This window comes from Janthinobacterium sp. LM6, from assembly GCF_002002885.1.
Classification (GTDB): domain Bacteria; phylum Pseudomonadota; class Gammaproteobacteria; order Burkholderiales; family Burkholderiaceae_D; genus Janthinobacterium; species Janthinobacterium kumbetense.
This window is the reverse complement of the sequence record NZ_CP019510.1, coordinates 3,208,294-3,323,636: the sequence shown is the minus strand read 5'-3', so window position 1 is coordinate 3,323,636 and position 115,343 is coordinate 3,208,294. Positions and strand designations below refer to the sequence as shown.

Genomic DNA, 115,343 nt, shown 5'->3' with positions numbered 1-115,343 from the left:
CGTGATGCGCGCATCGTTGTCCAGCGCCCAGACGGGCTTGCCATCGCGCTCCGCATCGCAGCGCATGCTGCGAAATTTCAGCACATTGAAGGGCAAGCCGTCGCGCCCCACCCGCTCTTGCTGGTAAAACACGGGGCCGCCGTCTTCCAGGCGGATGCACAAGGCCGTCGCCAGCATCACGGGCAGCGCCGCCAGGCAGATGACGCCGCTGGCGGCCAGGTCGAACAGCCGTTTCGAGGCGGCGCGGAAAAAACTCTGGTCGAAGCCGCCGCCATAGATCAGATAGCTCGGTTGCAAGGAATCGATGCGGATCTGGCACGCTTCGCGCTCGAAAAACGTGGCCGCGTCGATCACCTTGACGCCGCCCAGCGCGCATTCCAGTAGTTGCTTGGCAGGAAACGCACCATTGCGCCGGTCGCTGACGGAGACGACGATCTCATGCGCCGCATGGCGCTGGGCCATGGCCAGCAGCGACGGTTCCGCCGGCAACAAGGCCGAGGCCGGCACGCAGCATTGCTCGCCAGCCACGTCGATGCAGCCGACGACGGTAAACTGGTGGAAACCGATCTTGCTCGCCGCCAACTCCATGCATTCGCGCGCCAGCGCCCCGCCGCCCACCAGGATCAGCCGGCCTTCCATCAGCGCCGATTGCGAGGATTTGAACACCACCAGGCGCGCCAGCAGCACGCCGATGGCGCCCAGGCCGAAGATCAGCACGCTGCCGCGCCCGAAATGCAAGGAAGGAATAAAGCGGATCAAGACGCTGAGCACGGCAAAACCCAGCGCGAACGACGGCAGGATGCGCAACAGGGTGTTGCGGATGTCTTCGCGCGAGCGGTGCTGGTACATGCCCAGCGCGCTCATGCTGAAAACGATGACCAGGGCAAAAATCGAGGACGACAAATACACCTCGCTCGCCCGCACGAGGCGGCTGCCATCCGCCAGCCACAGCAGGGACGTCAGGGTGGCCGACAGCAGCAGGATCAGGATTTCCAGCAACAGCAAGATAAACGCTGTTTTCGAGACGTAATGGCTGAAGATGCGGATCATGGGGCCTCCTGCGGCAAAGGCGACACGCCGCGCACAAGGCGGCCTGCTGCTGTCCTGCCATCATGGCGAACTGTTCCACGAGGACATTGATACGCCACAAGCTACGGCCCCAGCTATCTTTCACTGGCAGAATTTATCTCAACACATTACCGATTGATGTGAAATGGACTATAGTATGCTTCCCCTAAAAAAAGATAAATGTCATGAAATTTGATGTAGCGATTGTCGGCAGTGGCCTGGCGGGTTTATCGGTTGCACTGCATTTAGCTGAGACGCGCACCGTCGCGATCATTTCCAAACGCGCGCTGCTCGATGGCGCCAGCAACTGGGCGCAGGGGGGCATCGCGGCCGTGCTGGACTCGGGCGACAGCCACCAGCAGCACATCGAAGACACCCTGATCGCGGGCGGCGGCCTGTGCGACGAGAGCGCCACGCGCTACATCGTCGAGCACGGCCGCGAAGCCATCGAATGGCTGATCGAGCAAGGCGTGCCGTTTACGCGCGACGCCACGGCCGAACTGGGTTTCCACCTGACCCGCGAAGGCGGCCACAGCCAGCGCCGCATCATCCACGCGGCCGACGCCACCGGGCACGCAGTGCAAGTGACCCTGGAAGAAAAGGTGCGCGCCCACCCGAACATCAGCCTGTTCGAACACCATTGCGCCATCGACCTGATCACCTCCGACAAGCTGGGCATGAAGCCAACCCAGCGCAATGCGCAACCGCATTGCCACGGCCTGTACGTGCAGGATGAGCAAACGGGGAAAGTCCTGACCTTTGCCGCCGAGCATACCGTGCTGGCGACGGGCGGCGCCGGCAAGGTGTATTTATATACCACCAACCCGGACACGGCCAGCGGCGACGGCATCGCCATGGCCTGGCGCGCCGGCTGCCGCGTGTCGAACATGGAGTTCATCCAGTTCCACCCGACATGCCTGTACCACCCGTACGCGAAATCCTTCCTGATCACCGAAGCCATCCGTGGCGAAGGCGGCTTGCTGAAACTGCCGCCCGAAGCGGGCGCGGCGGCTGGCACCCGCTTCATGCTGGCGCACGACGAGCGGGCCGAACTGGCGCCGCGCGACGTGGTGGCGCGCGCCATCGACTTCGAAATCAAGAAACGGGGCCTCGACTACGTGCACCTGGACATCAGCCACAAGCCGGCCGAATTCCTCATCGAACACTTCCCGACGATTTACGCGCGCTGCCTGGAACTGGGCATCGACATCACCAAGCAGCCTATCCCCATCGTGCCCGCCGCCCACTATACGTGCGGCGGCGTCGTGACGGATCTGTCCGGCCGCGCCGACTTGCCGGGCCTGTACGCCGTGGGCGAGACGGCGTGCACGGGCTTGCATGGCGCGAACCGCCTGGCGAGCAACTCCTTGCTGGAATGCATCGTCATCGGCCGCGCCTGCGCGCAGGATATCGAAAGCAAGGAAAAGCTGGGCACGCCATACCTGCCCGACTGGGATGAAAGCCGGGTCACGGATGCGGATGAGGAAGTGGTGATTTCCCACAACTGGGACGAGCTGCGCCGCTTCATGTGGAACTATGTCGGCATCGTGCGCACGACCAAGCGCCTGGAGCGGGCCCAGCACCGCATCGCGCTGCTGAAGGAAGAAATCGACGAGTACTACCGCAACTTCCGCATCACCCACGATTTGCTGGAACTGCGCAACCTCGTCGACGTGGCCTCGATGATCGTCAACAGCGCCCTGTCCCGCCGCGAAAGCCGCGGCCTGCACTTCAGCCGAGACTATCCGGAAACCTTGCCGAAGGCCATCGCCAGCGTGCTGACGCCGCCGCACCGGTAGACGACAAACACAAGCGCCTGCTGATACTGAAAGCAGGCGCATCGTGCGATGAATCGTGGCGGTGTGCCGCCATTTGCCACAGGCGGCCCCGCCGCAGGCATCGCGCAATCACCGAAACGTAATGCAAATGTTGAATAAGAGACTTTTTGATGCCATTGCATCTGCGGTGGACCTGGATGACCCTGCAGAGCAATCTTCAGCTCAGCGATTCATGATTGAGGCTATTGGCAGAGTGACTTCACAATTGCCTGATGTTGCCAAGTCAGCAGCCGCTGTGGCGAATCGATACATCACCGGTGCGGCGACGGCTGAGGAAGTCATTGCTGAGCGTGTACGCCTCTGGCGAGCAATCGAAGGGCGAGACCAATCGGACGAGCCAGACGTTTTGAAAATAAGAACGGCCATATGCGTCTTGCATCCCATGGATATTGGCGCTGCTGCCGAAACATTGGAGTATTTTTTTGAATTTTGGCGGCAAGCAGGCTTGGCGCAGGCTGAGCTTAAGGCCGCCGTTCAGAACAAGTATGGAATTTAAGGTGGCTTCAAGCGGCCAGAAGCAGCCGTTGAACAGGCATGCGCTGCTTCTGGCCTGCCTTTACGGGCAAGAACACAATCGTCTTCAACGATGCTGAACCCAAGTCGATTTGCGTCGAATTTTCCCGGGCTACTTCAGCGAGGCTAACTGCTGCAAGATAGAGGTTGTTTAATTCAGGGCATGCAGTCGCCCATTGCTAAACATGGAATCAATGACAGTGATGGCAATAAAGTGGAAGAACCAGGAGGTGCGAAGCCACAATGGCCTCCTGTGCAGCAATGGTGATATCTACGACGTGCACGAAACCAGAATGGTCAGCGTACGTGAAAAACAGGAACTTGGCGGTTGGCTCAATGTCGCGATTCTGGCGCAAGAAGAGCTGTATGGCGGACAGTACATAGTTAAGTGCGGAGAGGCTGCGGAACACGGCTCAATCGGCGTAGTCGTTTTGGAATCGCTGCAAAATCATGAACCTGTTTGGACGTTTGTTTCGGATCAATCCAATCCCTTTGATCAAATAACAATCAAGGGCGGCTTGGTTTTGGTGCTGTCAACGTCAGGCGCCGTGTTACGGTTTGGTGCGCCCATGAGGGAGGCAAGGCTTCTGCTTCCGAGTACGTCGATCCATGGTTCGAACGACGGGCGCTTGTAAATAGGCCGAAAGCAGCCGACCACAAAAGGCCCTGCTCGGCGCAAGCAGCCATGCGCCACGGTTCAGTCCGGGCTGGCAACGGTGTTTGACGCCACCGGCACGGTGCCGCGACCGGACGAATCGCGGATGTCATCCGCCATACGGTATCCCTGCATTACCCGTACACGCCTGGCAAAAAGGCTGGCCACGCATCAGTGATCGAACGGCGATGACGTTCCCGGCTCACGATTCCGGTTTCAGCGGCTCGATGCCATCCTCCGTGTACGACATCTTGGCCGACGCGCCCGTGCACTCCCCCTGCGGCTCGTCCGCCACATAGCGGCACTCGCTTTCCACGCTGCCATCTTCCCGCCAGTGCCGGGTCCAGCCCTGGCGTTCGCCATCCACGTATTCGATCAGCTGCCTCGGCTTGCCATCGGCATACCATGAGCGCAATGCGCCCTCCTCGCGTCCGCCCGCATTCCACAGTTTGTGCACGATCAATACGCCGGTTCGGCTGAAGCGTTGTTCGCTGCGCAACACAAAGTGATCGATGTGCGTGCGCTTGCTGGCGACCTTGCCGTCCGGGTAATATTCGACGCTCTCGCCGACAGGCTTGCCGTCAACGTAGTTGGCGGTGCGCTGCACCGTGCCATCCGGAAAATATCCGATGCTGGGGCCCGTCATGATGCCGTTGTCATGCTGGCTGCGGCTTTCCACGGTGCCGTCGGGATAGAACAGCAGCAGCTCGCCGTCCGTCTCGCCCTTGACCCGCGTCATGCGCGTGCGCAGCTTGCCGTTTTCATCGAACGTTTCCACCACACCGTCGGCGCGGGCGCCGTTGCGGTAGGTGCGTGACTCGATCAGCTTGCCACTCTGGTGATAAGTCTGCTCCTCGCCCTCCTGCACGCCATTGCGCCACGTGCCGCGCATGGAAATCTGGCCGTCCGGATAATAGCGGGTCTGCATGCCCTCTTGCACGCCGCGCCCGTCCTGCTCCACCTGCATTTCCAGCTGTCCATGCGGGTAATACATGCTGTAATTGCCCACCAGCTTGCCGCGCAGGTAATCGGGGGCGTCGACCTGGCCCGTCAGCCGCTTCGGCTCGCCTTCGCGCACATGATAGATCTCGACTTGCCAGGTGCCCGGCGTCTTGCCGGGCGGCAGCGGAACGACCAGCGCATAGCGCGCATGTTCCTTGACTTCGCCGCGCGACAGGTTGTGGTTCAGGTAGAGCCGCGCCTTGCCATCGGCACACGCTTGCGGCTCGCAGCCGCCCAGCTTGCTGACTTCGGGCATGGCGAGCGCTGCGCCGGGTGCCGGACACGATCTGATGCGCATCAGCAAGGGCGTCGCCTCGCGTATCAACGGCGCCAGCTGCTGCTTCATGGCCGCGTATTGCGCCGCATCCAGCCCGACCGAGCGGGCATCCATGCGCACCTGGCGCCCGCCGCAGCCGCTGTCGCCGGCCAGGGTCAGCACGACGCCGCCGCCCTTGCCGGGCTCGGCCTGGATCGCGCTGACCACTTGCCGCTGCACGATCTCGGCCTGGGCCAGCACCGGCAACAGCAGCATGGCGCCAAGCACGTGCTTCACAAGGCGCGCCATGCCTGCTCCTTGCGCTGCAGTTCCGGCGCCGGCGCCGGCGGCGCTTCCCCGCATGCGCCCTGGGCCTTGCCGGCCAGATACTGGCACTCGCCCTTCAAGCTGCCATCCTCGTGCCAGCTGCGGCTCCAGCCGTCGCGCCGGTCGTTCACGTACTCGATGGCTTGCTCGGGCTTGCCATTTTCATACCACGAGCGCGACGTGCCCTGCTCGCGCCATTGCGCATCCCAGCGTCTTTCCAGCACCAGCACGCCTTGGGGGCTGTAGCGCTGGATACTCAGCAGTCCGCCTTTGTCGCCATACTGCTGGCGGCTTTGCACCTTGCCGTCCGGATAGAATTCCAGCGCCTCGCCCGTGGGTAAATCGTTGACCTGCGTCATCCTGGCGTGCACGGCGCCATCGGGGTAGTAATTCGTCGTCACGCCATTGGACTTGCCATTTTGCATTTCCGAGCGGCTGGAGACTTTTCCATCCGGGAAATACGTGAGCATCTCGCCTTCCATCTTGCCGCCGCGCAAAGTGTAGCTGGTGCTCGGCTTGCCATTTTCATCGAAGGTTTGCACGGGCCCGTCCAGGCGCTGGCCGTCGCGGTAGCTGCTCGTCTCGCTCAGCTTGCCCGTCGCGTGATAGCGCTGGTGTTCGCCCTCGGGCATGCCATGGCGCCAGTTGCCGCGCAGCTCCAGGGTGCCGTCCGGATAATACTTGCTGCCGATGCCGTGCTGGCGGCCTTGCCCATCCTGCGCCACCTGCTTCTCGATCTTGCCATTGGGGTAATATGTGACATAGCCGCCCACCAGCTCGCCGGAGGCATAATCGGCCTTGTTAACCTGGCCGGACAGGCGCAGCTTGCCGCCCGCCACGCTAACAATCTCGACCTTCCACGTGCCCGGCAGCTTGCCTTTCGGCAAGGGCAACAGCAGCACGTTGGGCGCGTTTTCCTGCTCGATGGGGTAGAAACCTTCGTGCAGGTACAGCCGCGCCCGGCCATCGGCGCAGGCGGCTGGCGTGCAGGCGGCGATCTGGCGCACGATGGGCACGCTCGCATCCTCGGGGCATTTTTTCAGGGTGACGAGCATGGGCGTCCTGGCGCGCATGCGTTCAGCAAGCTGGACTTTCAGCGCCTCGTACGGCGCCTCGTCCAGGTTCACTGAACGCGCATCCATGCGGATCTGCTTGCCGCCGCAGGCCGTCGTGCCCGCGATAGTGAACACGTCGCCGCCTTCGCTGTCCGGTTCGCTGGCCATCGCTGTCACCACCAGGCGCTGCACGATTTCCGCCTGCGCCATGGCTGAATACAGCAAGGAAGCGCCCAGCACGGCGCATATCATCTTGATTTTCATGGTATTCCTCTAATTTTCCGCCGTGACGGCGACACCGCCCGGCACGAAGCTGACCCGGCCATCGCGGTAACGCACCAGCACCACCACCTTGGCATCCATCAACTGACCGTGCTGTACGGCCGGCAGATAGGTCCAGCGCTTCACGCTATCGAGCAGCGCCTTGTTGAGCATGGGTTCCATCGGCAATTCCGCTGCCGCAAGCGTCAGGCTGCCGTCGGCCGCAATCGACAGGATCAAGCGGTTTTCGCCCGTCGCGTGCTTTGCATCGAGCACGCCATAGTCGACCGTCGTCATCGTCTCGCGCTGCACGCCGCCGACCTGGTCCCGCAGCGGCGGCATGGCCTGGAGTTTTTGCGCCAGCAGCGCGCCATCGGCCAGCGTCTTGTCCCAGCGCTTCTGGTAGGCGCCCGGTTGCGCCAGGCGCAACACCTTGGCGGTCAGGTCCATGCGCTGCATCGTGCGCGCGACGCCATTGTCGGCCGGCTCGCCCGGGTCCGCCGGCAAGGCGTTCTGCACGGCATAACGGTAAGCCGTCAGTCGCGCCAGCGCCACCAGATTGACGGCATCGCGCTCGTCGCCGCCGCGCAGCTGTGCAGCAGCCGCGATGCCCAGCCAGGCCGTGCCATCGGTCGGACGCGCCCACACGGCTTGCTCGAAGTACTGGCGCGCCGCCTGCGGTTCGTTCAGGCTCAGGTGCATGCGGCCCATGGCCGCCGCCACCAGATGGTCGCGCGGGTTGGCTTGCAGCAGATCAAGATAACTGGCGACCAGCGCCGGCTCATAACCGGGCACCCAGCCCAGGCCTTCCAGCAACGAGGCGCGCAGCTGCGCCTGCGTGCGGTCGCCGCCGTAGCCGGACTGCTTTTCTTCGCCGGCCCGGTACAGCAACTGCAAGCCGCGCGTGACGGCGTCATCGTCGCCCTTGCTGACGGCTTGCGACAGGCTGCGCACGGCCTTGCGCGCATCGGACGGCTGGAAACCTGCCGCCTTGCGCGGGCGCCAGCGAAATACTTCCAGGCCAGCCGCCTGGTCGGCCTGCGCCTGCAAGTTGGCCTTGTCCTTGACTTCATCGGACGACGAGGTCCAGGCCGTAAAGCCGATCAGGAACAGCACGATCAAGAGCACCACCACGGCCCAGCCCTTGCCCGTGATGCCGCCGCCCGCGTTGCCCGCCACATTGCCGGCCGCATTGCCAGCCCAATTCGCAGCGGGAATGGCGACCGGCGCCTGCCCCGGCGCCGTGCGGCGCGCGCTGCGCTGCGGCGGCTGTTGCAATTGCATCTGCTGCGCCTGCACGGAGGCTTGCGCGGCCGCACCGATGACCTTGTCGCGCGCGCAGGCCGCGCAACCGTGACCCGCAAAATGCTGATGTTCGGCATTCACGGCGCAAACAGTCAACTTGCCGCCGCTGCGCTGAGCATAGCCGCGCAGCAACTGCGCCCAGTCGGCCGCCGCGGGCCGCTGGGGTTTTGGCGACTGGGAAAACGCGCGGTCGAACATGGCGCGCAATTCGGGCGGCATCAGCGCATGGCCGCTGGTGGCGTTCGGCGCCAGCTGCTTGTGGCGCTTCACGCCATACGCGTAGCAGCCGTCGCGGATGCGCCCGGGGATATCGGTGGCCACCTGCGCATTGCCGGGCCGCCCGCTGTACGGGTGGATGCCGAAGTTGAGCAACTGAAAGATGATGACGGCCAGGGCGAAGCGGTCTTGCGCCATTTCCGTGCCCGCCGGCATGCCCTTGCGCTGGAATTCCGGCGCCAGGTAGTCGGCCGTGAATTGCTCGGCAGGAAATCTCTCCGCATGGCCCTGGATGCTGAAACCGTCGCAATCGAGCATGGCGATGTACAGCGAATCGCGGTAAAAGCGCAGATTCACGGGCTTCAAATCGACCACGTAATGCTGCTGCTGGTGCAGCGCATCGAGGACGGCGGCCAGGTTGGCGGCCAGGGTCAGCTTGGGACCGAGTCCCGTGGGCAGGCCGGCCGCGCGCGCTTGCCGCTCCTGCATGATCTGTTCCAGCTCGGCCGTCTGCGCCATGTCCAGCAGGGGCATGACGAACCCGGCAAAGCCGCCCTGGCCGTCGAACACGGCCGCTTGCGGCCAGGCGATCTGCACGTAGCGCTTGCCGTTTTCCACTTGATCGGGCAACTCGGGCGACAGTTCCAGCATCGCTTCGAGCTTGCGCCGGTTGGCGGCCCGGTCCAGGTGCGGGTGGTACAGCTTGGCAACCTGCGCGGGCGCGCCGGGCAACAGGTACACGCTGCCCGCGCCGCCGCTCTTGACGAGTTTGCCCAAGATCAAACTGCGGACTTTATCCAGCCAGATTTTTCCACCCGGACTCAGGCCGGGTGTCACGCCTTGCTTCCGGCTCATGCGCGCAAGGCCAGCAGCAGGGTCTTGTCGTCGCCCGTGATCTGGTGCGTGCGCGGGTCGGCCAGGGTGGACGCCAGCGCCGCATTGCCCAGCTCGATACTTTCGACCGTGCGCAGATAGCCTTGCACGGCATCCATGAACGGCGCGTACAGGCCCCCATTGTTCTTGCTCATGGCAAAGGGCATGCAGCCGTCCGACATCAGCACCACGCCGCGCGTGGCATGGGGAATCGGCAACAGGCGCAACTGCTCGCGCCAGCGCTCGCCGCTGATGAAATATGTTTCGTTGGCGTATTCGCCGTTGGCTGGCAACGAGATCAGTTCGCCGCCATCGCCCAGTTGCGCCACGCCCAGGCCGTCGCCCAGGTGGAAGAAGAAGCCTGTATCTTGCCCCATGACCACGCCGACGACGGTGGCAGCATAGTCATCCAGGGTGGCGTTGGCGGCGCGGGCGATGTCGTCCAGTGCGGCGCGTATCTGCGCCAGGGTGCCCGCCAGTGCGCCGTCATGCAGATCCCGCACGGTGGCGCCCTGCTCCAGCCGTCCGGCCAGCGCCTGCACGGTTTGCGCTGCGACAAACTGCGCGCCTTGTTCGCTGAGCCGGGCCGAACCGGCGCCATCGCAAACGATGGCGACCAGCACGTCATTCGCGACGGCGTGCGCGTGCGCATCCTGGCAAGCGATGTCTTTATCCAGGTGCGCCTTGCCCGTGACGGAGGCGCCGAACACGCGCCAGATATTCTGTACTGCAGTCATGGATCAGCGGGCTTTCACGTATTCACGACCGACCAGCCGTCCGTCGAGGCCAGCTGGGCCTGCGCACCGGGACGCGATTGCGACACCACCTGCATGCTGGCGCTCAGCCACAGGAACAGTTCGCGGAACTGCAAGCCCTTCAGCTGCTTCACGCCCCGTTCGCCACGGCTGGAGAATTCGCCCAGGGAATCGATATTCGCATGGTCGCCCACGGCGATGGGGAAGATCGCCACTTTATTCGCCTGCTCGGCCGCCCGCGCCTGTTCGGCGCCATGCTGCCAGCGGTCCGTCGGCTCGCCGTCCGACATCAAAAACAGCCACGGCCGCGTGTACGCCACGCCCGCCTGGCGGAAACGCTGCTTTTCCTGCTCGATTTCCGCCAGCGCCAGTTCCACGGCCGCGCCGGTCGGCGTGGTGCCGTTCGCTTCAAGCCGGGGCGCCGTGAAATCCATGGCGTCGCACCAGTTGCTGGCGACGACCGCTTCATCGTGGGCGCCATACTGAATCACCAGGATGCGCACGCGCTTGGCGGCGATTACGTCGGATTTCAATTCCTGTTCCAGCAAGGCCAGGCCTTCGTTGAGCAGCGAGACGGGTTCGCCATCCATGCTGCCGGAGCAGTCCAACACGAGCACCAGCGGCGTGCGTTGTTCGGTATTGTCGACCAGGGCGACATCGGGGATCATTATGGAAGTCATGTAATTTTGATAGAGTTGCGAAATAGCCTAGCCCCGAAGCTTACCCTATGGATATGTTTTCCATGCGTCCGATTGCTTGGGATTGCGCCATGCGCTATCAAAGTGCTGATTTTTAGGGATTTTTTCATCCCTCCCCCATCGCGTGCCCGGTGAACTTGCTCTGAAAGCAACAACCTCGTACACTGCGCCATTCAGGTCGCCCGGCAACGGCCAAATAAGCAAACTTGATGATGATACCGATCGCCAGCCTGGAAGAGCTGGAAGAATTCCTGGGAGAAAAACTGCAGCAGTTCGATGCTGGGCCGCCAATCGCGCATCCAGGGCTGCGTCTGTCGCACGTGTGCAAGCAAGTGGCGCTGGAAATCCGCAACGGCAACGCCACTGCCGTGCGCGTCGCCTTCCTGATACTGACCAAAGATCCTGGCCTGCCCTTCGGGAAACGCATCAAGAGCGGCTTCGCCAGGGCGTTAAGGCAACGTGCCGACCTGCTGTCCGAGATGCAACGGCGTGGCTTGACAGCAAAAACCGTCGCGTTGCTGGAACTTGAATTCTGTCCGCGAGAAACAGAAGATTATTGCAAATTAATCAAAAAATTTGATCCAGCCGAGCTGCCCGCCCGGATCGATGATGTGCGCGCCACGGATGCGAAGTCGCGCATGCTCCTGCAAAGCCTGATTGCCGAAGGCGCGCGACGTGCATCCCGAAGATAGCAGCGCTATTCCCAGATGATTTCCAAGGGCACGCCCGGCTCCAGCTCCGCCTCCTTGCCGGCAAGCGGATATTTCCGATGCCCCAGCGAGTATTTGGTCACGAAGACCTTGTAGCTGCCATTGCGCAGAAAATGCACGATGAACAGTCCCGCATCGCCAGCCGCATATTGCGGCACTGGCACGGTTTGTTCCACGCGGATATCCTTGCCTTTCTTGATGGTATGCATGACGATATTCGCCGTCATTCCCGCCTGCCACACGCGGGGAATGGAAAGGCAACAGGTATGGCCGCCGCCGCCCTGGCCGGCGTCCAGATAGCCCGCCCCCGCAGTGGCGCCATTCTGCAAGGTCACCTCATAACTGCCTATCCCGTGATCGGTATGGTTGTAGCCGCTTAAATTGACCGTCAAGTCCTGGCTTTCCTGGCCCGTTGCCGCCTGTGAAACCGCCATGCAAAGACACAGGAAGCCGATCAAAAGCGGTTTCATCGAAAAAATACTGCTGGCCATATGACTTCCTCAATCAGCATGGCATGCGACTCCCGCCCCATGCCCTGAGTTTATATTTTTGACAATTTTTTATTGTATCGGGGAATCTTTTATCCAGGAGCACGATTACACCGGCGGCGCCGCATTGCGGTGGCGCCGCGCATGTACTATCTTGATAGTTGCCCAGGACAGAAGACAGCGACCCGCCCCTCCTCACAAAGGTGGGGCGCATCGTTGCGCAAGACCGCCCTTACCCAGTTCCGCACCTGCACGCCTGCGGCACACTGATGTCATCAGGATTGGGGGCAAGCATGCACACAGGGACAGTCACCGCGGACGTGGGCAAACTGATCGGCGCCATGTACGACTCGGCCTGCGGCACGGGCGACTGGCCGCAGCTCGACAACGCCGGCCTGAACGGCCAGCAATGGCAGGAACTCCTGCCGCATCTGCAGCGCGCGCTGTGCCTGCAGCAGCGCCTGCGCGAGGCGCAACTGGCCAGCCACTGCGCGCTGGCGGCGCTCGACGCCATGGGCGCGGCCGTGCTGGTGCTCGATGGCAACCTCGCCTTGCGTTTCGCCACCCCCGCCGGACACGCCCTGCATGCGGCGCAACTGGAACACGCGGCCCCGCCCGCCCTGGTGCGCGCCGTGCGCCTGGTGATCGCCAGCGCCGGTGGCGCAGCGCAATGCCAGTCGCTGCGCCTGCCGCGCAAGCAGCAAGCGCCGCTGGCCCTGACTGTCACCCCGCTTGCCGATTGCCAGCCCACCTGCGCCCTGCTGATCGCGCGCGACCCCACGAAAACGTGCACGTCCGTCCCTGCCTTGCGCCAGTTGTTTGACTTGACGCAAGCCGAGGCGCAAGTGGGCAAGGCGCTGGCGCAAGGGGCCACCATCGAAGAAATCGCCGCGCAGGGCGGCATCAGCGTCAACACCGTCAAGACGCACCTGCACCACACCTATTTAAAGACGGATACGCGGCGCCAGGGCGAGCTGATCGCCCTGATCCACGGCGCCACGGCGCACCTGGCCGTGCTCGATGCATGAGGCCGTGTCATCCGATCGGATGATGCGCGGTGGATATTGCCTGCCTACACTGGCAAGACCGGCAGCCCGCGCCTTGCCAGAGTGACAGCAGCGCTTGCGGACCAGCCGGTGCGGTTTCCCTGTCACCCACATCAACATCGCCGCGCCGGCAGCGGACGGCACCACAGTTCAAGGATGGGTAAAAAAATGAAAACATGGATATTGGCCGGCACCCTGGGCGTCTGCGCCCTGCTGGCAAATGCGCAAACGCTCCCCGACAGCCAGACCGTCGTCGTTCCCGGCGGACGCCTGCACACGATCGAATTGCCGGCACACAAACATTTCATGAGTGCGGAAAGTTTTGCCCCGTTCCGCGGCGGCTATGAGCTGTCGAACGGACAAGTGCTCTACCTGCGCAATGCGGGCAGCATCGGCGCCATGATGTATGCGCGCATCGATGACCAGGAAGAACACCGCATCATCGCCACCGGCAGCGACAGCTTCGTGGCGCTCGACCAGCAACTGGCCATGCGCATCGACCTGCGCGACGATGGCAGCGTGGGCGGCGAAGTACGGATGGTCGTGCCGGCCGAAAAAATGGCCAGCGGCGAGATCGTGCCTGCCCATGTGCAAAGCATGAGCCTGGCATCGCGCTAGGGCGGCAAGCCGCATGCCGCATGGGTGGCAGCCATGAGCAAGCAGTATTCCGTGCAACAGCAAAACGCCCTGACCCAGGCCGCCATCAAGCAGACGGCGGCCTGGTGGCGCGCCCGCCCCCTGCCCGACGCCTTGCGCCAGTGCGCGGCCAGCCATGGCGTGGCGCTGGGCACGGCCCTCATGCTCGACCTGCAACTGGCCTGGCCCGGCATGCCCGCCGTCTACGGCAAGCTGCTGAGCGCCGACGGCCGCTTCATTCATTTCGAGATGGATCTGGACGACAAGCTGCGCCCCTTGCCCGGCAGCGTGGCGTGGGACGACATCAGCGCCGGCTACGACCTGGCCGCGCACAAGCGCGGCACGGGCGTCGGCTATGGGGTGTTGTGCAAGAAAGTATTGCAGGAATTGAATCACGGCGCGTCCTAGCGGAACCGCCGCCTTCGCATGCTATGATCGGCGCCCGTTCATGAGACAAATGGCAACGCCACATGCAGCATCCATCCGGCAGTCAATCCCGATCCCTGCTGCGCCGCGGCCTGCGCCTGCTGGCCTGGCCCTTGCTGGCGCTGGTCAGCGCCGCCTGCACCAGCACCACGCGCCATCCTGCCAGCGAGCCCACGCCAGTCATCCTGCGCTTTACCTATGACGATGGCAAGCCGATGCGGCATGACGATTACCTGGCCCAGGCGCGCCAGCAAACGTATATCAAGTACTGCAGCAAGATAGGCAGCACCACTGTCTGCGACATCGGCTCGGATGCACTGTTCACGGGCGGCGACGCCCCGCTGGACGCCAACGGCGAAGTGCGCGTCACCCTGCACTCGACCGGCCCCATCGGCAACAATCCGACCAGTCTTTGCATCAAGGGCAAAGGCTACGTCTTTGATTCCGGCGACTGGAAACGCGGTCCCTTCAGCCCCGGCCAGGTGATCGAGATCCGCTACAGGATCAGCGAAGTGGAGATGGCGTGCCCCTGGTCGTCGGGCACGCCGCCGTGGTGGGACAAGAGTTAAGCCAGCCGGAGCCGGCTGGCCCGGCTTTACTGCAACTCGAACTCCGCCGGGGTCAAGCCCAGCTCGCGCGCGATCTTGCTGGCCACGCGCTGCTCGTTGGCGTCGAAATTGCCGTCCGACGAAGCGACGGCGATGATCATGCGCACCAGCAGGCGCGACGCCTCCACATTCGACTTCATCTTGCCCAGCGCCTGATAGGCCTTGGCTTCGCCGATATCCTTGTCGAACTCCAGCTGGCCGACATACTCCTGGAAAGCCTTGATGACATCGCTGGTGGTAAACACCGACAGCGCGTCATTGCTTTCAATAAACTTCACCATCTTCTGCTTCTCTTCCGCACTGACGCTGCCGTCGGCCATCGCGATCAGGGCCGAGCCCGCCATCGCGGCATTCAGGAAATCCTTGTTCTTGTACTTCAAGGCCTCGGTTTTCAGTTCGCTGGCTTTGGTCTTCAGTTTGGACAGAAAGGAATCGAAACTCATGGCGGTTCTCCTGGTTAGTTCGAATGAGGTAGCGCTACAGGCTACCACTATCACCTAGCTGGGGGCGCGGGGGTGGAATCCAAGCGCTGGAAGCATGCCTTGCCTCCGCTGACCGCATGGTCCAACCCACAGGCAAAGAGCCGGGGTCAGACCCTAAGGGTCTGACCCCAGTTTCTGCCTTGGGGTGAAATTCAGCCAACGCCACACTAGCGCACATAAAACACCACAAAAGCAAGATCGTGTGAGCATTATCTTATTTGCAGTTGAAAAATAAGTAACTTCATGGCAGCATGGAATTACATTTTCTTTACTGCAAGGTTGTGATGGACAAGCAATTGCTGCTGATTTGCGCGCTGACGTTCATCATCCACATCATCGGCACCCTGGCCTACTCCGTGCGCATCGCCGGCATCCGTACGCGGCGCATCGCCGTCTCGCTGGCCCTGTTCAGCATCCTCATGCTGCTGTCGCGCACGTCGAACTCTTTCCTGGGGCCATTTCTGGCCAAGCGCATGGAAACGGGCATCGACCAGCACGTCGCCGCCGGCACGCTATTGCTGGACTTCCGCTGGCTGCTGTTCTCCGCCAGCCTGGCGACGATATTGGGCGCCATCCTGATCCCCACCTTCCAGCGCGCCTTCTGCCGCGCCGTCGAACACTTCCAGGTGCACAGGTCGGTGCCGAAACTGCTGCTGCACGCCGTCTTCAAGGGCGGCTTGTCCTACCTCAAGACCTCCGCCAGCCTGCCCAAGCCCGCCAACGTCACTGGTTTGCGCGAAAAATCCGGCGTTTCAATCTCCATGACGGCCATGAACGTCATCGCCACGGCCCTGTGGACGGTAGGCGTCTTCGCGGCGTTGTACGCAGGCGTGCTCGACCCCAGCGTACGCGTCACCTCCAGCACCCTGTCATCGATCATCAACGGCGGCGCCACCATCATGATGGCCGTCTTCATCGACCCGCACATGTCGGGCATGACCGATGACGTTATCGAAGGAAAGATCGAAGAATCGCAGTTCCGGAGAGCAGTGGTGTGGCTGGTGGGAAGCAGATTGGCGGGCACGCTGATTGCGCAGTTTTTGCTGGTGCCGTCGGCGGTGGTGATTGTGGGGGTGGCGAAGGGTTTGTGAAGATAGATAATTATAATTTCAATTAATTAATGTCATTTGAAAAATATGATTAAATTAAAATAGGAGACTTCAATAAATATGAATACACCCGGCGTTGATTTCAGATTTCGTAGGAATGACACAGTAGGCACCGCTGATGCCGAATCCGATGATAAATATCTATCTGAGTGCTTCATTGAAACTGGCGACTTAAATGCGCTTCAAGATATACATAACCCAAAGCGCATAATTGTTGGCCGAACTGGAGCAGGCAAAAGTGCGCTAATTAGAAAATTGCGAGAAGTTGAGGAAAATGTCATAGAACTTCCACCTCAAAATCTTTCACTTGCATACATTGCCAATTCTGACATATTGAATTTCTTTGAGGCTGCAGGTGTAAATCTTGATTTATTCTATCAACTACTATGGAAGCATGTTCTAGCCGTAGAATTACTGAAAAATAAATTTAACATCAATAACGAAGATCAAAAAAAGGGGTTTCTTGCAAACTTCTTCAATAGCATAAAGCGTGATCATTCAAAAGAGCAAGCAATAAACTATCTCAAAGAATGGGGAGAGAAATTTTGGGATGAAACAGAATATCGCGTTAAAGAGCTAACCACGAAAGTGGAAACAGATTTAAGATCATCCTTAGGGACCGATCTACAAGGCGTAAAATTTGATTTGGCGGGAGGAAAAAAACTCACAGAGGAACAAAAACAGGAGGTAATTCAACGCGGGAGAAAAGTTGTTAATCAAATTCAGATAAAAGCATTGTCCGATGTAATACGAATATTATCAGATGACGTCTTCAATGATCCACAAAGACATTACTTCATCACAATAGATGGCCTTGATGAACACTGGGTTGAGGATTCATTACGCTACAAACTAATTAGAGCACTAATAGAAACGGTTAGATCTTTTCAGAAAATAAGATATGTTAAAATAATAATATCAATAAGAGTGGATTTACTTAACAGGGTAATTTCCGCAACTCGAGATTCAGGTTTTCAAGAAGAAAAATACGAATCACTGTATCTAAAGCTAAGATGGTCGAAATCACAAATAGAAGATTTATTGGATAAGCGAATTGGCAAGCTCGTCCGCGAACGATATACATCAAAAGCCATAAAATTAAAAGATCTTTTCCCGCAAAAAATAGGGAAAATTGAATTTATAGACTATTTAACAGAAAGAACATTCTATCGACCTCGCGATGCCATCTTATTTCTAAACGCATGCCTAGACCACGCGGAAGATAGGAAAAATGTTTCGGCTCAATGCGTTTTAGATGCCGAGGGAGAGTATTCAAGTAAGCGCTTAACGTCACTTCAAGAAGAATGGGGGGCAACATATCCTAACCTCACCAGATACACGAGAGTACTTTTACGAAAACCTACATCTTTCAAAATGAGCTTTATATCAAAAGAGTCCATTGAAGATTTGGTATATAACGAGTTCTCAAATGAACTGGAAAGCGGCGACATAGTAATTGGCGCCGCAGTTGATTTTTTGATGAATGGCAAAGGAACAATTCACTTTGTCACACAAACATTATTTAATATATTTTACATTGTTGGACTAATTGGAATAAAACCAGACTCCACCAGCGGCACTTTTTGGTCTTTCCGAGCAAGTGAAGGTCCCAGTTCTGGCGCGATTAAACCTAACTCAATTGCTCATATTCACCCGACTTTTTGGCGAACATTGGGTGTAAAAATTGCAGACACATAAATTACAATCTTGCTTGCAAAAAAGCCGCTGTCTCCCGACAGCGGCTTTTTAATTCCTACCCAGCAGCAGCGCCTCGAATCAAGACGCCGCGCCGTAAATAGCTAAGTAAATTACCCCACAAACTTCCGTGCATTCCTGAACATGCGCATCCACGGCGAATCCTCGCCCCATGCTTCAGGGTGATACGACTGCTGGACTGACCGGAACACGCGCTCCGCGTGCGGCATCAGCACCGTGAAGCGGCCGTCTGCCGTGGTGACGGAGGTGATGCCTTCGGGCGAGCCGTTCGGGTTGTACGGGTACGCTTCGGTAGCAAAGCCCTTGTTGTCGACGAAGCGCATGGCTTTGGTGACCTGGGTGATGTCGCCCGTTTGCGAGAAGTCGGCGTAACCTTCGCCATGGGCGATGGCGATGCCGGCTTGCGTGCCGGCCATGCCGTTGAAGAAGATCGATGGGGAATCCATCACTTCGACCATGGCAAAGCGGCCTTCGAATTTCTCCGACTTGTTGCGCGTGAATTTAGGCCAGGCTTGGGCGCCGGGGATGATCGATTTCAGGTTGCTCATCATCTGGCAGCCGTTGCAGATACCCAAACCAAAACTGTCCGTGCGGTTGAAGAAGCGCGCGAACTGTTCCGCCAGGCTGGCGTTGAACAGAATCGTTTTCGCCCAGCCTTCGCCCGCGCCCAGCACGTCGCCGTACGAGAAACCGCCCACGGCGATGACGCCCTGGAAGTCGTCCAGTTTCACGCGGCCCGCAATCAGGTCGCTCATGTGCACGTCGACGGCCGTGAAACCTGCCTGGTGCATCACGTAAGCCGTCTCGATATGCGAGTTGACGCCCTGCTCGCGCAGGATGGCGACACGCGGGCGCACGCCGGTGGCGATGAATGGCGCGGCGATGTTGTCGTTCTGGTCAAACGTGACGATCGGCGACATGCCCGGGTCTTGCACGTCCAGCAGGCGGTCGTATTCGGCGTCCGCGCAGGCCGGATTGTCGCGCAGGCGGGCGATGCGCCAGCTCGTTTCGCTCCACAGGCGGTGCAGGTCCGCGCGCGGCTGGGTGTAAATGAGCTTGGCGTCGCGCGTGAATTCGATCACGTCGCGGTCGTTCAATTTGCCGATGATATGGCTGCAGGCGCCCAGGTTGAAGGTGCGCAGCACGTCCATGACGAGCGACTTTTCTTCCGCGCGCACCTGGATCACGGCGCCCAGCTCTTCGCTGAACAAGGCCCGCAGGGTCAGTTCGTTGCGGCGTTCCGCTACCTGGCCCGTCCAGTTCTTGGCGTCGCCCCAGTCGCTCGAATGCTCGCCTTCCATGGTCAGCATGTCCAGGTTGACGGACATGCCCGTGTGGCCGGCGAAGGCCATTTCCGTCAGGGTGGCGTACAGGCCGCCGTCCGAACGGTCATGGTAGGCCAGCAGCTTGTCGTCGCTGTTGAGCTTTTGGATGGCGGCGAAGAAGCCTTTCAGGTCTTCCGCGCTGTCCACGTCCGGCGTCTCGTTGCCCAACTGGCCCATGACTTGCGCCAGCGCCGAGGCGCCCAGGCGGTTCTTGCCGCGGCCCAGGTCGATCAAGATCAAGGACGTGTCGCCCTGGTCCGTCTTCAGCTGCGGCGTGAGCGACTTGCGCACGTCCGTCACTGGCGCGAACGAGGAGACGATCAGCGACACCGGCGAGGTGACGGATTTCGCCGCGCCCGTGCCCTCGTCTTTCCACGTCGTGCGCATCGACAGCGAATCCTTGCCGACGGGGATGCTGATGCCCAGCGCCGGGCACAGGTCCATGCCGACAGCTTTCACCGTGTCGTACAGGGCCGCGTCCTGGCCAGGCTGGCCGCAGGCGGCCATCCAGTTGGCGGACAGCTTGATGTCGGAAATGTCGGCAATCGCCGCGGCGGCGATGTTGGTGACGGCTTCGCCCACGGCCATGCGGCCCGAGGCGGCGGCGTCGATGACGGCCAGCGGCGTGCGTTCGCCCATGGCCATCGCTTCGCCCAGATAGCCTTCAAAGCTCATGGTGGTGACGGCGCAATCGGCCACCGGCACTTGCCACGGTCCCACCATCTGGTCGCGCACGGTCATGCCGCCCACGCTGCGGTCGCCGATGGTGATCAGGAAGGATTTGTCGGCCACGGTCGGCAGCAGCAGCACTTTTTGCGCTACATCAACCAGGTCCATGCCCGTCAGGTCGATGGCCGGGAAATCGTTGGCCACGTGGACCACGTCGCGCTGCATCTTCGGCGGCTTGCCCAGCAAGACGTCCATCGGCATGTCGACCGGCTCGTTGCCCAGTTCCGGGTCGATCAATTTGAGTTGACGCTCTTCGGTGGCCACGCCCACGGCGGCGAACAGGCAGCGTTCGCGTTCGCACATGGCTTTAAATAATGGCAGGCTTTCCGGCGCGATGGCGAGAACGTAGCGTTCCTGCGATTCATTGCTCCAGATTTCCTTCGGCGCCATGCCCGACTCTTCCAGCGGAATCTTGCGCAGGTCGAAAATCGCGCCGCGCTTGGCGTCGTTGGTAATTTCCGGGAAAGCGTTCGACAAGCCGCCCGCACCCACGTCGTGAATGGAGATGATCGGGTTGTCCGCGCCCATTTGCCAGCAGGCGTTGATGACTTCCTGGGCGCGGCGTTCCATTTCCGGATTGCCGCGCTGGACGGAATCGAAGTCCAGGTCGGCCGTGTTGCTGCCGGTGGTCATCGACGAGGCGGCGCTGCCGCCCATGCCGATGCGCATGCCCGGGCCACCGAGCTGCACCAGCAGGCTGCCGACGGGGATGTCGTTCTTGTGCGTGTGCTGCGCCGAGATATTGCCGATGCCGCCGGCGATCATGATCGGCTTGTGGTAGCCGAATACAGAATCTTTGTCTGCGCCCACGTTCTGTTCATACGTGCGGAAGTAACCGCCCAGAACCGGACGGCCGAATTCGTTCGAGAACGCGGCGCCGCCCAACGGGCCTTCGATCATGATTTGCAGGGGCGACGCGATGCGCTCCGGCTTGCCGTATTGATCCGCGTCAGTACGCGCGGCCAATGGCGCCGTCACGGAAGCGGCCGTTTCCCAGCTGCGCACGGCGTCCGGCAGCGACAGATTCGACACGGTGAAACCCGTCAGGCCAGCCTTCGGCTTGGCGCCGCGGCCCGTCGCGCCTTCGTCGCGGATTTCGCCGCCCGCGCCCGTGGAGGCGCCGGGGAATGGGGAAATCGCCGTCGGGTGGTTATGCGTTTCCACCTTCATCAGGGTGTGCGTCAATTCCGTGGAAGCCGCGTATTCGTGGTTTGCACCGCGCGGGTAGAAGCGCGAGACGGTGGCGCCTTCCATGATGGACGAGTTGTCGCTGTAGGCGACGACGGTGCCCTTCGGCTGCAATTCATGCGTGTTCTTGATCATGCCGAACAGCGATTTTGGCTGCGCCACGCCGTCGATGGTCCAGTCGGCGTTGAAGATCTTGTGGCGGCAATGCTCGCTGTTCGCCTGCGCGAACATCATCAGTTCCACGTCCGTCGGGTTGCGGCCGGCCTTGGTGAAGGCGGCGTCCAGGTAGTCGATTTCGTCTTCCGACATCGCCAGGCCCAGTTCCGTGTTCGCCGTTTCCAGCGCAACCTTGCCCTGCCCCAGCAAGTCGATCGATTCCAGCGGACGCGCTTCCAGCGTGCGGAACAGGTCCTTGGCGTCGTCGGCGCTGCGCAGCACGGATTCCGTCATGCGGTCGTGCAGCAGGTCGGCCACGGCTTGCACTTGCTCGTCCGTCAATTTGCCGGCGCCGATGGCGCTGCCCAGGATGCCCGATTTCAGGTTGATGCGGAAAGCGATGCCGCGTTCGACGCGCTTGATGTGCGCCATGCCGCAGTTGTGCGCGATGTCGGTGGCTTTCGAAGCCCACGGCGAAATCGTGCCGAAACGGGGGATGACGAAGAATTCTTCGGCAGCGCCTTCCGTATTGTCAGCGTGGGCCGGCTCGCCGTACGTCAGCAAGGCGCCAAGGCGCGTGCTGTCGTCGTTGCTGAGAGGCGCGCCGGCATCGATGAAATGGACATAGCGTGCTTGCACGGCAACAATCGCAGGCGAAACGGCTTGCAGTTGGCTTAACAGACGGTGGCTACGGAAATGGGACAGGGCATTGGAACCCGGCAGTATCAACATGATTGGAAGGTGGTTGATGCAGCGTGGCTGCGGGTTAAAGGTAGGTATGACAATATCTTTCGTACGGCAAATTTCCTTTGCGCGCATTATACCCGTTTTACCCCTGCCTTATGACCGGAACTTGGGCCTTTGCCACCCTTTTGCCCCGCACAGCGGCCATTTATGACGCGACAACAACACCGTCAGCCGACGATCAGGCGATCACGTAGCGGTTCTTGCCCTGCCGCTTGGCCAGGTACAGCGCCTCGTCGGCCAGCCGGTAGCTGTGGCCCAGCTCCTTGCCCCGGTCCAGCTCGGCCACGCCCACGCTGATCGAGACGAATTGTGCCGCATGGAAAGCCTGGCTGACGGCCTCGACCAAGGCGCCGGCAAAGGCGCGCGCAGCGTCGCGGTCGCCCGCGTAGACGATGCCGAATTCTTCGCCGCCCAGGCGCCCGCACAGATGGCCTTGCGCCTTGTCGGCGATGATGGCGGCCGTGCGCACCAGCACCTCGTCGCCCGCATCGTGGCCCTGCTGGTCGTTGATGATCTTGAAATCGTCGATATCGATCATCAGGAAGTACAACATGCCGCCGTGCGGCGCGCCATGCATCTGCTGGGCGCGCTGCGTGAACATGCGGCGATTATTGAGGCCCGTCAAGCCGTCCTGGAAGGCCAGCCGCGTCAATTCCACCTTGGAGTGATAGTTGCGCAAGCGCAATAAACTGAAACTGACATTCAGCGCCAGCCCGAACAGCACGCTGACGGCGATCATCAGCGGCGCCCACGACTGGTCGGGCAAGCCCGCATTCACCGGGTACAGGCCGTGGCCCACGTTCCACCACACGCCGGCCACGACGGCCAGGTAGCTGAGGCCGCCATTGAAGATGGAGGCGATGGCCAGGGTCATGAAGACCCCCACGGGCAAGACCCAGAAGCTGGCGTGCTGGACGGCGTCGGCCATGGTGCGCAGGCCGAAGGTCAGGGTCAGCACGGCGCAGGCGCCGGTAATGGTCAGCACGGGCAAGGTGGTGCAGCGGTAGCGCACGATCAGGCTCGTCAGCATGCCCAGCAGCGCCAGCACGGCGTGCGGGAAGTTCGGATGATAGGGCTCGGGCATCAGCAGCCAGGTCAGGCTGTAGGCGATGATGCCCAGCAACTGTGTCACCATGCCGACCCGGTGCAATTCCGCGAAATACGTGTGCTGCTGTTCGCTGTTGCCGCCAAAAGCGAGGGGAACGGCAATGCGCCGCAGGGAAGAAAGGTCAGGAACACGCATACGGGTATCGACACCAGAAAGAAGAAAGCGCCCGGTACAGCCTTGCGCATGCCTGGCCGCAAGATTACGCGGCATCCAACATTAGTTGTAATTAGGATACTATCATGCTAGTCAACTATTTGCTGAATTATGCGGCGCCGGCACCCGCGCGCAGGCTGGCGGCACCATGAAATACAACGCCGAGCGCCAGCGGAGGCACATGGCGCCCTGCCCCGCGCCCGATTGCATGCATTTTGCTGGCAGTGTCGGCCGGCTTTGCAGTATGCTGATAAAAAACAATACTGCCAGGCAGAGACATATAAGAAGAGTTCCCGCAAATGACCGAACAGATGAACGAGAGCTGAACAATGCCAGAAACTAGCGACTTATCTGTCCTGATCGTCGACCCGAACCCCAGCATGCGGGGCAATCTGCACAATATGCTGAACCAGGCGGCCATCACCAAGGTGGAATACGCCGTCAATTCCGGCACGGCCATCCGCCTGCTGACGAAGAAACCGTTCGACATCATCCTGTGCGAATACGATCTTGGCAGCGGCACGGACGGCCAGGATGGCCAGCAATTGCTGGAAGACTTGCGCCACCACAAACTGATCGGCCTGTGGACGATCTTCATCATGCTGACCTCGGAAGCCATCCACAGCAAGGTGATCAGCGCGGCCGAACTGACCCCGTCCGACTACATATTAAAACCGTTCACCGTCGATGTGCTGAGCGGACGCATCGCGCGCGCCATCGAGCGGCGCGCCATGTTCCTGCCCACCTACCAGCTGATCGACAAGGGCGACTTGCGCGAAGCCGTGAAAAGCTGCCGCGCGGCCGAGCTGCAGCATCCGCGCCTGGCGGCCGACTTCACCCGCCTGCGCGCCGAGCTGCACCTCACCCTGGGCGAATGGAAGGAAGCGGAGCAGCTGTATGCCGACATGCTGGCCACGCGCCCCATGGCCTGGGCCCACCTGGGACTGGCGCGCACCCTGTTCGAGCAGCAGCGCCACGAAGAGGCGCAGGATGCGCTGCTGGAACTGGTGGAAATCTATCCCCGCTTCATGGCCGCCTACGACTTGCTGGCGCAAAACCATGAAGCCATGGGCCAGCAGCTGCAGGCCAAGAAAATCCTCGAGGACGCGGTGGCCATCTCGCCGCACATGGTGCGCCGCCTGCGCCACCTGGGCGGCATCGCCTACGACACGGGCGACATCGGCGCGGCCGAACGCGCATATAAACAGGTCGTGACGAAAGCGAAGTACTCCGAATTCCGCGATCCGGAAGACCACGTCAACCTGGTCAGAACGCTGGTCAAGAAAGGCGATGCGCCGCAGGCGAGCGGCGTGCTGCGCGACATGGAGCGCTCGCTGCGCGGCGGCGCCAACGTGGAAGCATGCCGCGCCATCTCGGCCGCCATGCTGCATGAATTGTCGGGCAACGACATCGCCGCCGCCAGCGAACTGCAACTGGCCGCCGCCGCGCTGGACACGGCGCGCGGCCTGTCGACGCAGCTGAAGGTGGGCCTGGTGCAAAGCTGCCTGAAGAACAACCTGGAGCAGGCTGCGTCCGACGTCATGATGAAGCTCGTCAACGAAGCGGACAGCGAGGTGACGATGGAAGCGGCCGTCGACGTGTTTGAAAAAGCGGGCCGCCATGATCTGGCGCAAGGCATGGGCCAGCAGATCACGAACCAGGTGCAGGAACTGATGCAGGATGCGGCCAGCAAGTCGGAAAGCGGCGAGCTCAAAGGGGCAGTCTTCGTGCTGCGCCAGGCCCTGCGCAAGACGCCGGGCAACCTGCCCGTGCTGTTCGCCTCCGTCGAGGCCATTTTGCGCCAGCTCAACATGCTGGGCTGGGAAGCCCCGCTGGCCGAACAGGCGCAGCACCAGATGCAGGTGATCCGCAAGATCGACCCCAGGCATCCGCAGCTGGAGTCGCTCAAGCAGCAGTATTCGGCCACGCAGCACAAGTATGGTATTGCGACCTGAGGTATTGCGACCTGAGCTGAGGGATGCACTGCAAACCTGCTGCTACGGTTTTCAGAGGCGTCGTGACGTGCGTTGGCGTCAAAAACGCAGATCAGTCACGCGGGTCAGATTGGCGAGCGGCGCGCGCTTCTTCGCGGGCACGTTCGGCGGCTTGTATCAAGGCTCGCCCCTGAGCGTGTAGACCGGCTTCTCGGATTCGCCTTTTTCCGCCATCGCCAGCACGCGCTGCAGTTCCTTGCGCTCGCTGCCCTCCTTGGACGATGACACCAGGTTGCGCAGGATGGCGACATGCGCCGTCTGCAACGCCTGCGCCGCAGGCACGGCGATGTCCGGTTTCACGCCGACGTGCTCCCAGTTGGTTTTGGTGACGACATTGGTCGTGCGCGCGGTCGGGATCGAGACTATGATGTCCTGCCCCAGGTTGTACCAGCTCACGGGATTGGAGCCGCCGCCGGTGGTTTCTCCGACCACCGTGCCGCGCTTCTGCGCCTGGATGCCATAGGAGAAGTCCTCTCCGGCGGAAAACGTGCGCGCCGAGGTCAGCACGTACACGGGCTTGTCGTAACGCTGTGCGACCGTCTTCACGGTCCAGAACTGCCGCGTCAGGCCGGTCGGACGATCGTACATGTCGATCAGGTGACGCTCGTCGCCGAGCGGGAAGAAATGACTCATCAGGTAGGCCACGCTGGCCGGGCTGCCGCCGCCGTTGCGGCGCAGGTCGAGGATCAGCGCATCCGTCCCCGCCATGAGCGACATCGCCGCCGTGTACGCCGCGCCGACGTATTCCGGGCCGCCGAAGCCGCGCAGCTCGATGTAGCCGACGTTGCCGGGAAGGCGTTCGATCTTCTCGATGTCATAGCCGCGCCGCGCGGTCTGGTCGCGCCATTCGTCCGTCTTGGCGCGGCTAGGCAGCTCGGGGGCGGCGCTGCGCTCGCGAAGGCCTTCGTACACCGCGGTGCCGAAATGCAAGTCGCCGCTCAACTCCCGCAAGTCCTTCGCCAGCGCCGCACTGAACGCCTGGGTATTGGCGGCGGCCGCATAGCCTCCTTCGGCATTTTTCCTGCTGATCGCAGTGCCGACACGTTCGGCCACGGCAGGTTCGATGTAATTCGCGTTCATTTTCGTGACCAGTGTCTGCACGACCGCAGCCCGGCCGGACGCGTTCAAGACGGTGTCCGCCGCCGCCAAGGCCTGAAACGACACCAGCGTACCCAATACGACAGCTGCGACAAATTTCTTGCTACCTGACATACATTCCTCCAAGTTGGACTGCGAAGCGATTGATCGTTGTGTGAAAAAAATACGCGCGATGCCCCCTGGGCACGTCATCGAAGCGGCGCCTGGGCAGGCATGCCTGCCTCATTCGGATTGATCGTCAAGGTGTGGCCGTGCCTGCGCCAGAGCGGTATCGAGCTGTGGCCCGCCGTCGCGCAGGCGCTGCAAATTGGCGTCGCGGATGCGCGCGCCGAAAGAGCGCGTCTCGAGTACGGCGATCGCCTGTTCGAGACAGGCGGACAAGGGAAACGCCAGTTCCGCATCGAGGCTGTCGGCTGCGGATTTGGTCGCCTGCCAGCACACGCGCAGGCGCGGCAGCAGCGTTTCGCCATCGGCGCTGAGGCGCACCACGCGCTGCCGGCCGTCTGCGCCGCCGGCGGCCACCGTCAACAGGCCCTTTTTCACCATCAAGGCCACCGTCTGCGTCGCGGCCGGCTGCGTGAGGCCGGCCATGGCCGCCAGCTCGCCGATGGTCGCGCTAGCCTGCTCGGCCAGCACGCGCATGACCGGCGTGTAGCGCGGCCGGTAATCGAGCCCCGCTTCCACATAGGCTTGCTCGACCGCGCCGTCCAGCAGTTCGATGAGATGTCGTAATTGTGTGCCGAGTCCAGGTTTCATGGAACCATGGTAGCACCATTTACATAAGAGCTTATGTAAATATTTTCCACATTTGACAACGCTGGCGGCCGCCGCCGGAGGCTGCCGCGTGGAACCCAGGAAGATGAGAGACGAGATGAGAAACGGATGGATGGCGTTCAGAGGCAAAGGGACTTCCCCGCCACGGCGGATGGCGAGGGATGCCCTGCCCGACCAAGCTGGCCACAGCAGCGCGGCTGCTACGGCGCGCTACAAGTCATCGCCTGCATTTACGCCAGGTTGTAAGCTGTTTCCTGGACCGCGATTGTCAGCGCGGCAATTTGTACCGTACCAGCAGCGTGGGTCCCTTGCCGCCGGATGGCGTCAGCAGTATCTCGTCACCGGGCTGCATCTCTTCATACATCACCGTGCAACAGGTCGGCATCGAGTGGCCGCGCGCCGGATACACGCCGACGTCGGTGTGCAGGGTCGCAGCGCGCACGTCCACGCTGGTCTTGCCGGCCTTTCCCTCTTCTTGCAGCAGTTTGCGCAATGCGGTGACGAAATCCCCTTTACTGAGCCTGGCAGGTGTCTGGCTGGCTTGCGGGCGCGCGGTTGCGTCGTTTTTCATGGCAGTTTCTTTCAGTGTATACATTCCCGCCACTATATCATCCGCCCCTTGGCGGCATCACGCCAAAAATAGCGGCCGGAAGCTGCCCGACGCAATTGCGCAATGGACCCACTCCATATATCTGGCCAGTGTGCATTCTGCCCCTCTTTTCGGGCGGTCCGTCGCATGCCTGTCAAGCGGTGAAAAATCACAGCGTATTGTTAAGCCTTTATCATGAGCGGCGGGTAGCACGCTGCCAAACAAGGGGAAACAATGCAAAAGAAGATAGGTCTGATAGCTGCGGTCGTATTCGCCTTGAGCGCCGCTGTCAATGTCCAGGCAAGCACGCTTGACGAACTCGTGCGCGCTTACGCTGAACAGCGCGACTTTAGCGGCGTCGTGCTGGTCGCGCGCGATGGCCAGCCCATCTACCAAGCCGCGTTTGGCATCGCGCAGCCGGCCTGGAAGGTAGCCGTCACCGACGATAGCGTCTTTCGTATCGGTTCGCTCAGCAAGCCGCTCACTGCGACCCTGGTCATGCGGCTCGCGGAGCTTGGCCGTATCAACCTCGATGAAACCGTCGGCACCTACCTCCCGGCGGCGTATGCAGGTACTGCCGCGGGGAAAATAACGGTGCGACAACTGCTGGCGCATACGTCCGGCCTGGCCGATCTGCCATCCCGCTACACCGATACATTCTGGAGCAAGGACGCGCGCCGTCATTACACGCCCAAAGAATTCGCAAGCGAATGGATTCCTGGCGCACTGGCAAGCGAACCCGGGACCTGGCGCTACAACAACAACGGCTATTACTTGCTCGGAATGATAGTGGAAGCGGCCACAGGGAAAAGCTATGCCGAGAATATGAAACAATATGTCTTTGCGCCGGCGGGCATGCAGGACAGCGGCGTATTCGATGGCCGCGCAATTATCGCGAAACTTGCACAGGGAACCGTGCAGGCCGACGATGGCACGCACGTGATGCCCCCCTATATCGATCCATCCGTATCTTATTCCGCGGCCGGCCTGTATGCGACGGCGCTCGACCTGGCGCGCTTTGACGCTGCGCTGGCCGGCGGCCGCCTGCTCAAGCAGACGTCCCAGCGCGAAATGTTCACCAACAGGGGCAAGGGCTATGGTTACGGCTGGGAGGTCGAGGACTGGGCCGTACGAAAAGATACGCCACTTCCCGTTGTCCTGCATACGGGAAGCGTCCCTGGCTACCAGAGCATATTTGTGCGCTCCTTATCCGATCATGTGGCGATCGTCATTCTTGACAATGCCTGGCAGGGGGCGACGGTGGTCGCGATGGCAAGAGACATTGCCGACCTTGTGCACGGCAAACCGGTGGCCTTGCCGCGACGCAGCCTGCAGGCTGCCCTCAGTCCCATCTTGTTTCGTGAAGGCCTGGACGCAATGCGTGCCGCCTACCTCCGCCTGGGAGTACGCGAGTCCGCAACGTACGATGTGAGCGAATCCGCACTCAACGCTTTTGGCTATAGCCTGTTACGCAAGGGCCAGCCGGAAGCTGCCATCCAGGTCTTTCGCTGGAATGCGGAAGCCCATCCCCTTAGCCATAACGTCCACGACAGCCTGGCTGAAGCCCTGCTTGCATCGGGAGACCGCGAAGGCGCCCGCGCCGGCTATGCCAGGGTATTGGCCCTGGATCCAGGCAATCGCCACGCGACTGAAGAACTGGAAAAGCTCCGGCGCACAAATCCCTGAGACCACCGGCCAACAGACTATTCTCGGATTACGGCCCTATCGGGCCGACTCCGCCCTGCGTTCCACCCGCGCCACCACCAGCTCGATCAGCTCCGCGATCAAGGGCCGGAACGTGGCCGCATTGCCGCCCTGCCCCAGCATGACGGTGCGCGTGGTCAGGTGCGAAAAGACGGCGTCGAACAGAATTTGCGGCAGGTTCGAAAACGCGGTGTCGGGCGCGATGCGGCCCTGGGCGCGCTGCTGCTCCAGCAGGCGCAGGATCAGTGCGTGCCACACTTGCGGGCCGTGTTCGTACCAGGTCAGGCCCACGGCCGGCACGGCGGCCGCGCCCGTGACGACGAGGCGATAAAAGTCTACGTGGCGGGGGCTGGTGACGACGGCCACCAGTTCATCGAGGATCAGCTGCAAGCCCTGTTCCAGGCCCGCTTGCGAGGTATCGAGCCGGCGCAGGTCGATGATGAAATCGGCGCACAGGTATTCGACGACCGCCACCAGCAGCTCCTGCTTGCTGCCGAAGTAGCGGTAGGCCGTGGCCTTCGAGCCGCCCGCCGCGGCCACGATGGCGTCCATGCTGACGCCGTCGTAGCCGGAGGCGAGGAAGAGGTCCGCCGCCGCCGCCAGCAGCTTGCGCCGCCGCTCCTCGCTTCGGGTACTCGGGGAAGCTGGAACGGTGCGCAACTGGGGCATGAAGCAAACTCTTACTGTGTCCTGGGAAGCGCGTATGCTATCACGTAATCTCCCCGGTCCGGACTCTGGCGGGCGCCGCCCGCCACCACCGCGACGTACTGGCGGCCAGAGGCTGGCGACACATACGTCATCGGCGTGCCTTGCGAGCCGACGGGCAGGCGCGCCTTCCACACTTCACGGCCCGTGGCGATGTCCATGGCGCGCAGATAATAATCCTGCGTGCCCGCATAAAACACCAGGCCCGACGCCGTGCTCACGCCGCCGCCCAGGGTGGGCATGCCCAGCGGGATGGGCAGCCGCGCGCGCACGCCGTGGATGACGGCATCGCGCACCGTGCCGGCCGGACGCTCCCACACCTTGGTGCGCGTCTTCAAATCGATGGCGGCGAACACGCCCCACGGCGGGCTTTGGCAAGGTATGCCCAGCGGTGAATTGAATGCCTTGTGGTCGATGACGAAGGGCGTGCCATCCATCGGATAAGTGCTGCCCACGCCGTGGCCCGACGTCAGCTTGGCCACGTCCACCGTTTCGCGCGGCACCAGCCTGACCACCTGCGGCATGCGGATATCGTTGACGAACATATAGCCATTGCTTTCATCGACGGCCGCGCCGCCCCAGTTGAAGCCGCCGTAGTAGCCCGGGTAAATCAAGGTTTCGCGGGTGCTGGGCGCCGTGAACTCCCCTTTGTAATTGAGCTTGCGGAAGCTGATGCGGCACGCCAGCTGGTCGAAGAAGGTGGCGCCCCACATGTCGCGCTCCGTCAGGGTTTCCGCGCCGAGGGCCGGCATGCCGGTGGAGTATGGCTGCGTTTTCCACACCCAGTCGCCGGCCGCATGCTCCTGCGGCACGGCTTTTTCGATGACTTCGGCAAGCGGCTTGCCCGTGCGGCGGTCCAGCATGAATATCTGGCCACGCTTGGTCAGCTGCACCAGCGCTGGCGTCTTGCCGCCCTTGCCGTCCGGGACATCGTACAGGGCCGGCTGCGCGGCCACGTCGTAATCCCAGATATCGTGGTGGACGGTTTGATACGTCCAGCGTTCGCGGCCCGTGGCCATGTCGAGGGCGACGATGGCCGACGCGTATTTTTCCGTCAGCGGCGGGCGCTTGCCGCCCCAGAAGTCCGGCTGCTCGTTCCCCGTCGGCAGGTACACCAGGCCCAATTCGTCGTCGAAGGCCGGGGTCGACCACATGTTCGGCGTGCTGCGCGTGTAGGTCTGCCCCTCCGGCGGCAGCTTGGTGATGGCCGGATTGCCCAGGTCCCAGGCCCACACCAGTTCCCCCGTGTCGGCGCTGTAGGCGCGCACGACGCCCGACGGTTCATCGGTGGAGCGGCCGTCGAAGACCCAGCCGCCGAGGATGATGAGGTTGCGCGCCACAGTCGGCGCGGACGTGTAGGCATAGTACGGCACGTTCATTTTCACCTTGCCCAGGCCGACGGTCAGGTCGACGGAGCCCTTGTCGCCAAAGCCCTCGCACTGCTTGCCCGTCTGCGCGTCGATCTGAATCAGGCGCGCATCCATGGTCACTTGCACGATGCGCCTGGCGCATGCGCCCGCCACCGGCGCGCCGGCCGCCTGCATGCCCTCGAAGCGGAACGGCTTTGTCACTTTGGCCGGCTCGTAGTAGCCCACGCCGCGGCAGCGGTTCCACGTTTTGGTGTTGGCCGGCTTCGGGTCGAAAGTCCAGCGCTCCTTGCCCGTGTCCGCGTCGAGCGCAATGACCTTGCTGGTCGGCGTGCACGTGTAGATGGTGTCGCCGATCTGCAGCGGCGTGTTTTGCGATTCCGACGCGCCCTCGGCCAGCTCGCCCGTGCGGTAGGTCCACGCCACCTGCAGCTGGTCGACGTTAGCCTTGTCGATCTGCGTGTACGGCGCGAAGCGCGTGCCCTTCGGCCCATGGCCATAATGCGCCCAATTGGCGCTGCCGTCATTGACGACCGTCACAGCATCCTGCTGCGGCTGCGTCGTCGCTTCCGTCACGCCGTGCGGCTGGAACATCGAGGCGAAACCGGCCGCCAGCACGACGGCGAACAGGGCCGCGAAGCCGCGCGACTGGCCGCTGTGGCCACGGCCTGCCAGCCACGGATGCAGCAAGGCGGCCGCCAGGCCGATGACGAGGAACGGCGCCAGGCGCGGCACCATGGGCCAGAAGGCGAAGCCGGTTTCCCACACGGCCCAGACCAGGGTAGCGATGAGCAGCGCCGCGACAACGCCGCTGGCCAGCAGCTTGCGGCGCCAATACAGCACGCCCGCCAATAGCAAGCCGAGACCGGCCGGCAGGTAATACCAGGAACCGCCGAGAGTAATCAGTTCGATGCCGCCCGCCGCCAGGGCCAGGCCGGAACATCCGAGAAATATGCCGAAAACCGCCAGGGCAATGCGCTTGCCCCTGGAGACCGCCGGGATCGCCGCCGCTCCATTCTTTGTTGAAGTGTCCATTTTTTATCCATGACGCCTCCCCTGCCCAGGCCAACACGCCGGGGATGGCTGATTTTTTAAATCTACGTAGTGAAACTGTACTGTACGGTTTCATTTTATGCCGATTTTTGACGCAAGGAAAGAAAAATTGACGCGGGAGCTTGATTTTTGGCGGGGATGGGGAACTGGCGGGGACCAAGGGGTCAGACCCGATGGGTCTGACCCCAGCCTTGTGCGTCGCTCGGAGCGTCCAATAATGCTCAGGGCGCAGCATCGGAAAAGCTGGGGTCGGACCCGACGGGTCCGACCCCTTATCAAATTACTCAGCCAGCGACGCCATGTCGATGACGAAGCGGTAGCGCACATCGCTCTTGACGACGCGCTCGAACGCCTCATTGATATCCTGGATGCGGATGATCTCGATGTCGGAGACGATATTGTGCTTGCCGCAGAAATCCAGCATTTCCTGGGTTTCCTTGATCGAGCCGATCATGGAGCCGGACAGGCTGCGGCGCGCGCCCACCAGGCCGAAGGCGTTCACGGGCGGCACGGCGCCGTCCGGGATGCCGACGATGACCATGTTGCCGTCCACTTTCAGCAGGTTGATGTACTGGTTCCAGTCGATCGAAGCGCCCACGGTGCAGATGATCAGATCGAAGGTGCCGGCCAGTTTGCTGAACGTTTCCGCGTCGTTGGTGGCGTAATAATGGTCGGCGCCCAGGCGCAGGCCGTCTTCGCGCTTCGACAGGGTCTGGCTCAGCACCGTCACTTCGGCGCCCATGGCGTGGGCGATTTTCACGCCCATGTGGCCCAGGCCACCCATGCCCAGGATGGCGACCTGCTTGCCGGGGCCGGCTTTCCAGTGGTTCAGCGGCGAATACAGGGTGATGCCGGCGCACAGCAGCGGCGCGGCGGCGTCCAGCGGCAGATTGTCGGGAATCGACAGCACATAGCCTTCCTTGACGACGATGCTGTCCGAGTAGCCGCCCTGCGTGGCCGTCTTGCCGTCCGCTTCGACGCCGTTGTAGGTCTGGATCAGGCCCGGCATGTACTGTTCCAGGTCCACGTTGCGGGTCTTGCAAGTGGTGCAGGAGTCGACGAAGCAGCCCACGCCCACGTGGTCGCCCACCTTGAACTTGCTCACATTGGCGCCGACGGCCGTGACGACGCCGGCGATTTCATGGCCGGGCACCATCGGGAAGGCGGCGCCGCCCCATTCGTCGCGCGCCTGGTGGATGTCGGAATGGCACACGCCGCAGTATTTGATCGAGATGGCCACGTCGTCTTCGCGCGGGGCGCGACGCTCGAACGTGAACGGTTGCAGTGCGGAGGTCGGGCCCAGTGCGGCGTAGCCTTTGGCGATGGTGGTCATGAAAACTCCTGTATCTATATGTGTGTAACGAGGGGGAACGCGTGCCATGCATGCGATTGCACAAGTGTGCCCGAGAAGCCGGCCTGCCGTTACCGCGATCCTGCAAGACCTTTGCACGATCCTCCAAATCTGCGTAAGATCAGCCCCTGCCCTCCCTCGCCTGACGCATACTGCCACCCATGCCTACCTTAATCCTGCCCCAAGACGAAATCGCCGCCCTGATCAGCCGCCACGCGCCGCGCACCGGCGACTACGCGACGGCCATCGGCAACCTGACCTTCCACCGCCAGTCCTCCGTCACGGAATCGCTGTTCCATGCGGCGCGGCCCAGCGTGGCCATCATCGCGCAAGGAGCGAAGGACGTCACCCTGGGCACGGAAACCTTCCATTACAGCCGCATGCAGTATCTGCTGACGTCCGTCGACCTGCCGGTGCAGGTGCGCGTGGTGGAAGCGAGCGTGGACAAGCCGCACCTGTGCGTGGTGCTGGGCATCGACATCGCCGACGTGGCGGCCCTGCTCGACAGCGAAAGCGGCGCAACCGGCACCGCGCAGCAGAAAATCCTGCCCGCCACGCGCGGCATTTCCGTCAGCGACGTGTCGCCCGAGCTGCTCGACGCCATGCTGCGCCTCGTGCGCCTGCTCGACAAGCCGGGGGAAATCGCCGCGCTGGCGCCCCTGATCCGCCGCGAGCTGACGTATCGCCTGCTGAATGGCCCCGTGGGCGCGCGTTTGCGCCACATGGCGCTGGCCAGCAGCCAGTCGCACCAGGTGGGGCAAGCCATCGACTGGATCAAGCACCATTACGCGCAGCCGCTGCGCATCGAGCACCTGGCCGGCATGGCGAACATGAGCATGTCGTCGCTGCACCACCACTTCAAGGCGATTACCGCCATGACGCCGATGCAGTACCAGAAGCTGCTGCGGCTGCAGGAAGCGCGGCGCTTGATGCTGGTCGAGCAGATCGACGCGGGCACGGCCGGCTACCGGGTCGGCTACGCCAGCGAATCGCAGTTCAGCCGAGAATACAGCCGCCAGTTCGGCCGCGCGCCCATGCGCGACGTGGGCCAGGTGCGCGCACAGCTCAGCGGCGCCGGTGCCAGTGCTGACCTGGCCTATTCCGTCTTGCCGTAGCCGCCGCCGCCCGGCGTCTCGATCACGATCACGTCGCCCGCCCGCATGTCCGTTTTGCCGATATGCGCCAGGTGCTCCACCGTGCCGTCCACGCGCTCGACGTAGTTGCGCCCCAGCGCGCCCGCCTCGCCGCCGGCCATGCCGAACGGGGGAATAATGCGGTTGTTCGACAGGATCGCCGCCGTCATGGGTTCCAAAAAACGCACCCGGCGCACGCCGCCATTGCCGCCATGCCAGCGCCCCGCCCCGCCCGATCCGGCGCGGATGCTGTAGCTGTCCAGGCGCACGGGGAAGCGCCACTCGAGGATTTCCGGATCCGTCAGGCGCGAATTGGTCATGTTCGTCTGCACCACGTCCGTGCCGTCGAAGCCGGGGCCGGCGCCCGAGCCGCCCGATATTGTCTCGTAATACTGGTATTTCTCGCTGCCGAACGTGAAATTGTTCATCGTCCCCTGCGAAGCGGCCATGGCCCCCAGCGCGCCATACAGGGCGTTGGTGATGCAGGTCGAGGTTTCCACGTTGCCCGAGACGACGGAAGCCGGATAGCGCGGGTTGAGCATGGAGCCGGGCGGGATGATCACGGTCAAGGGTTTCAGACAGCCCGCATTGAGCGGAATCTCGTCGTCGACGAGGGTGCGGAACACGTACAGCACGGCCGCCATGCAGACGGCGGACGGCGCATTGAAGTTGTTCGGCAGCTGGCTTGAGGTACCCGTGAAATCGATGACGGCGCTGCGCCGCGCCACGTCGACCCGGATCGCTACCTTGATCTGCGCGCCGTTGTCCAGGTCCAGCGCGTAGCTGCCATCCTTCAGGGTCGTGATGACCCGGCGCACGGCTTCCTCCGCATTGTCCTGCACGTGGCCCATGTAGGCTTGCACGACAGGCAAGCCGAAATGCGCGACCATATTATGCAGTTCCTCGGCCCCCTTCTGGTTGGCCGCCACCTGGGCGCGCAGGTCGGCCAGGTTTTGCCGCGGATTGCGGGCCGGCCAGCTGGCGCCCGCCAGCAAGGCCAGGGTTGCGTCCTCGCGCATCACGCCCGTGGCGCCGTCGACCAGCTTGAAATTGTCAATCAACACGCCCTCTTCCTCGATGCGCGTGGAGTCCGGCGGCATCGAGCCGGGCGTGGTGCCGCCGATATCGGCATGGTGGCCGCGCGAGCCGACGTAGAACAGGATGGATTCCCCCTTTTCATCGAAGACGGGCGAAATCACCGTCACGTCGGGCAAATGCGTGCCGCCATGATACGGGTCGTTCAGCATGAAGACGTCGCCCGGCCGCATGGCGCCCGCATTGCGCGTCATGACGGTGCGGATGCTCTCGCCCATGGAACCCAGGTGCACGGGCATGTGCGGCGCATTGGCGATCAAGTGGCCTTGCGCATCGAAGATGGCGCAGCTGAAATCCAGGCGCTCCTTGATGTTGACGGAATGGGCCGTATTCTGCAGGCGCAGGCCCATCTGCTCGGCGATCGACATGAACAGGTTGTTGAAAATTTCCAGCATCACGGGGTCGGCATTCGTTCCGATGGCGCGCCGCTCCGGCAAGGCCACGACTCTGCGCAAGATCAAATGGCCATGCGCCGTCACTTCCGCGCGCCAGCCCGGCTCGATCACGGTGGTGGCGTTGGCGTCGCTGACGATGGCCGGGCCGTCGATGGCATCACCCGGGCGCAGGCTGTCCGCCGCATACAGGCCGCTGTCGCGCCATGCTCCGGCGCAGTACATGGCCACCGTCTGCACGGGCGCCAGCGCGCCCGCGCGGGCCGCATACGCCGGCGTGGCCGCTTGCGGCGCATCGGAAGCGCCGAGGGCTTCCACGGAAATGGCTTCGACGATCAATGCGCGCGCCGGCATCAGGAAGGAAAAGCGTTTTTTGTACGCCGCTTCGAACTGCGCCTGCATGCCGGCCACCGTATCGAACAGCACGACGAGGGCCGAATCCGTGCCTTCATAGCGCAAATGCACGCGATGCACGAGCGCGATGCGCTCGCCTGCCACGCCCTGGCACAGCAAGTCGCCCCGCGCCTGCTCTCCCAGTGCGGCGAAATCGCGCGCCAGGTCGGCCCCCAGTGTCGCTTCGATGGCCCGCTCGCGCATGGCGCTCTGGTCGGCCAGGCCCATGCCGTAGGCCGACATCACGCCCGCCAGGCTGTGGATGAACACCGTGCGCATGCCCAGCGCGTCGGCCACCAGGCAGGCATGCTGGCCGCCCGCGCCGCCAAAGCTGGTGAGCGCATATTCGGTGACGTCGTGCCCCCGCTGCACGGAAATCTGCTTGATGGCGTTGGCCATATTGCCCACGGCGATGGCGACATAGCCTTCGGCTACCTCCTCCGCGGTCGAGTTTACCGTGCGCGCCAGCGCCTCGAACTGGGCGCGCACGGTGGCCGCGTCCAGCGCTTCATCGGCGTCGGGGCCGAAGACGCGGGGGAAGAACGCGGGCTGCAGCTTGCCCAGCATGACGTTGCAGTCGGTGACGGCCAGCGGGCCGCCGCGCCGGTAGCTGGCGGGGCCCGGGTTGGCGCCCGCGCTGTCCGGCCCCACCTTGTAGCGGGCGCCGTCGAAGTGCAGCAGGGAGCCGCCGCCGGCCGCCACCGTGTGGATGCTCATCATGGGCGCGCGCATGCGCACGCCGGCGATCTGCGTCTCGAACACGCGTTCGAACTCGCCCGCGTAATGCGACACGTCCGTCGAAGTGCCGCCCATGTCGAAGCCGATGACCTTGTCGAAACCGGCCAGCGCGCTGGCGCGCACCATGCCGACGATGCCGCCCGCTGGGCCGGACAGGATGCTGTCCTTGCCCTGGAAAGCGCGCGCGTCCGTCAAGCCGCCGTTCGACTGCATGAATTGCAGGTGCACGCCGGGCAGCTCCATCGCCAGCTGGTCGACATAGCGGCGCAAGATCGGCGACAGATAGGCATCGACCACCGTGGTGTCGCCGCGCGCCACCAGTTTCATCATGGGGCTGACCTCGTGCGACACGGACACCTGCGTAAAACCGGCCTCGCGCGCCAGCTGCGCCACACGCGCCTCGTGCGCGTGATGGCGGTAGCCGTGCATCAGCACGATGGCGATGGCGCGCACGCCGCGCGCATGGGCTTGCGCCAGCGCGGCCTGCGCGGCCGCCTCGTCGAGCGGCGTCACGACGTCGCCGTGGGCGCCCACCCTTTCATCGATCTCGATCACGTCACCATACAGCAGTTCGGGCAGGATGATCTTGCGCGCGAACAATTGCGGGCGGTTCTGGTAGGCGATGCGCAAGGCGTCGCGGAAACCGCGCGTGATGGCCAGCACGGTGGGCTCGCCCTTGCGTTCGAGCAGCGCATTGGTGGCGACCGTCGTGCCCATCTTGATGGCGCCCACCTGCTCCACGGGCAGCGGCGCACCGGGCGCAAGGCCCATCAGCCGGCGCATGCCGGCCAGCGCCGCGTCGCGGTACTGGCCCGGATTTTCCGACAGCAGCTTGCAAGTGGCCAGGCTGCCGTCGGGACGGCGCGCCACGATGTCCGTAAAGGTGCCGCCACGGTCGATCCAGAATTGCCAGTCCATCGCCTTGCCCCCGCGCTTATGTGAGATGGCTATTGTAGCCGCCAAACAGGGGCGCATTTCAGGCGTGCGCGCCTTGCCTTTCGTCCGCATCGGCCTTATGTTGAAGACATGCTGACTAACGGAACACGCTCCATGCCCCTGATCGACTCTGCAACACCGCTGTACTCCATCGCCGAATTGCGCGCCATCGAACAAGCGGCCATGCAAGACCTGCCGCAAGGGCTGCTGATGCAGCGCGCGGGCCAGGCCGCCGCCAGTGCCGCCCTGAAGCTGCTGCACGCCCAGGAAGATGGCGACGATGCGGGCCACCGGCGCGTACTGGTGCTGGCCGGCCCCGGCGACAACGGCGGCGACGCGCTGGAAGCGGCCGCGCACCTGGCCGGCAGCGGCACCGAGGTGCTCGTCTGGCTGGCGCCCGCGGCGCCAGCCACGTCGCCCGAGCGCGAACAGGCGCTGAGCCGCGCGCGCAACAGCGCCGCGCGCTGCATGGACGCGGCAAGCAGCACGGCGTCGGCCGCCGTGGGCGCCGCGCCGTGGCACCTCGTCATCGATGGCCTGTTCGGCATCGGCGCGTCGCGTCCCCTGGACGGCGAATGCCGCGACGTGGTCCAGCTGGTGAACCAGCTCGATTGCCCCGTGCTGGCGCTCGACGTGCCCAGCGGCCTGCACGCGGACACGGGCGCCATCGACGGCGTCGCCATCCGCGCCACGCATACGCTCACCTTCATCGGCGACAAGCCGGGGCTGCACACGGCAAATGGCCGCGACCATGCGGGCGAAGTGGAAGTAGCCGCGCTGGCCATCGCCCCTGCCCTGCTGCCGGCCGCCAAGGCCCAGCTGGGCGGCCTGCACCTGTTCGCCCGCCAGCTGCAGCCGCGCCGGCAGAATACGCACAAGGGCAGCTACGGCAGCGTGGCCGTCATCGGCGGCGCGCAAGGCATGGCGGGCGCGCCCATCCTGGCGGCCCGCACGGCCCTGCATGCGGGCGCGGGACGGGTGTATATCGCCTTTCCCGACGCGCCGCCGGCGTTCGACAGCGGCCAGCCGGAACTGATGTGCCGGCACGCCCGGGACGTGGATTTCTCGGGCCTGCACTTCGCGGCGCTGGTGGCGGGGCCCGGCCTGGGCGACAAGGCCGGCACGGTGGAGCTGCTGCTGCGAGCGTTCGACAGCGACAGCCCCCTGCTGCTCGACGCCGATGCGCTGAACCTGATGGCGGCCGAGCCGGAACTGCAATCGGCGCTGGCCGTGCGCACGGGCGCGGGGGCGACGATCTTGACGCCGCATCCGCTGGAAGCGGCCCGGCTGCTCGACATGACGGCGGCCGAGGTGCAAGCCGACCGCCTGGGCGCGGCGCGCCAGCTGGCCACGCAGCTGGGCGTCATCGTCGTCTTGAAAGGGTCGGGCACGGTGATCGCCGCGCCCGATGGCCAGGTCGTCGTCAACAACACGGGCGGCCCCGCGCTGGCGACGGCCGGCACGGGCGACGTCTTGGCGGGCCTGTGCGGCAGCCTGCTGGCGCAGGGCTGGCCCGAATGGGAGGCGGCGCTCGGCGCCGTGTGGCTGCACGGCGCGGCGGCCGATGCGCTGGTGGCGGCAGGCAACGGCCCGATCGGTTTAACGGCGGGGGAATTGATCCCGGCCATCCGAAAATTGATCAATGCCTTGTCGGCATGATCACTGCGCTAGATCAAACGGCCTGCTGAAATCGTAATCGTCCGGCCGCAACGGGCCGCGATCGAACTGTCGTGCGTGACGAGCACCAGGGTCGAACCCCGTTCGCGGTTCAGCTCGAACATCAGCTGGATCACGGCTTCGCCCGTGGCGGCGTCCAGGCTGCCCGTCGGCTCGTCGGCGAACAGCAGCGGCGGCTGCGTGACGAAGGCGCGGGCCAGCGCCACGCGCTGCTGCTCGCCGCCGGACAGGTATTTCGGATAGTGTTTCAGGCGGCTGCCCAGGTTGACTCTGCCCAGCATGGCTTGCGCCTTTTCCTTCGCATCCGGGTCGCCGCGCAATTCCAGCGGCAGCATGACGTTTTCCAGCGCCGTCAGGTGGGCCAGCAGCTGGAAGGACTGGAACACGAAACCGAGCTTTTCCTTACGGAAACCGGCGCGGCCGTCTTCATCGAGGGCGAAGATATCGGTGCCGTCGAGCATGACCTTGCCCTCGCTGGGCGTGTCCAGGCCGGCCAGCAAGCCCAATAAAGTGGACTTGCCGGAACCGGAGGCGCCGACGATGGCCAGCGTCTCGGCCGTTTGCACGGTAAAATCGACGCGATGCAGGATGGTCAGCTCACCATCGGCATCGGGTACGCGCTTGGCCAGCTGGACCACTTCGATGGCCGGCCGGGCATTTTGGCTGTTTTGGCTGTTGCTTGCGGCGGGCCGCTGGTCCGCTCGCCGTGCGGCTGTCTCTGACGGGAGAAAACTGGTGGAAGTCGCTTTAGGGAATTCGGGCATGCTGATCTATCTTAAAAAATTTCGTGAACAAATAAGTGTCGAGGGCGGCAACCGCCTGCGGCGGCGCACCCTGTCCTTGCTTCCTGCGGCAGCCCTGCTCCTGGTGTCAGGCATGACGAACGCCTATTCTGCACCAAAAACGCTGCTGGTGCTCGGCGACAGCCTGTCGGCCGAGTACGGACTGGCACGCGGTACTGGCTGGGTGGCGCTGCTGGAACAGCGGCTGCAAGCGCAAAAGAACGACACGCGCATCGTCAACGCCAGCATCAGCGGCGAGACCACCAGCGGCGGCCGCGCGCGCCTGCCCTCTCTGCTGGCGAAGCACCAGCCCGACGTCGTGCTGATCGAACTGGGCGCCAACGACGGCTTGCGCGGCTTGCCCGTGGCGGCCGCCGAAGCGAACCTGCGCGCCATGGGCGAGGCCGTGAAAAAGACGGGGGCGCAGGTCGTACTGGTGGGCATGCGCATGCCGCCCAACTATGGCCGCGCCTACGGCGAGCAATTTTACGGCGTGTACGGCAAGCTGGCGAAGGAATGGAAGGCGCCGCTGGTCCCCTTCATGTTCGAAGGCATCGCCGACCAGCCGCAGCTGTTCCAGGCCGACCGCATGCATCCGAATGCGCTAGCCCATCCAACCATCCTGAAAAACATCTGGCCACAGTTGGCGCCGTTGCTGAAAGCCAAGTAAACCAGTGTACCGAACACCTGATAAAACTGTAGCGAGCGGAAGTGAATTGTGGATGAGAAGCGGAACTGTGCTTTGCACGGGGCCGCCAAGGCAGTGAGCATCGCAAGACGCAAGTCACGACGCGCAGTAAGTTTTAGCTGGTGTTCAAAAAAATAGCCGCTCTGGGAGCGGCTATTTTTATGCGTGGAAACTAACTCTTATGGTGCTTCCGGCGCTGCGGCGGCTGGGGCGGTGAGCGGTTTGACGATCTTCACCTTGGCCTTGGCTTTCAGGTATTCGACGTAATCGAACATTTCCTGTTGTGCCAGGATGCCGCTGATCTGGTCTTTCTCTTGCTGGCGGCGCGCCGCGTCCACTTGCGCCGGCTGCTGCACCTTGGCGATGCGGTAGATGCCATAGCCCAGGGCTGGCAGGTCCACGCCCACATAGGCTGGCAGCTTGCTCGTGTCGGCCTTCATGACTTGCGCGATGGCGGCACGGTTGATGCCGTCCAGCTTGCTGCGCGATACCCATTGCGCCGCGCCGAAGCCAGTCGCATCGCCCGACGCCTTCAAGGCGGCCAGCTTGGTCTCGCCCGCCTTCTTGGCCAGCTTTTCCGCTTCTTCCAGGGTCACGCGCTGACGGATCATCGCTTCGACTTCGGCCAGCGGACGCTTCGTTGCCGGCTTGAATTCCACCACGCGGCCGGCGATCAGCACGTTCGGTGCGACGGTCACGGCTTCCGTGTTGCGCTTGTCTTTCAGCGAATCGTTCGAGAAGATGGCCGACAGGAACTTGGCATTGTTGAACGGCGCCTTGCCCAGTGCCGGCGACGGCGTGCGCGACAGGTTGGCAACGGATTCCACTTTCAGTTTCAGCTTGTCGGCCACCGGTTTCAGGCTGTCCGATTGCTCGTAGACCGTGTTGGTGAACGTTTCCGCCATTTCCGAGTATTTCTTGGCAGCAAATTGCTTGCGCAAGTCGGCCGTGATTTCGCCGCGTACTTCATCGAGCGCACGCACGTGCTGCGGCTTGAGCGAGGTGACGGTCAGGATGTGGAAGCCGAAATCGGAAGCGACGACATCGCTGATTTCGCCCTGCTTGAGTTTCGAAACAGCGCTCAGCAGCGGTGCCGGCAAGCCATCCTTGCCGATCACGCCCAGGTCGCCGCCCTGCTCGGCGGATGCCGGGTCTTCCGACTTGGCCTTGGCTACGGCGGCAAAGCTGGCAGGCGTTTTACGCACGTCAGCCAGGATGGCTTCCGCCTTGGCCTTCGCGGCTGCCTTGTCGGCGGCCGAGGCGTCTTTCTTGACGGCTACGAGGATGTGGCTGGCCTGGCGCGCTTCTGGCGTCGTGTAGGCTTTCTGGTTCTTCGCGTAATAGGCGGTCACGTCGGCGTCGCTGACGTCGACTTGCTCGCCGGCAGCGCTGTCGTCCAGCACGACGTATTCGATCTTGGCTTGTTCCGGGATTTCGAAGAACTTGCTGTTCTTGTCATAGAACGCTTTGATCATGGCGTCCGTCACTTTGACTTCCGGCACGTACTGGGCGATCGGCAACAGCAGTTCCTGCACTTCACGCTCTTCCGAGGTGATGTCGGACAGGCGCTTGGAGACGGTGTTCGGCGCGAAGGCGGTGCCTTGCACGGCGCCGGCCAGTTGCTGCAGGGCCAGGTCGCTGCGGCGGCGCGCATCGTACATCTGCGGCGTCATGCCCTGGGCGGCCAGCATGGCCTTGTAGCGTTCCAGGTCGAATTTACCGTCCGGCAAGGTCAAGCCTGGAATTTCCAGCACTTCTTTTTGCAGCACGGCATCGCTGATGACGAGGTGGCTACGGCCCACTTCGGCGGCCACGGCGCGCTCGGCGATCAGGTTGTCGAGGATGCTCTGGCGCGCTTCCGGCGTGTCAAACATTTTTTGGTCGAACTGCTCGCCCATCATCTGGCGGTAGCGGTCGATCTGCTGGCGTTGCGCTTCTTCATATTGCTGCTGCGTAACGACCTGGTCGCCGACCTTGGCGATGGTGTTCGCGCCATCGCCGAAGCTTTGGTAGCCGCTGATACCGACCAGTGCAAAAGACGGGACGATGACCAGCATCAGGAGAAACTGCATCAAGCGTCGATGGGTACGAATAAATTCAAACATGGTCAGCCAATTCGGGATGAGTGGATCACTATAAAAAAAGGCGAACATGCGTTCGCCTTGATTTCTTCGGCGGAATGGACGGGACAGATGTCCACTTCCCCTTTAGATTCAACAACTTGGCGCTGGAACTAAAGCAGGATTCTGACGCCCAAGCCATTATCTCCTGATTCTACAATGCCCATAGCGCTATAGCAAGAGTAAATCAGGGCGCGCGCCCTGCCCTGGCGCCGCCTGGCTGGCAAGGCGCCGGACTCGGGCATTTAACCCGATGCAGCTTAAAGGGGATTTAAACGCCGGCGTTTTTATTCAACGCGGCAGGAGGGAATTTTAAAAAGCAGGCGCGCCGGGATAATCCGGCGCCGAAAAAGAAAAACCCGCGCTACTTATTCAGCAGCGCGGGCTTCTATATTCTGGCGGAGCGGACGGGACTCGAACCCGCGACCCCCGACGTGACAGGCCGGTATTCTAACCAACTGAACTACCACTCCTTGAGAGCGTATTTTTTTGGCGGAGCGGACGGGACTCGAACCCGCGACCTCCGACGTGACAGGCCGGCATTCTAACCAACTGAACTACCACTCCGAAAAATACACAGTACTACTTGCATTTGTATCCGGGATCGCCATTCAAGAACGTCGATCCCGAAATCGCGGCACCCGGAGGCGCCGCCAAATGTTTCCGGTGATTGTCACCTCACCGAAGTCCGTTAGTTTACAGCATCCTTCAAAGCTTTACCAGCTTTAAATTTTGGAACTTTTGCTGCTTCGATCGTGATCGCTTCTTTGGTACGCGGATTGCGGCCGGTACGCTCAGCGCGTTCGCTGACCGAGAAAGTGCCAAAACCAACCAGCGTCACGCTGTCGTTGTTTTTCAAAGTTTCCGTCACGCCGCCGATAACAGCGTCGAGTGCGCGCGCAGCGGCGGCTTTGGAAATGTCAGCTTTTTCAGCAATGTGGTCGATCAATTCAGTCTTGTTCACTAGCATCCCCAATTACAAAGGTATAAAACGTTTACCGTATCGTTGCGGCACTTTTGGCACCACAGCTGTCCGGCGAAAAAAATGTGCAGGCGTATTAAACAAGCCACACTGTATATGTGTCAAGCGCTTTGGGGGCGCAATTCACGTTTCAATATAAAACAAGCGCTCTAAAAGCGCTTGTTTGGGGAAAACAGGGGTAAAACGTTAGTGTTTTACTACCTCGCCGGCCGCGTCAGGCTTGGCCGCGGCGGCCGTGACAGCCTCCACCGCAGCGACGTCCGCCAACGCTTCAGGCATGCGTTCGAGGGCGATTTCCAGCACTTTGTCGATCCAGCGCACCGGTACGATTTCCAGTTTGTTCTTGACGTTGTCCGGAATGTCGGCCAGGTCTTTCACATTCTGCTCTGGAATCAGGACCGTCTTGATGCCGCCGCGATGCGCCGCCAGCAGCTTTTCCTTCAAGCCGCCGATCGGCAATACTTCGCCGCGCAAGGTGATCTCGCCCGTCATCGCCACGTCGGCGCGCACGGGAATGCCCGTGAAGACCGACACCATCGCCACCGTCATGGCCGCGCCAGCCGAAGGACCGTCCTTCGGTGTCGCGCCTTCCGGCACGTGGATGTGGATATCGCTCTTCTCGAACACGTCCGCCTTGATGCCCAGGCGCTGTGCCCGGCTGCGCACCACCGTGCGGGCTGCCTCGATCGACTCTTTCATGACGTCGCCCAGGGTACCCGTGCGGATGATGCCGCCCTTGCCCGGCATCGACACGGCTTCGATGGTCAGCAGATCGCCGCCCACTTCCGTCCATGCCAGACCGACCACCTGGCCTACCTGGTTTTCTTTCTCTGCGACACCGAAATCGTAGCGGCGCACGCCGAGGAATTTATCCAGGTTCTTCGAGTTGACGATGACTTTCTTGTCGGATTTCTTCAGCAGCAGCATCTTGACCACCTTGCGGCAGATCTTCGACACTTCACGCTCAAGCGAACGCACGCCGGCTTCCCGCGTGTAGTAGCGGATGATGTCGCGCAAGGCCGACTCGGCCACCGAGATTTCCTCTTCCTTCAAGCCATTGTTCTTGATCTGCTTCGGCAGCAGATAACGCTGCGCGATGCTGGTCTTTTCATCTTCCGTGTAACCGGACAGACGGATCACTTCCATGCGGTCAAGCAAGGCTGGCGGAATGTTGTACGAGTTCGACGTCGCCACGAACATCACGTCCGACAAGTCGAAATCGACTTCGATGTAATGGTCGGAGAACGTGTGGTTCTGTTCCGGGTCTAACACTTCCAGCAGGGCCGACGACGGATCGCCACGGAAATCGGCGCCCATCTTGTCGACTTCATCGAGCAGGAACAGGGGATTGCGCACGCCGACTTTCGACAGCGATTGCAAAATCTTGCCTGGCATCGAGCCGATGTAGGTGCGGCGATGGCCGCGGATCTCGGCTTCGTCGCGCACGCCGCCCAGGGCCATGCGCACGAACTTGCGGTTCGTCGCGCGGGCGATGGACTGGCCCAGCGAGGTCTTGCCCACGCCCGGAGGACCGACGAAGCACAGGATAGGCGCTTTCAGCTTGTCGACGCGCTGTTGCACCGCGAGGTATTCCAGGATGCGTTCCTTGACCTTGTCGAGGCCGTAGTGGTCGCCTTCGAGCACTTTTTCCGCGTTCGCCAGGTCGTTATTGACCTTGGATTTCTTTTTCCAAGGCAAGTTGACCAGGGTGTCGATGTAGTTGCGCACGACGGTGGCTTCGGCCGACATCGGCGACATCAGTTTGAGTTTTTTCAACTCGTTGGTGGCCTTGTCGAGCGCTTCCTTCGGCATTTTGGCCGAAGCGACTTTTTTCTCCAGCTCGTCGAGGTCGGCGCCATCTTCGCCCTCGCCCAGTTCTTTCTGGATCGCCTTGACTTGCTCGTTCAGGTAGTACTCGCGCTGCGACTTTTCCATCTGGCGCTTCACGCGGCCGCGGATGCGCTTTTCCACCTGCAGGATGTCGAGCTCGCCTTCGAGCTGGCCCAGCAGGTGCTCGAGGCGCTTGGCCACGCTGAAAATTTCCAGGATGACTTGTTTTTGCTCAAGTTTCAGCGGCAAGTGCGCGGCCACCGTGTCGGCCAAACGGCCGGCATCGTCGATGCCCGACAGGGAAGCGAGGATTTCCGGCGGGATTTTTTTGTTGAGTTTGACGTACTGGTCGAACTGCTGCACGATCGCGCGGCGCATGGCTTCGACTTCCGACTCGTCGCCCGGCTCGGACTCGAGCGGCGTCAGGTCGGCGATGAAGTGCGTCGGGGCATCGCTGATGTGGTTGATACGGGCACGCTGTGCGCCTTCGACCAGCACCTTGACGGTGCCATCGGGCAGCTTCAGCATTTGCAGAATATTGGCAACGCAGCCAATTTCATAGATATCCGAAGGAGACGGCTCGTCCTTCGCGGCTGCTTTTTGAGCGGCAAGCATGATGCTCTTGCCCTGCTCCATCGCAGCTTCCAGCGCCTTGATCGACTTTGGACGGCCAACGAACAGCGGTATCACCATATGCGGGAAAACGACGACATCCCGCAACGGCAATAACGGCAGTTGAGTTTGCTCAGTTAATTTGGAAGTTGTCATGGCGTACCTTATAGAAAGCGTGTTTACGATGTTGGCGCTCGCTGCCAAAACACAAGACCGGCGAGAATAAATAATTCTGTGAAACAAACATTTTTCTGTTTATTCCGCAAAACACACCCGCATGACGGTAATAAATGCAGTTTTCACAGTAAAAAAGCCACGCGCAGCTAAGCGCCGCGAGTGGCTTTCCGATTGAAGCCTGCACTCATTGATTTAAATTGTACTGCCATGCATTAAGGAATCAAAACCCTTTTTATGCATTTGTCTCGGCAGTTTTCAATTTTCTCCGGAGGCTTTGGCAGTCTCTTGATAAATCAACAAAGGTTTGGCGCCGCTGGTGATGGTATTTTCGTCGATGACGACCTTCACCACATTTTGTTCGCTCGGCAGTTCGTACATGACGTCCAGCAAAGCATGTTCCAGGATGGAACGCAGGCCACGGGCACCGGTCTTGCGCGCCAGCGCTTTCTTGGCGATCGCATGCAGGGCGGCCGGACGAATCTCCAGTTCCGCGCCTTCCATCTCGAGCAGCTTCGAATATTGCTTGATCAGCGCATTCTTCGGCTCGACGAGGATCTGGATCAGCGCCTCTTCCGTCAATTCCGCCAGGGTGGCGATGACGGGCAGACGGCCCACCAGTTCCGGGATCAGGCCGAACTTGACCAGGTCTTCCGGTTCCGCCTGCAGCATCAGTTCGCTGGCCGAGCTTTGCGACTTGCTGCGCACCGTGGCCGAGAAGCCGATGCCGCTCTTTTCGGAACGGTTGGCGATCACTTTCGACAGGCCGTCGAAGGCGCCGCCGCAGATGAACATGATGTTGGTCGTGTCGATCTGCACGAAATCCTGGTTCGGGTGCTTGCGGCCGCCTTGTGGCGGCACGGAAGCCATCGTGCCTTCGATGAGTTTGAGCAAGGCTTGCTGCACGCCCTCGCCCGACACGTCGCGCGTGATGGACGGATTGTCGGACTTGCGCGAAATCTTGTCGATTTCATCGATGTAGACGATGCCGCGCTGGGCTTTCTCGACGTCATAGTTGCAGCTTTGCAGCAGCTTCTGGATGATGTTTTCCACGTCTTCACCCACGTAACCGGCTTCGGTCAGGGTGGTGGCGTCGGCGATCACGAACGGCACGTTGAGCATGCGCGCCAGGGTCTGTGCCAGCAGGGTCTTGCCCGAGCCGGTAGGACCGACCAGCAAGATGTTGCTCTTGGCCAGTTCGATGTCGTCTTTCTTGCCCAGGTGCTTGAGGCGCTTGTAATGGTTGTACACCGCCACCGACAGGATGCGCTTGGCAGTCTGCTGGCCGATCACGTACTGATCGAGCAAGGCGGCAATTTCTTGCGGCGTCGGCAGGTCGGATTTGGTACCGGTCACCGTCTCGATGCTCGACGTTTCATCACGGATGATGTCGTTGCACAGGTCGATGCACTCGTCGCAAATGAACACGGACGGGCCGGCGATGAGTTTCTTCACCTCGTGCTGGCTTTTGCCGCAGAACGAGCAATACAGTAATTTTTCGCCGCTAGAGGATTTTTTGTCTGACATAAGGCATTTTGGTTGGAACTGCATTAACAATATTGCAAAATCGCAAGCCGGATGATGGTTGCCGCCCGTTAAGGCAACTCCCCATGGCGCAAGTCAACAACGTGCACAAGCTCCATGCTACCCGAAATAAAAGCGAAACGCCCGAACGTTTGATCGCCCGGGCGTTTACTTACATGCTTAGCAATACCGGTAGGGGCTCATCAAGCGCGGCTGGTCAACACTTTGTCGATCAAACCATACTCAACGGCCTCGTCGGCGGACATGAAACGGTCGCGGTCGGTGTCCTTGGCGATCTGTTCGATCGTCTGGCCCGTGCGCTCGGCCATGATGCCGTTCAAGCGGGTGCGCAGGTAAAGGATTTCCTTCGCCTGGATCTCGATGTCGGACGCCATGCCTTGCGAACCACCGGACGGCTGGTGAATCATGATGCGTGAGTTCGGCAGCGAGAACCGCTTGCCCTTGGCGCCAGCGGCCAGCAGGAAAGCGCCCATCGAAGCAGCCATGCCCGTGCACAGGGTCGAGACGTCCGGCTTGATGAACTGCATGGTGTCGTAGATGGCCATGCCGGCCGAGACCGAACCACCTGGCGAGTTGATGTAGAGCGAGATTTCCTTTTCCGGATTTTCGCTTTCCAGGAACAGCAGCTGGGCGACAACCAGGTTGGCCATCTGGTCATTGACCGGGCCGACCATGAAAATCAAGCGTTCCTTCAGCAGGCGCGAGTAAATATCATACGAGCGCTCGCCGCGACCGCTTTGTTCCACCACCATCGGCACCAGGCCGAGCATCTCTGTGTCCAGCGCCGGATTACGGTTCATACCTGTCATTTCATTTCCTTGTGAAGCAGTTAGGGGGTGCCGCCACTACCTTGCGGCAAGAGCCGGCACCCGGATACCAACTGGTTTACGCTTGTGCGTTGCTTCCCATCAGTTCGTCGAAAGCAACTGCTTTCGTCGTGACTTTCGACAGGCCCAACACGTAAGTGACGACGTTTTCTTCCAATACAAGGGCTTCGATCTCACCCAGACGACGACGGTCGCTGTAGTAGTACTTCAGCACTTCGCGTGGATCTTCGTAGCTTTGGGCGAAATCTTCGATCTGCGCCTTGACTTGCTCAGGCGTAGCCTGCAGCTTGTTGTCGCCCACCAGTTGCGACAGGATCAGGCCCAGGCGTACGCGACGCTCGGCTTTGTCTGCGAACAGTTCTGCTGGGAAAGGCACGTCCTTGACGTTCATGCCGCGCTGCGCCATGTCCTGGCGGGTCATTTCGGCCAGGCGCTCGGAATCCTGAGCGATCAGCGTTTTTGGCACTTCCAGCTCAGCAACTTTGATCAGCGCGTCCATGACGGCTTCCTTGTTGCGTGCTTTCACGCGGCCAGCGACTTCGCGCTGCAGGTTGACTTTGATGTCTTCGCGCATTTTGGCCAGGTCGCCATCGGCAACGCCCAGGGACTTGGCGAATTCGGCATCGACTTCCGGCAGGTGCGCCCATTCCAGCTTTTGCAGGGTGATGGTGAACGAAGCGGTTTTGCCGGCTACGTCTTTACCGTGGTAGTCCTCTGGGAACGACAATGGGAAAGTCTTGGACTCGCCCACTTTCAGGCCCAGGGTTGCTGCTTCGAATTCCGGCAGCATGCGGCCTTCGCCCAGCACGAAAGCGTAGCCTTCAGCTTTGCCGCCTGGGAATTCAACGCCGTCGATCGAGCCGACGAAGTCGACGGTCACGCGGTCGCCGTTGGCAGCGATCGGCTCACCGCCGTCGCCGTGTTCGCCAGCTTCGCCCTTGGTGTGGAAGTGCACGCGCTGCTTGCGCAGGATGTCGATGGTCTTGTCGATTTCGGCTTCCGACACGTCGGCTTGCACGGTTTCGATTTCAACGGCCGTCAGGTCGCCGATGGCGACTTCCGGATACACTTCGAACGTTGCGTCGAAAGCCAGCTGGCCTTCGGCTGCTTCTTCTTTCGGCACGATGTTCGGGAAACCGGCCACGCGCAGATTGTTTTCGTTGGCGGCGTCGTTGAACGCGCGGCCGACTTTGTCATTCAGCACTTCGGATTCAATTTGGTAGCCGTATTGTGCTGCGACCATTTTCAACGGCACTTTGCCCGGACGGAAGCCCGGTGCCTTAGCCGTACGGGCTTGCACTTTCAGGCGCTTCTCAACTTCCGTGCGGACGTCCGTCAGCGGGAAGGAGATCGTGATACGACGTTCGAGTTTGCCCAAGGTTTCGACTGCAGTTGCCATGTAAAAAATCGTCCAAAAAATAAACACTGTTGGTGCGAGAAAAGAAGACCCGACCCCTTGCGCCATCGCTGGCGGCAAGACATGGGTCCAGCTTCACTCGCTCGCATATTCATCTGTAAAAGCACTGCAAGCAGGACAATGGACCTGGTCTACCCGGCTGAGGGAAAACCCGCACCAGGCACCAAACAATCCGCCGCTTCCAGTACTGCGACAGGGCTCCGAGCGTCCAGCCTTGCTTCTAAGTAAATGCAGGGCCGGCCATCATTCGGTAAAGCGTGGCATTATAACAAAGGACTTCGGGAAAGTGGCTGGCTTTGCAGCGCGGCCACAGAGGATACCAGCGGCGGCGAACGAGTCGCCACAGCCTGGGGGTGCCCTGTCTTTACTCTTGCCCCGGCATTCTTTGTTTCGCCAGAGACAGGCTTTCCAGCCTGCTTCGTTCATTAGTATATGCGAACTGGCGCCCCGTCCGAAACAAAGAAATGCGCTCATAGCGAAGATTTCGGGCAAAAAACCTTTGATTTATCTCAATTTGGCCATTTTTCAGGCAAATCGCCGCCCATACCCCACCCTATCCTGCCGTACCGGGCGAAAAATAGCGTGATGGAAGACGCGTCCCATGACGAAAACACGGGAAGAGCGAGAAGAAAAACAGGAAGATGCCTGAACGAGGCTGAAGAACAACTTGATGGTGCTGCACCTCCGGGCTGGAACAACCCGGATTGGTGCGGATGGGGAGACTCGAACTCCCAAGCCGAAGCACTGGCTTCTAAGACCAGCGTGTCTACCAATTCCACCACATCCGCATTTTGTACTACGGTACTACTTGCCGCAGGCTGTTCCTGATTTTAACAACTCGGGAGCGATCTGGCTACCGCAGACTCAACGAGCAAGCCCTTGGTAAAGCAAAGGCGGCATTCTACTGGATTTCCCAGAGGAATGCCGCCTTTTTTTGCCTATGCCCTGGCGCTGGCTGCTAGCCTTCTTTTGCGGTCGCCGGCGCCGGCTTCCTGACCCGGAACCAGGCCGCATACAGGGCCGGCAGGAACAGCAACGTCAAGGCCGTCGCCAGGATCAGGCCGCCCATGATGGCGACCGCCATCGGGCCCCAGAACACGGAGCGCGACAAGGGGATCATGGCCAGCGCGGCGGCGGCGGCCGTCAGCACGATGGGACGGCAACGGCGCACGGCCGAGTCAATGATGGCGTCCCATGGGGCCGAACCATCCCGGATGTCTTGCTCGATCTGATCGACAAGGATCACCGAGTTGCGGATGATCATGCCGAACAGCGCGATGACGCCCAGGTTAGCCACGAAGCCCAGCGGACGGTGCAGCAGCAGCAAGGCAAACGCGGCACCGGCCACGCCCAGCGGCCCCGTCAGGAACACCAGCAGCGAGCGCGAGAAACTGTGCAGCTGCAACATCAGCAGGGTGAAGATGATGAAGATGGCCAGCGGCAAGTTCGCCGAGATCGACGCTTCCGCTTCGCCGCTGTCGGCCGCCACGCCCTTCACATTGATGCGGTAGCCGGCCGGCAACTTGGCCCGCAAGGCATCGAGCTGCGGCGCCAGCTGCGTCGACACGGTGGCGCCCTGGATGCCGTCGATCACGTCCGACTGCACCGTAATGGCCCATTCGCGCTTGTCGCGCCAGACGACACCCGGCTCCCACACGAAATGCGCGCGGGCCAGCTGCGAGATGGGCACGGACTTGCCCGTCGCCGTCGGAATATTCGTGTCATTCAGCACGGAAATCGTCGCCCGCTCTTCCAAAGGCTGGCGCACCTGGATATCGATCAGCTTATTGTCTTCGCGGAACTGGCCGATGACCGTGCCCGACAAGATCGTATTGGCCGCCTGCATCACCGTTTTCGACGTGACGCCCAGCGCGCGCATCTTGTCCTGGTCCAGGTCCAGGCGCAGCACTTTCACCGATTCATTCCAGTTGTCGTTCACGCCCAGGGTGTTCGGATTGGCGCGCATGATGTCCTTGACCTGGTCGGCGATGGTCCGCACGCCCGCCACTTCCGGCCCCGTGACGCGAAATTGCACGGGATACGGCACCGGCGGCCCGTTCGGCAGCAGTTTGACGCGGCCCCGCACTTCCGGGAAGTCCTTCTTGAAGACATCGACGATTTGCTGGCGCAAGCGTTCGCGGTCGGCCAGGCTCTTCGGCAAGACCACCACTTGCGACACATTGGTCTGCGGGAATATCTGGTCGAGCGGCAGGTAGAAACGGGGACTACCGGTTCCCACATAGCTGGTGACGCTTTCCACGCCGTCGAGCTTGCCGACGAACGCCTCGAATTTCTTCACCTGTTTCTCGTTGGCAGCAAACGTCGTTCCTTCGGACGACCACAGCTCCACCATCAGTTCGGGACGGCTGGAATCGGGGAAGAATTGCTTTTCGATAAAGTTAAAGCCGTAGATACCGAGCGCAAAGATGGCCAGGGTGGCGGCTATCGTCGTCTTGCGCCATTCCACGCACCAGGTGACGGCGCGGCGGAAGCGGCGGAAATTCGGTGTGTCGAACAATTCATGGTCGTTGTGCGCGTGCGGCTTGACCTTCAGCAAGACGTAGCCGATGTAGGGCGTAAAGACGACGGCCACCACCCACGAAATGATCAGGGCCAGCGCATTGACGGAGAACAAGGAGAACGTGTATTCGCCGGCGGCCGACTTGGCCAGGCCGATGGGCAGGAAGCCCGCCACCGTGATCAGGGTGCCCGTCAGCATGGGCATGGCCGTCGACGTGTAGGCGAAGGTGGCCGCGTCGAAGCGCGACATGCCCTCTTCCATCTTGCGCACCATCATCTCGACGGCAATGATGGCGTCATCGACCAGCAAGCCCAGCGCGATGATCAGGGCGCCCAGCGAAATCTTGTGCAAGTCGATGTCGAGCAGGCGCATGAACAGGAAGGTGACGGCCAGCACCAGCGGGATGGTCAGCGCCACCACCAGGCCCGGACGCACGTCGATGCGCAGCGGCTTCGTGTGCAAGCCCAGCGCGACAAAGCTGACGGCCAGCACGATCAGGATGGCTTCGACCAGGGTATGCACGAACTCGCCCACGGAGGCGGACACGGCTTCCGGCTGGTTCGACACGCGCTGCAGCTCTATGCCGACCGGCAACTCGCTCTTCATGCGCGTGACCGTTGCCTGCAAGGCCTTGCCCATGTCGATGATATTGCCGCCCTTTTCCATCGACACGCCCAGGCCGATCACTTCCTTGCCGTTGAAACGCATCTTGTCCTTCGGCGGATCGATGAGTTCACGTTTCACGGTAGCAAAATCACCGAGGCGGAAGGTGGTGCCGTTGGCGCGCAGTTCCAGGTTTTCCAGGTCCTTGACGGTCAGCATGGCGCCCGTCACGCGCACTTGCAGATTGTCCGTCGGCGTCACCAGCACGCCCGTGGCGTTGATGCTGTTTTGCGCGGACAGTTGCTGCACGATGGCGTCGAAAGGAATGCCCAGCTGGGCAAATTTCTTGTGAGAAAAGACGATATTGATCTTTTCATCCTGCACGCCGAACAGTTCCACCTTCGATACCTGTCCCACGGCCAGCAGTTCCTGGCGCACCTTGTCCGCGTAATCCTTCATTTCCGCGTAGGTAAATCCGTCGCCGGACAGGGCGAAGATGGAGCCATACGTGTCGCCGAACTCGTCATTGAAGAACGGCCCCACGACGCCGGACGGCAAGGTGCCCTGGATGTCGCCGATCTTCTTGCGCACCTGGTACCAGGCGGCCGCCGTTTCCTTGGGCGGCGCCGATTCGCGCAGCTCCAGCAGGATCAGGGTTTCGCCCGGCTTCGAATAGCTGGTGATTTCGTCGATGTACGGCGTTTCCTGCAGTTTCTTTTCCAGCTTGTCCGTCACCTGCTCGGCCATCTGCAAGGCCGTGGCGCCGGGCCAGTACGCTTGCAGCACCATGGCGCGGAACGTAAACGGGGGATCTTCATCCTGGCCCAGGCTGGCATAGCTGAGCATGCCGCCGATCAGCAGCACGGCCATCAAGTAACGCGTCAGCGGGATGTGTTCGAGCGCCCAGCGCGACAGATTGAAGCCGCCCTTCATTTGACCGCACCCACGCTGACGGCGGCGGCACCGGCGGCAGGCTTGCTGGCCAGTTCGGCGCCGAGGATGGTCACTTTCTGGCCCGGCTTGAGCAGGTTGACGCCGGCCGTGACCACGGTCTGGCCCTCTTTCACGCCCGAGGTCAGCAGCAGTTCATTGCCCGCCACGCCGCCCACCGTCACCGGCACCAGCTTCACGGTGCCGTTTTCCACCACCCACACGGAACTTTGCGATTTCTCATTGAACAGGGCCGTCAGCGGCACCTTGATCTGCGGCGTGGCCGTTTGCGAGGCGAACTGCACCACGGCCGTCATGCCCAGGCGCGCCTGCGGCGCGTCCGGAATGCTGACCTTGGCAATATAGGTGCGCGTGGCGGCATCGGCCACGGGCGACACTTCGCGTATCTTGCCCGGCAAGCCCTGCTTCGGGTCGGCCCACAGGCGCACGGTAACATCCTTGACCTTGCGCAAGGTCTCGACCTTGTCTTCGGGAATGCCGATCACGATTTCCTTCTCGCCGCTCTTCGCCACCTGCACCACGGGCGCGCCGGGCGCCACCACCTGCCCCACTTCGGCCTCGATGCGCGTGACGACGCCATCGACGTCGGCCAGCAAGCTGGCATAGCCGGACTGGTTCGCCTGGCCACGGTACAGGGCTTGCGCCGCTTCCACATTCGCCTGCGCCGCCTTGTAGGTGGCGTCCTTGCCATCGAGCACGGCCTGGCTGACGAAATTTTTCTCGCGCAAATCCTGGTAGCGCTTCAGTTCCGCGCGCGCCAGGTCGCGGCTCGTTTCCGCGCTGACCAGCGACGCCTTGGCCTGCGCCTGCGACAGCTGCAAGTCGGCAGGATCGAGCTGCATCAGCACTTGCCCCTTCTTCACGCTGGCGCCCACGTCCACCTTGCGCGCGACGATCTTGCCGCCCACGCGGAAGCCCAGCTGCGATACGACGCGGGGCACGACCTCGCCCGACAGCTCGGCACTCACGTCAACATTACTGCTAGACAATACGATCGCGCGCACGGGGCGCACGTCTTCCACTTTGACGGCAGGCTTGGAACACGCCGCCAGGGTCAGCGCCAGGGCGGCGGCGGCAATCAGCCGCAGGGCGGGAAGTGCGGGAGCGCCGGTCTCGCGGCGCAGGGTTTTCAGGGCAAACAAGGTATTTTCCTTTACTATGCGGGCTGCAATATTTTTATGCGGAGAAACTTTTTGCTTGTCCTTTGGGCCAAGCCAAACTTTTTCGCACGCGATATCCTTAAATTTGTGACAATATCAGCTTGGTCATGGCGGGGAGTGATTTTCCCCTAATGACTTTCTGGTTATTAATTATAATCGTGCGTAAAAGTTTTTAGTGACTTTTGCGTCATTAATCTTGAGACGTACAACGTCCGGCCCCATTCCAGCGTGTGAGGGTGCCGGACAAACGCAAGACTAGAGAAGTGTGTTCATGCCTGTAGACCATTACGAAAATTTTCCTGTTGCATCATTTTTACTGCCGCGCCGCCTGGTGCCCGCCGTCGAAGCCATCTATGCCTTCGCCCGCAGCGCCGACGACCTGGCCGATGAGGGCGACGCCACGCCGGCCGAGCGCCTGGCGGCCCTGCACGCCTATGAAGAAGCGCTGGGCCGCATGGACCGCCACGAAGGCCATGCCGGCGAGAACGCCGCCATGTTCGAGCGCCTGGCTGCCGTCATCGCCAGACACCAGTTGCCGCTGAAGCCGTTTTACGATCTGTTGTCAGCATTTAAACAGGATGTGGAAACGACGCGCTACGCCAGCTATGACGATGTGCTCGATTACTGCGCCCGCTCCGCCAACCCCGTGGGGCTGCTGATGCTGCACCTGTATGGCGCGGCCGATGAACAGAATGTACGCGATTCCGATGCGATATGTTCAGCTTTGCAACTAATTAATTTCTTGCAAGACGTTGCCATCGACCAGCAAAAAGAGCGCATCTACCTGCCGATGGAAGATTTGAGCCGCTTTGCCGTCTCCGCCGCCGCCTTCGAGCGGCCCGAGGCGCACGGCAAGTGGAGCGCCCTGATGCGCTTCGAAGTGGCCCGCACGCGCGCCCTGATGCTGTCCGGCGCGCCGCTGGCCCTGCGTTTGCGCGGGCGCATCGGCTGGGAATTGCGCCTGGTGGTGCAAGGCGGCTTGCGCATCCTCGAATGCATCGAAGCCGTCAATTACGACGTGTTCCGGCGCCGCCCCAAGCTGGAGAAACGCGACTGGCTGATCATTTTCTGGCGCGCCCTGCGCATGTCGCGCAAAAGCTTGCATCAAGAGACACAAGTAAAAACGGCTTTTCCCCCGTCGCCCACTCTGTAAGACGATAGAATAGCGGCTTCGATCTGCAACCCTTGCTCTTTTGACTATGTCTCCCGACGAATACTGCCAACAAAAGGCCGCCCAGAGCGGCTCCAGCTTCTACTACAGCTTCCTGTTCCTGCCGGCCGAACGCCGCAAGGCCATCACGGCCCTGTACGCCTTCTGCCGCGAAGTCGATGACACGGTCGACGAATGCACGGACGAAGCCGTGGCACGCACCAAGCTGGTGTGGTGGCGCAAGGAAGTCAAGGCCATGTACGAGGGCATCCCCACGCATCCCGTGATGCGCGCGCTGGAACCGCATCTGGCCGTGTATCAACTGGAAGAAAAGCATTTGCAGGCCATCATCGACGGCATGGAAATGGACTTGAACCAGACCCGCTACCTCGATTACCAGGCCATGAGCCGCTATTGCTGGCATGTGGCCAGCGTGGTGGGCATCTTGTCGGCCAGCATCTTTGGCGCGACCCGCCCGGAAACCCTGCTGTACGCGGAAAAACTGGGCCATGCCTTCCAGCTGACCAACATCATCCGCGACGTGGGTGAAGATGCGCGCAAGGGGCGCATCTACCTGCCGATCAGCGAATTGCAGCAATTCAATGTGACGGCGGCCGACTTGCTGAACGCGCGCCACAGCGAAAACTTTGAAAACCTCATGCGTTTCCAGGTGGCGCGCGCGCAAAAGGCGTATGACGAAGCTTTCGCGCTGTTGCCGGCCGAGGATCGCCGCGCCCAGCGTCCGGGCCTGATCATGGCCGCCATCTACCGCACCCTGCTCAACGAAGTCGAGCGCGACGGCTACCACGTGCTGAAACAGCGCATCTCGCTCACGCCGATCCGCAAACTGTGGCTGGCCTGGAAGACCTGGGTCCGTGGCTGATATTCGCGTGAAGCAACGCTACGCCATCATCGGCGCCGGCTGGGCCGGCTGCGCGGCGGCCATGGAACTGGCGCGCGCCGGCCATGCCGTCACCGTCTACGAGGCGGCGCGCACCCTGGGCGGCCGCGCGCGCCGGGTCGAACGGGAAAATACTGTGCTCGACAACGGCCAGCATATCTTGCTGGGCGCCTACACGGAAACCTTGCGCCTGATCAAGCTGGCGGGGCAAGACCCGGACGAACTGATCCTCACGCTGCCGCTGCAGATGCGCTATCCGGCCGGCTCGGGAGGCATGGATTTCATCGCCCCCCGCCTGCCCGCGCCGCTGCACCTGGTCTGGGCCCTGCTGCGCGCCACGGGATTATTGCGCGCCGACAAACTGGCCCTGATGCGCTTTTCCACCGCCATGCGGACGATGGGTTGGCAGCTGTACAACGATTGCACGGTCAGCGAATTGCTGCAGCGCTTCGACCAGACGGACACTTTGTGCCGGCTGATGTGGCACCCGCTGTGCCTGGCCGCATTGAATACCCCGCCCGAGCGCGCCTCGGCCCGCGTCTTCCTCAACGTGCTGCGCGACAGCCTGGGCGCCAGCCGCCGCCGCGCCTCGGACATGCTGGTCCCGAAGGCGGACCTGAGCAGCGTATTGCCCGACGCGGCCGCCCGCTATGTGGAACAACATGGCGGAGAGATCCGCACGGGCGCCAAGGTGGCCGCCCTGCAGGCGCTGCCCGACGGCCGCTGGCAGGTCGACCATGGAGATATCTTTGACGGCGTCATCGTGGCCACTTCGTCCGGACAGGCGGCCGGCCTGCTGCAAGGCTTGCAGGACGCGCGCCTCGATGACGTAATTAACCGCATGCAAGCCTTCACGCCGGAAGCCATCAGCACCTGCTACCTGCAATACGACGCCTCGGTGCGCCTGGACTTGCCGTTCTACGCCCTCGTCGATACGCCGGCGAGCCGGCACTGGGGCCAGTTCGTCTTCGACCGGGGCCAGCTCGACAGCAAGCAGGCGGGCTTGCTGGCCGTCGTCATCAGCGCCTCCGGCCCTGCCGCCGAGCAAGGCCACGGGCCGCTGGCGCAAGCGATTGCCGCGCAGCTGGCGCAGGTGTTGCAGCGCCCTGAACTGGCGCAACCCGTCTGGACCCAGCTGATCACGGAAAAGCGCGCCACGTTTGCCTGCACGCCGGATTTATTACGCCCCGGCAACGCCAGCGGCGTGCCTGGCCTGCTGCTGGCCGGCGACTACACGGCCAATGACGACCGGACGCAAGACTATCCGGCCACCATCGAGGCAGCCGTGCGCAGCGGCGTGGCGGCGGCCAAGGTCGTCACCACGGGCAAGGCGGCAAAACAGACTTGACGGTGCATCCTCCCCTGGTGTCGCTCGCCCCCGAGAAATTGCATTCTGTCGCACTGCGCTGGTGCGCTCGCGTGCGCTTGGGTACAGTCTGATCATCGACAACGGCCATGCCACGGGGAATACCATGCACACCACCTTGCACTTGAAAAACAGCTTGAAAGCCCTGGCGCTGCTGGCGGGTGTGGTGCTGGCCACCTTGATCGTCATGCAGGTACAGCAGGCGCCACAGGCACCGTTGCTGCTGAGCCAGGCAAGCATGTTGCTGCCGGCGATGGGCTGAAGCGGCGGACAGGAAGAATATGATGAACAAGCAAGATTATCTCGAGGCGCTGCGGCGCGCACTGGCAGGCTTGCCACCGGACCTGGTGGCCAAGACCCTCGATTATTACGAACAGACCTTCATCGAAGGCGCTGCGGCCGGCCGCAGCGAGCACGAAATCGCCGACGACCTGGGCGACCCGAAAAAAATCGCCCTCACCTTGCGCAGCAGCACCCATCGCCAGGCTTTCGAGCAAAAGAAAACGCCCGTCAACCTGCTGCGCCTGCTCGTCTCGCTGGTGGGCCTGGCCATCTTCAACCTGTTCATGGTCGTGCCTGCCGCCGTCTACGCGGCCCTGCTGGCCACCCTGTACGCCGTCGGCCTGAGCTTTTACCTGGCCGGCATCGCCATCACGGCCAGCGGCTTGTCCGGCGCCAACGAACTGGTGCTCGACGGCCCCCTGCGCCACGTCTTCATCCATGACGATGACGGCGGCGAAGGCGGCGAACGGCGCGAAACGCGCATCACCATCGGCGACACGGGCATCGAAGTCGACCACGTGCCCGGCCCCTTGCAGCGTGACCCGGCCGAGTCCGCGCCCGAGGCACCGGGCGCCTCATCGCGCATGATGGAGCGGGCCGAAGCGCTGGCCGGCGGCGGCATCCGCATCTCCACCGACATGGACCGCGATGCGCGCACCACGCAAACCGTGTTTGGCGTGGGCATGCTGCTCGGCGGCATCGCCATCTTCCTGCTCAGTCTGGTCGTAACGCGCTATACCTTGATCGGCATCAAGCGCTACATTGCCATGAATGCTTCCCTGCTCAAAGGTCACTAGAAAGGCTGCCATGAAACGCTTGTTCAAAGTTGGCCTGTCCATGCTCTTGCTGGCACTGGTCCTGATCGCCATGTCGTATGCGGCGCTGCGCGCCAAGGGAATCAGCAATCCCAGCAGCGCTGCCGGCCGCGCCGTGCGCAGCGAAACGCGCCCGATTTCCGCCGATATCACCAGCATCGACCTGGCCGGTCCCATCGACCTGGTGCTGCGCCGCGGCGCCACGCCATCGCTGAAGGTCAGCGGCGAACAGCGTCTGCTGTCGAACGTCGACACCACGCAGGATGGCGCGACCCTGCATATCGGCCCGAAAGGCATGCTGTTCCACCATCGCCAGCCGCTGCAGGTGGAACTGGTGCTGCCAGCCCTCGTGCGCGTCGAAGTGCACGGCAATGGCGACAGCAAGATCACGGGCTTTTCCGGCGACAGTTTCATCCTGGAATTAACGGGATCGGGCGACGTCAGCTTCACGGGACGCTACAAGCAGGTTGCCGCCACCGTCAACGGCAGTGGCGACCTCGACATCAATGCCGGCAACAGCGACAGCGTGGTGCTGGAAATGGTGGGCTCCGGGCGCATCGCCGCCAGCGGCAATACCAAGTTCCTGCGCGCCGACCTCAGCGGTTCAGGCGACATCGATGCCGAGCACCTGGCCGCCGACAAGGCCAGCGTCAGCCTGCAAGGCTCCGGCACGAGCACCGTCTTCGTGCGCGACGCCGCCAACCTGACCCTGCGCGGCAGCGGCGACATCCACGTCCACGGCAACCCGCGCCAGCGCGAGACGCAGAAAAGCGGTTCAGGCGACATCATCTGGCATTGATGATGACGGTTCTCTAACGACTCTTTTCCAGCCAGGACACCGCCTGCTCGCCGGCCGCCTTGCCTTGCGCCAGGCAGGCCGTCAGCAGGTAGCCGCCCGTGGGCGCTTCCCAGTCCAGCATTTCCCCCGCCAGGAACACGCCCGGCATGGCTCGCAGCATGCTGCCGTCGACGCCGTCGAAGTCCACGCCGCCCGCGCTGCTGATGGCTTCATCGATGGGACGCGGACGCCGCAAGGTCACGGGCAGCAGCTTGATGGCGGCCGCCAGCCTGGCCTCGTCGGCAAAGTCGGCGGCGCTCAGGCATTCGCGCAGCAGGCCCGATTTCACGCCCTTGATGCCCAGGCGGCTGTTCAGGTGGCTGGACATGGAGCGGGCGCCGCGCGGGCGCGTCACTTCCGCGAACACGCGTTCATGGCTGTGGTCGGGCGCCAGGTCGAGCCAGATGGTGGTGCTGCCCTCGGCGGCGATCTGCTCGCGCAGCGCGGCCGACAAGGCATAAATCAGGCTGCCCTCGACGCCGCCCGCCGTGATGACGAACTGGCCCTGGCGCTTGATCATGCAGTCATCGATATCGCGCGCCGAAATGGCCACCGTCGCCAGCGGTTCGCCCGCATGACGGCTGCGGAAATACTCGCTCCAGTCCACGTCGAAGCCGCAATTGGCCGGCGCCAGGGGCGTCACGGCCACGCCCTGCTCCTGCAGCAACGGCACCCAGGCGCCGTCCGATCCCAGCCGCGCCCAGCTGCCGCCGCCCAGCGCCAGGATCACGGCGTCGAAAGTGAAGCGACGTTCGCCGTCCGGCGTGGCAAACGCCAGCTGGCCGTCTTGCCAGCCCGTCCAGCGGTGGCGCATGTGAAATTGCACGCCCGCCTCGCGCAGGCGGTGCAGCCAGGCGCGCAGCAAGGGCGCCGCCTTCATGTCGGTAGGGAAGACGCGGTTCGAGGAGCCGACGAAGGTGTCGACGCCCAGGCCGTGCACCCAGTCGCGCACCTTTTGCGGGCCGAACTGGTCCAGCGCCGGTTTCACCCGGTGCGCTTGCCTGGCGTAGCGCGAGACGAAAGCCTGGTAGCCTTCCGCATGCGTGATATTCATGCCGCCGCGCCCCGCCAGCAGGAATTTGCGGCCGACGGACGGCATGGCGTCGAACAGCTCCACCCTAGCTCCCTGGTCGCTGGCCGCCTGGGCGGCCATCAGGCCGGCGGGGCCGCCGCCGATGACGGCGATGTGAAACAGAGGGGAACTGGTTTGGGTCATGGCGAGCTGGAAAGACGGTGAAAACCCCGGCATTTTAGTCGAGATTGGGCCGGATATGGCCCGCCGATGGCGATCTCGCCCAAAAATGAGGCATACTGCGCGGACGTGCCGCAGCGATCGGCGGCTTGACTTCACGAGACAACGCGACGACAAGAGGAGAAACACATGGGCGCAGGATTCTGGATTTCCCGCTATTTGCTGGCCAGTTCGATTTTATTCATCATTCTGACGGTGGTCGAATACAGCAAGGGCACCACCAGCCAGGCCGACATCCTCAGCGCGCTGGCCTGGTCGCTGGTGGCATCGGCCATCTTCATCGGCTCGAAATACTGGCGCTACAAGAAAGCCATCGCCTGCGCCACGTGCAGCGGAGACAAACCGAAAACCAGATCTTCATGAAAAAACGGCCACTTCGATGAAGTGGCCGTCTCATTTGGCGAGCAGGATCAGCCACCCGTCACGGGCGGGAAGAACGCCACTTCGTCGCCGTCGCCTGTCACGGTGTCGGCGTCGCACATCACCTGATTATGCGCCATGCGCAGCGCGCGGCCCTGCGCCAGCGCATATTCCCAGTTGCCGCCGCGCGCGATCAGCAGGGCTCGCACCTCGCCCACCGTCAGCGGCCCGGCCACTTCCAGTGCTTCCTGGCCCGTGCCCACCAGCTCGCGCACGCTGGCAAAAAAACGCAGATTGATCTTCATCAAGACTTCCTTAGTACAGCAATTCGTTAAACGGGATAAACCGCAGCATGTCGCCGCGCGCGATCGACAGCCCCGGCGGGCAATCGATCAAGCCGTCGCCCCACACGGTGGATGTCAGCACGCCCGAACTCTGGTTGGCGAACAGTTCCAGCTCGCCCGCGTCATTGACCTTGGCGCGCAGAAATTCGTTGCGCTTGTCCGCCTTCAGGCGCTCGAACGCGGCCGGCAGCTTGTAGCTGCGCGGCGCCAGGCTCCCCGCCACGCCCTGCAGGCGCAGGATGAACGGGCGCACGAACAGCAAAAAGGTGACGAAACTGGAGACGGGATTGCCGGGCAAGCCGACAAAGAACGCGTCCCGCACTTCGCCGAAGGCCAGCGGCTTGCCCGGCTTGACGGCGATCTGCCACATGTTCAGCCGCCCTTCCGCTTCCACGGCCGGCTTGATATGGTCTTCCTCGCCCACGGACACGCCGCCCGAGGTGATGATCAAATCATTGCCCTGGGCCGCCTGGCGCAGCACGGCGCGCGTCGCGTCCAGGCTGTCGGGCACGATGCCCAGGTCCGTGATCTCGCAGCCCAGATTTTCCAGCAGGCCGCGCAAGGTAAAACGGTTCGAGTTGTAGACGGCGCCCGGCACCAAAGGTTCGCCGGGCATGGCCAGTTCGTCGCCCGTGAAGAACACGGCCACGCGCAGCTTGCGCAGCACCGGCACTTGCGCCAGCCCCACCGAGGCGGCCAGGCCCATTTCCTGGCTGCGCAGGCGCCGGCCGGCACCGAGGATCTCACCGCCGGCGCGGATATCCTCGCCCTGGCGGCGCACCCATTCGCCGGCCTGCGGCACGTGATTGACCGTCACCACGCCGTCGAGCACAGTGCACTGCTCCTGCATCACGACACAATCGGCGCCGTCCGGGAGCAAGGCGCCCGTGAAGATGCGCGCCGCCGTCCCCGCTTGCAAAGGCTGGCCCACGTGGCCGGCCGCGATGCGCTGCGACACGGGCAGGCTGGCCGCGCCGCTGGCGCAATCGCTGGCGCGCACGGCATAGCCATCCATCTGCGTGTTATCGCGCTCGGGCACGTTCAGGGTCGACGTCTGCGCCGTGGCCAGCACGCGGCCGTTGGCACGCATGGTATCGACCAGCTCCACCTCGGCCACCGGGCGCGCCGCGCCCAGCATGAAGGCTTGCGCCTCGGCCACCGACAGCATGGGTTTGCGTTCCGCGGTCGGATCGTTCATCACAGGCGCGCCCATCACAGCCCCGTATTGGCGGCGATATACGCCTTCATTTTTTCCACGTCCGTGCCCATCACAACAAACTTTTGCGGCAAGTCTTCGATGTTTTCGAAGCCGGCCGGGCGTTCCGCGTCCACGCCCAGCGCTTCGAGGATGGTTTCGTTGAACTTGGCCGCCAGCGCCGTTTCCAGCACGATCATCGGCACGTTCGGCTCCAGGTGCTCGCGCGCCACCTTGATGCCGTCGGCCGTGTGCGTGTCGATGGTGATGCCGTAGTCGTCGGCCACGTCGCGGATGGTGTCGAGGCGGTCCTGGTGCGTGGACTTGCCCGACTTGAAGCCGTATTTGGCCACCAGCTTGAATTCGTCGCCGTCGCTGCCCGGCTTGCCGGACAGGTCAAAACCGCCATGGGTTTCCACTTTCGTGAACAGGGCGCGCACGCGGCCGCTGTCGCGGCCCACCAGGTCGTAGACGAAGCGCTCGAAATTCGACGCTTTCGAGATATCCATCGACGGGCTGCTCGTGTGGTACGTTTCGGCGGACTTGCGCACGCGGTAGACGCCCGTGCGGAAGAATTCGTCGAGCACGTCGTTTTCATTCGTCGCCGCCACCAGTTTCGAGATCGGCAAACCCATCATGCGGGCGATGTGACCGGCGCAGATATTGCCAAAGTTGCCAGACGGCACCGTGAACGACACTTTTTGCTCGTTGCTGGTGGTGGCCGCCAGGTAGCCGCGGAAGTAATACACGACTTGCGCCACGACTCTCGCCCAGTTGATGGAATTGACGGTGCCGATCTTCTGCTTGGCCTTGAACGGCAGGTCGTTCGACACGGCTTTCACCATATCCTGGCAGTCGTCGAACACGCCTTCGACGGCGATATTGTAGATGTTCGGGTCTTGCAGGCTGAACATCTGCGCCGTCTGGAAGGCGCTCATTTTCTTGTGCGGCGACAACATGAAGACGCGGATGCCCTTCTTGCCGCGCATCGCGTACTCGGCCGCGCTGCCCGTGTCGCCCGAGGTGGCGCCGAAGATATTGAGTTCGGCGTCGTGCTTGGCCAAGGTGTATTCGAACAGGTTGCCCAGCAGTTGCATGGCCATGTCCTTGAAGGCCAGGGTCGGGCCGTTCGACAGCGCCTGCAGCATCAGGGTGGTCGATCCGCCCTTGACGACGTTTTCTTCGAGCACGCGCAGCGGCGTGATGTCGGCCGCGTTTTCGCCGGCGCGGGCGTTCTTGTAGACTGCCTTGGTATAGGTTTTCGCCGTCAGCGCCTTCAGGTCCGCGGCCGGGATATCGGTGGCGAACTTCTTCAGGATTTCGTAGGCCAGGTCGGCATACGACAATGTGCGCCAGGCGTTCAGCTCGGCACCAGTGACTTGCGGGTAGTGTTCAGGGAGATACAGTCCGCCATCGGGGGCCAGGCCCCCCAGGAGGATGTCGGAGAATTGCTGCGGATTCATTGGCGCTTTATCAGCGCGGGTAGACACGTAGTGCATAGATTTGAAGAGTCCAGTTGAGCTGAGTGCGGTTGATCATGAATGGCAGCGGATATTATAGTGCGAGGCGGCGCCCAAGGCGAATCCGTCGCGTCTGCCGCGCGGCTGCGCGAGCGGCGGGAAGCGCTGCTGTTGTCAAATGGCACAGCCCGTCAAGGGGAAACCATTTCCAAATGGAAATAACCGGCACCGAAATCAAGCCCGGCGGCAAAGACAGGCGCGCCTACTGGCGCCACTGCCCGATTTGCGCCACACTGGTGCCTGTCGGCCCGCCTGCGGGTCATTCATGGAAGCGGTCATGTCGCTGAGTAAAAAACCGTATTTGCAAAGCGCCGCGCTGCGCCCTGACGCCGTCGTCGACCTGGACCACTATCCGTTCACCATTCCCGCCATCCGCGACTTCGTGCACATGGACTTCCACCGCGACGTGACGTTTTTCGTGGGCGAGAACGGCAGCGGCAAGTCGACCATGCTCGAAGCGCTGGCCGTGGCTCTCGGTTTCGGCAAGGATGGCGGCACGCGCAACGTGCGCATCGCCCTGCCCTCGGACGAGGAATCGGGCTTGCACGCGCACTTGCGTCTGAGCAAGAGTTACAAGAAGCCGGACGACAGTTATTTTTTGCGCGCCGAGAGCTTTTTCAACGTCGCCACCTACATGGACGACATGCCCGAATACCTGGCCAGCTACGGCGGCAAGTCGCTGCACGCGCAATCGCACGGCGAAGCGTTCATGGCCACCCTGATCAACAAGCTGCGCGGAAAAGGTCTGTACCTGCTGGACGAACCCGAGGCGGCCCTGTCGCCCAGCCGCCAGCTGGCGGCATTATCGGTGATCCACCAGCTGGTGCAGGACGACTCGCAGCTGATCATCGCCACCCATTCGCCGATTCTGCTCGCCTACCCGAACGCGAAAATCCTCATGTTTACGGGCGGCGGCATCCATGAAGTGGCGTATGAAGACACGGAACACTACGCCGTGACGCGCGATTTTCTGAATAACTACCCGCGGAGGCTGGAGCAGTTGTTTGAGGAAGATTAAGGAAAACTAAGGCGATTCCGCCTTTATCAGCGCCCGGGACGTAACGGCGGCGCGAGAAACCGTAGCGAGCAAGCCCGATATCGCGTTGAGTAGCGCAGCTGTACCAGGGTACAGCGAGCAACGCCGACGCGAGAGTGGGCTGCGCAGTAGGTTTATCGCGTCGCCATCAGCAAGCCGCGTGGTTGACGGTGATGACATGCACGGCGAGCCCCCCCAACGACGTTTCCTTGTACTTGTCCTGCATGTCCGCGCCCGTCTGGCGCATGGTTTCGATGACTTCGTCGAGGCTGACGAAGTGCGTGCCGTCGCCCTTCAGCGCCAGCGAGGCGGCCGTAATCGCTTTCACGGCGCCCATGCCGTTGCGCTCGATGCACGGGATCTGCACCAGGCCGCCGATCGGGTCGCAGGTCATGCCCAGGTGGTGTTCGATGCCGATTTCGGCCGCGTTTTCAATTTGCTCGTTGGTGCCGCCCAAGGCCGCCACCAGGCCGGCCGCCGCCATGGCGCACGCCACGCCCACTTCGCCCTGGCAACCCACTTCGGCGCCCGAGATCGAGGCATTGCGTTTGCACAACATGCCGATGGCAGCCGCCGTCAGCATGAAGCGGCGCACGCCGCCGACCGGGTCGCTGGGGCGGCAATCCTGCGCGTAGTAGCGCAGCACGGCCGGGATGATGCCGGCGGCGCCGTTGGTCGGCGCCGTGACGACGCGCCCGCCGGCCGCATTTTCCTCGTTGACGGCCATCGCGTACAGGCTGACGAGGTGCACGGCGTCGTGCGGCAAGTCGTTGGCGCGGTTGTCGGATGCTTTCGCTTCCTGCGCCAGGCGCCACAATTTCGCGGCGCGGCGCTTCACGTTCAAGCCGCCCGGCAGGTTGCCCGTCGTTTCCAGGCCGTGCGCGATACAGTCGCGCATGACGTGCCAGATGCGGTCCAGGCCTTCGTTCAATTCATCGTCGCTGCGCTTGACGCATTCGTTCGCGCGCAGCATTTCCGGGATCGACAGACCGCTTTCCACGCCGTGCGCCAGCAGTTGCTCCATGGTATCGAATGGGAAGACGACGCGAGCAGCAGCGGCCGATTCCACGGCCGCTTCGGCCTGGGTCTCAGCTTGCACTTCGCCCGCTTCGCGGATAAAACCGCCGCCGATCGAGTAATACACCTTGTCGATGCGGCTGCCGTCCGCCAGTTTCAGGGTAAAGCGCATGCCGTTCGGATGTTCGGGCAGGGACTCGCTCTTGTGCCAGATCAAGCCCGTGGCGGCCGTGAACGGCACCACGTGCGTGCCCAGCAAGGCGATTTCACCGGCCGCCTCGATGGCGGCCAGCTTGCTGTCGACGGCATCGGGCGCCACGTCTTGCGGCGTCTCGCCCATCAGGCCCAGAATGACTGCCTTGTCCGTGGCATGGCCCACGCCCGTCAGCGCCAGCGAGCCATACAGGGCCGCCTCGACGCCCACCACCTGGTCCAGCGGACCGTATTCGACCAGAAAACGCCGCGCCGCCGCCATCGGCCCCACAGTATGGGAACTCGACGGCCCGATGCCGATTTTAAACAGGTCAAATACGCTCATGTCCATATGGTGTCTCTTTATATTAGTATGTTTTTATGAATGCCGGTACAGGACTCAGGCCGCCTTGGCAGCCTGCCCCGCATCGACATTGGCCAGCATGTCCGTGACCATCTGCTCGACGCCGATCTGCGCCTTCCAGCCCCAGTCGGCGCTGGCCTTGCTGTCGTCCAGGCTTTGCGGCCAGCTGTCGGCGATGGCCTGGCGGCTGTCCGGCTTGTAGCTGATCTTGAAGTCCGGGACCATGCGCACGATGGCTTTCGCCAGTTGCTCGGGGTTGAACGACACGCCGGCCACGTTGTACGAGGAACGGATCTTGATCGATGCCGCTGGCGCATCCATCAGTTCGATGGTGGCGCGGATGGCGTCGGGCATGTAAATCATCGGCAAGGTGGTGTTCGCGTCGAGGAAGCAGTCATAGCGCTCGCCGCGCAAGGCCGCATGGAAGATGGCGATGGCGTAATCGGTGGTGCCGCCGCCCGGAGGCGATTTGTAGCTGATGATGCCAGGATAGCGGATGCTGCGCACGTCGACGCCGTACTTGTTGAAGTAGTACTCGCACAGGCGCTCGCCGGCCAGCTTGCTGATGCCGTACATCGAGGTCGGGTCCATCACCGTCATTTGCGGCGTGTTCACTTGCGGCGTGTTCGGGCCGAAGGCGGCGATCGACGACGGCCAGAAGATGCGCAGCGGCTTGCCCGCTTCACCGCGCTCGCGCGCCAGTTCCAGGATATTGAGCAAGCCATCCATGTTCAGACTCCACGCCCTCAAAGGGGCCGCTTCGCCCGTGGCCGACAGCATGGCCGCCAGCTGGTACACCTGGGTGATGCCTTCGTCGGCGATGATCTTCGCCAGGCCGTCCTTGTCCAGCACATTCAATTGCGCATAGCGCTTGGCCTGGTACAGGTTGTTCGTGCCGATGTCGCTGGCGATGACGTTGTCCGCGCCGTGCTGCTGCGCCAGCGCGCCCACCAGTTCACTACCGATTTGGCCGTTTGCGCCAATGACTAAGATGCGTTCCATGCTATTTTCCTGAATTCTTGTTAGTTGGTCGTGGTCGTGGCGGTCAGCAAACCGAGTTCCTTGCCTGCCTGCTCGAAGGCGGCCAGCACTTGCACCAGCTGTTCGCGGGTGTGGGCGGCGGACAGCTGCACGCGGACACGGGCCTGGCCCATCGGCACGACCGGGTAGAAGAAGCCCGTCACCAGCACGCCCAGTTCATACAGGCGGGCGGCGAATTTCTGCGCCACGGGGGCGTCGAACAGCATCACGGGAACGACCGGATGGGTGCCCGGCTTGATGGTGAAACCGATGCGCTCGATCTCGCTGCGGAAGAAAGCCGTGTTGTCATGCAGGCGGTCGCGCAGTTCCGTCGACTTGGCCAAACGCTCCAGCACCGACAGCGAAGCGCCGGCGATCGATGGCGCCAGCGTGTTCGAGAACAGATACGGGCGCGATTTCTGGCGCAGGGTGTCGATGACTTCCTTGCGCGCCGACGTGAAACCGCCCATGGCGCCGCCCAGGGCCTTGCCCAGGGTGCCCGTGATGATGTCGATGCGGCCCATCACATTGTGGTGCTCGTGCGTGCCGCGGCCCGTCGCGCCCATGAAGCCGGAAGCGTGGCATTCGTCGATCATCACCAGCGCGCCGTACTGGTCGGCCAGGTCGCAGATCTTGTCGAGTTGCGCGATCGTGCCATCCATCGAGAACACGCCGTCCGTGACGATGACTTTATGGCGCTTGCCGGCGGCAACGGCCGCCTGCAGCTGCACTTCCAGGTCGGCCATGTCGTTGTGCGCATAGCGGTAGCGGCCAGCCTTGCACAGGCGGATGCCGTCGATGATGGAAGCGTGGTTCAGCGCGTCGGAGATGATGGCGTCGTTTTCATCGAACAGCGGCTCGAACACGCCGCCGTTGGCGTCGAAGGCGGCCGCGTACAGAATCGTGTCTTCGGTGCCCAGGAAGGCGGAAATCGCCTGTTCCAGCTCTTTATGCACGGTTTGCGTGCCGCAAATAAAACGCACGGACGACAGGCCGTAGCCGTACTTTTGCGTGGCGGCAATAGACGCTTCCTGCGTCTGCAGGTCGCCGGACAGGCCCAGGTAGTTGTTTGCACACATATTGATCAGGGTACGGCCATCGTCGCACACCACTTCGGCGCCCTGGCGCGAGGCGATCACGCGCTCGGGCTTGTACAAGCCCTGCTGGCGCAGTTGATCGAGATTCTGTTGCAGACCGCTGAAAAAGGTGTTCTTCGCTTGCTCGCTCATGATATTCCTTGTGTCCCTGATGTATGCGTGTGGTGTCCGTGTGGTCTCAGCCGCCATAGGGGAAAAGCCGCCGCTTGACCGGTGCGCGCACAATGCTGTACCGTGAAGCGCTGTTTGAAGTCTACACGTTTCCGTGTTTTTCCTCAAAATCCACTATTTCGAACTGAAATTCAATATAGTGGATATTACCCAAGCCTTTTGAACTTTGCAAGCCACCTGCCGATGAAAACCAGCGTTTCGACCAATTCTCCGCCCGAAGTGGGTGCCACCCTGCAACGGCTGCGCCTTGCGCGCGGCCTGACACTGGAGGATTTGTCGCGCATCGCGGGCGTCTCGAAGTCCATGCTGTCGCAGATCGAGCGCGAAAAGGCCAATCCCACCATCGCCATCACGTGGCGCCTGGCCAACGCCCTGGGCGTGCAGATCGGCGAATTGCTGTCCAGCGCGGAAAAAGCCGTGGAAACCATCCGCATCACGGACGCCCACGAAACCCCCACCCTGCCCGGCGACCACGCGGGCTACGTGCTGCGCATCCTGGGGCCGATGGAGCTGGCGGGCAAATACGAATGGTATGAAGTGACCCTGGCGCCCGGTGGCGAACTGGCGTCGCAACCGCACGATCCGGGCACCACCGAGCATTTGACGGTGATCCACGGCAACCTGGAGCTGGAAGTGGGGACGGCGAAGAAAAAGGTCAAGAATGGCGGCACGGCCAGGTATCCGGCGGACTTGCCGCATACCATCAGGAATCTGGGAAAAACGGAGGGCAAGGCGCTGCTGGTGGTGATCCACCGCTAGCGCGCCGGCCCATCCTCCATCCTGTCTGGCAGAAAGTATTACGTTACGGCATCACACGGGCGCTGCCGGCGCCGGCGCCCCGCAAAGCCCAGCAAGGCCATGCCAGCCAGCAACATGGCATAGGTTTTCGGCTCGGGCACGGCGCTGACGGGATCGAGGCGGACAATCTCGCAAATGAACGACTGGCAACGGCGCGCGGAAATCTGTCCCGCCTCGTTGATGCCGCCGACGGCCATGTAGCTCCAGCCCGCCTCACCCTGCACCAGACTTTCCAGGCTGTAAGTCACCCCATTGCTGTAGAACATGGCGTTTGCCCCCAGCACTTGGCCCAAGCCATCCACGCCGATCGGTGTGGAGATGGATTTCAGGAACGTGTTGTTGCCGTCGGTCTTGAGAAAACCGCGCGTCCGGTCCTGGTTCCAGTCGGGGGTGACATGGCCCACCATCTGGCCCGCATTGTTGATGCCCGAAATCGTGCTCTGGTAACCGCCCCAGCCCGTCGCGCTGGTCATCACGCCATCCTTGTACATGAAGCCTTGCGCGCCGCCGGGCGTCGGCGCCATCGCGGAAGCGCCGACGACGACGCCATCGTCATTGATGCCCGTGACATAGCTGTCCTTGCCGCCCAGGGTGCCCAGCGCCCGTATGCCCGTTTGCGGGTCGTACAGATAGGCTTTCGTCGTGTAGTCGAAGGTGGCATAGCTGCCAAACCCCGCATTGAAGGCAACTTGCCCTGCAGCATTCATCGTGCCGGACCAGGTCGTTTGCCCGGCGATATTGAGCGAAGTCGCCACGCCGCCCGACAGGATGTGCACCAGCGCATTGCCATTGCTGCCGGCCGAGCGTATCAGGCTATCCCCTGCCGCATTGCTGGCAAACACCAGGTTACTCACCGCGGCCTTCGGCGCCACCGTCAACTGGCTGCCCGCCGTGGCATACACCATGTCGACGCCGTCGAGTCGGCCCACGCCGTAAATCTGCCCCATGGCGCTGATGCTGCCCACGCTCAGATTGGCCAGCGATGCATTCTCGAACACCGTGACCGAAAACCGGGGCGGCGATGCCGGCGCCCCCTGTGCCAGCGCCGGCGTGCTGACGCAAGCGCAAAACAAGGGCAGCGCGATTCTCCGGATTATTTTCATTATTCCCTCCAAGAAAAATACACGATACGGTTAAATATCAAAAATGTAAACTTATTTGACAACATTGTTGTTTGTAAGGCATTTCCGGTCGCTGCGTTGCCGCGCAGCCGTGCGCAATAAGTCCTTTTGTCCATGCTAAGATTTCGCAATAGACAAGATTTCCAGGCCTGGATGTCTTTGCAGAGCGCCGCAGCACATCCCGGCTCGCCCCATCTTTGCTACGCCCCTGCGCGGCATCCAGGCCCCAACTGTTTTTAACGGAGCCCACGCGATGACCATTTCCGACAGCACCACCACCTTCCACAACAAGAAAGTCGTCCAGTACGACCCTGACCTGCCCTTCGACGCCTCGCCCGGCATCGTCTACCGCCTGTCGCTGGAATACGACGACAAGCGCAAGATGGACGAGCTGATCGCCGGCTTTCTCGCCAAGGCGGACCAGAACGCGCTCGCAGCGCTGATCATCGGCATGTGGGGCGATCCGTACGAATCGGGCGCCGACGAAGTGATGGCCGCGCTGATCGCCCACGCGCCGCAGCTGCCGAACTTGCGCGCCCTGTTCATCGGCGACATGACGTACGAGGAATGCGAAATCTCGTGGATCGTGCAAGGCAGCTACAAGCCCCTGCTGGACGCTTTCCCGCTGCTGGAAGAATTGCGCATCCGCGGCGGCAATGAGCTCGTCATCGAACCGTTCGCGCACCAGCACCTGCGCCGCTTCACCATCGAAGCGGGCGGCCTCGATCAAAAGATCGCCGAGGCGCTGGCGCAATCGAGCATGCCGCAGCTGGAACACCTGGAGCTGTGGCTGGGTACCGAGGAATACGGCTTCTCGGGCGACGTGGACCTGTACCGCAAGGTGCTGGCGCAGCTGACCGTGCCGACCCTGAAATATCTGGGCTTGCGCGACGCGGAAATCGCCGACGACCTGGCCGTCTGGCTGGCCGAGGAACCGCTGGTGGCGCAGCTCGACACGCTCGACCTGTCGCTGGGCACCATCGGCGACCTGGGCGCCGTGGCCGTGCTCAATCACACGCAGCTGGGCGGCTTGAAGCGCCTGGACCTGTCGCACCATTACATCTCCGAGGAAAACCAGGCCAAGCTGAAGGCGCTGCCTTTCGAGGTGGTGCTGGACGATCCGCAGGAAGCGGACGAGGACGACGGCGAAAGCTACCGCTACGTGGCGGTGGGAGAGTAAGCGGAGCTGCTTCCTTTGGCCACACCCCTCACCCTGCTGGCGACACAGGGCAGCAAGCGCGTGCGCCTGATGCAGGCGGCGCGCGCGCAACTGCGCCTGCCGCCCGCGCAGGTGCTGGAATGGCGCGACTGGCTGGCGCAGCCGGCGCTGCTGGCAGACGCCTTGCGCCAGCCCGGCCTGTTGAAGATCGAGCCGCCCGGCGACGATCCTGTCGCCCACCGGCTCTTGCTGCAGGCGGGCTGCCTCCGGCTGGACCGCCCACCCGCGCGCGCGCCCGAACATGGCGAACTGCTGGCCATGGATGCCTGGTTCGCCGGTTTTACGGCCGCCATGACTGCCCTGGCGGCGCAACTGCTTGACCTGCCGCAAACGCGCGTATTCAATGCGCCGGGCGAAATCACCGTCATGACGGACAAGCTGGCCTGCCAGCGCCACCTGGCCGCGCACGGCGTGCCGATACCCGACTTGCTGGGGCCCGTGCAAGGCTACGACCATCTGCAGTCGCTGCTGCATGAACGCCAGCTTGACCGCGTGTATTTAAAGCCGCGCTACGGCTCGTCCGCGTCCGGCGTCGTCGCCTACCGCCGCAACAAGGCAGGACGCCAGCAAGCCACCACCTCGGCCGCCCTGCAGCATGGGGACGGCGCGGCGCGCCTGTTCAATGTCAAGCGCATGGCGCGCTATGAAACGCGGCACGACATCGCCGCCCTCGTCGACGCGCTGGCCGCGCAGGAGCTGTATGCGGAAGCGTGGCTGAACAAGCCGCGCTGCGGCGACAGCCACTACGACCTGCGCGTCGTGACCCTGGCGGGCCAGCCCGCACACCGGGTGGCGCGCATCGGACAGCACATGATGACGAATCTGCACCTCGACAACCGGCGCGGCGAGGCGTCCGGCCTCTTGAACGCAGCCGACCTGGCCGCGCTGGAAGACACCGCCGCCCTGGCCGCGCGCGCCTTCCCCCATAGCCACGTGACGGGCTACGACCTCGTGGTGCGCCAGGGCCAGGCCCACGTGCTGGAAGCGAACGCCTTCGGCGACCTGCTGCCCGGCCTTCTCTGGCAAGGCATCGATACTTACACGGCGCAACTGGCCCATGCTTAAAGAAACACCGACCATCCCCGACATGCACGCCATCCCCGACATGCACGCCATCGTCGGCAGCCACGATATCGTCTTCCTCACGCTCGACACGCTGCGCTTTGACGTGGCGCAAGCGCTGTACCAGGCGGGCGAATTGCCCGTGCTGGGGCGTTTCTTACCGCCGGGCGGCTGGGAACGCCGGCACTCGCCCGCCACGTTCACCTATGCGGCGCACCAGGCCTTCTTCGCGGGTTTTTTGCCCACGCCAGCCGCGCCGGGCCGCCATCCGCGCCTGTTCGCCAGCGCTTTTGCGGGCAGCGAAACGACGTCAAAGCACACGTTCGCCTTCGAGGAAGCGGACCTTCCCGCCGCGCTGACCGCGCGCGGCTACCGCACCATCTGCATCGGCGGCGTGGGCTTCTTCAACAAGCAAACCGCCTTGGGCTGCGTGCTGCCGTCGCTGTTCCAGGAAAGCCACTGGAGCGCGGGCATGGGCGTAGCCAGCCGCCATTCGACCGAAAAACAGGTGGCGCTGGCGACCCGGCTGCTGGCGCAAAACGAGCAGCGCACTTTTTTGTTCATCAACGTGGCCGCCCTACACACGCCGAACCGCGCCTACCTGCCCGGCTGCCGCGCCGACTGCCTGGAAAGCCATGCGGCAGCCCTGCGCTATGTCGACGGCGCGCTGGCGCCCTTGCTTGCCGCCTGCGCCGCGCGCGCGCCCACGTTCGCCATCGTCTGCTCGGATCACGGCAGCGCCTATGGCGAAGACGGCTACCGCGGCCACCGCATCGCCCACGACAGCGTGTGGAACGTGCCGTATGCGCACTTCTTCATCGCCCCCGATACACGTCCCAAGGAGTCCCCACCGTGAACCCAGCCGAACAACCTGGCACCCTGGCGCAGCGCATGCGCCACACGCCCTACCAGGCGTATTCGTATTCGTATCCGCACAAGGCGGCCTACCGCGCCTTGCCGCAGGCGGCGCCCCTGGCACCCCTGTGGGCGCGGCAAGACCGCTCCGCCCTGTTCGCGTATATCCATATTCCGTTTTGCGAGATGCGCTGCGGCTTTTGCAACCTGTTCGCCATGGCCCGCCCCAGCGCCGGCATGGTCGAACGCTACGTGCGGCAAGTGCTGGTGCAGATGCGCGCACTGGCCGGCGCGCTGGGCGAACGGCGCTTCGCCCGCTTCGCGCTGGGCGGCGGCACGCCCACCTATCTGTCGCCGGCGCAGCTGGACACCCTGCTGTGCGGCGCGCGCGACATCCTCGGCATCGACCTGCAAGCCACGCCGGCCGGCATCGAAGCCTCGCCCGAAACCATCACGGCCGAACGGCTGGCGGTCTGCCGCACGCACGGCATCGACCGCGTCAGCCTGGGCATCCAGAGCTTTGCCGCCGGCGAGATGCGCGCGCTGGCGCGGCCCCAGCAAAACGCCACCGTTCATCACGCCATCGGCCTGATACGCGACGCCGGTTTTCCCACCCTGAACCTGGACCTGATCTACGGCATCGCGGGGCAAACCGTCGCCAGCCTGCTGGCGTCCATCGACAGCGCGCTGGCCTTCCGGCCCGAGGAAATCTATCTGTATCCGCTATATGTGCGCGAGCAGACGGGCCTTGGCAAGATCGCGCGGCGCAAAGGCGCCGGTACGCTGAACCCCATCATGCTGGCGCAGGACGGCGACAGCCGGCTGGCCCTGTACGCGGCCGCGCGCGACCATTTGCGCGCGCAAGGCTACGAACAGGTATCGATGCGCATGTTCCGCGCTCCCCATGCGCCGGAACAAAACGGTCCCTCGTACTGCTGCCAGAATGACGGCATGGTGGGCCTGGGCGCGGGCGCGCGCTCGTACACGGCCAGCCTGCATTACTCCAGCGAATACGCGGTGGCGCGGCTTGATACCATCAATATCATCGACAACTACCTGGCGCTCGACGAGGCGCGCTTCGCGCAGGCCGAACACGGCTACGTGCTCGACGAGGAAGAACAGCGCCGGCGCTATGTGATCCAGTCGCTGCTGACGGAACCGGGCCTGGACCGCGACGCCTACGCGGCCCGCTTCGGCACGCGCTGCGAGATTGATCTGCCGCAGCTGGCCGAATTGCACGCGCTGGAGCTGGTGCAGGAGGATGGTCCGCTGCTGCGGCTGAACGAGCGGGGCTACAGCTATGCCGACACCATCGGCCCCTGGCTGGCCTCCGAGACGGTGCGCGCGCTGATGGCGCAAGAGGGCCAGGCGTGCTGACAACGCAGCCTGGCACTTTGTCCCTGCTGTACCGGGGCACGCTGGCGAGCTGCAACTACGCCTGCGGCTACTGCCCGTTTGCCAAGAAGCGCGACAGCCGCGCCGCGCTGGCCCGCGATGCGCGCGAAGTGGCGCGTTTTACGGATTGGATTGCGCGGCAAACGCGCCCCATCGGCGTGCTGTTCACCCCCTGGGGCGAAGCGCTGGTGCGGCGCCACTACCGCGCAGCCATGCAAGCCCTGGCCGCACTGCCCCACGTGCGCCAGGTGGCGCTGCAAACGAATCTGTCCGGCCCCCTGAACTGGCTGCAGGGGATGGACGGACTGGGAAAGATCGGCCTGTGGTGCACCTACCACCCGGACCAGACGACACTGGCCCGCTTTCTCGAACGCTGCGCGCGCCTGGACGCCATGGGCGTGCGCTATTCCGTCGGCGTCGTGGCGATGAATGAACACCTGGATGCCATCCGCGCCCTGCGCGCGGCCCTGCCCGCGCACGTCTACCTGTGGCTGAACGCGTATGACCGGCGTGGTCCCGGCTACTACGCGGTGGAAGACCTGGCCTGGCTCGACGCCGTCGACCCGTGGTTCGCGCAAAACCGGCGCCCTTCGCCCTCGCGCAATAAACCGTGCCTGGCGGGCGAGACGTCGCTGTCCGTCGATGGCGACGGCGAACTGGCGCGCTGCCATTTCGTGCCCGAGCGCCTGGGCAACCTGTACACGGACGACCTGGCGGACCTGCTGCAGGAAAAATCCTGCCCGCGCTTCAAGTGCGATTGCTATATCGGCTATGCGCAGCGCAAGGATTTGCCGTTTCAGGCCGTGTTTGGGGAGGGGGTATTGGCTAGAATAGCCCCAGAGACAAGGGCCGGGGTCGGACCCTCAGGGTCCGACCCCAGTGTCTGTCTTGGGGTTTAAATAAGACTTACTGCGCCGCCACCTTGGCCGGCTCCGCCACTACCGGCGTCATCTTCAGCGAACGGCTGAGGAAGCCCCAGCGATCGGCCACTTCTTCGATCTGCTTGGTCGTCGGCTTGCCGGCGCCATGGCCGGCCTTGCTGTCGATACGGATCAGCACGGGCGCCGCGCCGCCTTGCGCTGCCTGGGCGGCGGCGGCGAACTTGAAGCTGTGGGCAGGCACGACGCGGTCGTCGTGGTCGGCCGTCGTGATCATGGTGGCTGGATAGCAGCCGCCCGCCTTCAGGTTGTGCAGCGGCGAGTATTTCACCAGCGCCTTGAACTGCTCGGCATCGTCCGACGAACCGTAGTCAGGCACCCAGCCCCAGCCCACGGTGAACTTGTGGAAACGCAACATGTCGAGCACGCCCACTTGCGGGATCGCCGCGGCGAACAGGTCCGGACGCTGCGTCATGGCCGCACCCACCAGCAGGCCGCCATTGCTGCCGCCGCCGATCGCCAGTTTCGATGGCGATGTGACCTTGTTGTCCACCAGCCATTGCGCTGCGCCAATAAAATCGTCGAACACGTTTTGCTTGTTCAGCTTGGTGCCAGCCTGGTGCCAGGCTTCGCCGTATTCGCCGCCGCCGCGCAGGTTGGCCATCACGTAGACGCCGCCCATTTCCACCCAGGCAAGATTCGCCACGGAGAAGCTAGGCGTCAGCGAAATATTGAAGCCGCCATAGCCGTACAGGTAGGTCGGGTTGGAACCGTCGAGCTTCATGCCTTTTTTCGAGACGATGAACATCGGCACCTTGGTGCCGTCGCGGCTGGTGAAGAATTGCTGGCGCGTTTCAAAGGCGTTCGGGTCGAAATCGACCTTCGGCTGGCGGTACACGCTGCTCTTGCCCGATTTCATGTCGTAGCGGTAGATGGTCGCCGGCGTCGTGAAACTGGTGAACGAGTAGAACGTTTCCGTGTCGCCACGCTTGCCCGCAAAGCCGCCAGCCGAACCGATGCCCGGCAAGGCCACTTCGCGCACCAGCTTGCCGTTCAGGCCGACGATCTTGATTTGCGTTTGCGCATCTTTCAGGTAATCGAGCACCAGCTGGTTGTTGATCAGGTTGACGGCAACGAGGGTTTCCGCGCTTTGCGGCACGATTTCTTTCCAGTCGGAGGGCAGCGGCTTGCGCGTGTCGATGGCGATCACGCGCGATTTCGGCGCCTTGTTGTCCGTCTTGAAGAAGAATACGGGGCCGTCATTGTCGATGAACGAGTACGACGCGTCGAACGCTTCCAGCAAGCCGACCACCTTGGCGTTCTTCTGGCGCAAGTCCTTGTAGAAAATGCGGTTCTTGCGTTCCGTGCCCTGCGTGGCCGTGATGATCAGGTAATTGCCGTCGTCGCTGACGGTGCTGCCGCCAAACGCCCATTCCTTCTGGTCGGGACGGTCGAAGACGAGCACGTCGTCGCTTTGCGGTGTGCCGATCTTATGGAAATACAATTTCTGGAAGTAATTGATATCGGCCAGCTTGGTCGCTTCATTCGGCGCGTCATAGCGGCTGTAGAAGAAACCGGTGTTGTCCTTGGTCCACGAAGCGCCGGAGAACTTGGCCCACTTGATGTGGTCCGTCAAATCCTTGCCCGATTCGATGTCGCGCACTTTCCACTCATTCCAGTCGGAACCGGAAGCGGACGTGGCATACGCCAGGTACTTGCCGTTCGGGCTGATCGAAGTGCCGGCCAGCGCCACCGTGCCATCCGTGGACAGGGTGTTCGGGTCCAGCAGCAGGCGCGGCTCGTCCGCCAGTTTTTTCACCGTGTACAGCACGGCCTGGTTCTGCAAGCCGTCATTGCGGCTGTAGAAGTAACGGCCGCCCTGCTTCGTTGGCGTAGAGAAACGCTCATAGTTCCACAGCTTGGTCAGGCGCTGCTTGATCGCGGCGCGCTCCGGGATGGTGCCCAGATACGATTGCGTCAGCTTGTTTTGCGCCGCAACCCACTCGCCCGTTTCGGCGCTGTTGGCATCTTCCAGCCAGCGGTACGGGTCGGCGATGGTGGTGCCGAAATAGCTGTCTTGCTGGTCGACTTTTTTGCTGACCGGATACGTCACGGGGGCGCCGTCGCCGGCCGGGCACGATGGCATCGCGGCGCTTTGCGCCAGGGCATTGCCACCGAAGGCGGCCATCAAGCTGAATATGAGGGTTGCACTACGTAATTGCATGGGTTGTTGTCTCATTGTTGGATGTCGAGGAAAGCAGGCCGCCTGCATACGCCGCGGCTGCCCATGTTGACTTTCGCCAAGAGAAATCATAGCGCGGATTGCCACTTTTAAAGCACAGTTATCCGGTGGATTTACCGTCTTTTGTTTGGGAAATTTACATGAATGACCATGATAAATCTCGCTTTCGCCGGAATCGGCAAACTGACGTTCATGCAAGAAACATTATCAAAAACAAAGTCGTTTCATCAAGCCGTCATAAATCTTCTTTACTATCGGCAACATGTTCATGGCCCGTCCAGAGGCCGTGCCGCCACATCCGCCTATGCACACTCTCGCCCTCCCCACCGCCACCGCCGCGCCGCCCGGCGCGGTGCCATCGAACGTGGCTTACCTGAAGCCGTCATCGGTATCCATGAGCATCGAAGGGACGGATGCCTTGCACGATATCCTGGCGGGCCGCAAGCTCAGCGCGCTGTTCCAGCCCATCATCCACATGCACAGCGGCGACATCATCGGCTACGAAGGCTTGATACGGGGGCCGTCCGACAGCCCCCTGCACGCGCCGATGAATCTGTTCAAGGTGGCGCGCGCGCATGACCTGACCCTGGAAGTGGAACACCTGTGCCGGCAAGTGGTGCTCGAACGCTTTGCGGAACTGCAGTTACCAGGAAAACTGTTTCTCAACGTCAGCCCGGAATGCCTGTTGCTGCGCAATGCCCGCCACGGCGAAACCCTGGAATACATCGAGCACATCGGCATCAATCCGGACAGGGTCATCATCGAGCTGACGGAAAACCAGCCCACGTATGACTACGAGCTGATGCGCGAAGCGGTACTACACTACCGCAACATGGGTTTCCAGATCGCCATCGACGACCTGGGCGAAGGCTTTTCCAGCCTGCGCCTGTGGTCGGAATTGCGCCCCGAATACGTGAAAATCGACATGCATTTCATCCAGGGCATCAATAATGACCCCGTGAAACTGCAGTTCGTGCGCTCGATCCAGGAAATCGCGGAGAAATCGGGCACCCTGGTGATCGCCGAAGGCATCGAGGCGCAGACGGAATTGCTGGTCTTGCGCGACCTGGGCGTGGCGTTCGGCCAGGGCTATCACCTGGGCCGGCCCAACGCGGTGCCGGCGCGCGCCTTGCCGGCCGAAGTGGTGCAGGCGCTGGGGCGCAACGGCGTGGCCGTGTATCCGCAGCGCAGCAGCCTGGAAAAGAACGGCGCCAGCATCCGCAAGCTGCTGCACCGCGTGGCCGCCGTTTCGCCCGAGAAAAACAATAACGAGGTGTACGATATTTTTCTGAAAGACCCGAAGCTGATGATCATTCCCGTCGTCGACGACGGCGTGCCGCTGGGCCTGATCAGCCGCTTCGAGATGATCGACCACTTCGCCCGTCCGTACCAACGCGAACTGTATGGCAAGAAATCGTGCAGCCTGTTCATGGATGCCACCCCCCTGATCGCCGACCACGAAACGAGCTTGCAGGAACTCAGCTACACCATGGTGCAATCGAGCGCCCACCACCTGTTCAACGGTTTCATCATTACCGAACACGGCCGCTACCTGGGCATGGGCACGGGACACGACCTGATGCGCGAAATCACGCAAATGCAGATCAATGCGGCCCGCTACGCCAACCCGTTGACGCAATTGCCCGGCAACGTGCCCATCAACGAGCATATCGACCGCTTATTGCACAGCGGCAGCCGCTTCTGGGTCTGCTACTGCGACCTCGACCACTTCAAGCCCTTCAACGATGTGTACGGCTACCGCAAGGGCGACGACGTGATCCAGCTGACGGGAGAAATCCTCAGCGGCCATTGCGACCCGAACCGCGACTTCATCGGCCACATCGGCGGCGACGATTTCATGATCCTGTTCCAGAGCGAAGACTGGGAAACGCGCTGCCAGGCCATGCTGGACGACTTCGCTGCCGCCATCCTCGCCTACTACAGCAGCAGCGACTGCGAACGGGGCGGCTACATCAGCGAAGACCGGCAAGGCAAGAAAGTGTTTTACTCATTGATCAGCCTGTCGCTGGGCGTCATCAAGGTCGAGGCGCACCAGTATTACACGCACCACCAGATTGCCACGCAGGCGGCGGAAGCGAAGAAGCAGGCGAAGAAAATCCACGGCAACAGCCTGTTCCTGGACCGGCGGCAAGGCGCGGGCGTGGCGCGCATGGATGCGTAGCCAGGGGCAAGAGTCAAAAGCTGGATGGGGCCAAGCCAGGCGCGCTCAAATACGCACGAGGTCGCCAAACGCATTGCTGCTGCGGGCATCGGGCACGAATGCCAGGCTGATGCGTGCCTCATCGCGGCGCGCCTGCAGGCGGTAACTGCCCGCGGGCACGTCCACGAACAGGCCACCATATGCCGTGTCCGGTTCCAGGCCGCCGCCGGTGACGTCTTCCCCGGCGCCGATGAAGACGCGGCCGGAGACCACGGCCAGATGCACGACCACATGCGGCTCGGCAAGTTCGGCGTGCAAGGCGATGTCATACGCGCCGTCGCCGCCCACGTTGAAAAACGCCACTTGCCCCGCATTCACGGCCGCCAGCTCCGCACCGGGAATGCTCCACCAGTCGCAGTCATCGTCGAGCTTGTGGCGCAGGAGGGCCGGGTCGAACACGCACAGGGTAGCCGTGCCGGTCACGATTCTCGTCATGCGGCCAGCGGCGCCGGTCCCAGCAGGGGCTGGCTTTCCACGTACTGCGCACTGGCTTGCGCCTGCCATGGAAAATAGCCATCACGCGACGGCCAGACGATCTGGTACACGGTAAAATCATCGCCCTGGTAATACCAGCGCGCATAGCCGACGTAGTTGCGGTATTGCTCGACAGGCACGCGCACGAAGGCGCACTGATGGCCTTCCAGCAAGACGTCCGTAGTGGCCGTGAAATCCGTGATGGCGCCGCTGCGCGCGGCATCGAGCGCCACGTCGAGTATCTGGTGGGCCATGGCGCGCGGCAAGCCCATGATGAGAAATTCAGGCTGGCCAAAGCTGTGGCAAGCGCCTATCGTGAAGGCATAGCCGGGGCCCTCTTCATCGGCACTGATATGCACGCCATGCCAGCCATGCGTGGCGATGTCGTCGATGACTTTTTGCTCGGATGCATCCTCGCCTGCCTGCCTTACCATGTTCCGCCTTTCGCTGTGCCAAAAACCACGCCGCCTTCGCGACATTCCTGCCGGCAATTATCGCATGCAGCCCGCGTCCGCGCCCACGCTTCAGTCGCGCGGTGGCCGTGGCGGGGAACGCACCTGGTGCCATTGCCGCATGCGCTGCTGCGCCTCTTGCAGCTGTGCCGGCTCCAGCCTGGCGGCAGCCGCTTCCCGCGCCCTGGCCGCTCCGCTATCGCCGCCCTCGGCCGCCAGCGCCAGCCACATATAGCCGCAAACGGGATCCTTCTCCACGCCGCGCCCGCTGTTGTACATGCCGCCCAGGTTGTACTGCGCCAGCGCATGGCCCTGGCCGGCCGCGCGCGCATACCATTGCACGGCCAGGCCATCGTCTTGCGGCACGCCGTGTCCGCTCGCATACATGACGCCCAGGTTGTTTTGCGCGCTGGCATCGCCCTGCTCGGCCGCCGTGCGGTACCAGCGCACGGCGCACACCTCGTCGCGCTCCACGCCCTGGCCATTGGCATACATCACGCCCAGATTGAACTGCGCATTCGACGCGCCCTGGGCCGCCGCCCTGGCATACCAGTCCAGCGCCTGGCGCAGGTCGCGGGCGACGCCGCGCCCGCCCGCAAACATGCCGCCCAGATTGTATTGCGCCATGCAATGACCTTGCAGGGCGGCACGCCGGTACCAGACGACGGCGCGCGCCTCGTCCTTGTCCACGCCCTGCCCCCGCGCCAGCATCAGGCCCAGGTTGAACTGGGCGTCGGCGTCATCCTGCTCGGCCGCCCGCTGCAGCCAGGCGTAGGCGCGCAGCTGGTCGGGCGCCACGCCCAGGCCTTCCGCATACGCCACGCCAAGTTGCCGCTGCGCCACGGCCAGGCCCTGGGCAGCGGCCTGGCGGAACCAGGCCAGCGCCTGCGTATCGCTTTGCGCCACGCCCTGGCCCCGCTTGTAGACGAGCCCCAGGTTCAGCTGCGCCTGCGCATCGCCCTGCAAGGCGGCCTTGCGGAACCAGGCCAGGGCCAGCGCATCGTTCTTTTTCGCGCCCAGCCCTTGCGCATAGGCTTCGCCCAGCAGCGATTGCGCGCTGGCCACGCCCTGTTCGGAGGCGCGGTAAAACCACGCCAGGGCCAGTTCGTCGCTCTGCAGCACGCCGCGTCCCTTGCGGTACATCTGTCCCAGGTTTTGCTGGGCCGAGGCATCGCCCTGCGCGGCCGCGCGGCGAAACCACAGCACGGCGTCCTCGTCGCTCTGCGCCACGCCGCGGCCGTGGTAATACAGGGCGCCCAGATGGTTTTGCGCGAACGCCAGCCCTTGCAGCGCGGCCAGCCGTAGCCAGACAAAGGCGCGCGCATCGTCCTGCGCCACGCCTTCGCCCTTCTTGTACATCAAGCCCAGATTGAACTGGGCGTAGGCATTGCCCTGCTCGGCAGCCGTGCGGAACCAGATATACGCCTCGTGGCTATCTCTGGCAGTATGGTGCTTGTCCATGTGCGCCCCCATCCACATTGCGCTTGCTGGCAGCACGCGCAAAACGGCGGCCCAGGGCGGCGAAATCATGTGTTGCTTAAATTTTAAATTCGATGCGGGGGAAGGACTTGAGCAGGCTCAAACGAAATAACAAAATTATATCGTTTTGATGAGCCCGCTTAGGCAGGCATGGCGATCAGCGGCGTGATGGGTGTTTTTGCAGGAATTGCGGCACCTTGGCGGCGGCCAGCTTGTTCAGCGAGACCAGCAAGTCCGCGTCGACGTCGGCGATGCCATAGCTGCTGCGCAAATGGCGGCCGATATGGATCAGCACTTGCGCCGCCACTTCCGCATCGGATTCGGCCCTGTGGGCGGCACTCTTGAAGGCGATGCCCAGCTGGCTGGACAGCAGCCCCAGCTTGTAGCTGGCCATGCCGGGAAACACGCGGCGCGACAGTTTCAGGGAACACACGAGCGACTGGTGCGCAGGTGTCAGGTTCAGCCTGGCGCTTTCCGCGCGCAGGAATTTTTCATCGAAGCTGGCATTGTGCGCCGACAAGGCATCGCTGCCGATAAAATCCAGCAGCTGCGGCACTACCTCGGCCACGGGCGGCGCCTTGTCCACCATCGCCTGCGTGATGCCCGTCAAGCCCGTGATGAACGAGGGGATGCGCGCATTGCAGTTGATCAAGGTCACATAGCGGTCCGTGATCTGCCCGCCCTCGATGCGCAGCGCCGCCACTTCCGTGATGCGGTCGCCCATGTCGGGAGATAAACCGGTCGTCTCGAAGTCGATCATGACGATCGGTTTGTCAAACACATTCATGGGGCGCTCTTTCGTGGGTGCAACAGTGGATGTATCGATAAAATGCGCAGGGCAAGGCGCCGCGTCGCAGACAGTACACTAGTACGGCAAGACGCGGCAACGCCGCCATGCACATTTTATCAGCCGAACTTGCGCACGGCGTCCAGCGCGAGTCCCGCACCGATACTGCCGAACAGATCGCCCTCGACCTTGCGCGCGGCCGGCACCAGGGCTGCGATCTTTTCGCGCAGCAAGCGCACGCCGCTCGAACCGCCCGTGAAGAACACGGTGTCGACGGCTTCCGGCGCCACGCCCGCGTCGCGCAGCAAGCGCAGCACGGTTTCTTCCACGGAACCGCACAGGTGGCCGATGGCCTCGTCGAACTGCGTGCGTTTGAGCAACAGACTTTGCGCGGGCGACAAACGGTCCAGTTCCAGCTGCACTTCGGCCGCGTCGGACAGGGCAATCTTGCCCTCTTCGACTTTCATGGCCAGCCAGTGGCCGGCGCGCTCGTCGATCAGCTTTTGCAGGCGCCCCATCTTGTCTTGCTCACGCGCATCGCGGCACACGTCGGCCAGCTGCACCCAGATCTTTTTCGTGTACGCCAGGTTGATCGTGTGCCAGGTCGCCAGGTTGAAATAATAGCTGGACGGTACTTCGCTATTGTTATGCAGGCGGCTGCCGTAGCCCAGCAAGGGCATGACGGAAGACAGGCTCAGGTATTTATCGAAATCCGTGCCGCCGATGTGCACGCCGCCGGTGGCGAGGATGTCGTCGCGCCGCTCGGTTTTCTTTGCCCGTTCCGGCGACAGGCGCACCAGCGAAAAGTCGGACGTACCGCCGCCGATGTCGGCGATCAGCACCAGTTCTTCCTTGTCGATTTGCGACTCGTAGTCGAACGCCGCGGCAATCGGCTCGAACTGGAAGGCGACGTCCTTGAAACCGACGGAGCGCGCCACTTCGGCCAGCGTGTCTTGCGCCAGCTGGTCGGCTTGCGCATTGTCGTCGATAAAGAAGACGGGACGGCCGAACACGGCGGACGAGAATTCGCGGCCGGCGGACTGCTCGGCACGGCGTTTCACTTCGCCAATGAATTGCGCCAGCAACATGCGGAACGGCAAGGCGCGGCCGCCCACTTCCGTCTGGCCATCGATGAGGCTCGTGCCCAGCAAGCTTTTCAGCGAGCGCATCAAGCGCCCCTCGTAACCGGCCAGATAGCCGGCCAGCGCCGCGCGGCCAAAACTGACTTCCTCGTCTTCCGCATTGAAGAAGACGACGGACGGTAAGGTCGTCTTGCCATCTTCCAGGCCGAGCATGGTGCTCTGCCCGGGACGTGCCCAGCCTACCGTGGAATTTGACGTGCCGAAATCGACGCCGCAAGCATTGGCCATGTCGACCCTTCCCTGAATAAAGGGGCGTTATGTTATCAGAAGGCAGGCTATTGCACCAGCAAAACCCGTTCGACGAGGTCAACAGCATAAGCTTGCTTTGCATCAAGTAGCCGCCGCGCGCAAAAGCTACTCTTGGGAAATTGATGCCGAGCAACTCAACAAGCTTCCGGAGACCCATCGTGCCCCTCACCCCGCTGCGCCGCCCGCGCCACCTGCCCGCTGCTTTGCTGCCTGCTACCGTGCTGGCGACCTTCCTCGTTTCCCTGGCCGGCTGCGGCGGCGGTTCGGCCGATACCCAGGCCGGCGCCGGCTGCTCGCTGCACAGCACGGCAGGCTGCGGCGGCAGCCCGCCGCCCACCGTGCCGCCCGTGAAGCCGCCAGTCACCCCGCCCGTGACGCCACCCGTGATTCCGCCCGTCACGCCGCCCGAGCCGGCCAGCCTGGCCAGCGCCGTCAACCTGGTCTTTTCCAGCACGGAACTGGCCTCGGCGGGATTGGCCGGCAGCGAGGTGGCCGTCACGGCCCTCGTCAAGGATGGCGCCAACCTCGCCTTGCCAAACGCAAAGATTTCCTTTGCCGCCGATTCCGGCATCCTCGGCAGCGTCGATGCCGTGACGGACAAGAACGGCCAGGCGCGCGCCCTGCTGGGGACCGGCGGCGCCAACAGCAACCGCAGCATCACCGTAACGGCGACTGTCGGCGCGCGCAGCGGCAAGGGCACGGTAGCGGTGACCGGCAGCAGCGTGGAAGTGCTGGGGCCGGCCGCCCTGATGCTGGGCCAGGGCGCCGACCTCACCGTCACCGTGCGCGACTCGGCGCGCAAACCCGTGGCCGGCGCCGCCATCGCCTACAGCACGGGCACCGGCAACGGCGTGCGTGTCAAGGATGGGGGCGCGGCGCTCAGCAATGCGCAAGGCCAGCTGGTGCTGCGCCTGACGGCTGGCAGCCTGGGCAAGGATGCCGTGTCCGTCAGCGCGCTGGGCACCGCCGCCACGCAAGCGTATGCCGTGGCCGGCAGCGACCTGCGCCTGAGTCCGGCCGTGGGCCAGGACGCCAGCGGCGCGGACGTGCTGGCGGAAGTGGCGACCCTGGCGTGCCAGCCCATCGACGCGCGCTATGACAAGGCGGGCGTGCCGCAAGCGGGCAGCGCCAGCCTGTCGACCTCGCGCGGCAGCCTGTTCAGCGACAGCGCCTGCAGCCAGGCCTTGCCTGCCAGTTTGATTTTCAGCAATGGCAACTTGCCGCGCAGCTATGTGCAATCGGCCAACGCGGGCGTGGCCACCCTCACGGCCGCCGTGGCGGGCGGACCCACGGCACAGACGCGGCTGGAATTCGTCGCGCCATTGAGCGGCGCCAGCAAGCTGGCCGTGCAGGCGGAGCCGGCCGTGCTGCGCGCCAATACGACCACTTCGGCGGCCTCGGCCGACAACGTCAGCACAAGTATCAGCACAATCAGCGCCGTGGTGCGCGATGGCGCGGCGAACAACCTGGTCAAGAACGCGCCCGTGCTGTTTTCCATCTTGAGCGACCCCAGCGGCGGCTACCTGCGGCAGGCGGGCCGGGTGCTGACGGGCAGCGATGGCCTGGCGCGCGCCGTGTATGTGGCGGGGCCGGCCGACAGCGGGCGCGACGGCGTGCTGATCCAGGCACGCATCGAAGGCGCGCCGCAAGCGGCGGCCACGGCGCTCGTGCGCCTGACGGTGGCGCGGCAAGCGCTGTCGATCAAGCTGGGCACGGGCAGCCTGCTGCGCGAATATTCGGCCGGCGTGCTGCAGAAGGACTTTGCCGTGTTCGTGTCCGACAGCGCCGGCAATGCCGTGCCGGGCGTCGCCATCACGGCCGCCGCCTGGCCCAGCCGCTATGCCAAGGGGTCTTACGTGTGGCAGGCGGACAAGCCCGAATTCCCCGACACGGGCGTCTGGCGCCTGGCCCTGCCCCTCTACAGCTGCGCCAATGAAGACGTCTTGCGCAACGGCATCTTTGACGCCGCCTACGACCGCAACGGCAATGGCGTGCTCGACCCGGGCATCCCCCTGACCGTCAGCGCCAGCGGCCTGAGCGACGCGCTGGGCATGGCCACCGTCACCGTCAGCTATCCGCGCAATTATGGTTCCTGGGTGCACGTGGCCCTGACCGTGCGCGGCACCGTCAGCGGCACGGAGGCGAGCGCCACGGCAGATTTTCCATTACCCACGCTGGCCAGCGATTTCAGCGCGCGCCGCGTGGACCCGCCGGGACGCCTCAGCCCGTATGGCAGCGGCCCCTGCGACAGCGCCGATTGAGGAGCAAGCATACCACTTGCCATTCAGTCATATTTTTTGCAACATGAACAAGAAAACAGTCTTGCCATGCGGCAATCTTTTGCGCTATGCTCATTCTGCCCGCCCAGGCAGCCACAAGCGGCCGGGCCTGCAGGAATACTTTGAGACAGGTTGCTTGCCAGACCAATATGCGAAAAAAGAATACTGTAGCCCGGACACCCGGCACCGCCAGCCGCGCCGTACCCGGCGCCGGACGGCGCGTGACCTCGTATGACGTGGCCTTGCTGGCCGGCGTGTCGCAATCGGCCGTGTCGCGCTGCTTCAAGCCGGGCGCCAGCATCTCGCCAGCCACCCACGCCAAGGTCATGCAGGCGGCCATCAGCCTCGACTACATCCCCAACGCGGCCGCGCGCAGCCTGATCACGCGCCGCTCGAATCTGGTGGCCGTGATCATTTCCAACCTGGCCAATCTGTACTATCCGCAAGTATTGTCCGACCTGAGCCAGCACATCGCCCGCCAGGGCAAGCGCCTTCTATTGTTTACCCTGGAGCGCGAAGCGGACATCGGCAAGGTCTTGAGCGATGTGTGGCAATACCAGGTCGACGGCGCCGTCGTGGCCGCCTCCCTGTCGGATGAGCAGATGGCCGAATTCGGCCGGCGCGACGTGCCCCTGGTGCTGTTCAACCGCAGCCCGCGCGAACACGCCGTGCATGCCGTGCTGTGCGACCAGGGCGAAGCGGCGCGCCTGCTCGTCTCGCGCCTGGCCGAAGCGGGCCACCGCCAGTTCGCCATCATCGACGGCCCCGGCGATTCGGCCGTGGCGCAGGAACGCAAGGCCGGCATGCTGGACCGTTTGCTGACCCTGGGCTTGCCCGCGCCCATCGTCGTCAGCGGCAACTACGACTACGCCAGCGGCGGACGGGGTTTGCGCAAGGTCATCGACCGCCTGGGCCGCGTGCCGGACGCCGTCATTTGCGGCAACGACATCATGGCCATCGGCTGCCTGGACACGGCGCGCCACCAGATGGGCATCCAGGTGCCGCTGCAAATGTCGGTGGCCGGCTTCGACGCGCTGGAAGCGTCCGGCTGGCTCAGCTACGACATCACCACCCTGCGCCAGCCCGTGCAAAAGATGGCCGCCGACGCCGTCGCCATGCTGGGCGAGCTGATGGAACGACGCGGCGGCAGCGCCGAGCGGAGACGGTACTGCTCGTATCTGGTGGAAGGCAGTACGGCCAGGCTGACCAGCGAACCGGCGTATATGGCGCAACGTCTCGGCATGATGGCCGCCGCCTGAAAACAAAAAACCTCGCATCGCTGCGAGGTTTTTCACTTGCAAGACCAGGGAATCAACCGAAGATCTTGCCCTTAAGCATATTCAAGCCCTGGCTGACGAGGTCATTGCCTTCCGGCACCTGGCCGTCCGGGGTCAGCTTGTCGATCAGCTGGGGCAGCAAGGCTGCCAGGCCGCCCGAAGCCGCGTCCGGGGCGACGCCCGCTTTTTCAGCGATCTGGGTGATCGTGTCGCTGCCCAGCGCATCCTTGATCTGTTCGCCGGAGACGGGCGCATTGGCGCCGGTGCCGATCCAGCTGGCCACTTGGTCGCCCAGGCCGCTTTCCTGGAATTTCTGCAGCAGGCCGGGCAAGCCGCCATGCTGGTTGACCAGGTCCATCACGCTGGCCATCAATCCCGATGGGGCTTCCCCGTCAGCACTTTTATTGCCCAAAGCGCTCATCGCCTGTCCTGCAAGTTGATCTAGCAAACTCATCGTATTCTCCTGAACGCTATCGATTGGTGCCGCGTGACCGCGGTGTCCGGCATGGCGCAGACCATTCTCCGCCATGGAAATCATTATACTATGAATAATAACAGTGACATAATTACAATCTCAAGGCGAACGCACAGACGGCCTCACGGTCGAGGCGCCCACCTCCATCATATTTAGTTCGGCACAACTTGCAAGCGTAAATTGACGGTTCTCAAAAACGTGTAGAATTAATTTTCCTACTTACTGAGGAGTATCAACACATGAACATCAATAAAGCGGTAGACAAGGCTTACGAAAAAAAGACGTTCAAGGAAATCGCTGATGCACCCGTCGATGCGCTGCAAGGCGTGAGCGAGAAGGATGCGGAGCTGCTCAAGCAGGCATTCAATATCAAGACCGTGCGCGACCTGGCAAACCTGAAATACTCGAAGTGGGCGCGCGCCATCGTCACCCTGGCCGATACGGAAGAATAGACCGGGCCATGCCTCAGGCATCCCCGTCAGCCCAGCCCGCCCCAACCGGCGGGTTTTTTGCTTCCGGCCAGCGAGCGGCTGGCAAGCCGATAGCCGCGCGGAGGCGCCATTGCCCACCCCGCTGACCCTGCCCGGCATCTGCTGGCCCCTGCACGCGAGCACGGGCCATCTTGCCGTCGCCACGTCCCACATCACGGGCCACTTTCGCGCCGGCGCGGGACTGGACGCCATCATCGTGTGCGACCTGCTGCCCGCTGGAAAATTTCGCAATGGCGCGGCACGCCACTGGTGCCGCACGCACCAGTGCTACTGGGGCACGCAAGCCGACCTGGCCGCCTGCCCATCCGCGCAACCCATGCAGTGCCGCCAGCACGCCAGCCCCATGGGCTATGTGCTGTATCCGGAATTGTTCGACCCCACGCAATTCCACGCCGCCACCTTGCGCCTGGGTCCGGAGGGCCTGCTGCAACTGCGCGCCCGGGCCAATGACGGCGGCGCCCTGCTGGCGCGCGACGCGGCCGCGCTGGCCATCGACTGCCGCGCCCTGCCCGGCCTGTTTCCTCCCGACATAGTGCAACTGAATATCACGCCGCCCGCCGCGCAGGCGTTCGCCGCCGCCTTGCAGGCTGGCGCACCGCTGGGCTGCAGCGACTGCGCCCGCTGCGGCCACCCGCACCTGGACCTGGGCGACTTCGCCCTGGCGCCGCACCGGCGCCACAGTTGCGGCCATTGCGGCCACGACGCCTCGCACAGTCCCGCGGCCATCGTCTCGACGCCCTTGTGGCGGCTGCGCCAACGCTACCCGCACTGGTTCTGACGCAATGCGTCTGAAGGTGCGCCCGCCCACAGTCGGCCTGGCCGCCTGTGCGTAGACTGGCCCCATCGCCACCAACAGGAAGAGCGCCATGCCGCACAGCCCGCCACATGACGACAATAATCAGCCAGGCGAGGAAGGCGACTTGTCCGACCTGCTCAGCGAATTGCGCATTCTCTTGCCGGGCGCGCAGATGCTGACGGCCTTCCTCATCATCCTGCCCTTCAACGGCGGCTTCGCGAAGATCGTGCAGGCGGAAAAAATCGTCTTCCTGCTGACGTTTTTCCTGTCCATGACCAGCCTCGTGCTCCTCAGCGCGCCGGCGATCCAGCACCGCGTGATGCGCCCCCTGCAAGACCGCGAGCGTTTCAAGCGCGTGGCCGACCGCATCATGATGTGCGGCGCCTTTTCGCTGGCGCTGGCGTTCATCCTCGGCACCAATCTGGTGATGTCGGAAGTGTTCGGCCACGTCGCCGGCATCGTCGCCTGCGTGCTGATGGGATCGCTCATCGTCTGCATGTGGTGGCTGCTGCCCCTGCACCTGAAGCGCAGCAGGAAAATATAAGCGGGGTTGGTGCTGCCGCCACCGCCGGCTGACTAGCGAAAGCATAGCCGTTTTGATTTACTGTATGACAATATTGCCGGTCAACCCGGCAATGCCCGTCCATTTCTTCTTCCAGTGGCGCCAGCGTGCCGGCCGCCGCGTGCCGCTGCGCCGGTTTCTTGCCGTCAAATGTTGCCTCTGCACCCAGTCGCCCATGTTATTCTAGAAGCAATATTTTTCTTTTCCCAATAGCGCCTGGCCGCAATGGAAGGATGACAACTTGACTGCCGATCTCGACCAAATCAAGAGACAGCTTGCGCTGATGAACGTGCATGCGCAATCGACCAAGGAAAAAAAACAGATCCAGATCATTGCGACGGCCACCCGCGAGATACAGACGACGTATGAGGATGCGCTGCGCACCTTGCACGACGAGAAATCAGGCGACAAGGCCAGGAAAGATGCCAAGGACATTCTCGATGCCATCGACACAAACCTGCCCGATATGGTCGACGCCATGCTGTCCGCGTCTGCCGCCTTCAAGGCCGGCGACCATATCAACGGCAGTGCCGCGCTGATGAATATCTGCGCTTCCGGCATGCAGATACTCGCCGGCTTCTCTGTCGCTGCCGGCCCGTATGGCGTGGCGTTTGCGGCGCTGTTTGGCCTCGTCGGTCAGCTCCTCACGTATTTCGGCGAAGAGCAGCCTTCTCTCAAGGACCAGATCATCGAAGCGATCAAGGGGCTGAACGCGGACGAAAAACTGCGCAATGCGCAAGAGCATGCCGATGTCGTCGACGAATATACGCGCACCGTGTATCGCATGCGAGCAGACTTGCCGCTCCTGTTGCAACTTCCCATGAAGACGGAAGAGGACCTCAGGACGTTCCACAAAGGTCTCGATACCTGCCTCGTTTCCATCAACAAGGCACACGACAAGATTTCCCTGTTATACAAAAAATGGGCGACCGCGGAATGGCTGAAGGACCCGAAAACCCAGGAACTGCCCCAATGGCCGGAAATCCTGGGCGTTTTCTGCCGCACCTACGCCGACTCCCTGCTCGCCAACATGGCCCTGGCATCCATGGCAAACCTTGCCGTATTGAATCGACGGCTGGACGACGCCTCGAATAAAAACCCGGACTACAGGAAGTTCCAGCACCAATTCGACGCGATCTATGATCGTTTGATGATGCTCAGTGCAACCGTCGAGGCGATACCGAAGCTGTGGGACGACGGTAACGATCTGATCCTGCGGTTCATGCAGGCCGTCGAGCCGGTGGCACGCACGCGGGGACTGTTCGTCTACCTCGGCGCCAGTGAAAACAGTGACCTGAACAACAACTATAACAATAGAAACAGGAACAAGTCCGACCTCTACGCTGCCACGGGAGGCAAGGTCATGGAGCCTGGCGACTGGACCCTGTTGCAAATGGGGCCTTACGACCGCGGCCGCCGCTTCGCCATGAGCATTCCCGGAACATTCGCGGGCTCGCTGCAGGCCCGCTACCGCATCTTTTTTTGCCAGCACTGGGTCTTGTCCGACAACGGAGACATGGAGCACGGCTGGGTAGACCCGGCCGCCGTCGACATTTCTGGCCGCGCAATGATTTCCCCGGATAAATTCCATGACGTCTGGGCCATCCCCTCCCCCAAGGACCGCGATACCTCGTTCGTGTATGCGGCACGCAACGATGGCAACAGCGGCGCCGTCAAACTGTTTGCGATCGATGCCAACGACACCTTGAAGGAAATCGGCTGGAAAGCGACCACCAGATCCGGCATCGTCAATGTGCGCGCGCTGCACCACCCGCCCGCCACCTTGCCTGGCGATCCGCACGGGGACGCCATGCCACAAGAGTTACTGCAAGGCAAGGGCGAAGAGCATGCCATCCTGTATGGCGCGCTCGCCTCTTCCGGCGACATTTATGTCGACTATTTAAACACACTGCGCTACGTGCCGTCTCCGTGGGGCAGCTATGGCGGCATCGACGTCGATTCACACTTTCTCTGGGTTTTCGGGCCATGGGGCATGGCGTGCGCCACGCACGCCTCGGTCATCAGCTGCCTGCGCGGGCTGATCGACAAGCCAAGGTGGATGACGCACTCGCCCGATGCGCTGATCGGCGACAGGGATGCCCGTGAGGAAAACAAGTGGTGGGACAGGCAACGCAAGACCAGGACCTACCCGCCGCTGATCGGCATTCGATCGCTGTCCCCATGCAAGGATGGCACGCTATTTGCCAGCATCCATCACCGTAGCGTGACGAAGAGGAAGAACGAAGACCATTGGCTGTTCGAAGTGCAGGATACGCCAGCGCTGTACACGGCCCGTTACAGCATCGATATCAAGAACGGACACCTGCATGTCGACTCCTGGAGCAAGCTGCCAGCCGAGCGGCAAGCGCAGCAAGTCCAGAAGCTGGCCATCCCCTGCTGGCCGCAGTTTGCGCGCCTGAAAGCGAGGCTGACGGATGTCCCCGTCATCGCCAAGGCTAGGCCACGCGCTCCGCGGCCCGGCAGCGCCTGATGCCAGAGCGGCCTGGCGGGCACCCCGTCAGGCCAGCGCGCCCGCCTGTTCCAGCAAGGTTGCGCGGAAAATCCCCACCAGCGGACGCAAATTGACCTTATGCCAGGCCAGCCACAGGGGCGTGCGGTAGCTGAACCACGGCAGTTCGCGCACGACAACGCCGGCCGGCGCGTGCTGGCGCAGGCTGTGCTGGATCATGGCCATGCCCAGCCCGGCCGCCACCAGGCCCAGCGCCGTCAGCGGCTCCGTCGCTTCCATGCGGATGTCGGGCGTAAAACCGGCGCGCGCGCAGGCGGCGATGAAGTTATCGTGTTTCAGCACGCTTTCCTTGTGCAGCACGGCAATCCACTCCTGGCCCGCCAGGTCGTCCGGGGTCAGCTGGGCCTTGTCCGCCAGCGGATGCGTCGCGGGCAAGGCCAGCAGCATGGGGTCGCTCAGCACTTGCGCGCAATCGAGGTCCGGGTCGTTCGGCAGCGGCGGTTCGCACAGCAGCGCGATGTCGAGGCTGCGCTGGCGCAAGCCCTCGATCTGCTCGGCCGAATGCAGGTTGTACAGCGCCACGTGCACTTGCGGCCGGGTGGCGCGCAAGGCGCGCAAACCGTCGGGCAAGACGCCCGCATGCATGGCGTTTTCGATGTAGCCGATGCACAGGCCCCCTTCGTCGCCGCGCCCCAGGCGTTTCGCCAGCGCTTCCAGCCGGTTCCCGTGGGTAATAAAAGCGCGCGCTTCGGCCAGGAAGGTATGGCCGTCGCGCGTCAGGCGGATGCGCTGGGCGCTGCGCTCGAACAGGGTCAGGCCCAGCCTGTCTTCGAGCTGGGCGATTTGCCGGCTCAGCGGCGACTGGGAAATATGCAGGCGCTCGGCGGCCCGCCCCACGTGTTCTTCCTCGGCGACGGCGATGAAGTATTGCAATTGGCGTATGTCCAGCATATCAGACCTTTCAGGACTCAAGTTACGCCAATTATGTCTTGGACAGGCTTAACTTGTCCAGCTATTCTGTCTTCACTGATCCACACATTGAAGGAAAACACCATGACAATCAAACACTTACTGACAGGCAAACTGGGTTTCGGCACGGCGCCGCTGGGCAATATGTTCCGCAACATTCCGGAACAGGAAGCGCTGGCGACCGTCGACGCGGCGTGGGACAGCGGCATCCGCTACTTCGACACGGCCCCGTTCTACGGCGCTGGCCTGGCCGAACTGCGCCTGGGCGCCGCCCTGAAACAGCGCCGCCGCGACGATTACGTGCTGAGCACCAAGGTCGGCCGCCTGATCCTCGACGAACTGGAAGACCCGGCCGCCCGCGAACTGGGCGAAAAAGGGGGATTGTTCGAATTCGGCCGCAAGAACAAGATCGTCGATGACTACTCGGCCGACGCCACCCTGCGCTCGATCGAAGACAGTTTGAAACGCCTGGATACGGACCACCTCGATATCGTCTGGGTGCACGACATCGCCCAGGATTTCCATGGCGACAACTGGCTGGCGCAATTCGAGATTGCCCGCACGGGCGCCTTCCGCGTGCTGACCCGCTTGCGCGAAGAAGGCGTCATCAAGGCCTGGGGCGTGGGCGTGAACAAGGTGGAACCACTGGAACTGACCCTGGATTTAAGCGAAGCGCAGCCGGACGCCTTCCTGCTGGCCGGCCGCTACACCCTGCTCGACCATGAACGGGCGCTGCAGCGATTGATGCCGGCCGCGGCAAGCCAGAACGTCGACATCGTCGTGGGCGGTCCCTACAGTTCGGGCATCCTGGTCGGCGGCGCGCACTTCGAATACCAGAAGGCTACGCCCGAAATCATTGCCAAAGTAGAACGCATCAAGGCGATTGCCGCGCGCCACGGCATCAGCGTGAAGGCTGCCGCCCTGCAATTTTCCTTGGCCAATCCCGCTGTCGCCGCCGTGATCCCCGGCGCCAGCCGTCCGGAACGCCTGGCCGAAGACCAGCAAGCGTTACACGCTGTCATCCCCGCCGCCTTCTGGCACGACATGCGCGCCGAGCAACTTGTCTCGGCCAACGCTCCGCTGCCAGCTGGCGCCAACTAATATAGACAAGGAACACACCATGGCCCATACCACTACTTCCATCGACATCGCCGCCACGCCGGCGCAAGTGTGGCAACTGATCGGCGGTTTCAATTCCCTGCCCGACTGGCTGCCCTATATTCCCAGCAGCACCTTGAGCGCAGGGGGGCGCATCCGCCACCTGGCCAACCCGGCCGGCGACGTCATCGTCGAACAGCTCGAAGCGTACGACAACACGGCGCGCAGCTACAGCTATTCGATTCTGCAAGCGCCGTTTCCCGCCACCGATTACCTGTCCACCCTGAAAGTGGAACCACTTGCCGGCAGCGAGGGCGCGCGGGTCACCTGGTCGGGCCGCTTCACGCCCGTGGGCGTGAGCGAGCAGGAAGTGACGGACCTGTTCCACGGCATTTATGTGGCGGGCCTGGAAGCACTGCAGCAATCGTTAGCGAAGTAATACGCAAGGAAGACCATTTCCGCCACAGCCAGGCTTTCTTCGCTCCTCCTGTGGCGGAATCGCGCAGATTCCGTGTTATCGTTAACAACAAGAGCAATCGCTGCTGTGTGCAGTGCAGCAGATTTTAGCCGGCGCCCTGCAGAGCTTGCCCGAATCTCTTACAATGTTGTCTTTGGGCAGCTCTTCTAGCCCGAAAATACCGGCCATCCGTCGACTCTGGTGGCGCATTGCCACCTCCGGCTGGGCCACTGCGCGCCCCTCCGCCCTGTCATTCTTTACCCAACTAACAAGAACATGCACGCCTCCGTAGATCCCCTGATTCCGCGCGTCACCGCGCCTTTTGGCGCCGGATACGCCGACCTGGCCCTGGCCATCGGCGGTCTCGCCATCGGCACGGGCGAGTTCGCCTCCATGAGCATCCTGCCCGTGGTCGCCGACGACCTGGGCACGACCTTGCCGCAGATGAGCCACATGATCAGCGCCTACGCGCTGGGCGTGGTCATCGGCGCGCCCCTGATCACCATCTTCCTGGCGCGCATGCCGCGCCGTTTGATGCTGATCTGTCTGATGCTGATGTTCGCTGGCGGCAACTTGCTCAGCGCCATCGCCCCCAACTACGGCTTGCTGGTCGTCGCCCGCTTCGTGGCCGGCATCCCGCATGGCGCCTACTTTGGCGTGGCGGCGCTGGTGGCGGCCGCGCTGGCCGAACCGGACCGGCGCGGCCAGGCCGTGGCCCGCGTCCTGATGGGCTTGACCGTGGCGAATATCTTCGGCGTGCCGCTGGCCACGTATATCGGCCAGACCCTGGGCTGGCGTTCGGCCTTCTTGCTGGTCGCCGCGCTGGGCCTGCTGACCATGCTGATGGTGCGCATCTTCGTGCCCATGGTCGCCGCCGGCGATTCCAGCCCGCGCCGCGAACTGGGCGTGTTCCGCCGCCTGCAAGTGTGGCTGACCCTGCTGATGGTGGCGATCGGCTTCGGCGGTATGTTCGCCGTCTACACGTTTATTACGCCAACCCTGCTGGAAGTGACGAAAGTGTCGCCGCTGGTCATTTCCATCTTGCTGGCCATTATCGGCATCGGCATGACGGTGGGTAATCTGATCGGCGGCTGGCTGGCCGACCGCTCGCGCCTGTGGACCATCTTCGGCGTGCTGCTGTGGAACGTGGCCGCGCTGGCCGCCTTTACTTATACCAGCAGCAATGTCTGGTTGACGGCGATCAACCTGTTCGCCATCGGTGCCGGCATCGCCGTCGCCCCGGCCGTACAGACGCGCTTGATGGACGTGGCCGGCGACGCGCAAACCGTGGCGGCCGCCCTCAACCACTCCGCCTTCAACATCGCCAACGCGCTGGGCGCCTGGGCCGGCGGCATCGCCATCGCCATGGGCATGGGTTTACGCTCGACGGGCTGGGTGGGCGCCATGCTGGCCTGCGGCGGCATCGTCGTGCTCGGCATTTCCGTACTGGTGGAAAACCGCAGCCGGAATGTGGGCGGCGCGCAGCCGGCTTGATGATGACGAGAGCGGCAGCCTGCCCAGGCAGCCGCTCTGTTGCCAGCGCTTAATCTTCGATGGCAAACGCCACCGCCGCCTCGCAATGAATGGCCGTGGTATTAAATAGCGGCAAGTCCACATCGCCCTGCTGGATCAGCAGCGGTATCTCCGTGCAGCCCAATATCACGCCCTGCACGCCTTGCAGCAGCAGTTTCCCGATAATCTCCAGGAAAATGTTCCGGCTGGCGTCGGTAAAGATATTCTGCACCAGCTCCGTGTAGATGATGTCGTGCAGGATATCCTGGTCGGCCGCCACGGGCGTCACCGTGGCAATGCCGCGCTGCGCCAGCGCCTGGTGGTAAAAACTCCCTGCCATCGTCTGCTTGACGCCAAGCAAACCCACCTTGCGTATGCCCGACTGCTGCACCCGCTTTGCCGTTTCCTCGACAATACTGATAAAAGGCAAGCCGATGCGCGGCACGACGGCCGGCGCGAAACGGTGCGCGCCATTCGCGCACAGCAGGAAGAAGTCCGCCCCCATGCCTTGCAGGCGCTGCCCTTCCCCGATCAGGAATTGCTCGATGGCATGGGAATCGGGCTGCGCTGCGTGTGCGACGAAATCGGCCTGGTCCATGCTGACCAGCATGATGCGCGCGCTGTGCGCGGGCCCGATGCGCGCCACCAGCATTTCATTGATGAGCCGGTAATATTCCAGGGTCGAAGCCCATCCGATGCCGCCAAGTAAACCTATTGTCTTGTTTTGCACATTATTTCCAGCGAAAAGAATTGCGCAAATTATACGATAGCGGCCGCCCGCCACGCGCATGCCGACCTTAGGCGTCGATCCACGCAAACAGCGCCTTGTCCGGCGTGGCGGATTGATGCCAGGTCGATTGCAACTCCATCAGAAATCCGGCCGGATCGAAGGGATTGATATCCGAACCGGCCCACGGCGTGGTTTTTGACCACGCCACCGCGATATCCGACAAGTCGTCGTCGGCCATGCTCCCGATCGCCTGCGCCATGGCGTCCGTAAACACGTAAAGCTCGCGCCCCTGCATCGGCGCCGGCCGGAGGGCAGGCGCTGCCGACTGCGTCAATAATTGCCCGAGTGACACAAAATCCAGTTCGCCGGGCAAGGTGATGCCGGTGACGGGAAACGCAGTGAAAGCCGCCTGCCAGCTGGCACATGCGCGCATCTCGGCCTCGGAACAGACAAAGATATCGATTTTCTTCATAGTGCGTTCTGCATCAGGTAGCGCTCACATCGTGCCGGTTCGACATCTCGCGGGAATATTGCTGCTCAAACTCGGCAACATTACCGGCCTCGGCCCACAAGCCCGCAACGTAATCGAGCTCCCGCTCGAACGGCTGCTCAAAGTCGGGCACGTCCGTCGCATACTCGCAATTGCGGCTCAGCATGACCAGCCAGTCGGGATAGCCAAGTGCCGGATACAAGCGCGTCAGCTTGGCGTCCAGCGATTGCACGCTTTCCCTGCCGGCCAGGTAGGCGGCGCGCAGTTCGACGAGGTATTTGCCGGCGAGGAATTGTTCCTCCAGGCGCGCGTCGCCACGATAGCGTCCGATGATGGCCTCGGCCAGCGGCAGCACCTCGTCCATGCCCCGGGCGCTGGCCAGCAGCACGATATTCAGGTCGTCGCCCTCCTGATCCAGGCGCAAGCGCTCCACGGCCCAGTCCACGCAGCGGTCCGCCCGGCCATCGCCATGGCGCAGCCGGAAGCATTCCACCTCAAGTTCTGTCAATTGTTCCATTGTTATTCTTCGCAAGCGCGTCGCTGCTATAAACGGTGCCCGGCACCTGAAAGGATGGTTGTTGCGGACATATTATACGATGGACAGTGCAAAGCCCACACAGGGGATAAGGATTGAAACGAAGGGGAGCATGCTTTGATATGAAAGAGAGGGGAAACAATTCACTATAGTGCCGCACAGCGGGGCAATTATTGAGGAGAATGGAAACAATAAATCAATTTGAAATATCAAATCTAAAGTTTATCGGGAAAGTATTCTTTTTAAGAAACATAAAAACAAACAGGCCATGCGCGCGGCATGCCGAACATGGCCCTTGCCCGATTATTGCGGATTCGACGCCACGATGAATGGATCGAAGGTCAGCAGAGTATTGCCCGCCAACAACAAGGTTATCGTATATTGCACATTGCTGCCTTTGGCATTGACGCGGCCACCCCATACGGTGCTGTCATATTGCGGGTAAGGCGCCGGATTGATCATGCCGCTGGTGATGGCCGTGCCATCGAAGTTGTGGATGGAAACTTGCTCGGCCGGGTCCAGCGAGCTCACGTTCCAGACGATGGTGTCGCCGTTCTTGCACGTTGTCACCAGTTCATTGCCGCCTTCGTTGCCATTGCCCGAGTAGCCGGTCGTATCGACCATGAAGACGTACTTGCTCAGATTTTTTTGTGCCACTGCCTGACCAACATTGACCGCTACCAGTACATTAATTGTTGCCATGGTTTTACCCCTATTTGGAATGGAATTAAACATTACAACTATCCTTTGTGCGATGAAATAATGAAGACCCATTCAGGTTTCCGGCAGCGCTCGCGGCGTAATCGGACTCCATCATTGGTGCATAAAAATACGCCAAATGTATCAATTAAAAATACACAAAATATATCAATAAATCACCAAATCTATCGATAAGATAATACGCATGATGACCAATGATGTTTTTTGACCCTCATTACCGCAACCACGAAGTGAGGATATTTCGTTTGTTTTCGCAAGTCAAATTATTTTTAAATAATATTTAGAATCTATCCATTAATAACATTTAATTTTTAAATGAAATTTCTTTTATTCATAACATTGAAATTCCGTGTTTGATTTACCGCAAACAATAGAGGTATATCAACGGAAACAGATAATGAAAAGAAAGAAAACAGGGGATGTGATGGTCGCCGCTGGCGGGCAGGATGGCGCTACGGAAACTCAGGTAGTTTGCAGCATCTTCTGCAACACCGCATCGAGCTCATAAAAATCCACGGGCTTGGTGAGATGCAAATCAAAGCCCGCGTCGGACGCCATCTGGCGGTCCTTGTCCTGGCCCCAGCCCGTGACGGCCACGAGGATGGCGTCCTTGCCGCAGGGCTGGCTGCGCAACAGGCGCGCCACATCGTAGCCATTCATGTGCGGCAAGCCGATGTCGAGCAGGATAACTTGCGGCATGAAAACTTGCGCCGCCGCCATGCCCGCCGCGCCGTCGTAGGCCGTGCGCACGTCATAGCCGAGGATGTCGAGCGCCAGCGCCAGGCTTTCGGCCGCGTCGGCGCTGTCATCGATCACCAGCACCTTACCTTCGCGCGTGCCGGCCAGCAAGCGGCGGTTGGGTTCGGGCGGCGCCTGCAAGGGCACGGCGGGCAGCGGCAGGCGCAAGGCGAAGGTGCTGCCTTGCCCCACGCCATCGCTGTGCGCGCTGATGCTGCCGCCATGCAACTCGGCCAGGCCGCGCACGAGCGACAGGCCGATGCCCAGGCCTCCCTGCGCCCGCGACAGGGCCGGTTCCAGCTGCGAAAACAGCTCGAACACCGTGTCCAGGTGCTCGGGCGCGATGCCGATGCCCGAATCGCGCACGCTGATGTGCACGTCGTTGTCCGTGCATGCCACTTCCAGCCCGATGACGCCGTTGGCGGGCGTGTACTTGATGGCGTTCGTCAGCAGGTTGGCGACCATCTGCCCCAGGCGCGTGGCGTCGGCGTCGAGCCAGATGGCTTGCGGCCATTGCTCCACGAGCACCTTGTGGCCGGACTGCACCGCCAGTTCCGCCACGCTGTGCAGGGCCGCCTCCACCACGGGCGCCAGTTCCACGCTGGCGCGGCGCAGTTCCAGACGCCCCTGCGTGATGCGCGACACTTCCATCAGATCGTCGACCAGGTGCGTCATGTGTCCCACTTGCCGGCCCAGCACGTCGCGGGCCCAGCGCAACTGCGGGTCGTCCAGTTGCGCCAGGTGCAACACTTCCAGCACATTGCGCATGGGCGCCAGCGGATTGCGCAGCTCGTGCGCCAGGGTCGCCAGGAACTCGTCCTTGCGCCGGTCGGCGGCCGCCAGTTGCTCGTTGAGCTCGCCAGCTTCCTTGCGCGCCAGTTGCAGCTGCTGTTCGTACTTGCGCCGGTCGCTGGCGACAAAGACGGCGATCTCGTCATAACGCACGCCATCATGTTCGCGGCGCACGGCGTTGAACAGCATGGGAATGGACTGCCCCTGGCGCTGGCGCATGTCGAGCAGGATTTCCGACACGCTGCCCTGCACCTGCATCAGCGGCAGCCAGTGCGTCTGGTGGAATACGCGCCCGCCGATGGTCAGCAAGTCCTGCAGTTTCTTTTTCCCGAGCAACTCCCCGGCACCATAGCCGAGCCAGCCGCAAAAGGTGGCGTTCGCCTGCACGATGGTGCCGTCGGCCGTACACAGCAGCAAGCCGCAGGCCGCGTGCTGGAACAAGGTGCTGGCGTCAGGCAAGGAAGGCATCGAGTCGCGCATTACAGGTGTTGGCCGTCGAGAAAGTGGCGGATGGCGCGGTAGCTGGCGTCGGGGACGCTCATGTGCGGACAATGGCCCACATTCTCGAGCACGTGCAGGGTGCTGTGCGGCAACATTTCACGCAGGTACTCGCCCACGCAAGGTGGCGCGATGAAGTCGTCGCTGCATTGCACGATCAGGGCCGGCGTACTGTTATGCGGCAAGACGGCGCGGTGGTCGGACAAGAACGTGGCTTGCGCGAAATGCCGGGCGATGACGGGGTCGGTGCGGCAAAAACTGTTCACCAGGTCTTGCCCCAGCGCCGGCTGCCCTGGCGCACCCATGATGGCAGGCGCCATGCCGGCGGACCAGCCCAGGTAGTTGCTGTCCATGGCATCAAGCAAGTCGTCGATATCGGCACGGCTGAAGCCGCCCCGATAGCCGGCCGCCGCATCGTCGACATAGCACGGCGACGGCGCCAGCATGACTTGCGCGGCGAACAGCTCCGGCTCGGCGATGCTGGCCAGCAAGGCGCTCATGGCGCTGACGGAATGGCCGATGCAAATCACGGGAGCGCCGCCGACGGCATGGATGACCTGGCACAAATCGGCGCCATGCGCGTCGAGCCGCGCGTAGCTATCGAAATCATAGGCACTGAGGTCGGAAGCGCCGCTGCCGACCAGGTCGAACAGCACGGTGCGGTAGCGCGCACGAAACAGCGGCTCCAGGTAACGCCACATGGTCTGGTCGCAGCCAAAGCCATGCATGAAGACCATGGTGGCAGCCGTGCCCGCCTGCGGCGCACCGCTGCATTCGCGGATGCGGACATTGTTCCGGTCTTCTATGCGCATGCCGCCTCAGCCTTGAATATTTCCATGTGGAATGTAAATTAACTTCTTGCTAGCATCTTAGCATGCGCCATTTGACTCTGGGCAACACCATTGGCACTGGACAAACGCCACGCCCGGGCGGATAATGAGAACGATTCCCATTATCAAAAATGTCAGGCCTATACCGGGCCCGTCCTTGGCTCTTCCTGTGCGCCGCCACGGCGCCTGCTGGCGGCAACAAGCCGGTTTTATGTTGAAGGTTTGTACCGCATGCGCGCTTTCTGGACTGTCATACACCGCTGGGCCGGCCTGACCATCGCCCTCTTCCTCATCGTCGCGGGCCTCACGGGCGCCGTCACGTCGTGGGACCACGAACTGGACGAATGGCTCAACGCCGACATCATGGACACGCCGGGCCGCGGTCCCTTGCAGCAACCGTTTGTGCTGGCGCAAAAAGTCGCCGCCGCCGACCCGCGCGTGGAAGTCAATTACATGACCCTGGGCCTGGAAGAAGGCCATGCGGCCGCCTTCATGGTGCGCCCGTTGACGGACCCGGCCACGAACACGCCGTTCGTGCTCGACTACAACACCGTCTACATCGACCCCGTCACGGCGCAGATCACTGGCACGCGCGATTCGACGGCCATCTCCCTGTCGCGCCGCAGCCTGATGCCGTTCCTGCGCCACCTGCACTACAGCCTGCACGTGCCCGCCTTCTGGGGCACGGACCGCTGGGGTTACTGGCTGATGGGGACGGTGGCCCTGGTGTGGCTGCTCGACAGCATGGTGGCGTTTTATCTGACCACGCCGCGCCGCCTGCGCCCGCGCGCGCAGGACGAGGCGCCGCGCCACCGCGACGCCGCCAGTTGGTGGCAGCGCTGGAAACCGTCGTGGGTGCTGCGCTGGGCGGCCGGCGGCTACAAGCTCAATTTCGATCTGCACCGCGCGGGCGGACTGTGGGTGTGGGTCATCATTATCGTCGTCGCGTTTACCTCGTTCTCGCTGAACCTGTACCGCGAAGTGTTTTATCCCGTCATGTCGCTCGTTTCCACCACCACGCCGGGACCGTACGAAACGCAGATGCCGGCGCCCTACGGCAGCTACATCACGCCCGCGATCGGCTTCGGGCAGGCGGTGGAAATTGCTAAAAAGCAAGCCGCACAGCGCGGCATCACGGCACCCATCGGCGGCATTTATTATGGCGGCAATTATTCCTTCTACAACGTCTCGTTCTTCGACCCGGCCGACGAATTCGGCGCGGCCGGCATGGGCCTGTCGAACCTGTACGTCGACGGCATGGACGGCAGCATCATCGGCCAGCACAAGCCGTGGGAAGGTACGGCCGCCGATGTTTTCGTGCAACTGCAATTCCCGCTGCACTCGGGCCGCATCCTCGGCTTGCCGGGACGCATACTGATGTCCTGCATGGGCCTGATGGTTGCCATGCTGTCCGTGACGGGCATCGTCATCTGGGAGAGAAAACGGCGCGCGCGCCGGTTGCAGGCGAAAAAGCCGGCGAACTTTACCTGAAGCAGCGACTCCATCACGGCGCAGGCGGACCAATGCAGGCTGCGCCGCACACCTTGCCAGCGGCCTGATCACGCGCAACGCCCAAGAGCATCACACCTCCCCACTTTACAACCCAGTAGCCGGCACATGCCGGCCGCCTGCGCTGCGCTGGTTCCGCGCGCCGGCCCGCGAATATCGTTAAATGCAGTTTACTTGCAATAGCATCAAGCGCAAGCTATTATTGCAACCAACTTGCATTTACACCTTCGCGCTGGGCCTGCGTCCAGCACCACCTTCCGCCTTTTTAGAAAGTCCTATGCGCCATCACGTATTCGCAGCTGCCATGCTGTCCACTGCCCCGCTCGCTTACGCGGCGGACGACGTCACCCTGCAAACCATCAAGGTCCGGGCTGACCGGCCTTCCACCATCGACAGCGTCGTCCTCGTCGAGAATACGCAAGCCCAGAACCGGACCCTGGGCGGCATGCTCGAACATGTCTCGGGCGTGCAAAGCAGCGCCTTCGGGCCGAATGCCGGCGCGCCGGTGATCCGCAGCCTGAGCGGCAGCCGCGTGCAGATCCTCGAAGACGGCCAGTCCATCCTCGGCATGAATGCCCTCAGCGGCGACATCAACATCCCTTTCGATCCGCTTTTCGCGCGCAGCGTGACGGTGAACAAATCCTCCGACAGCGTACGTTTCGGCGGCAATGCCATCGGCGGCAGCGTCGATGTCGATTCCGGCCTCATTTCCAGGAAGATGGAAACCAAAGAAAAGGACGTGGAACTGGTCCTGCGCAAAGGCTTCAACGATGCCGACGCGCAAGGCTTGCGCGTCAACTTCAACGATGGCAAGCGCTTCTCGACCAATCTGCAACTGTCCTTCCAGAAGATCGGGCATTACGATATTCCCGGCAACAGCAAGGCCGGCGTGTGCAACAGCCAGCTGTTCCCCTTGAAGGGCGGCGTGAACACCTTCCTGGCCGACAGCTGCCAGAAGGAAGCGCGCATCCAGCAAATCTACAACAAGGCTTCGCAACCGTTTATCGACCAGTTCATGAAGGAAAATCCGGACTGGGCGGACGGTGATTTTTCCTTCTATACGAATCAGCCGACCTCCGTCTGGCAACGCAAGACCTACGTCAACCCGGCCAACCCCGCTTACGTGCCCGGTACGCCATCGACGGCGCAAAACAAGATCAACAAGGACGTCACCCCCAATTACCACGGCACGCTGGGCAACAGCCATGCCAGCAATGCCCACTTTGCCGTCGGCACCACCTACTTTTTCGACCAGGGCTACGTGGCGGTCAGTCTCGACTCCAAGGAAAGCGAGTATGGCGTGCCGGGCTTTTCCATGGAAAACAAGTCGTTCGGCGCGAATTATGACGAGGGGTTGCCCGTCGGCGTCGTGATCAAGCAGGATAAATATGCGCTGGAAGCCCAGCTGTCCAGCCCCGTTGCGTATCTTGAAAGCGTGCAATTGCGCATGTCACGCCTGAACAATGCGTCGGGAGAGCGCCTGGGTTCCACCAAGGCGAACGATTACCAGTTCGACATCAATCAAGCCGAGCTTCTGCTGGCGCACCGGCGCGCGGGCCCCTTGAGCGGCTTGCTTGGCTTGAGCCACAAATCCCGGGATATCACCGGCAGCGGGCCGCAGCGCTACCTTCCCGATGCGAACACGGTCAGCCGCGCGCTGTTCCTCAAGGAAAGCCTGGACGTCGACTGGGCCACCTTCGATGCCGGCTTGCGCCATGAAAAAGTGGACCATGAGATACGCAAGAGCGGCTTCAAGACGTCGAGAAATGCAAGCAATTCCACACTCGAGGACAAGTCGTTCAGCCTGAACAGCTATAGCCTGGGCGCCTCGGCCAAGCTGGGCCAGCTGTTCGGCGCGAAGCTGCGCTACGCATCGTCGGAAAGAGCGCCCGACGTCAATGAATTGTATGCGAGCAACCGCCACTATTCCATCATGACCCAGGAAGAGGGAAACCAGAAGCTGAAGGCCGAGCGCGCGAAGAATACGGAACTCACCGGCCTGTTCGCCAACCGCGGCTTCCAGCTGTCGGCCACCGGCTACGTCATGAAGTACGAGAACTACCTCTACCTTGGCCACTCGGGCGCCCAGATGGCCAATCGCCTGCCCCTGAAGTACTGGAAGCAGACCGATACGACGGTGAGGGGATTCGAAGTCGACGCCTCCCAGGTCGTGCAGCTTGGCGGCTACGGAAAACTGAACCTGTCCGCATTCGCCGACCTCGTCAAGAACAAGGCGGACAATCCCGACAAGCTGCGCGCGCACAACGACGGCGCATACTTGCCCAACATGCCCACCAACCGCTATGGCGCGAATGTGCAGTGGGAAAACAAGGGGTGGAAGGCCAGGCTGTCCGGCACCCGCTACGACAAGCAAAAGTACCTGGGCAAGAGTGTCAGCGAGGAAGTGCCGCTCGACGGCTACACCATGGTGAATTTCCAGCTGAGCCGCGCCCTGCAGGTAGCCAATTCGCCGTTTGCAGGCATCGACGTGTTTATCAGCGGCAGCAACCTGCTCGACGCGGATGCCAGGCCGCACAATTCCCCGCTGAAATACATCGCGCCCCTGCCGGGCCGAGGCTTCCAGGTGGGCCTGAGCGCCAGGCTTTAAGGCACGGCGCCGTTGCGCTCCCGCCGCACCAGCGCCAGCACGCTGTCGCCGCGGTTGCCTTCGCAGCAGACGGCCACGCCGTCCGTGAAATCGGGCGCCGTCAGCCGCGTCAGGACGCTGCCCGGCGGCATTTCCAGCGCCAGCCGGGCGCCCCGCTCCCACGCCAGGCGTACGGTACTGGTCCACTGCACGCGCCGCGCCATGTTGGCGGCCAGGCCGTCGCGGATGCGGGCCGGGTCGAACAGCGCGCGCGCGGCGCTGCTGCTCAGGTAGACGAGCGAGGGGCGGCGCACGGTCACTCCCTCAAAAGCGGCGGCCATGCCGGTCGCCGCGCCGTCCAGCAGCGGGCAATGCGACGGCACGCTGACGGCCAGGCGCCTGGCCTTGCCGGCGCCGTGCGCCAGGGCCAGCGCCATCACGGCTTGCAAGGCGGGCTCGCTGCCGGCAATGGCAATCTGGCGCGGCGCATTCAGGTTGGCGACATACACGGGCGTGGCGGCGCCATGCACTTGCGCCAGCAACGGTTCGAGTTGCGCCAGATCAAGTCCGACGATGGCCGCCATGCCGTAGCCGGCCGGATACGCCTGTTCCATCAACTGCCCGCGCCGCGCCACCAGGCGCACGGCATCCGCAAAATCGAGCGCGCCGGCGACGACGGCGGCCGCATACTCGCCGATGGAAAAGCCGGCCACCATGTCGGGCAGCGCGCCGCGCGCCGCCAGGGAGCGCGCCATCGCCACGCCCGCGATCAGCAAGCACAATTGCACGGCCCGCGTCGAGGCCAGCGCGCAAGCCGTGTCCAGCGCCAAAGGATCGCCACCCAGCACTTCGGCCGCTTCGGCCAGGGTATCGGCCACCGCCGCGTCGCCGGGCAACGCGTGCAGCATGCCCGGGTATTGGGCGCCCTGGCCGGGAAAGGTAAACAATACGCTCATGCCGGCTCCCACGGCGTGGCCGTCAGCACGGGACCGTGGTCCGTCTTCAGCAGCACCCTGCCGCGCCCCGCCGCCCACTCGGCATACGCAAAGCCGCCATGGCCCGTGTCGATCTGCAGATCCAGCCGGCACGCCGTGACAGTCGCCGCGATGGCGCGCAGGGCCTCGGCCTGCACGGCGTCCGGCGGCGCGGCCATGCGCAGCACGAGATCGAGGTCGCTGTCCGGGCGCAGCACGGGCAAGCGGCTGGCCAGGGCAAAGCCCACGCCGCCCGTCGGCCCCCAGGCCCAGCCCGTGGCGTCGAGCAGCGGCGCCACCTGCCGCAATGCGTCCAGCGCGGCGCAGGAAAGATCAGGCAGCGGCATCCTCGCCACCGTTTCCGGCGTCACGCGGCGCACGACGGCGGCAGCGTCCACTTCGCACGCCTGCCGCTCGCTGCGCAGCATGCCGCGCGCACCGACGGGGATGCGCCCTGGCGAGGTGCTGGCGCGCCGCACCACCAGCGGCGCGGCGGCCAGCCACGCGGCATCAAGCCAGGCGGGCAAGGATGCACCGTCCGGCAAGCCGGACACCCACAGCAAATCATGCGCGCGCCAGGCCTCCATCAAGCCACCACCGCCTTGACGGCAAAGAACAGCAGCGAAGGCCCCAGCAGACAGCCCAGGCCCGTATGAAACGTGGCCACCAGGGCGCCATACGGCACCAGCTTGCGGTCGGTGGCGGCCAGACCGGCGGACACGCCGCTGACGGTGCCGGCCAGGCCGCCGAAGACCATCGCCGAACGGGGCGTCTTCAGGCGCAAAAAGCGCGCCGCGGCGGGCGTGCCCACCATCACCAGGATGGCCTTGATGAGGCCCGCCGCGATGCTCAGGGCCATGACGTCCGAGCTGGCGCCGATGGCCGCGCCCGTGACGGGGCCGACGATGTACGTGACGGCGCCGGCGCCGATGGTGGTCATGCTGACGGCGTCCGAATAGCCAAACGCCCAGGCCACGCCGGCGCCGACGAGGAACGGCAGCACCACGCCCAGCATCAGCGCCACGACGCCGATCAGGCCCGCCTTGCGCGCCTCCGTCGCCTGCACCTCAAAGGCCGTGGCGACGATGGCGAAGTCGCGCAGCATGGCGCCGCCCATCAAGCCGATGCCGCCGAACAGCGACAAATCGGCCAGGCCCTTGTGGCCGCCGCTATGCACGCCGCCCCAGTAAGCGAGGCCCAGGCCGATCACGATGGCGATGGCCGAGCCGTGCACGCGGCCCAGGGTCAGGTATTTCGACAGCGCCACCGAGACAAGCATGATCAGGCCGACAAAGGCGAAGGCCGTCACCAGGCCATTGTGGATGGCGGCTTTTTCAAAGATTTCAAGCATGACGGTGCTCCTTCATCAACATCGAGTCGGCTTGCACGCGGTCAGCTTCAGCGGCAGCGATGGCAGCAGGGCTTTCCGACCGGTTAATCAACGAAATCACGGCGCCGCAAACGAGCACGGAACCGATGGCGGCCAGCACGGCCACCGGGCCGCCGCGCAGGGCCGCGACCACATCCTGCTGCGCCGCCATCGCCACCACCACGGGAATATACATGGCGCCCCAGTATTCGACGCCCCGCTCCGTCATCTGCGGCAGCCATGCGCGGCGCTGCATATAGAGCCGGGCGCAGATCAGGAGCAGCATGGCGATGCCCACGCCGCCCACGTTGGTCTTGACGCCCATCAACTGCCCGAGCAGGTCGCCCAGGAAGATGCCGAGCAAATGGCACAGTGCCAGCAATGCGGTTCCGTAAATGATCATGATTGTCTCCGTTATAGGAATAGGAATGACTTGATGTCTTCTCTGTTGTTGCACCTACCACTGCTGCCCCAGCACCTCCCTGACTCTTGCCGACGCCTGGCGGTGCGGCGCGCCCAGGCGGCTGGCCAGTCCCCGTTCCGGATCGGCGCGGATATCATTCAACGCCGCCTGCAGGCTGGCGCGCACTTGCGCCAGATCAAGCTCCGACGGCGCATCGGGCTGCGCCACCTGCAAGGTTTGCCACAACAGTCCCAGGGTGGCGTAATTCTTGACGTCATAAGCCATCGGTGGAATCGTCGCGGCCAGCGCTTCGAGCGCTTCCACGGTGCGCAGGGTGATGCGCGCGGCCGACGCCTTGCCCATCGCATGCACCATCACTTGCGGATCGTCGAGCGCGATCAGCCGGTTGGCCTGGTAGCCGTGCGCGAGAAACGCGCCCGACATGGCCTTGCCGACGATCAGGCCGATCACGGGATGGCCGGCCAGGCGCGCCTCGGCATAGGCCCCCGCCGCGCCGGCCAGCGCCTGGTGGATACCATACGCTTCCTCGCGCCGGCCATACGCCTGGCTGGCCACGTCGATGACGGCGACGATGGGCCGTTTCACGGCCTGCGCCTGGTCTGCGAGAACCACTTGCTGCACGGCGCGCGCCAGCTGCCACGCCTCGACCAGGCCGATTTCTCCCGTGCGGGCGCGCGTAAAACGGTTGTCCGGATCGGGCAGCACGGAGACATAGCGCGCCGGCTCGCCCGCCAGCGGCGCGTCGACCACGCGCACGGAAGGCGCATAGCCGTCCAGCGGCGCAGCGTTGTGCGTCAGGGCCGCCAGCCAGACGGCGCCGCGGCTCGTGTCGGTGATGGCGTTCATGCTGCTGCTCCTTTGCTGTAGATCAAACGTACGGCTTCCGGCGTGGCTTGCGGGCCGGCGTCCACTTGCGCCAGGCGAGCGAGAAAACCGTCCGCCTGGCTGCTGCGGTGCCGATCCGGCAGGCCGCGCGCGAACAGTTCGGCCACGGTGGCGCGCATCTGCGCCGTATCGTCTTCCACATAGGCGTCGGCCAGGCCGCTCTTAAAACGCTGCTCGCCGCCCGTCAGGCTCCAGATGAACGGTTTGTTGCGCGAGTCGAATTCGTCCACGCCCGCTTCCTGCTCGATCACGGCCGGCCCGTTGAGACCCAGGCGCGCCTCGCGGGTAACGACCAGATAACTGCACAGGCCCGCCGCGATCGACATGCCGCCGTAGCAGCCCACAGTGCCGGCCGTGATGCCGATCACGGGCTGGTAGCGGCGCAAGTCGACGATGGCCGCATGGATGTCGGCGATGGCCGCGAGGCCCAGGTTGGCTTCCTGCAGCCGGACGCCGCCCGTCTCGAACAGGATCACGGCCCGCGTCGGCACGCCCTGGCGGTTGTCGCGCGCCGCCAGTTCCAGCGCCCCGGCGATCTTCGCGCCGCCCACTTCGCCCATGCTGCCGCCCTGGTAGGCGCCTTCGATGGCCAGCACCACGGCCGGCTGGCCGTCGAACAGCCCCTTGGCCACCACCACGCCGTCGTCCGCCTGCGCCGTCACGCCTTGCTGCGGCAGCCAGGGCGAAGCGATGCCGCAGAACGGATCGAGCAGTTCGCGCATGCTGCCCGCATCCAGCAAGGCCTTGGCACGGCTGCGCGCCCCCCGTTCGATGAAGCTGTCGCGCTCCAGCAGTTGTTGTAATGTGCTCATGCCGCCCTCCCCGCTTGCAATTCTTCGTAAGCCTGCTCGATGCGCATGCGCACGACGCCCGGCGTGGCGCCGCAATCGTTGATGACGATGTTCGCCGCCGGCAGCAGCTCGCCGCCGAAGACGCGCAGCAAGAGCGCATCCCAGACGGCGCCCTTGCCGTCGACGGAGGTGTTGACGACGATGCGGGTCACGCCATCGCCGGCGGGCTGCAACAGCACTTCCAGGTCGCCCGAACCGACGACGCCGGCCAGCGCGCGCCCCGATGCCGGCCGCCCGGCGGGGAATGTATAGTCACGCGTTTCCATGCGCTTCTCCTTCTTGTAATCTGTCCAGGAACAGGGTCGCCGCCAGCAGATCGGCCGCGCCGCCCGGCGATACGCCGCGCGCCAGCGCCGCCGCTTCCAGCGCCAGCAGCGCCTGCGTTCCGGCATTGGTAGCCGCGCCGCCGGCGGCCAGCACCCGTGCCGCTCCCGTTTGCAGTTCCAGCAAGGCCGCCTCGCCGCCGCGCGACAGCACGCAGGTGTCGTCCAGCCGCGCAATGATGGCCAGCAGGGCGTTCAGGCGCGCCGTCGTTTCGTTGTCGCCGCGCGCCCGCGACGCGTGCAGCTGCACCAGCCCGGCGCCCGTCACCAGAGGAAAACCGGCCCGGGCCTGGCCCCGCGCGCCATCGACGTGATACTGGCGGCACGCCAGCTCGCCCTTGTTGCCGGTGACGGCAGGCGCCCCCCGGTCGTGCAAACGGGCCAGCGCGCCAGCCCGCGCCGCCACGGCGTGCGGCGCCAGCGATGCGCCCCGAGCGCCCTGCAGCGCCGCTGCCGTCACCAACAGGCCCAGGGCCCAGATGGCGCCCCGGTGCGTGTTCACGCCGCCCGTGGCCGCCAGCATCAGCGCCTCGCCGTCGCGGCCGAGGGCGCCGATGCGCTGGCGCAGGCCATCGTCATCGCCGCTTTCCCAGCCTGCCTGCGCCATGGCGGCAAACACGGGCTCCAGCACGCAGGCCGAGTGGCACATCAGGGCCCAGTTCAAGTCCGTGTGGGCGCCGCGGCTGCGCAAATCGACCAGGCCCGGTTTCGGCGTCAGGGTCACTTCATCGAGCAGCGCCTGCAGCAC

Annotated in this window: 97 protein-coding genes and 3 tRNA genes (2 of these 100 only partly in view); 41 read left to right on the top strand and 59 right to left on the bottom strand. The window is 62.8% G+C overall.

Features of this window, described 5'->3' with window-relative positions; translation table 11 throughout:
- Positions 1–1,050: the 5' portion of a TIGR03013 family XrtA/PEP-CTERM system glycosyltransferase gene (locus tag BZG29_RS14625; protein WP_077404056.1), read on the bottom strand. Its footprint begins 339 nt before the window's first position; 1,050 of the gene's 1,389 nt are visible here — the first part of the coding sequence; the start codon lies at positions 1,048–1,050; its stop codon lies beyond the left edge, outside the window.
- A 203-nt stretch (positions 1,051–1,253) separates the two neighbouring features.
- Between BZG29_RS14625 and nadB the strand changes: the two genes are divergently transcribed.
- From nadB to BZG29_RS14610, 3 genes are all read left to right on the top strand, one after another.
- The gene (gene nadB, locus BZG29_RS14620; RefSeq protein ID WP_034748527.1) at positions 1,254–2,867 is read left to right on the top strand and encodes an L-aspartate oxidase; all 1,614 of its coding nucleotides are present in this window, start codon (positions 1,254–1,256) and stop codon (positions 2,865–2,867) included.
- Between the two features lie 121 nt (positions 2,868–2,988).
- Positions 2,989–3,402 carry a hypothetical protein gene (locus BZG29_RS14615; protein ID WP_077404053.1) on the top strand — a complete coding sequence of 138 codons (414 nt, stop codon included), beginning with the start codon at positions 2,989–2,991 and terminating at the stop codon, positions 3,400–3,402.
- A 202-nt stretch (positions 3,403–3,604) separates the two neighbouring features.
- Positions 3,605–4,054 (top strand): hypothetical protein, encoded by a 450-nt coding sequence (locus BZG29_RS14610; RefSeq protein ID WP_150130915.1) that lies wholly within the window; start codon positions 3,605–3,607, stop codon positions 4,052–4,054.
- 222 nt (positions 4,055–4,276) lie between these two features.
- On the opposite strand, the gene BZG29_RS14605 is transcribed toward BZG29_RS14610, so the two are convergent.
- The 5 genes from BZG29_RS14605 to BZG29_RS14585 are packed head-to-tail and all read right to left on the bottom strand — an operon-like array spanning position 4,277 to position 10,804.
- Complete coding sequence (locus BZG29_RS14605; protein ID WP_077404047.1) at positions 4,277–5,641, bottom strand: toxin-antitoxin system YwqK family antitoxin; 1,365 nt, start codon at positions 5,639–5,641, stop codon at positions 4,277–4,279.
- Positions 5,626–6,978, bottom strand: coding sequence for a toxin-antitoxin system YwqK family antitoxin (locus BZG29_RS14600; protein WP_077404044.1), 1,353 nt, complete (start codon positions 6,976–6,978; stop codon positions 5,626–5,628). The genes BZG29_RS14605 and BZG29_RS14600 overlap by 16 nt, the downstream gene beginning before the upstream one ends.
- 9 nt (positions 6,979–6,987) lie before the next feature.
- Entirely contained in the window at positions 6,988–9,351 is a 2,364-nt protein-coding gene (locus BZG29_RS14595; protein WP_150130913.1) for a hypothetical protein, read from the bottom strand.
- On the bottom strand, positions 9,348–10,106 hold the full coding sequence (locus tag BZG29_RS14590; RefSeq protein WP_077404038.1) for a PP2C family serine/threonine-protein phosphatase: 759 nt from the start codon (positions 10,104–10,106) through the stop codon (positions 9,348–9,350). Before BZG29_RS14590 ends, BZG29_RS14595 begins: the two co-directional genes overlap by 4 nt.
- Before the next feature lie 14 nt (positions 10,107–10,120).
- The gene (locus BZG29_RS14585) at positions 10,121–10,804 is read right to left on the bottom strand and encodes a VWA domain-containing protein (protein WP_077404035.1); all 684 of its coding nucleotides are present in this window, start codon (positions 10,802–10,804) and stop codon (positions 10,121–10,123) included.
- Between the two features lie 227 nt (positions 10,805–11,031).
- Between BZG29_RS14585 and BZG29_RS14580 the strand changes: the two genes are divergently transcribed.
- Positions 11,032–11,514, top strand: a complete 483-nt coding sequence (locus tag BZG29_RS14580; protein ID WP_077404032.1) for a hypothetical protein — start codon at positions 11,032–11,034, stop codon at positions 11,512–11,514.
- A gap of 5 nt (positions 11,515–11,519) precedes the next feature.
- On the opposite strand, the gene BZG29_RS14575 is transcribed toward BZG29_RS14580, so the two are convergent.
- Complete coding sequence (locus BZG29_RS14575) at positions 11,520–11,924, bottom strand: DUF3304 domain-containing protein (protein WP_171985021.1); 405 nt, start codon at positions 11,922–11,924, stop codon at positions 11,520–11,522.
- 389 nt (positions 11,925–12,313) lie between these two features.
- On the opposite strand from BZG29_RS14575, the gene BZG29_RS14570 reads away from it, so the two are divergent.
- The 4 genes from BZG29_RS14570 to BZG29_RS14555 all read left to right on the top strand — a co-directional run bounded on the left by BZG29_RS14570 (position 12,314) and on the right by BZG29_RS14555 (position 14,697).
- The gene (locus BZG29_RS14570; RefSeq protein WP_171985020.1) at positions 12,314–13,048 is read left to right on the top strand and encodes a LuxR family transcriptional regulator; all 735 of its coding nucleotides are present in this window, start codon (positions 12,314–12,316) and stop codon (positions 13,046–13,048) included.
- Between the two features lie 186 nt (positions 13,049–13,234).
- On the top strand, positions 13,235–13,684 hold the full coding sequence (locus BZG29_RS14565; protein ID WP_150130911.1) for a hypothetical protein: 450 nt from the start codon (positions 13,235–13,237) through the stop codon (positions 13,682–13,684).
- A gap of 33 nt (positions 13,685–13,717) precedes the next feature.
- Complete coding sequence (locus BZG29_RS14560) at positions 13,718–14,110, top strand: hypothetical protein (protein ID WP_077404023.1); 393 nt, start codon at positions 13,718–13,720, stop codon at positions 14,108–14,110.
- A gap of 62 nt (positions 14,111–14,172) precedes the next feature.
- Positions 14,173–14,697 carry a hypothetical protein gene (locus BZG29_RS14555; protein WP_077404020.1) on the top strand — a complete coding sequence of 175 codons (525 nt, stop codon included), beginning with the start codon at positions 14,173–14,175 and terminating at the stop codon, positions 14,695–14,697.
- 26 nt (positions 14,698–14,723) lie between these two features.
- Here the strand turns inward: BZG29_RS14555 and BZG29_RS14550 are convergent, their stop codons facing one another.
- Positions 14,724–15,179 (bottom strand): tellurite resistance TerB family protein, encoded by a 456-nt coding sequence (locus tag BZG29_RS14550; protein ID WP_046685140.1) that lies wholly within the window; start codon positions 15,177–15,179, stop codon positions 14,724–14,726.
- A gap of 323 nt (positions 15,180–15,502) precedes the next feature.
- On the opposite strand from BZG29_RS14550, the gene BZG29_RS14545 reads away from it, so the two are divergent.
- Together BZG29_RS14545 and BZG29_RS14540 are read left to right on the top strand one after the other, a co-directional pair.
- Positions 15,503–16,309: a lipid II flippase Amj family protein gene (locus BZG29_RS14545; RefSeq protein ID WP_077404017.1), complete on the top strand. Its 807-nt coding sequence runs from the start codon at positions 15,503–15,505 to the stop codon at positions 16,307–16,309.
- Between the two features lie 78 nt (positions 16,310–16,387).
- Complete coding sequence (locus BZG29_RS14540) at positions 16,388–18,025, top strand: hypothetical protein (protein WP_077404014.1); 1,638 nt, start codon at positions 16,388–16,390, stop codon at positions 18,023–18,025.
- 110 nt (positions 18,026–18,135) lie between these two features.
- Here BZG29_RS14540 and purL read toward each other — a convergent pair whose 3' ends face one another.
- On the bottom strand, positions 18,136–22,173 hold the full coding sequence (purL, locus tag BZG29_RS14535; RefSeq protein ID WP_077404011.1) for a phosphoribosylformylglycinamidine synthase: 4,038 nt from the start codon (positions 22,171–22,173) through the stop codon (positions 18,136–18,138).
- Between the two features lie 193 nt (positions 22,174–22,366).
- Positions 22,367–23,431 (bottom strand): GGDEF domain-containing protein, encoded by a 1,065-nt coding sequence (locus tag BZG29_RS14530; protein ID WP_171985019.1) that lies wholly within the window; start codon positions 23,429–23,431, stop codon positions 22,367–22,369.
- 347 nt (positions 23,432–23,778) lie between these two features.
- Here BZG29_RS14530 and BZG29_RS14525 point away from each other — a divergent pair, with 347 nt between their 5' ends.
- Positions 23,779–25,404 carry a response regulator gene (locus BZG29_RS14525; protein WP_077404005.1) on the top strand — a complete coding sequence of 542 codons (1,626 nt, stop codon included), beginning with the start codon at positions 23,779–23,781 and terminating at the stop codon, positions 25,402–25,404.
- Positions 25,405–25,560: 156 nt separating this feature from the next.
- Here the strand turns inward: BZG29_RS14525 and BZG29_RS14520 are convergent, their stop codons facing one another.
- The 3 genes from BZG29_RS14520 to BZG29_RS14510 form a co-directional block, all read right to left on the bottom strand.
- Entirely contained in the window at positions 25,561–26,655 is a 1,095-nt protein-coding gene (locus BZG29_RS14520) for a S41 family peptidase (protein ID WP_171985018.1), read from the bottom strand.
- A gap of 108 nt (positions 26,656–26,763) precedes the next feature.
- On the bottom strand, positions 26,764–27,297 hold the full coding sequence (locus BZG29_RS14515; protein WP_077403999.1) for a MarR family transcriptional regulator: 534 nt from the start codon (positions 27,295–27,297) through the stop codon (positions 26,764–26,766).
- 286 nt (positions 27,298–27,583) lie between these two features.
- Positions 27,584–27,886 carry an HNH endonuclease gene (locus BZG29_RS14510; RefSeq protein WP_077409111.1) on the bottom strand — a complete coding sequence of 101 codons (303 nt, stop codon included), beginning with the start codon at positions 27,884–27,886 and terminating at the stop codon, positions 27,584–27,586.
- 252 nt (positions 27,887–28,138) lie between these two features.
- Here BZG29_RS14510 and BZG29_RS14505 point away from each other — a divergent pair, with 252 nt between their 5' ends.
- Complete coding sequence (locus tag BZG29_RS14505) at positions 28,139–29,590, top strand: serine hydrolase (RefSeq protein ID WP_077403996.1); 1,452 nt, start codon at positions 28,139–28,141, stop codon at positions 29,588–29,590.
- A 36-nt stretch (positions 29,591–29,626) separates the two neighbouring features.
- Here the strand turns inward: BZG29_RS14505 and BZG29_RS14500 are convergent, their stop codons facing one another.
- From BZG29_RS14500 to BZG29_RS14490, 3 genes are all read right to left on the bottom strand, one after another.
- Complete coding sequence (locus BZG29_RS14500) at positions 29,627–30,277, bottom strand: TetR/AcrR family transcriptional regulator (protein WP_077403993.1); 651 nt, start codon at positions 30,275–30,277, stop codon at positions 29,627–29,629.
- An 11-nt stretch (positions 30,278–30,288) separates the two neighbouring features.
- Positions 30,289–32,715: a membrane-bound PQQ-dependent dehydrogenase, glucose/quinate/shikimate family gene (locus BZG29_RS14495; RefSeq protein WP_077403989.1), complete on the bottom strand. Its 2,427-nt coding sequence runs from the start codon at positions 32,713–32,715 to the stop codon at positions 30,289–30,291.
- Between the two features lie 298 nt (positions 32,716–33,013).
- A complete protein-coding gene (locus tag BZG29_RS14490; protein WP_077403986.1) occupies positions 33,014–34,066 on the bottom strand; it encodes an NAD(P)-dependent alcohol dehydrogenase in 1,053 nt (350 codons plus the stop codon).
- A 179-nt stretch (positions 34,067–34,245) separates the two neighbouring features.
- Here BZG29_RS14490 and BZG29_RS14485 point away from each other — a divergent pair, with 179 nt between their 5' ends.
- Positions 34,246–35,199 carry an AraC family transcriptional regulator gene (locus BZG29_RS14485; protein WP_077403983.1) on the top strand — a complete coding sequence of 318 codons (954 nt, stop codon included), beginning with the start codon at positions 34,246–34,248 and terminating at the stop codon, positions 35,197–35,199.
- Here the strand turns inward: BZG29_RS14485 and BZG29_RS14480 are convergent.
- Positions 35,181–38,753 (bottom strand): hydantoinase B/oxoprolinase family protein, encoded by a 3,573-nt coding sequence (locus tag BZG29_RS14480; RefSeq protein ID WP_077403980.1) that lies wholly within the window; start codon positions 38,751–38,753, stop codon positions 35,181–35,183. The two genes, BZG29_RS14485 and BZG29_RS14480, sit on opposite strands and share 19 nt — an antisense overlap.
- Positions 38,754–38,885: 132 nt before the next feature.
- On the opposite strand from BZG29_RS14480, the gene BZG29_RS14475 reads away from it, so the two are divergent.
- Entirely contained in the window at positions 38,886–40,430 is a 1,545-nt protein-coding gene (locus BZG29_RS14475; RefSeq protein ID WP_077403978.1) for a bifunctional ADP-dependent NAD(P)H-hydrate dehydratase/NAD(P)H-hydrate epimerase, read from the top strand.
- An 8-nt stretch (positions 40,431–40,438) separates the two neighbouring features.
- Here BZG29_RS14475 and BZG29_RS14470 read toward each other — a convergent pair whose 3' ends face one another.
- Positions 40,439–41,086 (bottom strand): ABC transporter ATP-binding protein, encoded by a 648-nt coding sequence (locus tag BZG29_RS14470; RefSeq protein ID WP_077403975.1) that lies wholly within the window; start codon positions 41,084–41,086, stop codon positions 40,439–40,441.
- A gap of 124 nt (positions 41,087–41,210) precedes the next feature.
- Between BZG29_RS14470 and BZG29_RS14465 the strand changes: the two genes are divergently transcribed.
- Positions 41,211–41,900, top strand: coding sequence for an arylesterase (locus BZG29_RS14465; RefSeq protein WP_077403972.1), 690 nt, complete (start codon positions 41,211–41,213; stop codon positions 41,898–41,900).
- A 197-nt stretch (positions 41,901–42,097) separates the two neighbouring features.
- Here BZG29_RS14465 and BZG29_RS14460 read toward each other — a convergent pair whose 3' ends face one another.
- The 11 genes from BZG29_RS14460 to BZG29_RS14410 all read right to left on the bottom strand — a co-directional run bounded on the left by BZG29_RS14460 (position 42,098) and on the right by BZG29_RS14410 (position 56,642).
- Positions 42,098–43,990 carry a SurA N-terminal domain-containing protein gene (locus BZG29_RS14460; RefSeq protein ID WP_253192581.1) on the bottom strand — a complete coding sequence of 631 codons (1,893 nt, stop codon included), beginning with the start codon at positions 43,988–43,990 and terminating at the stop codon, positions 42,098–42,100.
- A 444-nt stretch (positions 43,991–44,434) separates the two neighbouring features.
- Positions 44,435–44,511: transfer RNA gene (locus tag BZG29_RS14455), tRNA-Asp, on the bottom strand.
- Positions 44,512–44,528: 17 nt separating this feature from the next.
- Positions 44,529–44,605 (bottom strand) — tRNA-Asp (locus BZG29_RS14450).
- A 124-nt stretch (positions 44,606–44,729) separates the two neighbouring features.
- Entirely contained in the window at positions 44,730–45,002 is a 273-nt protein-coding gene (locus tag BZG29_RS14445) for an HU family DNA-binding protein (protein WP_010398442.1), read from the bottom strand.
- A gap of 204 nt (positions 45,003–45,206) precedes the next feature.
- On the bottom strand, positions 45,207–47,618 hold the full coding sequence (gene lon, locus BZG29_RS14440; protein ID WP_034787304.1) for an endopeptidase La: 2,412 nt from the start codon (positions 47,616–47,618) through the stop codon (positions 45,207–45,209).
- A gap of 276 nt (positions 47,619–47,894) precedes the next feature.
- Positions 47,895–49,163, bottom strand: a complete 1,269-nt coding sequence (gene clpX, locus BZG29_RS14435; protein ID WP_010398446.1) for an ATP-dependent Clp protease ATP-binding subunit ClpX — start codon at positions 49,161–49,163, stop codon at positions 47,895–47,897.
- Between the two features lie 200 nt (positions 49,164–49,363).
- Complete coding sequence (gene clpP, locus BZG29_RS14430; protein ID WP_034787300.1) at positions 49,364–49,990, bottom strand: ATP-dependent Clp endopeptidase proteolytic subunit ClpP; 627 nt, start codon at positions 49,988–49,990, stop codon at positions 49,364–49,366.
- A 76-nt stretch (positions 49,991–50,066) separates the two neighbouring features.
- Positions 50,067–51,407 (bottom strand): trigger factor, encoded by a 1,341-nt coding sequence (gene tig / locus BZG29_RS14425; protein ID WP_077409110.1) that lies wholly within the window; start codon positions 51,405–51,407, stop codon positions 50,067–50,069.
- Between the two features lie 723 nt (positions 51,408–52,130).
- Positions 52,131–52,213: transfer RNA gene (locus BZG29_RS14420), tRNA-Leu, on the bottom strand.
- A gap of 170 nt (positions 52,214–52,383) precedes the next feature.
- On the bottom strand, positions 52,384–55,482 hold the full coding sequence (locus BZG29_RS14415; RefSeq protein WP_077403966.1) for an efflux RND transporter permease subunit: 3,099 nt from the start codon (positions 55,480–55,482) through the stop codon (positions 52,384–52,386).
- Positions 55,479–56,642, bottom strand: coding sequence for an efflux RND transporter periplasmic adaptor subunit (locus BZG29_RS14410; RefSeq protein WP_077403963.1), 1,164 nt, complete (start codon positions 56,640–56,642; stop codon positions 55,479–55,481). The genes BZG29_RS14415 and BZG29_RS14410 overlap by 4 nt, the downstream gene beginning before the upstream one ends.
- Positions 56,643–56,931: 289 nt before the next feature.
- On the opposite strand from BZG29_RS14410, the gene hpnC reads away from it, so the two are divergent.
- The 6 genes from hpnC to BZG29_RS14380 all read left to right on the top strand — a co-directional run bounded on the left by hpnC (position 56,932) and on the right by BZG29_RS14380 (position 61,973).
- Complete coding sequence (gene hpnC / locus BZG29_RS14405) at positions 56,932–57,813, top strand: squalene synthase HpnC (RefSeq protein WP_077403960.1); 882 nt, start codon at positions 56,932–56,934, stop codon at positions 57,811–57,813.
- Positions 57,814–57,859: 46 nt separating this feature from the next.
- Positions 57,860–58,693 carry a presqualene diphosphate synthase HpnD gene (hpnD, locus tag BZG29_RS14400; protein WP_077403957.1) on the top strand — a complete coding sequence of 278 codons (834 nt, stop codon included), beginning with the start codon at positions 57,860–57,862 and terminating at the stop codon, positions 58,691–58,693.
- 61 nt (positions 58,694–58,754) lie between these two features.
- Complete coding sequence (gene hpnE / locus BZG29_RS14395; protein ID WP_366928737.1) at positions 58,755–60,059, top strand: hydroxysqualene dehydroxylase HpnE; 1,305 nt, start codon at positions 58,755–58,757, stop codon at positions 60,057–60,059.
- Positions 60,060–60,183: 124 nt separating this feature from the next.
- Positions 60,184–60,339 (top strand): hypothetical protein, encoded by a 156-nt coding sequence (locus BZG29_RS28160; RefSeq protein ID WP_171985016.1) that lies wholly within the window; start codon positions 60,184–60,186, stop codon positions 60,337–60,339.
- 19 nt (positions 60,340–60,358) lie between these two features.
- The gene (locus BZG29_RS14385; RefSeq protein ID WP_253192580.1) at positions 60,359–61,156 is read left to right on the top strand and encodes a DUF1700 domain-containing protein; all 798 of its coding nucleotides are present in this window, start codon (positions 60,359–60,361) and stop codon (positions 61,154–61,156) included.
- A gap of 10 nt (positions 61,157–61,166) precedes the next feature.
- Entirely contained in the window at positions 61,167–61,973 is an 807-nt protein-coding gene (locus tag BZG29_RS14380) for a head GIN domain-containing protein (RefSeq protein ID WP_077403948.1), read from the top strand.
- A 13-nt stretch (positions 61,974–61,986) separates the two neighbouring features.
- Here BZG29_RS14380 and BZG29_RS14375 read toward each other — a convergent pair whose 3' ends face one another.
- Positions 61,987–63,228 (bottom strand): TIGR03862 family flavoprotein, encoded by a 1,242-nt coding sequence (locus BZG29_RS14375; RefSeq protein WP_077403945.1) that lies wholly within the window; start codon positions 63,226–63,228, stop codon positions 61,987–61,989.
- A gap of 165 nt (positions 63,229–63,393) precedes the next feature.
- Here BZG29_RS14375 and BZG29_RS14370 point away from each other — a divergent pair, with 165 nt between their 5' ends.
- Positions 63,394–63,627 carry a hypothetical protein gene (locus tag BZG29_RS14370; protein ID WP_077403942.1) on the top strand — a complete coding sequence of 78 codons (234 nt, stop codon included), beginning with the start codon at positions 63,394–63,396 and terminating at the stop codon, positions 63,625–63,627.
- A gap of 47 nt (positions 63,628–63,674) precedes the next feature.
- Here the strand turns inward: BZG29_RS14370 and moaD are convergent, their stop codons facing one another.
- The 3 genes from moaD to thrC are packed head-to-tail and all read right to left on the bottom strand — an operon-like array spanning position 63,675 to position 66,662.
- Entirely contained in the window at positions 63,675–63,929 is a 255-nt protein-coding gene (gene moaD, locus BZG29_RS14365; protein ID WP_077403939.1) for a molybdopterin converting factor subunit 1, read from the bottom strand.
- 10 nt (positions 63,930–63,939) lie between these two features.
- Positions 63,940–65,166 (bottom strand): gephyrin-like molybdotransferase Glp, encoded by a 1,227-nt coding sequence (gene glp / locus BZG29_RS14360; RefSeq protein WP_077409108.1) that lies wholly within the window; start codon positions 65,164–65,166, stop codon positions 63,940–63,942.
- Positions 65,167–65,180: 14 nt separating this feature from the next.
- On the bottom strand, positions 65,181–66,662 hold the full coding sequence (gene thrC, locus BZG29_RS14355) for a threonine synthase (protein ID WP_077403936.1): 1,482 nt from the start codon (positions 66,660–66,662) through the stop codon (positions 65,181–65,183).
- A gap of 298 nt (positions 66,663–66,960) precedes the next feature.
- On the opposite strand from thrC, the gene BZG29_RS14350 reads away from it, so the two are divergent.
- Positions 66,961–67,701 carry an AAA family ATPase gene (locus tag BZG29_RS14350; protein WP_171985015.1) on the top strand — a complete coding sequence of 247 codons (741 nt, stop codon included), beginning with the start codon at positions 66,961–66,963 and terminating at the stop codon, positions 67,699–67,701.
- 166 nt (positions 67,702–67,867) lie between these two features.
- On the opposite strand, the gene BZG29_RS14345 is transcribed toward BZG29_RS14350, so the two are convergent.
- The 3 genes from BZG29_RS14345 to kbl are packed head-to-tail and all read right to left on the bottom strand — an operon-like array spanning position 67,868 to position 71,541.
- Positions 67,868–69,280, bottom strand: coding sequence for an L-serine ammonia-lyase (locus BZG29_RS14345; RefSeq protein WP_077403931.1), 1,413 nt, complete (start codon positions 69,278–69,280; stop codon positions 67,868–67,870).
- Positions 69,281–69,328: 48 nt separating this feature from the next.
- Entirely contained in the window at positions 69,329–70,294 is a 966-nt protein-coding gene (locus BZG29_RS14340; RefSeq protein WP_077403928.1) for an NAD-dependent epimerase/dehydratase family protein, read from the bottom strand.
- 20 nt (positions 70,295–70,314) lie between these two features.
- On the bottom strand, positions 70,315–71,541 hold the full coding sequence (kbl, locus tag BZG29_RS14335; RefSeq protein ID WP_077403925.1) for a glycine C-acetyltransferase: 1,227 nt from the start codon (positions 71,539–71,541) through the stop codon (positions 70,315–70,317).
- Positions 71,542–71,763: 222 nt separating this feature from the next.
- Between kbl and BZG29_RS14330 the strand changes: the two genes are divergently transcribed.
- Positions 71,764–72,339 carry an XRE family transcriptional regulator gene (locus tag BZG29_RS14330; protein WP_077403922.1) on the top strand — a complete coding sequence of 192 codons (576 nt, stop codon included), beginning with the start codon at positions 71,764–71,766 and terminating at the stop codon, positions 72,337–72,339.
- 38 nt (positions 72,340–72,377) lie between these two features.
- On the opposite strand, the gene BZG29_RS14325 is transcribed toward BZG29_RS14330, so the two are convergent.
- Entirely contained in the window at positions 72,378–73,481 is a 1,104-nt protein-coding gene (locus BZG29_RS14325; RefSeq protein WP_077403919.1) for a PEP-CTERM sorting domain-containing protein, read from the bottom strand.
- Positions 73,482–73,752: 271 nt separating this feature from the next.
- Between BZG29_RS14325 and BZG29_RS14320 the strand changes: the two genes are divergently transcribed.
- Genes BZG29_RS14320 through BZG29_RS14295 form a run of 5 tightly spaced genes read left to right on the top strand, consistent with a single transcriptional unit; the run spans position 73,753 to position 78,929 of the window.
- Positions 73,753–74,679: an STM4015 family protein gene (locus BZG29_RS14320; protein WP_077403916.1), complete on the top strand. Its 927-nt coding sequence runs from the start codon at positions 73,753–73,755 to the stop codon at positions 74,677–74,679.
- Between the two features lie 15 nt (positions 74,680–74,694).
- Entirely contained in the window at positions 74,695–75,783 is a 1,089-nt protein-coding gene (locus BZG29_RS14310) for an STM4014 family protein (protein ID WP_150130910.1), read from the top strand.
- Entirely contained in the window at positions 75,776–76,636 is an 861-nt protein-coding gene (locus tag BZG29_RS14305) for an STM4013/SEN3800 family hydrolase (RefSeq protein WP_077403907.1), read from the top strand. Before BZG29_RS14310 ends, BZG29_RS14305 begins: the two co-directional genes overlap by 8 nt.
- A complete protein-coding gene (locus tag BZG29_RS14300; RefSeq protein WP_216350305.1) occupies positions 76,633–78,012 on the top strand; it encodes an STM4012 family radical SAM protein in 1,380 nt (459 codons plus the stop codon). The genes BZG29_RS14305 and BZG29_RS14300 overlap by 4 nt, the downstream gene beginning before the upstream one ends.
- Entirely contained in the window at positions 78,006–78,929 is a 924-nt protein-coding gene (locus BZG29_RS14295; protein WP_077403904.1) for an STM4011 family radical SAM protein, read from the top strand. The genes BZG29_RS14300 and BZG29_RS14295 overlap by 7 nt, the downstream gene beginning before the upstream one ends.
- Before the next feature lie 7 nt (positions 78,930–78,936).
- On the opposite strand, the gene BZG29_RS14290 is transcribed toward BZG29_RS14295, so the two are convergent.
- Positions 78,937–81,132: a prolyl oligopeptidase family serine peptidase gene (locus tag BZG29_RS14290; RefSeq protein ID WP_150130909.1), complete on the bottom strand. Its 2,196-nt coding sequence runs from the start codon at positions 81,130–81,132 to the stop codon at positions 78,937–78,939.
- A 412-nt stretch (positions 81,133–81,544) separates the two neighbouring features.
- Between BZG29_RS14290 and BZG29_RS14285 the strand changes: the two genes are divergently transcribed.
- Positions 81,545–83,332 (top strand): GGDEF domain-containing protein, encoded by a 1,788-nt coding sequence (locus BZG29_RS14285; protein ID WP_077403901.1) that lies wholly within the window; start codon positions 81,545–81,547, stop codon positions 83,330–83,332.
- A 45-nt stretch (positions 83,333–83,377) separates the two neighbouring features.
- Here BZG29_RS14285 and BZG29_RS14280 read toward each other — a convergent pair whose 3' ends face one another.
- The 5 genes from BZG29_RS14280 to BZG29_RS14260 all read right to left on the bottom strand — a co-directional run bounded on the left by BZG29_RS14280 (position 83,378) and on the right by BZG29_RS14260 (position 87,933).
- The gene (locus BZG29_RS14280) at positions 83,378–83,806 is read right to left on the bottom strand and encodes a DUF6386 family protein (protein WP_077403898.1); all 429 of its coding nucleotides are present in this window, start codon (positions 83,804–83,806) and stop codon (positions 83,378–83,380) included.
- Positions 83,803–84,279, bottom strand: coding sequence for a DUF4262 domain-containing protein (locus BZG29_RS14275; RefSeq protein ID WP_077403895.1), 477 nt, complete (start codon positions 84,277–84,279; stop codon positions 83,803–83,805). Before BZG29_RS14275 ends, BZG29_RS14280 begins: the two co-directional genes overlap by 4 nt.
- A 90-nt stretch (positions 84,280–84,369) precedes the next feature.
- On the bottom strand, positions 84,370–85,758 hold the full coding sequence (locus tag BZG29_RS28670; protein WP_077409105.1) for an SEL1-like repeat protein: 1,389 nt from the start codon (positions 85,756–85,758) through the stop codon (positions 84,370–84,372).
- A gap of 175 nt (positions 85,759–85,933) precedes the next feature.
- Entirely contained in the window at positions 85,934–86,563 is a 630-nt protein-coding gene (locus BZG29_RS14265; protein WP_171985014.1) for a 3'-5' exonuclease, read from the bottom strand.
- Between the two features lie 119 nt (positions 86,564–86,682).
- Positions 86,683–87,933, bottom strand: a complete 1,251-nt coding sequence (locus BZG29_RS14260) for an Hsp70 family protein (protein ID WP_034781446.1) — start codon at positions 87,931–87,933, stop codon at positions 86,683–86,685.
- Positions 87,934–88,112: 179 nt separating this feature from the next.
- Here BZG29_RS14260 and BZG29_RS14255 point away from each other — a divergent pair, with 179 nt between their 5' ends.
- Together BZG29_RS14255 and BZG29_RS14250 are read left to right on the top strand one after the other, a co-directional pair.
- Positions 88,113–90,215 carry an Ig-like domain-containing protein gene (locus BZG29_RS14255; protein ID WP_077403892.1) on the top strand — a complete coding sequence of 701 codons (2,103 nt, stop codon included), beginning with the start codon at positions 88,113–88,115 and terminating at the stop codon, positions 90,213–90,215.
- A gap of 167 nt (positions 90,216–90,382) precedes the next feature.
- A complete protein-coding gene (locus tag BZG29_RS14250) occupies positions 90,383–91,492 on the top strand; it encodes a LacI family DNA-binding transcriptional regulator (RefSeq protein ID WP_077403888.1) in 1,110 nt (369 codons plus the stop codon).
- Positions 91,493–91,544: 52 nt separating this feature from the next.
- Here BZG29_RS14250 and BZG29_RS14245 read toward each other — a convergent pair whose 3' ends face one another.
- Positions 91,545–91,964 carry a YidB family protein gene (locus BZG29_RS14245; RefSeq protein ID WP_034751100.1) on the bottom strand — a complete coding sequence of 140 codons (420 nt, stop codon included), beginning with the start codon at positions 91,962–91,964 and terminating at the stop codon, positions 91,545–91,547.
- Between the two features lie 260 nt (positions 91,965–92,224).
- Here BZG29_RS14245 and BZG29_RS14240 point away from each other — a divergent pair, with 260 nt between their 5' ends.
- The 4 genes from BZG29_RS14240 to BZG29_RS14225 all read left to right on the top strand — a co-directional run bounded on the left by BZG29_RS14240 (position 92,225) and on the right by BZG29_RS14225 (position 96,325).
- Positions 92,225–92,437, top strand: a complete 213-nt coding sequence (locus BZG29_RS14240) for a hypothetical protein (protein ID WP_034751103.1) — start codon at positions 92,225–92,227, stop codon at positions 92,435–92,437.
- Positions 92,438–92,546: 109 nt separating this feature from the next.
- Positions 92,547–93,254: a hypothetical protein gene (locus BZG29_RS14235; RefSeq protein ID WP_077403885.1), complete on the top strand. Its 708-nt coding sequence runs from the start codon at positions 92,547–92,549 to the stop codon at positions 93,252–93,254.
- A gap of 88 nt (positions 93,255–93,342) precedes the next feature.
- The gene (locus BZG29_RS14230) at positions 93,343–93,816 is read left to right on the top strand and encodes a DUF6328 family protein (protein ID WP_077403882.1); all 474 of its coding nucleotides are present in this window, start codon (positions 93,343–93,345) and stop codon (positions 93,814–93,816) included.
- 259 nt (positions 93,817–94,075) lie between these two features.
- A complete protein-coding gene (locus tag BZG29_RS14225) occupies positions 94,076–96,325 on the top strand; it encodes a hypothetical protein (protein ID WP_077403879.1) in 2,250 nt (749 codons plus the stop codon).
- Between the two features lie 27 nt (positions 96,326–96,352).
- On the opposite strand, the gene BZG29_RS14220 is transcribed toward BZG29_RS14225, so the two are convergent.
- Positions 96,353–97,255, bottom strand: a complete 903-nt coding sequence (locus BZG29_RS14220) for a LysR family transcriptional regulator (protein ID WP_077403877.1) — start codon at positions 97,253–97,255, stop codon at positions 96,353–96,355.
- Positions 97,256–97,357: 102 nt separating this feature from the next.
- On the opposite strand from BZG29_RS14220, the gene BZG29_RS14215 reads away from it, so the two are divergent.
- From BZG29_RS14215 to BZG29_RS14205, 3 genes are all read left to right on the top strand, one after another.
- Positions 97,358–98,374 (top strand): aldo/keto reductase, encoded by a 1,017-nt coding sequence (locus tag BZG29_RS14215; protein ID WP_077403874.1) that lies wholly within the window; start codon positions 97,358–97,360, stop codon positions 98,372–98,374.
- A gap of 19 nt (positions 98,375–98,393) precedes the next feature.
- Positions 98,394–98,810, top strand: a complete 417-nt coding sequence (locus BZG29_RS14210) for an SRPBCC family protein (RefSeq protein WP_077403871.1) — start codon at positions 98,394–98,396, stop codon at positions 98,808–98,810.
- 294 nt (positions 98,811–99,104) lie between these two features.
- The gene (locus BZG29_RS14205; protein ID WP_034781463.1) at positions 99,105–100,322 is read left to right on the top strand and encodes an MFS transporter; all 1,218 of its coding nucleotides are present in this window, start codon (positions 99,105–99,107) and stop codon (positions 100,320–100,322) included.
- Between the two features lie 49 nt (positions 100,323–100,371).
- On the opposite strand, the gene BZG29_RS14200 is transcribed toward BZG29_RS14205, so the two are convergent.
- The 6 genes from BZG29_RS14200 to BZG29_RS14175 all read right to left on the bottom strand — a co-directional run bounded on the left by BZG29_RS14200 (position 100,372) and on the right by BZG29_RS14175 (position 105,655).
- A complete protein-coding gene (locus BZG29_RS14200) occupies positions 100,372–101,070 on the bottom strand; it encodes an amino acid racemase (RefSeq protein ID WP_171985013.1) in 699 nt (232 codons plus the stop codon).
- Positions 101,071–101,137: 67 nt separating this feature from the next.
- Positions 101,138–101,542: a hypothetical protein gene (locus tag BZG29_RS14195; RefSeq protein ID WP_077403864.1), complete on the bottom strand. Its 405-nt coding sequence runs from the start codon at positions 101,540–101,542 to the stop codon at positions 101,138–101,140.
- Positions 101,543–101,555: 13 nt separating this feature from the next.
- Positions 101,556–102,077 (bottom strand): hypothetical protein, encoded by a 522-nt coding sequence (locus BZG29_RS14190; protein ID WP_077403852.1) that lies wholly within the window; start codon positions 102,075–102,077, stop codon positions 101,556–101,558.
- 321 nt (positions 102,078–102,398) lie between these two features.
- On the bottom strand, positions 102,399–102,752 hold the full coding sequence (locus tag BZG29_RS14185; protein WP_251348942.1) for a hypothetical protein: 354 nt from the start codon (positions 102,750–102,752) through the stop codon (positions 102,399–102,401).
- Between the two features lie 525 nt (positions 102,753–103,277).
- Positions 103,278–104,813, bottom strand: coding sequence for an ATP-binding protein (locus BZG29_RS14180; protein WP_253192579.1), 1,536 nt, complete (start codon positions 104,811–104,813; stop codon positions 103,278–103,280).
- Between the two features lie 11 nt (positions 104,814–104,824).
- Entirely contained in the window at positions 104,825–105,655 is an 831-nt protein-coding gene (locus BZG29_RS14175) for an alpha/beta hydrolase (RefSeq protein ID WP_077403846.1), read from the bottom strand.
- A gap of 249 nt (positions 105,656–105,904) precedes the next feature.
- On the opposite strand from BZG29_RS14175, the gene BZG29_RS14170 reads away from it, so the two are divergent.
- Positions 105,905–107,164 carry a PepSY domain-containing protein gene (locus tag BZG29_RS14170; RefSeq protein ID WP_077409102.1) on the top strand — a complete coding sequence of 420 codons (1,260 nt, stop codon included), beginning with the start codon at positions 105,905–105,907 and terminating at the stop codon, positions 107,162–107,164.
- A gap of 322 nt (positions 107,165–107,486) precedes the next feature.
- Positions 107,487–109,790 carry a TonB-dependent receptor gene (locus tag BZG29_RS14165; RefSeq protein WP_253192578.1) on the top strand — a complete coding sequence of 768 codons (2,304 nt, stop codon included), beginning with the start codon at positions 107,487–107,489 and terminating at the stop codon, positions 109,788–109,790.
- On the opposite strand, the gene mdcH is transcribed toward BZG29_RS14165, so the two are convergent.
- The 8 genes in view from mdcH to BZG29_RS14125 are tightly spaced (at most 54 nt apart) and all read right to left on the bottom strand, a layout consistent with a single transcriptional unit that may run on beyond the window.
- Positions 109,787–110,725 (bottom strand): malonate decarboxylase subunit epsilon, encoded by a 939-nt coding sequence (mdcH, locus tag BZG29_RS14160; protein WP_077403842.1) that lies wholly within the window; start codon positions 110,723–110,725, stop codon positions 109,787–109,789. The genes BZG29_RS14165 and mdcH overlap by 4 nt on opposite strands.
- Entirely contained in the window at positions 110,722–111,330 is a 609-nt protein-coding gene (locus BZG29_RS14155) for a malonate decarboxylase holo-ACP synthase (protein WP_077403840.1), read from the bottom strand. Before BZG29_RS14155 ends, mdcH begins: the two co-directional genes overlap by 4 nt.
- On the bottom strand, positions 111,330–112,094 hold the full coding sequence (madM, locus tag BZG29_RS14150) for a malonate transporter subunit MadM (RefSeq protein ID WP_077403838.1): 765 nt from the start codon (positions 112,092–112,094) through the stop codon (positions 111,330–111,332). Before madM ends, BZG29_RS14155 begins: the two co-directional genes overlap by 1 nt.
- Positions 112,087–112,515, bottom strand: coding sequence for a malonate transporter subunit MadL (gene madL, locus BZG29_RS14145; RefSeq protein ID WP_070288196.1), 429 nt, complete (start codon positions 112,513–112,515; stop codon positions 112,087–112,089). The genes madM and madL overlap by 8 nt, the downstream gene beginning before the upstream one ends.
- A 54-nt stretch (positions 112,516–112,569) precedes the next feature.
- Positions 112,570–113,382 (bottom strand): biotin-independent malonate decarboxylase subunit gamma, encoded by an 813-nt coding sequence (mdcE, locus tag BZG29_RS14140; RefSeq protein ID WP_077403834.1) that lies wholly within the window; start codon positions 113,380–113,382, stop codon positions 112,570–112,572.
- Positions 113,379–114,233 (bottom strand): biotin-independent malonate decarboxylase subunit beta, encoded by an 855-nt coding sequence (locus tag BZG29_RS14135; protein ID WP_077403832.1) that lies wholly within the window; start codon positions 114,231–114,233, stop codon positions 113,379–113,381. Before BZG29_RS14135 ends, mdcE begins: the two co-directional genes overlap by 4 nt.
- Entirely contained in the window at positions 114,230–114,538 is a 309-nt protein-coding gene (locus BZG29_RS14130) for a malonate decarboxylase subunit delta (protein WP_077403829.1), read from the bottom strand. The genes BZG29_RS14135 and BZG29_RS14130 overlap by 4 nt, the downstream gene beginning before the upstream one ends.
- Positions 114,525–115,343: the 3' portion of a triphosphoribosyl-dephospho-CoA synthase gene (locus BZG29_RS14125; RefSeq protein ID WP_253192899.1), read on the bottom strand. The gene runs 48 nt beyond the window's last position; 819 of the gene's 867 nt are visible here — the last part of the coding sequence; the start codon falls outside the window, past its right edge; it ends in the stop codon at positions 114,525–114,527. Before BZG29_RS14125 ends, BZG29_RS14130 begins: the two co-directional genes overlap by 14 nt.

Excerpts from the sequence above, each read along its gene's own strand:
- nadB (WP_034748527.1), top strand. The coding sequence starts at position 1,254 with ATGAAATTTGATGTAGCGATTGTCGGCAGTGGCCTGGCGGGTTTATCG.
- BZG29_RS14615 (WP_077404053.1), top strand. The coding sequence starts at position 2,989 with ATGCAAATGTTGAATAAGAGACTTTTTGATGCCATTGCATCTGCGGTG.
- BZG29_RS14610 (WP_150130915.1), top strand. The coding sequence starts at position 3,605 with ATGGAATCAATGACAGTGATGGCAATAAAGTGGAAGAACCAGGAGGTG.
- BZG29_RS14605 (WP_077404047.1), bottom strand. The coding sequence starts at position 5,641 with ATGGCGCGCCTTGTGAAGCACGTGCTTGGCGCCATGCTGCTGTTGCCG.
- BZG29_RS14600 (WP_077404044.1), bottom strand. The coding sequence starts at position 6,978 with ATGAAAATCAAGATGATATGCGCCGTGCTGGGCGCTTCCTTGCTGTAT.
- BZG29_RS14595 (WP_150130913.1), bottom strand. The coding sequence starts at position 9,351 with ATGAGCCGGAAGCAAGGCGTGACACCCGGCCTGAGTCCGGGTGGAAAA.
- BZG29_RS14590 (WP_077404038.1), bottom strand. The coding sequence starts at position 10,106 with ATGACTGCAGTACAGAATATCTGGCGCGTGTTCGGCGCCTCCGTCACG.
- BZG29_RS14585 (WP_077404035.1), bottom strand. The coding sequence starts at position 10,804 with ATGACTTCCATAATGATCCCCGATGTCGCCCTGGTCGACAATACCGAA.
- BZG29_RS14580 (WP_077404032.1), top strand. The coding sequence starts at position 11,032 with ATGATGATACCGATCGCCAGCCTGGAAGAGCTGGAAGAATTCCTGGGA.
- BZG29_RS14570 (WP_171985020.1), top strand. The coding sequence starts at position 12,314 with ATGCACACAGGGACAGTCACCGCGGACGTGGGCAAACTGATCGGCGCC.
- BZG29_RS14565 (WP_150130911.1), top strand. The coding sequence starts at position 13,235 with ATGAAAACATGGATATTGGCCGGCACCCTGGGCGTCTGCGCCCTGCTG.
- BZG29_RS14560 (WP_077404023.1), top strand. The coding sequence starts at position 13,718 with ATGAGCAAGCAGTATTCCGTGCAACAGCAAAACGCCCTGACCCAGGCC.
- BZG29_RS14555 (WP_077404020.1), top strand. The coding sequence starts at position 14,173 with ATGCAGCATCCATCCGGCAGTCAATCCCGATCCCTGCTGCGCCGCGGC.
- BZG29_RS14550 (WP_046685140.1), bottom strand. The coding sequence starts at position 15,179 with ATGAGTTTCGATTCCTTTCTGTCCAAACTGAAGACCAAAGCCAGCGAA.
- BZG29_RS14545 (WP_077404017.1), top strand. The coding sequence starts at position 15,503 with ATGGACAAGCAATTGCTGCTGATTTGCGCGCTGACGTTCATCATCCAC.
- BZG29_RS14540 (WP_077404014.1), top strand. The coding sequence starts at position 16,388 with ATGAATACACCCGGCGTTGATTTCAGATTTCGTAGGAATGACACAGTA.
- purL (WP_077404011.1), bottom strand. The coding sequence starts at position 22,173 with ATGTTGATACTGCCGGGTTCCAATGCCCTGTCCCATTTCCGTAGCCAC.
- BZG29_RS14530 (WP_171985019.1), bottom strand. The coding sequence starts at position 23,431 with ATGCGTGTTCCTGACCTTTCTTCCCTGCGGCGCATTGCCGTTCCCCTC.
- BZG29_RS14525 (WP_077404005.1), top strand. The coding sequence starts at position 23,779 with ATGCCAGAAACTAGCGACTTATCTGTCCTGATCGTCGACCCGAACCCC.
- BZG29_RS14520 (WP_171985018.1), bottom strand. The coding sequence starts at position 26,655 with ATGTCAGGTAGCAAGAAATTTGTCGCAGCTGTCGTATTGGGTACGCTG.
- BZG29_RS14515 (WP_077403999.1), bottom strand. The coding sequence starts at position 27,297 with ATGAAACCTGGACTCGGCACACAATTACGACATCTCATCGAACTGCTG.
- BZG29_RS14510 (WP_077409111.1), bottom strand. The coding sequence starts at position 27,886 with ATGAAAAACGACGCAACCGCGCGCCCGCAAGCCAGCCAGACACCTGCC.
- BZG29_RS14505 (WP_077403996.1), top strand. The coding sequence starts at position 28,139 with ATGCAAAAGAAGATAGGTCTGATAGCTGCGGTCGTATTCGCCTTGAGC.
- BZG29_RS14500 (WP_077403993.1), bottom strand. The coding sequence starts at position 30,277 with ATGCCCCAGTTGCGCACCGTTCCAGCTTCCCCGAGTACCCGAAGCGAG.
- BZG29_RS14495 (WP_077403989.1), bottom strand. The coding sequence starts at position 32,715 with ATGGACACTTCAACAAAGAATGGAGCGGCGGCGATCCCGGCGGTCTCC.
- BZG29_RS14490 (WP_077403986.1), bottom strand. The coding sequence starts at position 34,066 with ATGACCACCATCGCCAAAGGCTACGCCGCACTGGGCCCGACCTCCGCA.
- BZG29_RS14485 (WP_077403983.1), top strand. The coding sequence starts at position 34,246 with ATGCCTACCTTAATCCTGCCCCAAGACGAAATCGCCGCCCTGATCAGC.
- BZG29_RS14480 (WP_077403980.1), bottom strand. The coding sequence starts at position 38,753 with ATGGACTGGCAATTCTGGATCGACCGTGGCGGCACCTTTACGGACATC.
- BZG29_RS14475 (WP_077403978.1), top strand. The coding sequence starts at position 38,886 with ATGCCCCTGATCGACTCTGCAACACCGCTGTACTCCATCGCCGAATTG.
- BZG29_RS14465 (WP_077403972.1), top strand. The coding sequence starts at position 41,211 with ATGCTGATCTATCTTAAAAAATTTCGTGAACAAATAAGTGTCGAGGGC.
- BZG29_RS14460 (WP_253192581.1), bottom strand. The coding sequence starts at position 43,990 with ATGCAGTTTCTCCTGATGCTGGTCATCGTCCCGTCTTTTGCACTGGTC.
- lon (WP_034787304.1), bottom strand. The coding sequence starts at position 47,618 with ATGACAACTTCCAAATTAACTGAGCAAACTCAACTGCCGTTATTGCCG.
- clpX (WP_010398446.1), bottom strand. The coding sequence starts at position 49,163 with ATGTCAGACAAAAAATCCTCTAGCGGCGAAAAATTACTGTATTGCTCG.
- clpP (WP_034787300.1), bottom strand. The coding sequence starts at position 49,990 with ATGACAGGTATGAACCGTAATCCGGCGCTGGACACAGAGATGCTCGGC.
- tig (WP_077409110.1), bottom strand. The coding sequence starts at position 51,407 with ATGGCAACTGCAGTCGAAACCTTGGGCAAACTCGAACGTCGTATCACG.
- BZG29_RS14415 (WP_077403966.1), bottom strand. The coding sequence starts at position 55,482 with ATGAAGGGCGGCTTCAATCTGTCGCGCTGGGCGCTCGAACACATCCCG.
- hpnC (WP_077403960.1), top strand. The coding sequence starts at position 56,932 with ATGCCTGTAGACCATTACGAAAATTTTCCTGTTGCATCATTTTTACTG.
- hpnD (WP_077403957.1), top strand. The coding sequence starts at position 57,860 with ATGTCTCCCGACGAATACTGCCAACAAAAGGCCGCCCAGAGCGGCTCC.
- hpnE (WP_366928737.1), top strand. The coding sequence starts at position 58,755 with ATGGAACTGGCGCGCGCCGGCCATGCCGTCACCGTCTACGAGGCGGCG.
- BZG29_RS28160 (WP_171985016.1), top strand. The coding sequence starts at position 60,184 with ATGCACACCACCTTGCACTTGAAAAACAGCTTGAAAGCCCTGGCGCTG.
- BZG29_RS14385 (WP_253192580.1), top strand. The coding sequence starts at position 60,359 with ATGATGAACAAGCAAGATTATCTCGAGGCGCTGCGGCGCGCACTGGCA.
- BZG29_RS14380 (WP_077403948.1), top strand. The coding sequence starts at position 61,167 with ATGAAACGCTTGTTCAAAGTTGGCCTGTCCATGCTCTTGCTGGCACTG.
- BZG29_RS14375 (WP_077403945.1), bottom strand. The coding sequence starts at position 63,228 with ATGACCCAAACCAGTTCCCCTCTGTTTCACATCGCCGTCATCGGCGGC.
- BZG29_RS14370 (WP_077403942.1), top strand. The coding sequence starts at position 63,394 with ATGGGCGCAGGATTCTGGATTTCCCGCTATTTGCTGGCCAGTTCGATT.
- moaD (WP_077403939.1), bottom strand. The coding sequence starts at position 63,929 with ATGAAGATCAATCTGCGTTTTTTTGCCAGCGTGCGCGAGCTGGTGGGC.
- glp (WP_077409108.1), bottom strand. The coding sequence starts at position 65,166 with ATGAACGATCCGACCGCGGAACGCAAACCCATGCTGTCGGTGGCCGAG.
- thrC (WP_077403936.1), bottom strand. The coding sequence starts at position 66,662 with ATGCACTACGTGTCTACCCGCGCTGATAAAGCGCCAATGAATCCGCAG.
- BZG29_RS14350 (WP_171985015.1), top strand. The coding sequence starts at position 66,961 with ATGTCGCTGAGTAAAAAACCGTATTTGCAAAGCGCCGCGCTGCGCCCT.
- BZG29_RS14345 (WP_077403931.1), bottom strand. The coding sequence starts at position 69,280 with ATGGACATGAGCGTATTTGACCTGTTTAAAATCGGCATCGGGCCGTCG.
- BZG29_RS14340 (WP_077403928.1), bottom strand. The coding sequence starts at position 70,294 with ATGGAACGCATCTTAGTCATTGGCGCAAACGGCCAAATCGGTAGTGAA.
- kbl (WP_077403925.1), bottom strand. The coding sequence starts at position 71,541 with ATGAGCGAGCAAGCGAAGAACACCTTTTTCAGCGGTCTGCAACAGAAT.
- BZG29_RS14330 (WP_077403922.1), top strand. The coding sequence starts at position 71,764 with ATGAAAACCAGCGTTTCGACCAATTCTCCGCCCGAAGTGGGTGCCACC.
- BZG29_RS14325 (WP_077403919.1), bottom strand. The coding sequence starts at position 73,481 with ATGAAAATAATCCGGAGAATCGCGCTGCCCTTGTTTTGCGCTTGCGTC.
- BZG29_RS14320 (WP_077403916.1), top strand. The coding sequence starts at position 73,753 with ATGACCATTTCCGACAGCACCACCACCTTCCACAACAAGAAAGTCGTC.
- BZG29_RS14305 (WP_077403907.1), top strand. The coding sequence starts at position 75,776 with ATGCTTAAAGAAACACCGACCATCCCCGACATGCACGCCATCCCCGAC.
- BZG29_RS14290 (WP_150130909.1), bottom strand. The coding sequence starts at position 81,132 with ATGCAATTACGTAGTGCAACCCTCATATTCAGCTTGATGGCCGCCTTC.
- BZG29_RS14285 (WP_077403901.1), top strand. The coding sequence starts at position 81,545 with ATGAGCATCGAAGGGACGGATGCCTTGCACGATATCCTGGCGGGCCGC.
- BZG29_RS14280 (WP_077403898.1), bottom strand. The coding sequence starts at position 83,806 with ATGACGAGAATCGTGACCGGCACGGCTACCCTGTGCGTGTTCGACCCG.
- BZG29_RS14275 (WP_077403895.1), bottom strand. The coding sequence starts at position 84,279 with ATGGTAAGGCAGGCAGGCGAGGATGCATCCGAGCAAAAAGTCATCGAC.
- BZG29_RS28670 (WP_077409105.1), bottom strand. The coding sequence starts at position 85,758 with ATGGACAAGCACCATACTGCCAGAGATAGCCACGAGGCGTATATCTGG.
- BZG29_RS14265 (WP_171985014.1), bottom strand. The coding sequence starts at position 86,563 with ATGAATGTGTTTGACAAACCGATCGTCATGATCGACTTCGAGACGACC.
- BZG29_RS14260 (WP_034781446.1), bottom strand. The coding sequence starts at position 87,933 with ATGGCCAATGCTTGCGGCGTCGATTTCGGCACGTCAAATTCCACGGTA.
- BZG29_RS14250 (WP_077403888.1), top strand. The coding sequence starts at position 90,383 with ATGCGAAAAAAGAATACTGTAGCCCGGACACCCGGCACCGCCAGCCGC.
- BZG29_RS14245 (WP_034751100.1), bottom strand. The coding sequence starts at position 91,964 with ATGAGTTTGCTAGATCAACTTGCAGGACAGGCGATGAGCGCTTTGGGC.
- BZG29_RS14240 (WP_034751103.1), top strand. The coding sequence starts at position 92,225 with ATGAACATCAATAAAGCGGTAGACAAGGCTTACGAAAAAAAGACGTTC.
- BZG29_RS14230 (WP_077403882.1), top strand. The coding sequence starts at position 93,343 with ATGCCGCACAGCCCGCCACATGACGACAATAATCAGCCAGGCGAGGAA.
- BZG29_RS14220 (WP_077403877.1), bottom strand. The coding sequence starts at position 97,255 with ATGCTGGACATACGCCAATTGCAATACTTCATCGCCGTCGCCGAGGAA.
- BZG29_RS14215 (WP_077403874.1), top strand. The coding sequence starts at position 97,358 with ATGACAATCAAACACTTACTGACAGGCAAACTGGGTTTCGGCACGGCG.
- BZG29_RS14210 (WP_077403871.1), top strand. The coding sequence starts at position 98,394 with ATGGCCCATACCACTACTTCCATCGACATCGCCGCCACGCCGGCGCAA.
- BZG29_RS14205 (WP_034781463.1), top strand. The coding sequence starts at position 99,105 with ATGCACGCCTCCGTAGATCCCCTGATTCCGCGCGTCACCGCGCCTTTT.
- BZG29_RS14195 (WP_077403864.1), bottom strand. The coding sequence starts at position 101,542 with ATGAAGAAAATCGATATCTTTGTCTGTTCCGAGGCCGAGATGCGCGCA.
- BZG29_RS14190 (WP_077403852.1), bottom strand. The coding sequence starts at position 102,077 with ATGGAACAATTGACAGAACTTGAGGTGGAATGCTTCCGGCTGCGCCAT.
- BZG29_RS14180 (WP_253192579.1), bottom strand. The coding sequence starts at position 104,813 with ATGCCTTCCTTGCCTGACGCCAGCACCTTGTTCCAGCACGCGGCCTGC.
- BZG29_RS14175 (WP_077403846.1), bottom strand. The coding sequence starts at position 105,655 with ATGCGCATAGAAGACCGGAACAATGTCCGCATCCGCGAATGCAGCGGT.
- BZG29_RS14170 (WP_077409102.1), top strand. The coding sequence starts at position 105,905 with ATGCGCGCTTTCTGGACTGTCATACACCGCTGGGCCGGCCTGACCATC.
- BZG29_RS14165 (WP_253192578.1), top strand. The coding sequence starts at position 107,487 with ATGCTGTCCACTGCCCCGCTCGCTTACGCGGCGGACGACGTCACCCTG.
- mdcH (WP_077403842.1), bottom strand. The coding sequence starts at position 110,725 with ATGAGCGTATTGTTTACCTTTCCCGGCCAGGGCGCCCAATACCCGGGC.
- BZG29_RS14155 (WP_077403840.1), bottom strand. The coding sequence starts at position 111,330 with ATGGAGGCCTGGCGCGCGCATGATTTGCTGTGGGTGTCCGGCTTGCCG.
- madM (WP_077403838.1), bottom strand. The coding sequence starts at position 112,094 with ATGCTTGAAATCTTTGAAAAAGCCGCCATCCACAATGGCCTGGTGACG.
- madL (WP_070288196.1), bottom strand. The coding sequence starts at position 112,515 with ATGATCATTTACGGAACCGCATTGCTGGCACTGTGCCATTTGCTCGGC.
- mdcE (WP_077403834.1), bottom strand. The coding sequence starts at position 113,382 with ATGAACGCCATCACCGACACGAGCCGCGGCGCCGTCTGGCTGGCGGCC.
- BZG29_RS14135 (WP_077403832.1), bottom strand. The coding sequence starts at position 114,233 with ATGAGCACATTACAACAACTGCTGGAGCGCGACAGCTTCATCGAACGG.
- BZG29_RS14130 (WP_077403829.1), bottom strand. The coding sequence starts at position 114,538 with ATGGAAACGCGTGACTATACATTCCCCGCCGGGCGGCCGGCATCGGGG.